Raw genomic sequence first — 115343 nt, 5'->3', positions numbered from 1 at the left:
TGGCTTAAAGATCCTGAAAATATGAAACCAGGTAATAAAATGACTGGTAAATATGGTAACTTAACGGATGATCAAATTAATGCATTAAATGCATATTTACAAACGTTAAAGATTGAAAAGTAAAGAGGGATCATTTGCGAAGGGGAGGTTGAAAACGTGAGTTCTGTAGCAAAAAAACAGGGGATGGGTGCTGTCATATGGGATTATTTAACGACAGTAGACCATAAAAAGATTGCCATTCTCTATTTAATTGCAGGTGGATTGTTTTTTGTAATAGGTGGAATAGAAGCACTATTTATTCGCCTGCAGTTAGCGATTCCTAACAATGCTTTTCTGATTGGGGATGCTTATAATCAAGTATTAACGATGCACGGTACAACAATGATTTTCCTCGCAGCTATGCCACTCGTGTTTGCATTTATGAACGCCGCTGTACCACTTCAAATTGGAGCACGTGATGTGGCGTTCCCGTTTTTGAATTCGCTCGGATTTTGGTTATTTTTCTTTGGTGGATTATTTTTAAATTTAAGTTGGTTTTTAGGAGGAGCGCCTGATGCAGGGTGGACATCCTATGCATCTTTAGCTTTAGCCTCTAAAGGACATGGTGTTGATTTTTATGTACTCGGCTTGCAAATATCAGGTATTGGTACATTAATTGGAGGTATTAACTTCCTTGTTACAATTATTAATATGCGCGCGCCAGGGATGACTTACATGCGCATGCCGATGTTTACATGGACAACATTTGTAACATCTTCACTTATTTTATTTGCATTTCCACCATTAACTGTAGGATTAGGACTTTTAATGTTAGATCGTTTATTTGGCACAAGTTTCTTTAATCCTGCACTAGGTGGGAACACGATTATATGGGAGCATTTATTCTGGATCTTCGGTCATCCGGAAGTATACATTCTTATACTCCCAGCTTTCGGAATATTCTCAGAAATCTTCGCCACATTTTCGAAAAAACGATTATTCGGTTATTCCTCGATGGTGTTCGCGACAGTATTAATAGGATTTTTAGGATTTATGGTATGGGCGCATCATATGTTCACTGTTGGTCTTGGGCCTGTTGCAAATGCTATCTTCTCAGTTGCAACAATGGCGATTGCAGTTCCGACGGGTATTAAAATATTTAACTGGCTCTTTACCATGTGGGGTGGAAGTATTAGGTTTACAACACCAATGATGTGGGCGGTAGCTTTTATTCCATCCTTCGTTATGGGTGGAGTTACAGGCGTTATGCTTGCTTCTGCACCAGCTGATTATCAGTTTCATGATAATTATTTCGTAGTAGCACACTTTCATTATGTAATTGTTGGCGGTGTTGTATTTGGTTTACTTGCAGGTGCGCATTATTATTGGCCACTTATGTTTAATAAAGTATTAAATGAAACGTTAGGAAAGATAACATTTTGGTTATTCTTTATCGGTTTCCATTTAACGTTCTTTATTCAGCATTTCCTGGGTCTAATCGGTATGCCGCGTCGTTACTACACATATCTAGAGGGGCAAGGATTGGAAATGGGGAATATGATTAGTTCTATTGGAGCAGTGTTTATGGCTCTTGGAACGATTGTTCTTTTATTCAATGTAATAAAAACGACGGTATCAAAAGAGAAGGCTGGTCGTGATCCGTGGGATGCGCGTACGTTAGAGTGGACAATGCCAGCACCTACACCGGAATATAATTTCAAACAGTTACCATTTGTTCGCGGATTAGATCCGTTTTGGATTGAAAAACGTGAGGGTAATAAAGAGATGACAGCAGCGGAACCAGTCGGTGATATTCATATGCCAAATTCTTCGTTTTCACCGTTTATTATTTCTCTAGGTCTATTTATAGCAGCTTTCGGTGCGATGTATATGCAGGGTGGCAAAGATAAATTTTGGTTATTAGTAGCAATTATCGGTTTAATCATTACATTTGGTACAATGTTCCTTCGTTCAGTAATTGATGATCATGGATATCATATTCATAAGGAAGATTTAGATGATAAGGGGGGCAAGGCGTAATGCATGTAGATGAGAAATTAACGAATGAAACATTTCCAGCAGAGCCTGAAAAAGCAACCCTTGAGGGAAAAAATAAGTTTGTTGGTTTTTGGTTATTTCTTGGAGGCGAAACAGTGTTGTTCGCTTCCTTATTTGGCACATATTTAGCATTAAAGAACTCTACAAATGGTGGACCAACATCTCAAGAGATGTTTCAAATGCCGCTCGTTTTCATTATGACGATGCTTTTGTTAACGAGTAGTTTAACGAGTGTATACGCAATGTATCATATGAAAAATTTCAACTTTAAGAAAATGCAACTTTGGTTACTTGTAACAGTGTTGCTTGGCTTAGGATTTTTGGGGTTTGAAATATATGAGTTTTATCATTATACGCATGAATTTAAGCATACTATGAGAAGTAGTGCATTTGGTTCTGCATTTTATGCTCTTGTTGGTACACACGGGCTCCACGTGTTGTTTGGGTTATGTTGGATTTTAACATTAATCTTTAGAAACGCGAAGAGAGGCTTAAATTTATACAACGCACCAAAGTTTTATGTTGCATCAATTTATTGGCACTTTATTGACGTAGTTTGGGTGTTTATTTTCACTGTAGTATATTTGATGGGAATGGTGGGATAAACAATGGCGGTTAAGCAAACGAATAATCCTAAGGTGGATCTTGTTTATCGGAAGAGAAAAAGTGCAGAGGAAATGAAGCACCAAGTTATTACATTTTCACTAATGATTTTTTTAACATTAGTTGCATTTGCAGCGGTGGCATATCCGAAAACATTTAGTCCGATTTTTTCGGTTCCATTTATATTATTGTTAGCAGTCGTTCAAGTTATATTTCAGCTGTATTATTTCATGCATATGAGTCATAAAGGGCATGAAGCGGCGAGTTTCTTCTTGTACTCTGGATTGTTAATTGGTTTATTAACAATATTAGCCTTTATGACAATTGTGTGGATTTAAACAGTGATAGTAGGGGGCTCTGATTTATCATAGCCCTCTTTTTATATGAAATATAAGAATTTTGAAAAGGTAGGTGTGGAAATGGAAAACTTATGGGTATTTGGTTTTCAAGCTTTATGGAGTCCGATTTTTTTATTATTTATGACCTCGATTCTTATTAGTTATTTTTTAATTATTGGACCATATAGAACGCGATTTGAAAATGCGACGAAGGTAAGTAAGAAGCAAATTTTTTATTTTACGACCGGGATTGTTCTTTTGTATTTTGTAAAGGGAGGACCTATTGATTTAATTGGTCATATTATATTTAGTGCACATATGTTTGAGATGGCGATAATGTATATTGCAGTTCCTCCGCTATTAATGCTCGGTATACCCGTATGGTTATATCAACATATTACTTCTTTTAAGTTCGTTCAAATTGTGCTAAAGGTTTTTGCAAAGCCGCTTATTGCGTTGTTGGTATTTAACGGTCTGTTTTCCTTTTATCATTTGCCAGTTGTTTTTGATACAGTAAAACAAAGTCAAATAGCGCATCCTATTTGCCTTGCTATATTGTTTTTTGCAGCAATGATGATGTGGTGGCCCATGTTAAATCCGCTACCAGAATATCAAACTTTAAGTGATATTAAGAAGCTTGGTTATATGTTTGCTAATGGTATTTTATTAACGCCAGCTTGTGCGTTAATAATTTTTGCGACTGCACCATTATTTGCAACATATACAGATCCGGCCGCTTGGATGAAGGCAATGGAGCTCTGTGTACCGGCGGGGACTTTATCAGATTTAAATATAACTGGACCAGAATTTTTACATTGGATGCCGGTAGTACAAGACCAGCAAACAGGTGGTATCATTATGAAAATTGTCCAGGAAATAGTGTACGGTACGATTATCGGTTATGTGTTCTTTAGGTGGGCACGTAGAGAGCGTGAAAAGGATAAGGAGCAGTTGCAACAATTGCCGCCGTATTTACAGACTAAGTAAAAAAAGTGTATGGGAGTCCATACACTTTTTTCTTCTTTGGTTTTAGTCAATTGTAAAAGATTGAATTTTCAGACTTTTTACGTTAAGTTAGTGTAGGCATGTACTAAAGTGGATATAAAACTTACTACTAGCTTTAATACGTAATAATTCCATATGTAGTGCAAGTTTTTTAGAGAATTACAAATTTATCCCGCATTAACGGGCAGTAAGACTCCCACCTCAAAATTTGGCGACTGCGAGGGAGTTAGGCGGGAAATCAACTGCCCGTAAAAGCCTGATTGGTGTAGGCTAATAATCAGTGGGGGATGGACAAAACCCCCACTGATTAAAGTTTCACTTTATATTGTTATCTTTAATAAACATGAACTATTTTAAGGGGGAATTTAAATGGGTAGTAGTGGAAGCATGGTAAAGCCGATTAGTGGTTTTTTAACAGCGTTAATTCAATATCCAGTACCGGTAGTAGAGTCGCGTGCAGACATTGATAAACAAATTAAACAGATCATAAAAACAATTCATTCAACGAAATCAGGTTATCCTGGATTAGAATTGATAGTATTTCCCGAATATAGTACACAGGGGCTCAATACAAAAAAATGGACTACAGAAGAGTTTTTATGTACAGTTCCTGGACCAGAAACAGACTTATTTGCTGAGGCATGTAAAGAATCTGAAGTATATGGTGTTTTTTCTATAATGGAAAGAAATCCTGATGGTGGAGAACCGTATAATACAGCAATTATTATTGATCCACAGGGTGAAATGATTTTGAAGTATCGTAAGTTAAATCCTTGGGTGCCAGTCGAGCCTTGGAAAGCTGGAGATTTAGGCTTACCTGTTTGTGATGGACCTGGAGGAAGTAAATTAGCTGTTTGTATTTGTCATGATGGCATGTTCCCTGAAGTAGCCCGTGAAGCGGCCTATAAAGGTGCGAATGTCTTGATTCGTATTTCCGGATATAGCACACAAGTTAGTGAACAATGGATGTTAACTAATCGTTCAAATGCATGGCAAAATTTAATGTATACATTGTCAGTGAACTTAGCGGGTTATGATGGTGTATTTTATTACTTTGGTGAAGGACAAGTATGTAATTTTGATGGGACTACTTTAGTGCAGGGACACCGAAACCCTTGGGAGATTGTTACTGCCGAAGTATATCCAGAGCTAGCAGATCAGGCTAGATTAGGATGGGGTCTCGAAAATAATATATATAATTTAGGTTCAAGGGGATATGTAGCGACTCCTGGTGGGGTGAAAGAAAACCCGTATACGTTTGTAAAAGATTTAGCTGAAGGTAAATATAAGGTTCCTTGGGAAGATGAGATTAAAGTAAAAGATGGATCCATTTATGGGTATCCAGTCAAAAAGACGATTCATTCTTAGGTAAGACAAATAGAACAAGCGCATCGATATGATGCGCTTGTTCTATTTACTCAATAATTTGAAATTCTTTCAACTCTTTTTCAATATTTTGTAGGAGTTGTTCGCTTTTTTGAAGTACATTCGTTGGGAAAATCTCATCATCTCCATATTCAACGCCATGAGGATAATAATGTTTTCCTAATAAGGGTGGCAATAGTTTTACTTGAGCGTGTCTGCCACCGATGTCACCTTCAACAGCAAATCCTTGTACACGTAAATAATAAATATCCTTTAATATTTCAAATTTATAATCATATGTAACGCGTTCGTAATCCCATTGTCCAGCAAGTACAAAATGATTGTTTTCCATAATCTCAGTTAAAAGAGTTAAATCAACGACTGCATCATTAAAGTTTGTATTTGTAAATTGCATAGAATACCTCCTTCTTTTAATGTTAGTACATTATTTTTATAATAGTATGAATAATAAGAAAGTGCAATTCATATTGCGAGAAAAGGGATAATCCAGACTTTTTTCGTGAAAATATGATATAGTGAAAAGAGTACGGTACACACAAAAAAGGAAAGAAAAGGATTTGTGTATATCTCGATTTTATGCTTTGTTCAGGAGGTATATCGTTTGAAGAAATTATTGCGTATCGTAATGATTACATTTTTAATTTTAGCTGTTGATTTATACGGGAAGTTACTCGTATCACAATATATATTAACCCCATCTCACTCTAAGCAAGAAAATAAAATTGTGAAAAAGAAGAAGAAAGTAAATGAAGAATCCACAGACACTGTTTTAAATATGATTGGTGGGGACTCTGAGAATTTATTAGCGAAGTGGGGCGAACCGTCTCGAATAGAGCCGTCTGCTTATGGATATGAATGGTGGGTGTATAATCAAGATTTAGCTCAGTATGTTCAATTTGGAGTTGCTGAACGTAAAGTTGTAACGGCGTATGTTGCTGGTGAGCAAGTTAAGGTTGCTCCCTATTATATAAATGAAAAGTATGAAGAGGTATATAAAAAGAATCCACTTTCACATGAGATTTCATTAAAAAGAGGAAAGAATAGTTATCAATTTGAGTTATCTGATACGGAAGTAATGGAACAACCGCTAGTACCTGTAGAAGATGGATGGGCACAATTATATTTTGATCACTTTACACATGAGCTTGTTGGTCTTCGGTATATGGATGATGAAACGTTATTACGACAAAAACCATATCAACTTGTTTATTCGGGTGAATTAATAGCGGAACAGCCGCTGACACCAGAAAAAATGAAGCAAGTAGAAAATGGGAATATGCAACAAATTCTCGATTTAACAAATATTATTCGAAGTCGTCATCAATTACCGTTGTTAACATGGGACCAACAAACTGCAGATGTTGCATTTGGCCATAGTAAAGATATGAAGGATAATAATTATTTTTCGCACGATTCACCTACTTTTGGTACGTTAGGAGATCGTTTGCAACGTGGGCAAGTGGCTTTTCAACTTGCTGGTGAGAATATAGCGGCGCAACATAGTGATGGAATTGCGGCGGTACAAGGTTGGCTAAATAGTGAGGGTCACAGAAAGAATTTATTAAATGAACAATTTACTGGATTAGGTGTTGGGGTATATGATAAATTTTATACTCAAAACTTTATTCGAAAATAAAAAGGTGCATGAATCGTCTAAAAATAGGCGAACCATGTGCCTTTTTTTTCTTACAATATAGTAGATATACATGAAGAGGTGAGGATTATGCCAACAACAAAAGGGCCGTTACATCCATCGGTTCAACAGTTTAAAGAGTTTGTAAACCATCACCCTAAAATGGTTCATGAGGTTAGAAGTGGTCAAAAAACTTGGCAGCAATTTTATGAAGAATGGTACTTACTTGGTGAAGAAGATCAAATATGGACAGCGTATAGAACTGATGGAGCACCTGCTTTTTCTTCGGTAAAAGAAAATAAAGAAGTAAAAGAAAATCGAACAGAAGAGGAAAAAACTGCTGATGTGATGGGGCAAATGCTTTCTTTCTTTAAAAAGCTAGACGTAGAACAAATGCAACATCATTTAGCAAATGTAACGAGTGCGATTGGTAGCGTGCAACAAGTTATCCAACAATTTCAAGGGAACCGTGCGCAGCAAGAACAAAGTACTTCTGAAAATAATCCTTTTTTCTTTCAAAAGGATTAGGGGGAAAGAGGATGAGAGCAGAGCTTATGGAGTTTATAAAAGCTGATGAGGATTTAGCTCGCTATATTCGGGAACAGCCATACTGGTACCGGAAATTGACGCGTAACCCAGAAGAAAAAGAAGCTTTTGAGTTAGCTGCCATGCAGCATTTCAAAAAAACGATACCAGATAAAGTGGAAAAATTTCAAAATCAATTGGCGGTTGCTTCAATTATGATTGATATGTTCCAGTATATGAAGCAGCAAAATACGACGTAATTGGAAGGGAAAACTATGTCCGTTGTGCAAAACTTTTGTTACAATAGAATCGGATTATTTAAAAAAGGAGTTGCAGCATGACGGAAATTTGTTTAGTACGACATGGACAAACTGATTGGAACTTTCAAGAGATTATTCAAGGGCGCGAAGATATTCCACTCAACGAAGTTGGGAAGAAGCAAGCGAGTCAAAGTGCAGCTGCCTTGCAAGCGGAATCGTGGGATATAATTATAAGTAGCCCGTTAATTAGAGCGCAAGAAACAGCTAAGGAAATTGCTGGGGCTATTGGATTACCATCTATTTTATTAGATGAGCGATTTATGGAACGTAATTTTGGGGAAGCTTCTGGGAAACCAGTTGCGGCCGTTAGAGAGTTAATTACAGAAGGTAATGTAGAAGGAATGGAGCAGGATGAAGAAATTGTAGAGCGCTGTTTTACGGCTTTACAAGAGGTTGCAGCAGCACATGGAGATAAACGTATTATCATTGTTGCGCATTCACATGCAATAAAAGCTATTTTACACGCAATTGCACCAGATGAAATTACATTTAAAACGCCGTTAAAAAACGCATGTATTAGCTACGTGAAAGAGAATAGCGGAAAATGGGATGTTCTTAAATATAATATTGCGGAGCATATTAGTGTATAAGAGTGCAAGGGGATTGTATGAAAAGTAGTTAGAATCATATCTTACTTTTAGGTGAGACACTTCAATTAGTAGTTCTGTTCCAAATGTGTTATGATGAATATTCGGAGGTGTCTCTCATGATTGTAGCGACGCTGGAAAGCGTATTGATTTTAGATAAGGCAGAGCAGCTTGCAAAAGCGATCATCTGTTCAGATATAGCAGAAGATTATCGTAAGTATTATAAGGATTTACAAGAAGATATAGAAGTCCAGACGCTAATTCAGCAATTTACAGCGATGAAAGAGCGATACGAAGAAGTGCAGCGTTTTGGTAAATATCATCCTGATTATACTTTCGTTTCGACGAAAATGAGGGAATTAAAGCGTTCTGTAGATATGCATGATAAGGTTGCAGCTTTTAAAAGAGCAGAAACTGCTTTACAAAAGTTATTAGATGAAGTTAGTGTAGCGATTGGTTCTGAGGTATCTCCTTCCGTTAAAGTTCCAACAGGAAATCCGTTTTTTGATGCGGGTGGCTGTGGCGGTGGTTGTGGTACCGGAGGCGGTTGTGGTTGTAAAAAAACGGGGTAATTTACCCTGTTTTTTAGAATATAGAAGAAAACGTATACAGAGTTTGTCCTTTAATGTCATAAATTTTTGATTGGTTTTCATAAAATATAAGAATATAAGTTTTTAAAAGGAGAAGATGGAGAAGATTATGTTCGGGCAACGACAAAGTATGATTGTTTATTTACATTCATTGAAACATGCCAAGATTTTAAGGAAATATGGTAACATTCATTACATATCAAAACGTTTGAAATATGCCGTTGTATATTGTGATATGGAACAAATTGAGCATATGATGCAAAAATTGAATAAACTTCCTTTTGTAAAAAAAGTAGAACAGTCGTATCGCCCGTTTTTAAAAACGGAATTCGAAAATTCGCGTCCTGATCGGGCAAAAGAATACGATTATAGCTAAGTAAAAAAATCCCCTGCTAAATTTAGCAGGGGATTTTTTTACTTGAAATAACGTGTTATTTCATTGGAGGAATGAAATTGTTCATTCGTAAAATACCAATTAGATGATTAAAAAATAGTTCTTTTTCAGGGAAAGTTGTTGATGGTTTTACAGTAAAGGGAGTAACTTTTTTCCCTATTTGTTCCGCCATTTCTTCGAATAAAACGACACGTTTACTTTTTTTATTTTCAAGTATAGGAATGCCTTCACGACATATGTATAATGGTTGGAAATCACCAGTAGTTGTCGGTTTTAGTATTACAACAAGTGAACACACTTTTTTTTCGTTTTTTACAGTTTCGAATTGTAACATATGTGTTACACGTTCTTGGTTTGTTTTGGCAATTTCAAGTAATTCATATAAGTCAGAGTAGCCTTCTCCGAGTTCTATAAAGCGTTGAATCATATTTTTTCCTCCTCTTTCTTTTACTGTACCACCTCACTTTTTAAATGAAAAGTAGACAAATAAAAAAACCCTGCAAAGCAGGGCCCTTCTAATACTAGTATGTACTAGTAAGAAGGCAAAGGGAGAGGAGAAACCGGAGGAAGAACTTATGGGGAAACGTAAGTCTTCTCCGCGGTTGGCAACAACATCGAAGATGATGTTGTTATATTTATTTATGTCCAATCTAAATGAAGATATACATAATGAAATTAAAATTTATGTTAGGCTTTTTATTTTTCTTTTTTTTATTTTATGATAGGATAAAAAAGGTAAAGTGGAACTGATGTACATAAAGGGTTTTTGTTCGCAAATAGTGAGATGAATATGCAAGAAATAGCGAACGGTTATTTTAACTAAAGTTCTCTATAGGTTAAGTAACGAATTAGTGAAGAATTGTATGGTTTGGTAGCGGTTACCGACTTGAGATGTATTTACAGTAATCGCTCGATAGATTGAAATAAAGGTAGTGACAACAGATGAGAGTAGTTTCAGGAAAATGTAAAGGGCACCCACTTAAAGCGGTACCTGGTAATACAACACGTCCAACGACAGATAAAGTGAAAGAATCTATTTTTAATATGATAGGTCCTTATTATGATGGTGGTATCGCTCTTGATTTATTTGGTGGTAGTGGTGGTCTTGGAATTGAGGCCATAAGTAGAGGGATTGATAAAGCGATTTTTGTTGACCGAGATAGTAAAGCGATAAAAGTCATTCATCAAAATTTAGAAAGCTGTAGAATACAAGAACAAGCTGAAGTGTATCGAAATGATGCGGAACGTGCGGTAAAGGCGCTTATAAAGCGTGAAATATCATTCGATCTTATACTAATAGACCCTCCATATAAAGGTCAAAAAATTTTGTCTTTAATTAGTGTGATGGATCAACATGGATTGTTAAATAAAGATGGCATCATTATGGCAGAGCATGGAGATGACGTGGTTTTACCTGATTCTATAGGAGAACTTGTAAAAGTACGGGCAGAAAACTACGGGATTACAGCAATTTCGATTTATAAGTATGAAGGTGAGGGGACAGAATGACAAGTATAGCTATTTCTTCAGGGAGTTTTGATCCAATTACCCTTGGACATTTGGATATTATTAAAAGGGGAGCAAAAGTATTTGATGAAGTATATGTAGTTGTTTTAAACAATTCATCAAAAAAACCATTCTTTTCGGTAGAAGAACGCCTAGAGTTAATTCGAGAGGCGACAAAGGATATTCCGAATGTAAAAATTGATTCACATAGTGGATTGTTGGTGGAATATGCAAAAATGCGTAATGCAAATGCAATATTACGTGGTTTGCGAGCGGTGTCTGATTTTGAATATGAGATGCAAATTACTTCAATGAATCGAAAATTAGACGAAAATATCGAAACCTTCTTTATTATGACAAACAATCAATATTCATTTTTAAGTTCAAGTATTGTGAAAGAAGTTGCGAGATATGGGGGAAGTGTAGTAGACCTTGTTCCTCCGATTGTAGAGCGTGCTTTAAAAGAAAAGTTTCAAACCCCGTTAAAGTGAACGGGGTTTTTCTTTATGAATGCGTAAAAACAATAAGATAACATATAAATATAAACAAAATAAGGTGAAGATTGGTCCGTAGTGTATAAATGATGTCCAAATATCAGTTAGTGTGTAAGAATGATTCAATAAAAATACGGGAAGATCTTCTTGCGTAGGCGAGAAAGAATGAACTTTTTCATAAAATGGTCCCCAAAATATAAAAGTGAAAATAGGAGCGAGAATACTTTGGATAATTCGAGCTAAAAAATATGGTTTAAAGCGGATATCTGTCTCCGCTAATATGCTTGCTACTTGTGCCTGAATAGAAAGGCCGCTAAATGCTAAAATGAAGCTTGTTACCATCGCTTGTTGAAGAAGTGTTGATTCATTAATTTGACTAATCATTTGGCTTCCAAGCGTCATTTCAAAAATACCGGATAATATCGGAATACTAAATTGGGATGTAAGTTGGAAGAATGATAAAATATGTTGCATAATAAAAGAAAGCGCTTCTGTAATTTGGAAAACAGTAATCATTTTATTTAAAACAGAGAATAAAATAATAAACCCACCAATCATGAGCAATGTTTGAATAGAAGAAACGATAGCGTCACCGAGTAGTTTTCCAATCGGTCTTTTTTCTTGCATACGTGTTTGGTGGAGGATGGAAAAAGGGTTTTGAAAGGCACGCTTTTGATTCGTATGTTTGTCTTTTATGTAAGTATCGTTATTACCATAAAAGCGCATAAGTAATCCGACGAAAAGGTTACTTATATAATGTGCTGCTGCTAATACGAGCCCTAATTTCGGATTATTGAAAAAACCAATAGAAACCGCTCCGAAAATAAAAAGTGGATTAGAAGAATTTGTGAAAGATACGAGTCGTTCCGCTTCAATTTGTGTTAGTTGATTGCTCTTGCGTAGTCTAGCGCTTAATTTGGCGCCAGCGGGGAATCCTGAAGCCATTCCCATTGCCCAAACAAACCCACCTACCCCTGGAACACGAAACAGTGGACGCATTAGTGGTTCTAATATAACACCGATAAATTTTACGATACCAATACTGATTAGAAGTTCCGCAATAATGAAAAACGGTAGTAGTGAAGGGAATACAACTTCCCACCATATATTTAACCCGCGAATTGAAGCTTGCAAAGCAGCTTGGGGGTGAAGTACAAGAGAAAAGGTTAAAAATAACATTGATATGGTAAGAAAAGCAGTTTTCCATTTTTCGTACATGTAAGAAAATCCCCCTTTGTCCCAAAAACGTTCATTTCAGTATACGTGGATATGTGGTGAATTTAGACCATAAGTATGAAAAAGGAATGAAAAAAATTAAAGGGTGAGAAAAATGAAGGAACCAAAAATCGGTTTAGCGCTTGGATCCGGAGGTGCAAAAGGTTTTGCTCACATAGGGGTAATAAAAGTGTTAAGGGAAGCTGGTATCCCTATTCATATGGTAGCAGGTAGTAGTATAGGAGCGTTAATTGGTACATTTTATGCAGCGAGTTGTAACGTTGAAAGACTGTATAAATTGGCAGCTGTTTTTAAAAGGAAATATTATTTGGATTTTACAGTTCCTAAAATGGGATTTATTGCTGGAAAACGTATCAAAGATATGATTAAAATGTTTACATATAATAAAAATTTAGAAGAGTTAGATATCCCGACTGCTGTTGTGGCTACTGACATTTTGAAGGGGGAAAAAGTTGTTTTTACAAGCGGTCCGATTGCGGAGGCGGTTCGAGCTAGTATATCTGTGCCAGGGGTGTTTGTTCCAGAGAAAATAGATGGCCGCTTATTAGTGGATGGAGGGGTAATTGACCGTATTCCCGTATCGGTTGTAAAAGATTTAGGGGCTGATATTGTTATTGCTGTTGATGTATCTCCAATCAAGGTGAATGGAGAGGTTACATCGATTTATGATGTGATTATGCAAAGTATTGAAATTATGCAACATGAACTTGTGATGAATCGGCAAATAGCATCAGATTTAATGATGCGGCCAGCCGTAGAACAATTTAGTTCGCGTGCTTTTACACACATTGAAGACATCATTCGGGTCGGAGAAGTGGAAGCAGAAAAACACATTTCAAGCATTTATTTACTAATTGAGCAGTGGAAGGAGAAACATAATGTTTAAGCGTTTTCGGTTTATATATGCAATTTTAATAGGGGTTATATTGGCGATGCTACTTGTTTATGTGCGTTTGCCGTATTATGTGACAAAACCAGGTATGGCGGCGAAATTAGCGCCATACGTTCAAGTAGATGGTGGAACGAAAGAGTCGGGTGATTTCATGCTTGTCACTGTCTCAATGGGGCCTGCCAATGTGGTGAACTTAATTGCTGCGCAATTTAATAAATATACACACGTTTCGAAGGCGGAAGAAATATTGCAAAAAGGCGAGAGTGATGAAGAATATCAATTTCGCCAAAATTATGCAATGAAAGATTCGCAAAATGCAGCGATCTATAACGCATATAAACGTGCAAATCGCTCTGTTTCTTTTGAAAATAAAGGTGTACTAGTGGCTGGTGTAGCAAAGGGTATGCCGTCAGAAGGAAAGCTTAAGCTTGGAGATGTTATTATAGCTGTCGATGGAAAAACATTCGACAAGACGGAACAATTTATTGAGTATATGACAGGGAAAAAAGAAGGGGATGCAGTAAATATTGAATACAAGCGGGGCGGAAAACAGTTTAAAGAAAATTTAAATGTAAAGACGATCCCTAATGGGAATGGGCGCGTCGGTATAGGGGTCTCTATCGTTACGGAAAGAGAGTTAGTAGTAGATCCGAAAGTGAAAATTGATTCCCATGAAATAGGGGGGCCATCAGCGGGGTTAATGTTTACACTAGAAATTTATAATCAGCTCGTTGAAGAAGATTTAACAAACGGACATGAAATAGCTGGAACAGGTACAATCAATGATAAAGGAGAAATTGGTCCAATTGGTGGTATTCAGCAAAAAGTAGTAGCTGCTAGTGATGCGGGAGCTGAAGTGTTTTTTGCGCCAAATGAAAAAGGTGTAGAGAAATCGAATTATAAAGATGCTCTTGAAGCTGCGAAAGATATTAAAACAAAGATGAAAATTGTACCGGTGGACACACTGGATGATGCATTAACGTATTTGGGAAAAATGGGCAAAACAAAGTAAACCTCTCTGAAGAAGAGAGGTTTTTCTTATAGGAATTTTTTCGTTATTTCATCATAACGAATTGGATGATGCGTTGCGTCTTGTTTTAGCAGTTGTGTCCGCAAAGGTTCTTGCATTATGGAGAAATATACAGCATTTGATTTTCGTTCTATGTCTAAAGTTGGATGTTCGAATGTTTTTGTATGAGTAAGGATTGGAAGTTCTATTTTTTTCTTATTTCTAGAAAGATAAGTTTGTCCCTTTTGTGACATTCCGAGAAGACGGATATACGGCGCATGTTGCTCTATATTTGCTTTGTGTATTTCTTCCTTCGTTGTATTTGTTAAAATATGTGTACAAGCTCTTTGCAATCTAGTCCATGTATAACGTTTTGTTTTTAATGCTTCCATGAATGAATAGAAAGATGAACTGTTTTGTATTTTTGATAAAATACGATGCTCTAAACCTTCTTCCATTTCATATATATGTTGTAAGTCCTCTGAAGACATCGTCATAAGTTTGTATTTAAAAAATGAAAAGTATTTTTCCCAGTTATGTAACGTCCCGTAGTTTTGCTTGTAGTTTTCTAAAAGAGAAGCAGTCATTTTTGGGATAAAAGGCTCAATAGTTGTAGAGGAATTGTTTTCATTAAATAGCTGTTTGCGAATACTTGTTGCACTTGCAATATGTTGATCGTGAAATGTTTCATCATGATAATGAGAGGCGAATCTTTTTATAGTTTGTGCTTGCATGGAACTATTTTGTAAGAGAATTGCTTTAATGTACTGTAAGCCTAAAATGTTATTTGGTTGTGACATATCTACGTTTTTTTCGGGTGGTAAGATGTGTAAAAAGGCTTCAGATGTAGCTTTTGCATAACTATTACCTGCATTCATAAATTGCTTCACAAGACGATTAAAAGTCTCTTCTTCATTTTTTTGTATAGCGATGGTAGTGTAGAAATTTTCAGTTTGTCCATCTTCACTGCCGAAACAAATGTCAGAAACACCAAGGGCGTTTAAAATCGAAATTGCGCCATTTGCGAAAGTTTCGGCCTTTTGTGTTGCGAATGCATAAGGAAGCTCCACAACAAGGTCTACGCCGTTTGTTAAGGCCATTTTAGTACGATACCATTTGGAGATGAGTGCGGGCTCACCACGCTGCAAAAAAGGACCACTCATAACGGCGATAATAATATCAGACTGTGTTAACTTTTTTGTTTGTTGCACATGATAAGCATGACCGTTATGAAAAGGGTTATATTCAACAACAATACCACTGGATTTTATGGTAATCTCTCCTTTCGATGTAGCATCTTTTTGGAAAACGTGATAATCTATATATTATTTCCTATGATGACTTCATTATAGTGTAAAGAAAAAACATTGACAAATATAAAATGGCTAGCTATAATTTTGTTTGTTGCCTTGAGGTGATATGATATGAAATGGTCCATCCATCAATTGAATAAATTGAGAAATAAAGGATTGACATTAAATGAAATGGTAGATGTAAGTGAGCTAAAAGAGGTCGAGAAAGATATTCGTGAAATTAATCCTGTTCATGTGACAGGAAGAGTTGATTTTGGCTCCGGTAAGTTTACGTTTCATCTACATATAACTGGAAGCATGGTTTTACCATGTTCTCGCTCTTTAGTAGATGTGACATTACCATTTGACATTAAAACAACTGAGGTGTTCCAAACTTCAGAAGAAGAATTTGAAACAGAAGCTGAAATTCATTGTTTAGAAGGAGAAGTACTTGACTTACTGCCCGTAATCAAGGAAAATATACTTTTGGAGATTCCAATGCAAATTTTCAGTGATGATGTTTCTGGTGGAGCACCGATGCAAGGTCAAGACTGGCAAGTGATTTCGGAAGAAAACAAAGAAAAGACTGTTGATCCAAGATTAGCAGGACTTGCAAAGTTTTTTGACAAATAATCGGAAGACTGGTTTAGGCCTTCATATGAAAATAACTATTTCTTTTAAGGAGGTGGGAAGAATGGCTGTACCTTTTAGAAGAACTTCTAAAACAGTAAAAAGAAAGCGTCGTACGCATTTCAAATTATCAGTACCTGGTATGGTAGAGTGCCCAAGCTGTGGTGAAGCGAAATTAGCTCACCGTGTATGTAAAGCATGCGGTACTTACAAAGGTAAAGAAGTAATCAGCAAGTAATTGCGAAAAATAAACGTAGAAGATATCTTCTACGTTTATTTTTTTTGTCTTATTCTTTATTTGTTGTATTCTATCTTTTCTAGTAACTGCATATGCTTAATAAAAAATGCATAGGGAGGACTAGAGAGATGGCGACAACAAGACAAGATGCTTGGACTGATGATGAAGATTTGCTTCTGGCAGAAGTAGTACTCCGGCATATTCGTGAAGGTGGAACGCAACTTTCCGCTTTTAAAGAAGTGGGGAGGCATTTGTCTCGTACACCTGCAGCCTGTGGATTTAGGTGGAATTCTTACGTTAGAAAGCAATATAAAGAACGTATTGAAGAAGCGAAGCAACTTCGAAAGGTAGAAAATTATGAAGTGAAAGAGACAAAGGTATTAGAGCCAAAATCTATTACGTTGAATGATGTTATTGAATTCTTGCGAAATTATAAAGATGAAAGCTCTTTAATGGTGTTGCAACAACAAATTGAATCGTTACAAACAGAGAAAGAACGTCTTATGGAGCGATTATCAGTATATGAGGAAGAATATAGAACATTACTTGATTATATCGATCAAAAAAGAAGTGTAATGGTAGCAGAAAGAAATGGCGCTCGCTCGAATGGAGAATTAGAAAAATTAAAGAAATAAAAACAGCTGCGTAACAGCTGTTTTTTTTATTTCTTATGCAGATTCTTCGTTTGTAATCGTATTCAAATTTGTTTCTGGTTGCCAAATATAAAAATCACCATCAGTTACTGATACTGGCTGGAAACTTAATTTATCCCAAAAACCAGCTGACTGGATACGTGCTATCGTTTTAACTGGGAATTGTAGTTGTTGCGCATAATTAACAAGCATTTGTCCGAATCCTTGTTTTTGAAAAGTCGGCAACACTTCAAGTTTATAAAGTTCTAGGTAAGTACCCGTAATTTCAAATGGTTCTCCACCGTTCCTTTTCATATATAGACTCATACGTGCGATTAGCGATCCTCCATAATAAATACCGTAAAATGGAGACTCACTATCATTTTCAATAATGTTTGCTTGTAATTCTTCCAACATGGATAGTTCTTGAGCTCCGCACCCTTTAAATTTTTTAAATTCATCTAATGTTTTATAATTGATGAGCAAGCGTTCAACTTTTGGGAATCCCATTACATCACATCCTTTTCTTATCTTGTTGAATGCAGAAAAGTTAAAATAGTTATAATAATATTATAACTCATTTTTTAATTTTTATGAAGAAGATAGAATATTTCTTTCATTATTTTTTTGGGGATTTGCTAAACTAAGAATAGAACTATGTATATAGGTAGTATATACATAGTGAAAGAAGAGGTTGCATTTGTTAAAAGATAATTGAATCCTCAACTATGTAATTGTAATTTAATAAAGATGTAAAGGGGGAAGGGCAAGGGAACTTATATCACTTGTTAATATGAGTTCTTTGTGTGAAGATGAAAATTGGAATTGTTGGACCGGGAGCTATTGGTCTCCTATATACATTTTATTTACAAAAAAGCAATCAAGATGTTACGTTGTTTACAAGGAACGCTAAGCAAGCAGAGGAATTAAACTTAACGGGTGTAACTTGTATTAGGAATGGAGAACGTGAAACAGTATTTCCATCTATTTTACCGATAGAAAGTATGCTGGATAAACAGTTAGATTATACATTTATTGCTGTAAAGCAATATCATATAACTGACATATTACCTTTTGTTCAGGGAGAATCGTCATTAATCTTTTTGCAAAATGGAATGTCACATCTTCACGTTATGCAAAAAATAGGAAATGAACGTATAGCAGTCGGGATTGTGGAGCATGGTGCAAAAAAAGAGGAAGGGCATACAGTTCATCATACTGGAATAGGTGTTACAAAGTTTGGTGTAGTGCGTGGTCAATCTAGTTGTTTTAAAAAGGTGTTTAATTGTTTTCCTTTTGATTATTTTCCGATTCAGATAGAAGATGATTGGAAGGGGATTATGCGCAATAAATTAGTAGTAAATGTATGCATTAATCCATTGACGGCATTATTGCGGGTTGAGAACGGAGAGTTAATTTCAAATCCGTTTTTTTATCAAATGATGGAGCAAGTGTTTCAGGAAGTTGCATTTCTTGTTAAAGAAGAAGATAAGGAAATGGTATGGCAAATGGTATGCCAAGTATGTGAAAAAACAGCTCATAATACTTCATCTATGTTAGCGGACGTAAGAGCGAATAGACAAACGGAAGTTAATGCGATTATTGGATATGTACTAGAAGAAGCTAAGGAACAACAACGATCTGTTCCGACACTTCGATTTTTGTATGGTGCAATAAAAGGAATAGAATAATAAGTGTTTTTCTTTGCTTTTACGTGAAACATTGACTACAATGTGGGTTGGTGAGAGAACAGGATACGAAAGGAAGAATTATATGGAGATAAAAGAAATCTCTGTTCCACTACAAGGTGTTGTAGCGGACTATATGAACGGTAAAAAAGAGATACAGTCATGTTTTGATTATCTGTTAACAGAGGATGCGTTTAAACAGCGTTTACATGATTTGCGTGAGAGAGAGTTTTTCCGTCAAGATTTAGTAACGCATTTATTAGAATATAATACACAATTGCAAGCGGGAGAATTTACAATTCAAAATATAAAAGCGCTTGAAGATGAAAATACATATGTTGTTATAGCTGGACAACAAGCTGGGTTATTAACTGGTCCGCTTTATACAGTGCATAAAATCATTTCAATTTTACAGCTTGCAAAAGAAAAAGAAGAGAGCTTAGGGATTCGAGTTGTTCCTGTCTTTTGGATTGCTGGTGAAGACCATGACATGGATGAAATTAATCATACGTTTGTAACGAAAAATAAAAAAATAAAAAAGACCATTTTTCATGATTGTTATCCGAAAAAGGCGAGTGCTTCTGAGTCTGAGCTTGCTATTGAAGACTGTAGAAAATGGGTCGAAGAGATCTTTAAAACATATCCGGAAACGAATTTTACAAAGGATGTATTACAGTTTGTTGATGATGCTTTAGGTAAATCGCATACATATGTAGATTTCTTTGCGCGCCTTATTACGAAAATGTTCGCAAATTCTGGTTTAATTCTTGTAGATTCACATCATCCTGCATTAAGAAAATTAGAAGTTCCGTTTTTACAACAAATTATAAGTAAATATAAAGAAATTCAAGTAGCACTTCATAATCAACAGGAAGTAATTAAGGAATTAGGATTTAAACCGATTATTGAAACGAAGACAAATGCAGTGCATATATTTATGGAAATTGATAATGAGCGAGTATTGCTTGAAGAGAATCAAGGGAAGTTTATTGGAAAAGATGGAGTGCATTCATTTTCGTATGAAGAATTGATGGAAGAGATGGAAAGAAGTCCAGAACGTTTTAGTAATAATGTTGTAACGCGCCCTCTTATGCAAGAATATATGTTTCCTACATTAGCGTTTATTGGCGGTCCAGGGGAGTTAGCTTATTGGAGTGAATTGCAACAAGTGTTTCATACGGCCGGTTTCCAAATGCCACCTGTCGTTCCGCGTCTGACGATTACTTATATGGAGCGAGATATAGCGACAGATTTATATGATTTAGATTTGCAAGAAATTGATCCGTTTCTAAATAATATAGATAATCTGCGTGACAATTGGCTTTCTAATCAAATAGAGGAACCGATAGACGAGCGATTTATAGAAGCGAAAAAAGAAATAATGGATATTCATACATCATTACAACAATTCGTGAAAAAAATAGATCCAGGGTTAAATGAGTTTGCTGGGAAAAATGAACTGAAAATTAATGAGCAAATTGAACTGTTAGAAAGAATGTTGAAAAGAAATGTTGAGAAGAAACATGAGATTCAACTGAATAAATTCCGCCGTTTACAATTTGCGCTTCGTCCATTAGGAGCACCGCAAGAACGTGTGTGGAATGTCTGTTATTATTTAAATCAGTTCGGTCTTGATTTTATTGACCGGGTAATGGAACAATCTTTTTCGTGGGACGGAAAACATCATGTAATAAAACTATAGAATCTTGCTCTTTTGAGCAGGATTTTATTTTTATTCTGTTGAATTAACTGTGAAGTGAAATATTTCTGAATTATCCATCTTATGTTAATGTAATGAATCGCTATGTATCAGGTATATATATATGACAAAATAGCACAAAATGTAAACGGATTATTATCTTTTTCGACAGGTTTTTGTTTAAATTCCCGCAAAAAATGATAAAATTTAGTATATAATAAAATAAAATAGCGATTTGTATAGCATGCTACATTGTTGGAAGTTAAATGAGTCGTTCTTTAGTAGCATTTCATCCTCTAGTAGTAAATTCTGTTTGTAGAGTGAGAAATGTATTTAACATAATTAATTGGAAAAAGAGTAGGTGCAGCAATGTTCAAACACGTAACAGTACTTTTGAAAGAAACAGTAGATGGCTTAGATATAAAGCCGAGTGGTACATATGTAGATTGTACACTGGGTGGAGGAGGACATAGTTCTTATTTATTATCTCAGCTAACAGATGGTGGGAAATTAATAGCATTTGATCAAGATGAAATAGCGATTCAAAATGCGAAGGAAAAATTTTCTTCTTATGGTGAACAATTTGTAACAGTGAAGAGCAACTTCCGTTATTTATCTGAAAAACTACATGAATTAGGTATTACAGAAGTAGACGGGATTTTATTCGATTTAGGTGTTTCATCCCCACAATTAGATACACCAGAGCGTGGCTTTAGTTATCATCATGATGCACCGTTAGATATGCGGATGGATCAAGATGCCCCATTAACAGCATATGATGTTGTGAACAGCTGGTCATATGAACAACTCGTAAGAATTTTCTTCCAATACGGAGAAGAAAAATTTTCAAAGCAAATAACAAGGAAAATTGAAGCTTATCGCGAGAATAAGGCTATTGAAACGACAGGAGAATTAGTGGAATTAATTAAAGAAGGTATTCCAGCTCCGGCACGTAGAACAGGTGGACATCCTGCGAAGCGAGTATTCCAAGCGATTCGTATTGCTGTAAATGATGAATTAAAAGTATTTGAAGAAGCGTTGGAATCTGCAATTGATATGGTCAAGCCTGGTGGAAGAGTTAGTGTTATAACATTCCATTCTTTAGAAGATCGTATTTGTAAAACGACGTTTAAGCGAAATAGCACAACGCCGCAATTACCACAGGGACTACCGATTATTCCGGATGAATTTAAGCCGAAATTAAAGCTTATTACAAGGAAACCGATTTTACCTTCTGACATTGAATTAGAAGAAAATAATCGAGCGCGTTCTGCGAAGTTGAGAATCGCTGAAAAAAGATAAAAAGGAGAGAGAGGTATGACTAATTTAGCTGTAAAGTATAAACAACAGGCGCAAGAAGAGGTACAAATTCAAGCGCCGCCACAGCAGATGGTTAAGCCAAAAGTTAAAACGAAAATTACAAGAATTGAAAAGCTATTGTACGTAACGTTTATTGGATTTTTATTATATGCCTGTGTAGCTTTTATTGGGAATAAAGCGGGTCTATATCAAGTTAATGTAGAAGCAGCAACGATAGAAGAACAAATTGTGAAAAAACAAAAGGAAAATCAAGAATTGCAGGCTGAAGTAGAGAAGTTAAGTCGTTATGAACGTATCGCTGAAGTTGCAAAAAAACACGGGCTAGAAATTAATGCGAATAATGTGAAAGGCCTAAAATAAGGCAAATAGGTGTGAAGAAAAGATGAAGAGAAATATGACCAAATTTCATACCAATAAGGGAGCAGGTTATTTTATGATATTTTTCCTCCTGCTCTTTTTGCTGTTATTAGCCCGATTTTTTTACATACAAGTAACAGGAACAGTGGACAATCATGATTTGAAAAAACTTGCTGAGCAGAAACATAGTAAAAAGGGAGTTCTCGAAGCGAATCGAGGAACAATTTATGATCAAAATGGTCATGTCCTAGCGCAAGATGCAAATTCTTATAGACTTGTAGCCGAGTTAAAAGGAGCTAACGCCGTTAAGGATAAAGAGGATACTGCAAAGAAAATCGCAGGAGTACTCGGAAAAGATGAAGATAAAATTTTAGCTACTTTAAATAAAGAAGGCAAAAGTCAAGTGGAATTTGGAACATTGGGTAAGGACTTGACGAAAGAAAAGAAAGAACAAATAGAAGCATTGAAATTGCCGGGAATATCTTTTATTACCGAAAATGCGAGAGTTTATCCAAACGGTGATTTCGCATCTTACGTCATAGGTCATGCGAAACCTGATGAAAATGGAATCTCAGTCGGTCAATTTGGCTTAGAGAAGAGTTTGGATAAATATTTAGGTGCTTCTAATGGAGAGGTAGCATATACAGGTGACCGTAAAGGAGTATCTCTTGACGGTGGAAAAGTGAATGTAAAGGCACCTAAAAATGGAGATAACGTGTATTTAACACTTGATCAACGTATTCAAAGTTATTTAGAAGACGCAATGAAAGAAGCGAGCAAACATTATGAACCAGAAAATTTAATTGGAATTGTTGCGGATCCGAAGACAGGGAAAATATTAGCGATGTCTAGTAAACCAAGTTATGACCCTAATGATCGTCAAATTAACTATTTCTTCAATGACGCAATTGCAAATGCATTTGAACCGGGATCAACAATGAAGATTTTTACATTAGCAGCGGCGATAAATGAAGGTGTATACAATGGACAAGACTTTTATCAGTCTGGTACATATCAAGTTGGTAATCGCAAAATAAAAGATCATAACGGCGGCGCTGGATGGGGCTCTATAACATTTGATGAAGGGGTAGAGCGCTCTTCAAACGTAGCATTTGCAATTTTAGGTGATCAAAAACTTGGTCCAGAACGTTTCCGAAAATATATTCATAATTTTGGATTAGATGAAAAAACAAACATTGATTTACCTGGTGAAGGATCAAATACAATTTTATTTGATCAACAAATACAACAAGTAACAACAGCATTTGGACAAGGTTCTACAGTTACACCAATTCAACTTGTACAAGCTGCAACAGCGATTGCAAATGATGGGAAAATGATGAAACCTTATACAATTGATAAAATTGTGGATCCAATAACAGGTAAAGTACAGCTAGAGCATAAACCAGAAGAAGTAGGGAAACCTGTTTCCAAAGAGACAGCAGCGCAAGTAAGGCAATTACTAGAACGTGTTGTTACATCACCGAAAGGAACAGGGACTGCATATAAAATTGATGGGTACTCAGTCGGGGGTAAAACAGGTACAGCACAAATTCCTGACGGGAAAGGTGGCTATATGACAGGAAGAGAGAATTATATATTCTCATTCTTAGGTATGGCACCGATGGACGATCCACAACTTGTTGTGTATGTGGCCGTTAAACAACCAAAATTAAAAGATGATGAAAACGGGGCTAAACCTTTAGCTGATATCTTTAAATATGTAACGAAAAATAGTTTAGAGTATTTAAAGATTAAGCCAAATGAAGTAAAAGACCCGAAAAAATATGTGAAAGAACAACAAACTGTCGTTCCAGATGTAACCGAAAAAACGATGGAAGAAGCGAAAAAAACAATTGATAAAGCAAAACTGCGTCCAATCGTATTAGGTGAAGGGAAAGTACAGCAGCAAGTGCCAAAAGCAACTGAACAAACATTAAAGGGTGATCGCGTCTTCTTAGTAGGAGATAAGCCTACAATGCCAAATATACAGGGATGGGCACTGCGTGATGTTATGAATTTAGCAAAAACATTAAAGCTTAACTTAAAACCTTCTGGTACAGGATATGTAACGGAACAAAGTGTAGCGGAAGGGACATTGTTGCAACCTGGTACAGAATTAGGTGTAACACTCGTACCACCACTTGAACCGCAGCAAGAAGCGGAAAAGCCATAATGGTAATAGGGAAGAAGTTCTAATTAAATAAGTACAAGCATATATTGGAACAAGCTAGGCGTAAGGGAGGCTTGTTCCAATATGCGTGTATCAAATGTAACAGTTAGGAAACGACTTATTTTTATACTTATATCGGGTATACTCATTTTCACCATCATCGATATTCGTCTTGGATATGTGCAATTTTTTCTTGGAAATATGTTAACGGATCGTGCGAAGGATTCATGGAGTCGTAATATTACTTTTGAACCAGAGCGAGGGAAGATTTTAGATCGAAATGGTGTGGAGCTTGCTACGAATAAAAGTGCACCGACCGTCTTTGTTGTGCCGAGGCAAATTGAAAAACCAGCAGAGACTGCAGAGAAGTTAGCTGCAGTATTAGGTGTGGAAAAAGATGATATTTATAAGCGGATTACAAAAAAAGAGTCGATTGTAAGGCTTGATAAAGGCGGAAGGAAAATATCGCATGACAAAGCGAAAGAAGTACGCGGATTAAGTTTAAAGGGTGTGTACATCGCAGAGGATTCTATCAGGTACTATCCATTCGGTAATTTTTTATCACACGTATTAGGATTTGCGGGCAGTGATAATCAAGGGCTTATGGGACTAGAGAAATATTATGATAAAGAGCTAAATGGTGATAAAGGTCATGTGCGATTTTTTGCAGATGCAAAAGGACAGAGAATGCCTAACGTTGGAGATGATTTCAAAAAACCAGAAGCCGGCTTGAATTTAGGATTAACAATTGATTCACGCATTACGAGGATTATGGAAAGAGAAATGAATATTGCGGAATCAACGTATAATCCTGATGGTATGATAGCAATTGCAATGAATCCGAAAAATGGTGAAATTTTAGGTATGTCAAGTCGGCCAAGTTTTGATCCAGCAGATTTCCAAAGTGTTTCTCCCGACGTATATAACAGAAACTTACCTGTATGGAGTACGTATGAGCCGGGGTCAACATTTAAGATTATTACATTAGCTGCAGCCTTGAATGAAAATTTGGTAGACTTAGAGAAAGATACGTTTTATGATGATGGAGCAGCTGAAGTTGGTGGAGCTAGATTGCGCTGTTGGAAAGCTGGAGGCCATGGTAGCCAAACGTTTTTAGAGGTAGTTCAAAACTCTTGTAACCCAGGATTTATTGAACTCGGTGATCGTCTTGGTAAAGATCGATTGTTTAAATACATTCGCAATTTCGGGTTTGGCCAGAAGACCGGAATTGACTTACAAGGTGAAGGTAGCGGGATTTTATTTAATTTAGATAAAGTTGGTCCAGTCGAGCAAGCGACGACTTCATTTGGGCAAGGTGTTTCTGTTACACCGATTCAACAAGTAGCAGCTGTAGCGGCCGCTGTAAATGGTGGAACTTTGTATCAGCCATATATAGCAAAGGAATTTATTGATCCGGAGAATAATCAAGTTGTTAGCAAAAAGACACCTGTTGCGAAAAGGGAAGTTATTTCCAAGGAAACTTCAGAGAAAGTTCGTTACGCATTAGAGAATGTTGTAGCGAAAGGTTCTGGTAAAGGGGCTTATATTGATGGATATCGTGTAGGTGGAAAAACTGGAACTGCTCAAAAGGTGAAAGATGGAAAATATTTAGATAATAACTATATTGTATCATTTATCGGTTTTGCTCCAGCTGACGATCCGCAAATTGTTGTTTATGTAGCAGTGGATAACCCGAAAGGAGTCACTCAATTTGGTGGAGTTGTAGCAGCACCTATTGTTGGGAATATTCTTCGTGACGCACTTCCTGTAATGGGAGTGGAACCGAGAAAAGAGCAAGTTGAGAAAGAATATAAATGGGGCGATACACCAACTGTGGAAGTTCCGAATTTAATTGGTATGAAAAAGAAAGATTTACAAACGCAACTTGTAGACTTGAAGCTTGATATAAGTGGTGATGGTGGGAAAGTAATTAAACAATCACCAGAAGCAGGAGCTAAAGTAAAAGAGGGTTCAAAAGTTAGAATTTACTTCGGGAATTAAAGGTAACTGATTGTGTTTTATGGTACAATTGGTGGAAGTGAGTTTTTTTATAGAAAAATTGCTTTATTTGAGACGATAAGTGTCTCATTAATAAATAAATCTATTGATTAGACTATAGTAGCACTTACCTCCTATTTTTATATAACTAGGAGGTAACGTGTTACTTGCTAAAATAAGAGATAAATAAACAATGTAGAGAGGGTTTAGTGAAATGAAGTTGCATACACTTTTATCATGTTTGCATGATTTTCCAGTTGTTCCAAAAGAAAATCCAGAAATAACATCTATTGAAGCGGATTCACGTAAAGTGAAAGAGGGAAGCTTATTTATATGCATGAAAGGATATACGGTTGATAGCCATGAATTTGCTAAGCAAGCAGCCGCACAAGGAGCGGCTGCTATTGTTGCGGAAAGACCAATTGATGTTGACGTTCCAGTTGTACTTGTGAAAAATACTTTTCGTTCGCTAGCGGTTTTAGCTGATTATTTTTATGGCCAACCAACACACAAGTTACATTTAATCGGTATTACAGGTACAAATGGAAAGACAACAACATCGCATATTATGGATGAAATTATGCGCGCACATGGTCATAAAACAGGGCTAATTGGAACGATTAATATGAAAATCGGTGATGAAACATTTGAGGTGAAAAATACAACACCAGATGCACTAACACTTCAACAGACGTTTTCAAGAATGGTTGAACAAGGTGTAGATAGCACAGTAATGGAAGTTTCGTCTCATGCTTTAGATCTTGGCCGTGTACACGGGTGCGATTACGATGTTGCAGTATTTACGAATTTAACACAAGATCATTTAGACTATCATAAAACGATGGAAGAATATAAACATGCGAAAGGATTGCTTTTTGCACAGCTTGGCAATAGTTATCATCATAATCGTGAAAAATACGCTATATTAAACAGTGATGATCCAGTAGCAGAAGAGTATATGAGAAGTACAGCAGCTACTGTTGTAACATATGGTATAGATGTTGCAAGCGACATTATGGCACGAGATATCGTAATGACGAGTGGTGGTACAACATTTACACTTGTAACACCGTATGAAACTGTAAATGTTACGATGAAATTAATTGGTAAGTTTAATGTATACAACGTGTTGGCTGCTACAGCAGCAGGTCTTGTTTCAGGAGTGAGCTTACAAACAATTATTGATGTAATTAAAGAGCTTGCTGGTGTTCCTGGACGTTTTGAAGTTGTTGATGGTGGACAAAATTACACAGTTATTGTTGACTATGCACATACACCTGATAGCTTAGAGAACGTACTAAAAACAGCAAAACAGTTTGCAAAAGGTGATGTATATTGTATCGTTGGTTGCGGTGGTGATAGAGATAGAACGAAAAGACCAATAATGGCAAGTGTTGCAACCAAATATGCAACTCACGCAATTTATACATCAGATAATCCAAGAAGTGAAGATCCGAAGGCTATTTTAGATGATATGGTAAATGATGCAAATGGGAATAATTATGAAGTAATTGTTGATAGAAAAGAAGCGATACGTTCCGCTATCTCGAAAGTGAAAGCAGAAGATATTATTATTATTGCTGGTAAAGGGCATGAAACATATCAAATTATTGGTAAAGAAGTTCATCATTTTGACGATCGTGAAGTCGCTAAAGAAGCAATCACGGAGCGTTTAAACAACGAAGTGTAACAGCATGAGAGGAGGACTACATGTGCTTGAACAAGGTTTATTAGTAACGGCTGGGGTAGCATTCTTAATTTCTGTTGCCCTTTCGCCATTATTTATTCCATTTTTAAGAAAGTTAAAGTTCGGACAGAGTATTCGTGACGAAGGACCGAAGTCACATCAAAAGAAATCAGGGACACCAACGATGGGTGGTATTGTCATATATGTATCTATGATGGTGACTACGCTTATTATGGCGATTAAATTTAACAATTTAGGTGCAGAAGTATCATTGTTATTATTAGTTACATTTGGGTACGGATTAATCGGATTTTTAGATGACTACATAAAAGTAGTAAAGAAAAGAAATCTTGGTTTAACATCAAAACAAAAATTGATTGGTCAGCTTGTAATTGCTATTGCGTTCTTTTTAATTGGAAAAGGGCAAGCATTTCACACTTATATCATGATTCCGGGAACTGATGTTAAATTTGAATTAGGCTGGGCATATTTTGTTCTTGTATTATTTATGCTTATTGGTGGATCAAATGCGGTTAATTTAACAGATGGTTTAGATGGTTTATTATCAGGAACAGCTGCTATTGCATTCGGAGCATTTAGTATTATTGCTGTAGCTCAAGAACAATTTGGGGTAGCGATTTTCTGTATGGCAGTTGTAGGAGCTGTACTTGGCTTTTTAGTATTCAATGCGAATCCAGCGAAAGTATTTATGGGGGATACAGGTTCTCTAGCTTTAGGTGGTGCTATCGCAGCTGTAGCGATTTTGTTAAAACAAGAATTGTTACTCGTTATTATTGGCGGTGTATTCGTAGCGGAAACTTTATCTGTTATTATCCAAGTTATTTCGTTCAAAACAACAGGAAAGCGTGTCTTTAAAATGAGTCCATTACATCATCATTATGAATTATGTGGTTGGTCAGAGTGGCGCGTTGTTGTAACGTTTTGGTCTGTAGGATTTTTATTAGCTGTGCTAGGAATTTATATCGGGGTGTGGATGTAATTGAAAACTGTAACTGAATATCAAAATAAAAATGTTCTTGTATTAGGTATTGCTAAAAGTGGCTATGCAGCAGCTACTTTATTAAAAAAATTAGGGGCAAACGTCATTGTAAATGATGGGAAACCATTAATGGGTAATGTGCTTGCTGCTGAGTTACAAGCGGAAGGAATGGATGTTATATGTGGTGGGCATCCGTTAGAATTGCTGGAGAGAAACATTTCACTTGTCGTAAAAAATCCAGGAATTCCATATTCTAATCCACTCTTAGTAGCGGCGAAGGAAAAGCAAATTCCAATTGTAACTGAGGTTGAATTAGCATATCGCATTTCAGCAGCACCGTTTGTTGGGATTACGGGATCTAACGGCAAAACAACAACGACAATGTTAACGTTTGAAATGTTAAAAGAAGGACAAAAGCACCCAGTTATTGCGGGGAATATAGGTACTGTAGCTTGTGAAGTTGCACAATTGGCGAAAGAAAATGAAGTTGTCGTTACGGAACTTTCATCGTTTCAATTGATGGGAGTGGAATCGTTCCAACCAAAAATTGCAGCCTTTTTAAATTTATTTGAAGCGCATTTAGATTATCACGGGACGAAGAAAGAGTATGGTTTGGCGAAAGCGAATATTTTCAAAAACCAAACTGAAACAGATTATAGTGTAATTAACGCAGATGATGCAGATGTAATGGCATTATCGGCATATAGTAAAGGACAGAAAGTATTATTTTCGACGACGAAAGAAATTGAAGATGGTGCGTGTATAAAAGATAACGCTCTTTATTTTAAAGGCGAAAAAGTAGTTAAAGTAAGCGATATTGTTTTACCTGGTAAGCACAATTTAGAAAATATTTTAGCAGCAATGAGTATTGCTAAATTACTAGGTGTTTCTAATGAAGCAATTACTGCTGTGTTAAAAAGTTTTACAGGTGTAAAACATCGCTTAGAATATGTAACAACGATTAATAATCGTAAATTTTATAATGATTCAAAAGCGACGAATATGCTAGCGACAGAAAAAGCATTATCTGCATTTACACAACCGATTGTATTATTGGCTGGTGGACTTGATCGTGGTAATGAATTTGATGATTTAATTCCATACTTTAAACATGTCAAAGCGATTGTAACATTTGGACAAACTGCACCAAAATTAGTAAGAGCGGCAGAAAAAGCAGGATTAGATGTAATTGAAAGTGTCGATACTTTAGATGATGCAGTAGTGAAGGCTTATGCTCATTCTACCGATGGTGATGTTATTCTTCTTTCACCAGCATGTGCAAGCTGGGATCAATTTAAAACATTTGAAGAAAGAGGAGACATTTTTATACAAGCTGTGCATAAACTTATATAAAGTAAATCAAAACATCAGTAGGCTAACACCTACTGATGTTTTGTTACATAGGGCAAAGGTTCTGCCCAAAGAGGTGGTGTTCATGGGTAATGAAGAAAACGCCTGATTTTATTCTCATCATCGTTACACTTGCGTTGTTAACAATCGGAATGATTATGGTTTATAGTGCGAGTGCGGTTTGGGCCTCTTATAAAATGGGGGATTCATTCTTTTTTGCAAAAAGACAATTGTTATTTGCAAGTCTTGGGGTAGTAGCTATGTTTTCTCTCATGAAAATTGATTACTGGGTGTGGCGTACGTATTCAAAAGTAATTTTACTAGTTTGTTTCGTTCTTCTTATTCTCGTTCTTATTCCTGGAGTAGGTCTCGTTCGTGGGGGAGCGCGAAGTTGGATTGGAATCGGAGCATTTTCTATCCAACCGTCAGAGTTTATGAAATTCGCGATGATTATTTTCTTAGCAAAATTTTTAGCGGAACGACAAAAATTAATTACATCGTTTAAACGAGGTTTGCTACCGGCTCTTAGTTTTGTATTTCTTGCTTTTGGGATGATTATGTTACAACCAGATCTTGGTACGGGAACGGTAATGGTTGGGACATGTATTATTATGATATTCATTTCGGGAGCAAGGGTTTTTCACTTTGCAATGTTTGGTTTGCTTGGTGCAGCGGGATTTGTAGGGTTAATTGCATCAGCACCATATCGAATGAAACGCATCACATCATATTTAGATCCGTGGTCGGATCCGCTCGGAAGTGGATTTCAAATTATCCAATCATTACTCGCAATTGGACCTGGTGGTTTATTTGGGCTTGGACTTGGACAAAGTAGACAAAAATTTCTTTATTTACCTGAACCACAAACAGACTTTATATTTGCAATCTTATCCGAGGAATTAGGTTTTATTGGTGGTTCATTTGTGTTATTATTATTTAGTCTATTATTATGGCGCGGGATTCGTATAGCATTAGGAGCGCCAGATTTATATGGTACGTTTTTAGCAGTAGGTATTGTGGCGATGATTGCGATTCAAGTAATGATTAATGTTGGTGTTGTAACAGGACTGATGCCTGTTACGGGTATTACTTTGCCGTTTTTAAGTTATGGTGGATCAAGTTTGACCTTAATGTTAATGGCAGTAGGTGTATTATTGAATATAAGTCGCCATTCTCGCTATTAAACCCTGTTTAAAAGACAGGGTTTTTCGTGTGTGTGTGAAAATACAATATGTATATAGAAATAAATACGATTGAATAAGAACAGGGAAGTGGAGGAATCAGTAGTGCGAGTATTAGTAAGTGGTGGGGGTACTGGAGGACATATTTATCCAGCTCTTGCTTTAATTAGAGAAATAAAAAAACTAAATCCGGAAGCAAGATTTTTATACATTGGTACAGAGAGTGGATTAGAGAGTACCATCGTACCGAAAGCGGGTATTCCGTTCCAATCTATTGTTATAAGTGGATTTAAACGAAAAATATCTCTTGATAATGTGAAAACAGTGATGCGTTTCCTAAAAGGTGTTCAAGATAGTAAACGATATATTCGTCGTTTTAACCCTGATATTGTGATTGGTACGGGTGGATACGTATGTGGGCCAGTTGTATATGCTGCGGCTAAATTAGGTATTCCGACTATTGTACATGAACAAAATAGTGTACCTGGTGTAACGAATAAATTTTTAAGTCGTTATGTCGATAAAGTTGCAGTTTGCTTTGAAGCAGCTGCAGAACATTTCCCGCAGTCAAAAGTGGTTATGACAGGTAATCCACGTGCATCAGAAGTGATGGACCAAAATGGAATGAAAGGAAAACGTTCGGTAGGACTATCCCTTTCTAAAAAATCCGTGCTTATTTTTGGTGGGAGTCGCGGGGCTAGACCGATTAACGATGCTTTTGTAGAAGCGATTGAACAATTTGGGAATAAAAGTTACGAAGTATTATATGTAACAGGCGAAGTACATTATGATAAAGTTATGGAAGCCGTGAAACAAAAAGGGAATCCGAATAATGTTATTATTAAACCTTTTATTCATAATATGCCAGAGGTACTGACTGGTGTAGATCTTGTTGTTTCAAGAGCAGGGGCTACAACGCTTGCAGAATTAACAGCGTTAGGAAAACCAAGTGTATTAATTCCAAGTCCGTATGTAACAAATAACCATCAAGAAAAAAATGCACGATCAGTTGTTGATAAAGGAGCAGCTAAAATGCTACTTGAAAAAGATTTAACATCTGAAACGCTTATTCGTGACATTGATGAGATTTTATTGGATACACAAACATTACAAAATATGAAACTGGCTACTAAGCAACTTGGTATTCCAGATGCAGCAAATAAGCTATATGAAGTAATGAACAAGCTTATTAAAAAATAACATTAGGTGAACGCCCTGCATATTACTGTCATAAGGAGACTTAATATGGGGGAGATTGTCTATGGAACAATTAGTAAAAGAGCTTTTAGAAGCAAATGTTGGCCATGTGTTAGTTGATGAACCGTTAGCGCGTTACACGACTATGAAAATAGGTGGACCAGCTGATATTTTAATTGTGCCAAAGCATGTTGCTGGTATTGAGAAGACGCTAGAGTTAGTAAAGAAGTACAAGACAGGGTGGACTGCAATTGGTCGTGGTTCAAATCTTCTCGTATCTGATCAAGGTATAGAAGGTGTGGTTATTCGTTTAGGAGAAGGATTAGACCACTTAGAAGTCGAAAAACATAGAGTAAGAGTTGGTGCTGGATATCCCCTTATTAAATTGTCAACTTTACTTAGTCGCCAGGGATTAGCTGGCTTGGAATTTGCAAGTGGTATTCCAGGAAGTGTTGGCGGTGCAGTGTATATGAATGCAGGCGCTCATCAGTCCGACATATCGAGTGTATTAACGAAAGCTCGTATTTTGTTTGAAGATGGAACAATTAATTGGTTGACGAATACCGAAATGGGGTTTTCTTATCGCACATCTGTATTGCAAATGAAACGCCCTGGTATTGTTTTAGAAGCTGAATTCCAATTGGAGGTAGGCGAATGCGAGGAAATTGTAAGAAGCATGCAAAAGAATAAAGAGTATCGCCGTGAAACGCAGCCTTGGAATCACCCTTGTGCAGGAAGTATATTTCGAAATCCAGTCCCATATTTTGCAGGAGATTTAATAGAAAAAGCAGGGCTTCGTGGCTATAAAATAGGTGGAGCTCAAATTTCTGAAATGCATGGGAATTTTATTGTTAATACTGGTGTGGCTTCAGCGCAAGATGTATTAGACTTGATCGCATTGATAAAGCGTACAATTAAGGATAAATTTGGTGTCGATATGCATACAGAAGTAGAAATAATTGGAAGATAACGGTTGTTCGTTCCGCTCATTATCATTTATGTTATAATAAGAAGATAAGAACGGCATGAGGAACATGCCGTTCTTTATGTTACATAGGGGGATCGTACATGAAAAATAGTAAAGTGATTAAACTACAAGATCGTGTACCAAAATTAAAGAATCAAAAGAAAAAGAATAAGAAACCTGTTAATCATAGGTTAATTTTATACATATCGATTTTATTTTTATTAGTACTCTTTTTAATTTATTTTCGGTCTCCGCTTAGTAATATAAAAAAGATAAGTTTGTTTGGAAATCATTATATGACAGATGAACAAGTTATGAAGGAATCAGGTGTGACATATGATACGAGTTATTTCCGAGTAACAGCACATAAAGCAGAAGAAAACTTAACGAAACGAAAAGAAATTAAAGCGGTAAATGTAAAAAAACGTTTCCCAAACAAAATTGATGTTCATATCGAAGAATATTTAACAATTGGCTATATAAACAAAGATGGAAAATTACAACCGTTATTAGAAAATGGGAAAACACTCGATGTACTTCCGAACGGAAAACTTCCAGTTGCAGCGCCAATTTTTGAACCGTTTAAAGAGGAAAAAATGAAGGAATTAATTGCAGAACTAGAAAAATTAACGCCGACTATTTTAAGGTCTATTTCTGAAATTCGTTATACACCAACGAACGCAAATGAAGATCATCTTACTTTATATATGAATGAAGGATATGAAGTGAGCACCACTATTCAAAATTTCGCAAAGCGAATGGAAGCTTATCCACTTATCTTAAAAACAATTGAACCTGGTAAGAAGGTTTTAATTGACTTAGAAGTGGGTGCATATACGAAGGAACTAGGCACTGAAGAAAAGAAAGAATAGAATGATAGTTTTTACTGCGTTATTACGTATAGAATGAAACAAACGTTCTTTTATATGGATGCTAATTTGCAAGAATGCTTAATTTGATGAAAAAAATGTAAATTTTCTTAGATTCATACTAGGATTGGTACAAGTTTCACTTTTCTACAAGTACATCTTAGTGTAGACTTATACTTGGCGGTAATCTTTACACTTGAAATATAATTATTTCAAGATAGAGCAGTTATTCACAGGTTACTGAGATATTCTTAAATGAATGTTAAATAAAAATAAGAAAAATATAGGGTTAAAAAAGGGAAACGTATAAAGACGTTGAATATTTTTCTTATAAATAGTAAAGTTGCGATTGTTGTTCCATATATTGAGTTGTATGGTATAAATAAAGAAGGAGGTGCCAAAGAATGAACAGCAATGAAATATATGTTAGTCTTGACATCGGTACATCCAATGTTAAAGTCATCATTGGTGAAATGGTTAATGACGGCTTAAACATTATTGGTGTTGGAAACGTAAAATCAAATGGTTTGAAGAAGGGATCGATAGTTGATATAGATGAAACTGTTCGATCAATTAAAAAAGCAATTGAACAGGCTGAGCGCATGGTGGGTATCCACATTGAGCAAGTTGTAGTAGGTGTCAATGCAAACCAGGTACAGTTGCTCCCGTGTCACGGAGTAGTCGCTGTTTCAAATGAAGATCGTGAAATCGGGAATGAAGATGTCTTACGCGTTCTAGATGCAGCACAAGTTGTGTCAATTGCTCCTGAACGTGAATTTATTGATGTGGTACCTCGACAGTTCATTGTAGACGGTCTTGACGAGATTAACGATCCACGCGGGATGATCGGTGTAAGATTAGAAATGGAAGGTACACTTATTACAGGCTCGAGAACTTTACTACATAACCTACTTCGTTGTGTAGAAAAAGCAGGTCTTGAAATTGTTGATATTTGTCTGCAACCTTTAGCGGCAGCGACAGTTGCGTTATCTTCGGATGAAAGAAATAGAGGAGTAGCCCTTGTTGATATGGGTGGAGGATCTACAACCTTATCTATTTTTAAAGATGGAGAGTTGCAAGCAACGAGCGTATTGCCATTAGGTGGAGATCATATAACGAAGGATATAGCGATTGGGCTGAAAACTTCAACAGAAAATGCAGATCAAATTAAGCTGAAATATGGACATGCTTTTTATGATACAGCATCTGAAGAAGAGATGTTTACGGTTCCTATTATGGGAAGTGATCAAACAGAACAATATTCTCAGTTGGAATTATCGGATATAATAGAGGCTCGTGTAGAGGAAATTTTAATGTTTGTTCAAGATGAAGTGCGTAAGTTAGGAGTAAAGCAAGCAGCTTCTGGATATGTACTAACTGGTGGGATAGCTTCTATGCCAGGTGTTCTTGATCTTGCATACGATATTTTACATGAAAATGTTCGTATAGCAACTCCTGATTATATTGGTGTTCGTGAGCCCCAATATACAAGTGGAGTTGGATTAATTAAACATTCTTATCAAAAAGCTAAATTACGTGGGAAAAATGTGCAGGAAAAGCAAGAACATTTTGAACCAGTACCAGCACCAATGCCGGTACAACAGCAACCTGCGAAACAAAAAACTCGTAATCAAAACAATACTAATCAAAATGATGACCGCATGATGTCAAAAGTAAAACGTGTATTCCGTTATTTATGGGATTAAAATTAGACACGAAAAATGAGGTTCTAGGGGGATTTCGACATGTTAGAGTTTGATACTACTCAAGATCAATTAGCGAATATAAAAGTTATCGGTGTCGGCGGTGGCGGAAACAATGCTGTAAACCGTATGATTGAACACGGTGTACAAGGTGTAGACTTTATCGCTGTGAATACTGATGCACAAGCATTAAATCTATCAAAAGCTGAAACGAAAATGCAAATTGGTGGAAAATTAACGCGTGGACTTGGTGCAGGCGCAAACCCTGAAGTAGGGAAAAAGGCTGCAGAAGAAAGTAAAGAACAGATTCAGGAAGCGCTTCGTGGTGCGGATATGGTCTTCGTAACTGCTGGTATGGGCGGCGGAACTGGAACTGGTGCAGCTCCAGTTGTTGCTCAAGTTGCAAAAGAACTAGGTGCGTTAACAGTTGGTGTTGTAACACGTCCATTTACATTTGAAGGACGTAAACGTGCAACTCAAGCTGCATCTGGTATTGCATCATTTAAAGAAAATGTAGATACACTTATTGTAATTCCAAATGATCGCTTATTAGAGATTGTTGATAAAAATACGCCAATGTTAGAAGCGTTCCGTGAAGCAGATAACGTATTACGTCAAGGTGTTCAAGGTATTTCAGATTTAATTGCTACACCAGGTCTAATCAACTTAGACTTTGCAGACGTAAAAACAATTATGTCTAATAGAGGTTCTGCTTTAATGGGTATCGGTTCTGGTAATGGTGAAAATCGTGCGGCTGAAGCTGCGAAAAAAGCGATTTCTAGTCCATTACTAGAAACATCTATTGATGGGGCTCAAGGTGTTATTATGAACATTACGGGCGGCGCAAACTTAAGTTTATATGAAGTACAAGAAGCAGCAGACATTGTAGCTTCAGCTTCGGATCCAGAAGTAAATATGATTTTCGGTTCTGTTATTAATGAAGGATTAAAAGATGATATCGTTGTCACTGTAATTGCAACTGGTTTTGATGATAGTGCTTCGATGCAGCCACCAAAACCAATTATCCGTCCGACTGCGAATCACACGCAACAGCAACAACAACCAGTAGCTCAACCTTCAAAACAACGTGAAGTTAAGCGTGAAATGAAACGTGAAGAGCCGGTTGTGCATGATCGTCATACAGATTCAGATGACATCGATATTCCAGCATTCTTACGTAACCGTCGTAGACGATAAAAGAAAAGGAGCTTTCATGCTCCTTTTTTTGTTGTCTAAATGGAAAAGATCTGCTAAGCAGATCTTTTTTTATTATTTTGCATATGGAGAGTCCAGTCCTATTTTTAAGCTATAAGCTGTGATAAATAAAGTGAAACTTTAATTAGTCGGGGGTGTTCATCCAAAAATGATTGTTAGCCCGACTCCCACTTAACTTCTGTACTTTTTTATAGCTGAATTTTGAGGCAGGGGTCTTACTACCCACAAATAGCAAGATAAACTTTGTATATATATAATTCAATTATTATGTATACAAGTAAGAAATTCATATTATTCTATGAAAAATACACTTTTATTTTTTACCGACAGATTATGTCTAGAAATCACAAAATAACAAAAAAACCCCTCCACCAATTGACACACTTTCCTATTGGATATGCATTATACTAGTCTCAACTTAAAAAAAGAGGTGAATTGTTTGGTTGTTTACGCCGACATTGTTTGGTTGTTAAACGCCTGCATTGATTTTCTTTTACTTTTATTAACAGCCACCGTGTTAAAAAAGAGAATCAAAAGATGGAGGCTTGTGTTAGGGGCATTTATAGGTTCAACTATTGTTATTTTCGCCTTTACGCCTTTTGCTTCTATGATGACACATCCAATTATGAAACTGTTGTACTCGTTACTTATTGTGTATACAGCATTTGGGTTTTCAACATTTAGAAATTATGCACAAACTGTTTTTACTTTCTATTTTGTAACCTTTATGGTTGGTGGAGGATTAATTGGAACACATTACTTTTTGCAAACGAACGAAATGGTAAATGGATTAGTTCAATCTAAATCAGTTTCTTACGGTGATCCAATTAGTTGGTTGTTTGTTATTTTTGGTTTTCCAGTAATTTATTATTTTTCTAAAAAGCGTATAGAAAGCGTAGAGGTCACAAAGATACACTATGATCAAATCGTGAAAGTGAAAATTCAATTAGCTGGGGAGGAACTAGAACTAGCAGGTCTAATTGATAGTGGGAACCAACTTTATGACCCGTTAACGAAAACACCCGTTATGATTATGCATATTTCATCATTAGAATATTGTTTGCCAGCTTGGTTAACAGAACAAATTTATTCCAAAACAGAAATTCCTCAAATACCAGAAAATGATTCTGGATGGGCGACGAAACTACGTTTAATTCCTTTCCGAGCAGTAGGAGTAGAGAATCAATTTTTATGGGCAATTAAGCCAGATTGTGTGCAAGTTTATCATGAAGGTAGTTCGGTTGTTGTAAACAAAGTACTGATTGGATTAAATACACAACAATTATCTACCAATGGAGAGTATCAATGCATTGTACATCCGAAAATGTTGATTTCGCAAAAGATGGTAATTGCTTAATTATGAGAGGCGGGATAATATGGTGAAATTTAAATTTTATTTGGTATACCTTTGGTATAAAGTATTGTTGAAATTAGGAATTAAGACCGATGAAATTTATTATATTGGCGGAAGTGAAGCGTTGCCACCGCCGTTAACGAAAGAAGAAGAGGCAGTTCTTTTGAATAAATTACCAAATGGAGATCAAGCTGCGAGGTCGATGCTTATTGAACGTAACCTACGGCTTGTTGTATATATAGCAAGAAAATTTGAAAATACAGGGATCAATATTGAGGATTTGATTAGTATAGGAACAATTGGTCTTATTAAGGCAGTGAATACATTTAATCCAGAAAAGAAAATTAAATTAGCAACATATGCATCTCGTTGTATAGAAAATGAAATTTTAATGCATTTGCGTCGAAATAATAAAAATCGTTCGGAAGTTTCTTTTGATGAACCGCTTAACATTGATTGGGACGGAAATGAACTGTTATTATCAGATGTTTTAGGTACAGATGATGACATTATTACAAAAGATTTAGAAGCTACTGTAGATCGTCATCTTTTAATGAAAGCATTGCATCAATTAAACGATCGTGAAAAACAAATTATGGAGCTTCGGTTTGGACTCGCTGGTGGCGAAGAGAAGACACAAAAAGATGTGGCTGATATGCTTGGAATTTCACAGTCTTATATTTCTCGTTTGGAAAAAAGAATTATAAAAAGATTACGAAAAGAATTTAATAAAATGGTGTGAAGAATAAGACCAGTCGGTATCTAGACTGGTCTTATTCTCTTTTTGTGCATTAGGAAATATGATGTTTGTGAAAAACGATGGAAAAACCGTATGCATAAAATCCCCTTCAAAGGAAATACTTTACACTGTACAGCAACTCCCGATAGGAGGGAACACTTTGACGAGAAACAAAGTAGAAATTTGCGGTGTTGATACAGCTAAACTTCCAGTACTAAAAAATGAAGAGATGCGTAAATTATTTCGTGAAATGCAAAGTGGAGAGATAAGCGCCAGAGAGAAATTAGTGAATGGAAACTTACGTCTTGTACTGAGCGTCATCCAAAGATTTAATAACAGAGGAGAATATGTTGATGATTTATTTCAAGTTGGTTGCATTGGACTTATGAAATCCATTGATAACTTTGATTTAGGCCAAAATGTAAAATTTTCAACGTATGCTGTGCCGATGATTATTGGGGAAATACGCAGATATTTGCGTGATAACAATCCAATTCGCGTATCTCGCTCATTACGAGATATTGCGTATAAAGCGTTGCAAGTAAGAGAAAAATTGATTGCTGAAAATTCAAAAGAACCAACAGCAATGGATATTGCCAAAGTTCTTGAAGTGACACATGAAGAAATTGTTTTTGCGTTAGATGCTATTCAAGACCCAGTTTCATTATTTGAACCGATTTATAATGATGGAGGAGATCCTATCTTTGTTATGGATCAATTAAAGGATGAAAAACAAAAGGACGAGCAGTGGGTTGAAGAACTAGCGTTGAAAGAAGGGATGAAGCGTTTAAATGATCGTGAGAAAATGATTATTCGAAAACGGTTCTTCCAAGGAAAGACACAGATGGAAGTTGCCGAAGAAATTGGGATTTCTCAAGCACAAGTATCACGTTTGGAGAAGTCTGCTATTAAGCAAATGAATAAGACGATTCAAGGATAAGGTCCTCACCAGTTATGGTGAGGCCTTTTTTATATATAATATTTTGCGCTCATAGTAGAGTGGGTAGGTTCATATAATGAAAATAAAATGGATGTTCTATTAGTAGCGGTTATATACTGTTTATTCGCTTCGAAATTCGGCTGAAGTAAGAAGTTAGATGGAAGCAGAGCTATCCGTGAAAGGCCGAATAGCATGGACTAATAATCAGTAGGAATGGGAAAAATCCCACTGATTAAGGTTTCACTTTATTTGAGAGCGTACTTACGATTCATGATATAAGGGAGCGGATGAATATGATACGAATTTCGGAGTTTCAAATGAAGGATGTTGTAAATATTTCAGATGGAAAAAGGCTTGGAAATATTGGAGATATTGATTTTGATATAGACACAGGGAAGATTAGGGCAGTTATTATTTCCAAGCAGACACGTATGCTAGGACTCTTTGGAAAGGAAGTAGAATTTGTGATTCCTTGGGAGCAAATTATGAAAATTGGGGAAGATGTCATACTTGTCAGAGTAGATAATATTAATTCTGTAACAGAATCAATACAAACACCGACAATTTCATAAAGAATATTACAAATTCCTCTTTTTTTTCAGTTGTCATTATGAAAAAATAAAAGTATGGTAAAATAGACAGGAAGTACCATGCTTTTTTCTGTTATTTTAATTAAAAGGAGCCGCTTTTATGAGAGAACCATTTAAATATGTGGACGGTATACTGTATTTACAAGCGTGGAAAGAACTTGGAAACATTACTGTTGGATTTACGACAAAAGATGGTGGCGTAAGTACAGGCTCCTTTCATGCGATGAATTTAGGATTACATGTGAATGATATCGTGGAGAATGTTCATGAAAACAGACGCATTTTAGCGAATAAGTTACAAAAACCATTAGAAAAATGGATTTGCTCTGAACAAGTTCATGACCATCATGTTGAGAAAGTAGGACTGCAAGAAAAAGGGAAAGGCGTTTATTCATATGAAGACGGTATTCCAAAAACGGATGGCATTTATACGACTAACAAAGATGTTCTCTTAACATCTTGTTACGCTGATTGTGTTCCGCTCTATTTTTATGCACCATCACATGATATGATAGGACTTGCGCATGCTGGGTGGAAAGGGACTGTAACAGAGATTGCGAAAGAAATGATTCAAAAGTGGAATGCAGAAGGTGTTTCAAGTGATGAAATTCATGTCGCAATTGGTCCTGCAATCGGATCATGTTGTTATGTTGTTGATGATCGTGTATTAACAGCAGCACAGCAAGTAGTAAACGGATCTGTTCCCTATAAAGTAATTTCTGATGGTCAGTATGCAATTAATTTAAAAGAAGTTAATCGTATATTATGTGTACAAGCAGGCATAAAAGAAGAACATATTGTAATGTCATCTCTTTGTACAAGCTGTGAAGAACAATTATTTTTCTCTCATCGTCGTGATCAAGGTAAGACGGGGAGAATGTTGAGTTTCATAGGTTTTAAGGAGGAGTGAAGCAAGTGACAGTGCAAGGGAATTTAGCAGATGTAAACGAAGTAATTAAAGAATCTTGTGCACGAGCTGGACGTTCGACGAAAGATATTAAGCTCGTTGCAGTTACAAAAACTGTAGGAATTGAAAAAACAAGCGAAGTAATTGAAGCAGGAATTATTGATTTAGGTGAAAATAGAAATGAAGGTTTCTTACAAAAATACGAGCATTTCGGTTCAAAAGTGAATTGGCATTTTATTGGCTCATTGCAAACGAGAAAAGTAAAAGAAATCATTAATGAGATTGATTATTTACATTCATTAGATCGTCTCTCGCTTGCAAAAGAAATTCAAAAACGTGCTGATAAGAAAGTTAAATGCTTTATTCAAGTGAAAACATCATCTGAAGAATCAAAGCAAGGATTGGCGATAGAAGAAACAATTTCTTTTATTCAAAGTTTGCAAGAATTGGATAAGATTGAAGTGGTAGGATTAATGACAATGGCTCCGTTTACAGGAGAAGAGGAAGAGATTCGTCGCTGCTTTAAGGAATTGCGCATGCTACAAACAGAGGTGCAGGAGCTAGAATTATTACATGCACCATGTGAAGAATTATCAATGGGAATGTCAAATGATTACACGATTGCAATTGAGGAAGGCGCTACATATATTCGTTTGGGAACGGTTTTAGTAGGAAAAGCGTAAGAGGAAGGAGAAAGTTATTATGAGTTGGTCAAAAGTAAAATACTTCTTTTTTGACACACCGGAAGAAAAAGAAGCAGCTCAATATAGTTATGAAAAGGAGCAAACAGACATGAAAAAGCAACAAGATCCCCCAGAACAACAAGATGTTCCGTTTGCGAAAGTGCAACCGAAGCAAAATGTAGTGAGTATTGAAACAGCGAAGCAAGCTTCAAAAGTTGTTTTACTAGAACCACGCACATATTCGGAAGCGCAAGGCATTTCGGATCACTTAAAAGGTAGACGAGCTGTTGTAATTAATTTGCAAAGAATGTCTACAGATCAAGCTGTACGTATCGTTGACTTTTTAAGTGGTACTGTATACGCTATAGGCGGGGATATTCAAAAAATAGGCCCGAAAACATTTATGTGTACACCTGAAAATGTTGATATCGTTGGTGCGATTTCAGAGTTATTCGGTGAAGAAGAAGAGACAAATATAAAGAGGTGGTAATACGCCATGGGAACAGTTTTAACAGTTTTACTTTATGCTATCGAGATTTACTCGTGGGCACTTATTATTTACATTCTCCTATCATGGTTTCCTGGTGCAAAGGAATCAACTTTTGGAGAGTTTCTTGCACGTATTTGTGAACCGTATTTAGAGCCGTTTAGAAGGTTTATTCCACCATTTGGTATGATTGATATTTCTCCACTTGTTGCTATTATTGCCTTGAAACTTGCTAGAGGTGGTTTAGTGAGTTTATTCAACTATTTTTTATAGTGTGAGGTTAAATACATGAGCATCTACGAGCATTTTAGACCCGATGAAGAGGTCTTTGTGGATAAAGTATTAGAGTGGAAACAGGCTGCTGAGTACCATCAAGTCAAGTTAACAGATTTTCTTGATCCAAGACAGCAACAAATTGTTTCTATGGTAATAGGGCAAGGAGATGTAGCTGTACGGTTTGATGGTGCGATGCCTGAAGCCGAACGGAAAAGAGCACTAATTTATCCAGATTATCTAGAATTAAATGAAGAGGAATTTCAAGTAGAAGTATTAGAAATTGACTATCCTTCCAAGTTTTTCACGCTAGAACATAGGCAAATATTAGGTGCATTCATGTCACTTGGTTTAACAAGGGAAAAATGTGGTGATATTTTGCTTCAAGAAAATCGTGCCCAAATTGCAGTTGCGAAAGAAGTTGTATCCTATATTGAAATGAACTTACAATCAATAGGGAAAATGAAAGTCACACTCTCTCCTATACAAGTAGAGAAAATTTTGCGTGTAGGTGAAAAGTGGGGAGAAAAATCTGGAACAGTTTCGTCACTTCGTCTAGATGTTTTATTAGCTGAAATGCTGCATATATCTAGGCAGAAAGTACAGCCTCTTATAAAAGGTGGCCTAGTAAAAGTCAATTGGAAAACAGTAGAGCAAACTTCGTATGAATGTTTTCCGGGGGATGTTTTCTCGGTTAGAGGGTATGGACGAAGTAAATTATTTTCTGTAGAAGGTAAAACGAAGCGCGACAAATGGAGAGTTTTGTATGGTATACTAAAATGATTGGTTTTTTAGAAGGAAATTCTCTTATTTTGTCGAAGAAAAGATATAATTGAAAGAGGAAATTTAGATAACTACTTGGAGGTGGCGTTGTGCCGTTAACACCATTAGATATTCATAACAAAGAATTTGGTCGCGGATTTCGTGGCTACGATGAAGATCAAGTAAATGAGTTTCTTGATCAAATCATCAAAGATTATGAATTAGTCATTCGTGAGAAAAAAGCTTTAGAAGAAAAGGTTGCACAATTAGAAGGAAAGTTAGATCATTTTTCTAATATTGAAGATACGCTGAACAAATCTATCATTGTCGCACAAGAAGCTGCTGAAGAAGTGAAGCGTAATGCACAAAAAGAAGCAAAATTAATTGTACGTGAAGCAGAAAAAAATGCAGATCGTATCATTAATGAAGCGTTAGTGAAATCAAGAAAAGTTGCTTTTGATATTGAAGAGTTGAAGAAACAAGCGAAAGTATTCCGAACTCGTTTCCGTATGTTATTAGAAACACAACTTGAAATGTTAAACAACGATGATTGGGATAAACTAATTGAATTAGAAGACGAAGTGGACGAGCTGTTGAAAAAAGAAGAAACAGTGTAAGCTTGACGTTTTTCTCATTATTACATATAATTTTAAACAACATATTTATTAAGAAAAACGAAGATAGGGATAAGTACCTTTTTCATACCTTATATAGCGAACTGAGGATGGTGTAAGCTCAGGATAAGGAGATAATGGGAATATCACCCTGGAGTTCCGCGCTGAACAAATGGAGTAAGCGTAGGCGTATATTCGCGTTAAGAATATAAAGAGGATTTTATACATACGTATAGGATCTACTAGGGTGGTACCGCGGGAGACTTTCTCGTCCCTTTTTGGGGATGAGAGGTCTCTTTTTTATTCCCTTTTTTAAGGTCTGTCGTTTATATATTTAAGGAGGAATTGAGCATGGAGTACAAAAATACATTACTAATGCCAAAAACAGAGTTCCCAATGCGTGGGAATTTACCGAAACGCGAGCCTGCAATGCAAGAAAAATGGGCTGAAATGAATATTTATGAAAAAGTGCAAGAACATACGAAAGGTCGTCCTTTATTTGTACTACATGATGGACCTCCATATGCGAATGGTGACATTCATATGGGACATGCATTAAATAAAGTATTAAAGGACTTTATTGTTCGCTATAAATCAATGACTGGATACTGTGCACCATATGTACCAGGTTGGGATACACACGGTTTACCGATTGAACAAGCTTTAACGAATAAAGGTGTAAAACGTAAAGAAATGACAGTTGCTGAGTTCCGTAAGTTATGCGCAGAGTATGCATATGAGCAAGTAGAACGTCAACGTGAACAATTTAAGCGTTTAGGTGTACGTGCAGATTGGGATAATCCATATATTACTTTAGAGCCAGCTTATGAAGCACAACAAATTAAAGTGTTTGGTGACATGGCGAAAGAAGGTTATATCTATAAAGGACAGAAACCAGTTTACTGGTCTCCAACGAGTGAATCAGCTTTAGCAGAAGCTGAAATTGAATACCAAGATAAAAAATCAGCATCTATTTACGTAGCATTCCCTGTAAAAGACGGAAAGAACGTATTAGAAGGTGATGAGAAGTTCATTATTTGGACAACAACACCTTGGACGTTACCTGCTAACCTAGGTATTTCTGTTCATCCAGAACTTGAATATGCTATTGTGAAAGTAAATGATGAGAAATATATTATTGCTTCTGAACTATTTGAGACAGTTGCAAAAACGTTAGAATGGGAAAATACTGAAGTTGTGAAAACAGTAAAAGGTAGCGAACTTGAGTATACAGTTGCAAAACACCCATTCTACGATCGTGACTCATTAGTTATGCTAGGGGAGCACGTTACAACAGATGCTGGTACAGGTTGTGTTCATACAGCACCTGGACACGGGGAAGACGATTTCCTTGTTGGTAAGAAATATGGTTTAGAAGTTCTTTGCCCAGTTGATGATAAAGGTGTATTAACAAGTGAAGCACCTGGATTTGAAGGCTTATTCTATGATAAAGCTAATAAACCAATTACGGAAAAATTAGAAGAGGTGGGCGCGTTACTAAAATTAACATTTATTACGCATTCATATCCACATGATTGGAGAACGAAAAAACCAATCATTTTCCGTGCAACAGCACAGTGGTTTGCATCTATTGAAGCATTCCGTAAAGAATTATTACAAGCTGTTGAAGAAACGAAATGGGTGCCAGCATGGGGTGAGACTCGTCTTCATAATATGGTTCGTGACCGTGGTGATTGGTGTATTTCTCGTCAACGTGCATGGGGTGTACCAATTCCTGTATTCTATGCAGAGAATGGTGATCCAATTATTACAGATGAAACAATTAGCAATGTAGCAGATTTATTCCGTGAACACGGTTCTAACGTATGGTTCGAGCGTGAAGCGAAAGATCTATTACCAGAAGGATTTACACATCCAGGTAGCCCAAATGGTGAATTCCGTAAAGAAACAGACATTATGGATGTATGGTTTGATTCAGGTTCTTCGCACCAAGCGGTATTAGAAGAGCGTGATGATTTACAACGTCCAGCAGATTTATATTTAGAAGGATCTGACCAATATCGTGGTTGGTTTAACTCTTCATTATCAACAGCAGTTGCTGTAACAGGTAAAGCACCGTATAAAGGTGTTCTAAGCCACGGTTTCGTACTAGATGGTGACGGACGTAAAATGAGTAAGTCGATTGGAAACATCGTCGTACCGAAGAAAATTATGGATCAATTAGGCGGCGATATTTTACGCTTATGGGTTTCTTCTGTTGACTATCAATCTGATGTACGTATTTCAGATGATATTTTAAAACAAGTAGCAGAAGTATATCGTAAAATCCGTAATACATTCCGTTTCTTATTAGGAAACTTAGATGACTTTAATCCAAGTGAAAATACAGTGGTGGCAGCTGAGCTTCGTGAAGTGGACCGTTACATGTTAGTAAAATTAAATGACTTAATTACAAAAGTGAAAGAAGCATATGAAGCATATGACTTTGCAGCAGTATATCACGCAATCCATAACTTCTGTACAATTGATTTAAGTTCATTCTATTTAGACTTTGCGAAAGACATTTTATACATTGAAGGTGCAAATCACCAAGATCGCCGCGCAATTCAAACAGTATTATATGATGTTCTTGTTGCATTAACAAAACTTGTAACACCAATCTTATCTCATACAGCTGATGAAGTATGGCCTTATGTTCCTGGTGCAGAAGAAGAAAGCGTACAGTTAACTAATATGCCAGAAGTTGTAGAAGTAGCTGGTGCTGAAGCGTTAAAAACAAAATGGGATGCATTTATGACGTTACGTGATGACGTATTAAAAGCTTTAGAAGTCGCTCGTAATGAAAAAGTAATTGGTAAGTCATTAAATGCAAGTATTACACTATACCCGACTGCAGAAATGAAAGCTATGTTAGAGTCTATTAGTGAAGACTTAAAGCAACTATTTATCGTTTCTGAGTATAAACTTGGTGGTATGATGGAAGAAGCACCAAAAGAAGCGCCTAAGTATGAGCATACAGCGGTTGTTGTAGCTCAGGCAACGGGTGACACATGTGAACGTTGTTGGGTTGTTTCAGAAACAATTGGTAAAGATGCGGAACATGAAACATTATGTGAGCGTTGTGCAACGGTTGTTAAAGAAAACTATGTAAAATAATAAAAAAACTGACTGCTCATAATAGCAGTCAGTTTTTTGTTGATGATATATCGAAATAACTTTCACTCTCTTTCCTATGAAGGAAAAATGTGTGTGAGGTAAGCGTGGAAATTTCGGACACACTAATTGTACATTGCAGCTGGGAGGAATGTACACGTGAATGAAATTTATATGGAAATAAAAGAAGAATTGCAATTGATGAGAAAAGAGTTGCAAGATAGACTGGCTAAAGAAGTAATGCACACATACTATATGGAATTTGGGCAAGAACTTGGATATGAAATAAAGGAAGAGACAAAGAAAAAATTGCTATTACATGATATAAAAGAGGATTTAAAAGATGTAGAACGTGCATTGTTTAAAATGGAAATAGATATGTACGGTATTTGTGAAGAAACTGGAAGAGCGATTCCTACAAAACAAATGAAAACAATGCCGACTGCTCGTACTATTCATGAATTTTTCTATGAAAAGGTAAATGTATGAATACGCACAACGATATTATGTTACCTTTTTTTAATTTATTTTATTCTTCCGTAAAGGTTCATTGTGAAAAGATAGCAGCTATGCTAAAATTTTGAGGTACACTGTCTTTGTGGGGGAAATGAAAATGATATATTATGTAATAGCGTTATTTGTCATTGCCATCGATCAAATATCGAAGTGGCTAATTGTAAAGAACATGGAATTGGGTACGAGCATTCCGATTATCGATAATGTATTATACATAACATCACATCGAAATAGAGGAGCTGCCTGGGGTATTTTAGAAAATAAAATGTGGTTTTTCTACATTATTACAGTCATTTTCGTAGTATTTATCGTATTTTATATGAAAAAATATGCGAAAACGGACAAGCTTCTAGGTATTTCATTAGGTCTAATTTTAGGCGGAGCAATTGGCAATTTTATTGATCGTGTATTTAGACAAGAAGTAGTGGATTTCATTCACGTGTATATTTTCTCGTACAACTATCCAGTATTCAATATAGCTGACTCAGCATTATGTATTGGAGTTGTATTAATTATTATTCAAACAGTATTAGAAGGAAAGAAAACGAAGGAGTAATTGAATGAGTGAAGTAGTACAAGTAACAGTTGCAGAAGAACAAAAAAGCGAGCGAATTGATAAATTCGTTGCAGAAATAAACAGTGAATGGTCACGTTCACAAGTGCAGCAATGGATTAAAGATGCTGTTGTGACAGTAAATGGGAAATCGGTTAAAGTGAATTACAAAGTAAAAGAAAATGATGAAATTACAGTAACAATTCCCGAGCCAGAAGAGTTAGATATTCAACCGGAAGATATGAATTTAGAAGTTTATTATGAAGATGCCGATGTACTAGTTGTAAATAAGCCGCGTGGCATGGTAGTACATCCAGCACCAGGGCATACGAAGGGTACGCTTGTAAACGGACTTATGCATCATTGTACAGACCTATCAGGTATTAACGGTGTAATGCGTCCTGGTATAGTACACCGTATTGATAAGGATACATCTGGATTATTAATGGTTGCTAAAAATGATATGGCGCACGAATCACTTGTCAATCAACTTGTAGCAAAAACAGTAACAAGACGCTATAAAGCGATTGTACATGGTGTAATTCCACATGATAAAGGAACAATTGATGCTCCAATTGGTCGTGATAAAAAAGAACGTCAAAGTATGACTGTTGATGAAAATGGTAAGAATGCAGTTACACATTTCCAAGTGTTAGAGCGATTTAAGGATTTCACACTTGTAGAATGTCGCTTAGAAACGGGACGTACACACCAAATTCGTGTTCATATGAAATATATTGGTTATCCACTTGCAGGGGATCCAAAGTATGGTCCGAAGAAAACATTAGATATGAATGGACAAGCACTTCATGCAGGGATTTTAGGTTTCGATCACCCTCGTACTGGTGAATATATTGAGTTTGAGGCACCGATTCCAGAAGTGTTTGAAGAGGCGCTAAATATTTTACGGAAATAGTATTGACAAATCATAAGAAAACTGAGATACTGACAACAGTTAAATAATGATCCTTTAACACAGCCCCGTGAGGTTGAGAAGGTAACGGTTTGAAATACTTAGGGTATGCTGTACCCTTTTTTCAAAAGTCCTCTCGCACACGCTGAGAGGACTTTTTTTATACCATTACTCTCACGCAAGAAAAAAAGCTTGGAGGTGTAGAGCATGCAAGAGAAAGCTGTCGTTTTAGATGACCAAATGATTCGCCGCGCTTTAACACGAATTAGTCATGAAATCGTGGAACGAAATAAAGGTGTCGATAATTGTGTTCTTGTCGGAATAAAAACACGTGGAATTTTTATTGCACAACGTTTGGCAGAACGAATTGGTCAAATTGAAGGAAAAGAGATGGAAGTAGGAGAGTTAGATATTACGTTATATCGTGATGATTTAACACTACAATCGAAACATAAAGAACCACTTGTAAAAGGTTCTGATATTCCTGTAGATATTACGAAGAAAAAAGTTATCCTTGTGGATGATGTGTTATATACAGGAAGAACAGTTCGAGCAGCAATGGATGCTCTTATGGATTTAGGTAGACCATCACAAATCCAATTGGCTGTTCTTGTTGATAGAGGTCATCGTGAATTACCAATTCGCGCTGATTATGTAGGAAAGAACATTCCAACATCTAGTGAAGAGCGTATCGAAGTTGATTTGCAAGAGACAGATCAACAAGATCGAGTAAGCATATACGATAAGTAAAGCCCTTTTAAATGTAGTCCTGTGAGGCTGCCAAAGGGTCTTGGCTTTCATATGTCAAATTTGGCATACGAAAGTGTAGGACTCTTTGTGCACAGGCACAAAGAGTTTTTTTATTGCAAAAATTAAAACTGAAGGAGGATGCAACAATGGAGCAAAAGCCAGTGTTAGACATTCATGAAGTACCGAAACCGGGAAAATGGTTATTATTAAGTATACAACATTTGTTCGCGATGTTTGGATCAACAGTGCTTGTTCCGTTTTTAACAGGACTGAATCCATCAGTAGCTTTAATATCAAGTGGATTAGGAACGCTAGCGTTTCTTCTAATAACGAAAGGTCAAGTACCAGCATATTTAGGATCATCATTCGCCTTTATTGCACCAATTATTACAGCAAAAACAGCAGGTGGACCTGGAGCAGCAATGCTTGGTGGAATGCTTGCGGGACTTGTGTACATCTTAATCTCACTCGGAATTAAGAAATCTGGGTCAGAGTGGATAATGAAATTACTTCCGCCAATCGTAGTTGGACCAGTCGTAATGGTAATCGGTTTAGCTTTAGCACATACAGCGGTGAACATGGCGATGAACGGTGCGGATGGTAAGTATAGCATTACACACTTTTCAGTAGCATTAGTAACATTAGCAATTACAATCATTTGCTCCATATTCGGAAGAGGGTTTTTCAGTATCATACCAGTTTTACTTGGAATCATCGGCGGGTATATATTCGCTTACTTCCAAGGGCTAGTAGATTTAAAGCCAGTAGCTGAGGCAAAATGGTTTGTCATACCAGACTTCACAGTACCGTTTGTAACATATACTCCCGAGTTTTCATGGAAAATTGTACTCTTAATGGTACCAGTTGCACTTGTAACAATTTCAGAACATATCGGACATCAAATTGTACTTGGAAATGTTATTAAAAGAGATTTAATTGAAAAACCAGGTTTACATCGTTCAATCTTCGGTGATGGGGTAGCAACATTGATCGCATCACTAATAGGTGGACCACCGAATACAACGTACGGTGAAAACATCGGTGTGCTAGCAATTACGAGAGCATACAGTGTATACTTATTCATCGGTTCAGCAGTGTTCGCAATCATGTTTGGATTTATCGGGAAGATTTCAGCACTGATTCATTCGATCCCAACACCGGTTATGGGTGGTGTATCAATCTTACTATTCGGTGTAATCGCATCAAGCGGTTTACGCATGATGGTAGACGATAAAACAGACTTAAGCGACAAACGAAACTTAATGATTGCATCAGTTATACTAGTAATCGGTATTGGCGGGGCGGTACTACACGTAGGTGAATCGTTCCAAGTAGAAGGAATGGCACTAGCGGCAATTGTAGGTGTACTATTAAATCTACTACTACCAGAAACAAAACAAGTAAACAAAACAAAACAATCTAAGCAGATTGCTTCATAAAAATAACCTTTTAATTCAGTCCTGTGAGACAGAAAAGGGTGGCTACTTTAACGCACCCTAGTCTCAAAAGATTAGGGTATTTTTATACAGTTATTGTTATATAAATTCATGAGTGTTATCATAAAAAACAGAAAGATGAGGGATGACGATGAGCCATTTGTTAACGATGAGTGAATTATCGGAACAAGAAATTTCAGAAATCCTAAAAGACGCAGAAGATTTTGCGAATGGAAAAGAGAGAAAAACGACAGAGCAAACATTTGTTGCGAACTTGTTCTTTGAGAATAGTACGAGGACGAGATTTAGCTTCGAAGTTGCTGAGAAGAGATTAGGACTTGAAGTATTAGACTTTTCCGCAGATTCATCTAGCGTACAAAAAGGAGAAACTTTATACGATACGATAAGAACACTAGAATCAATCGGAACAAAAGCGGTAGTCATCCGCCATGAGCAAGATCGTTACTTCGATGAATTAAAAAATCAGGTGAATATCCCAATCTTGAACGCTGGAGATGGATGTGGAAATCATCCAACGCAATGTCTGCTGGATCTTCTAACAATTAAACAAGAGTTTGGAAGATTTGAAGGTTTGAAGATTGCAATAGTTGGGGATGTTCGTCATAGCCGAGTAGCACGTTCCAATGCAGAAGCATTAACAAAACTGGGCGCGACAATTTACTTTGCAAGCCCAGAAGATTGGAAAGATGAAGAGAACACATTTGGAACGTACAAGAGTTTAGATGAACTTGTTCCAGAAGTGGATGTGATGATGTTACTTCGTGTACAACATGAGCGTCATGACCATTATGAAACAGACATTATGAAAGAGTACCACGAGCAACATGGGTTAACAGTTGAAAGAGAAAAACGTATGAAAGAAGGAAGCATTATTATGCATCCAGCCCCTGTAAACCGTGATGTTGAAATTGCGAGTGAACTTGTCGAGTGTGAACGCTCACGCATATTTAAGCAAATGGAAAACGGGGTCTACGTAAGAATGGCTGTACTAAAACGCGCATTACCAAATGTATTAGGAGGAATGAAACATGAATTATTTGTTTAAAAACGGTCGTTATATAAATGAAGAAGGAAAAATTGTAGCAACAGATCTTCTCGTACAAAACGGTAAAATTGCGAAGGTAGCAGAAAATATTACGGCAGATAATGCTGAAGTAATCGATGTAAATGGAAAGTTAATCGCACCTGGATTAGTAGATGTACACGTTCATCTTCGTGAACCGGGTGGTGAACATAAAGAAACAATTGAAACGGGAACACTTGCAGCAGCAAAAGGTGGATTTACTACAATTTGCGCAATGCCAAACACACGCCCAGTACCAGATTGTAAAGAACATATGGAAGACCTGCAAAAGCGTATTAAAGAAAAAGCACATGTAAATGTATTACCATATGGAGCAATTACAGTACGTCAAGCAGGTTCTGAAATGACTGATTTTGAAACGTTAAAAGAACTTGGGGCATTCGCTTTCACTGATGATGGAGTAGGCGTACAAGATGCAAGCATGATGCTAGCTGCTATGAAACGTGCAGCGAAATTAAATATGGCGGTTGTTGCACACTGTGAAGAAAATACGCTTATTAATAAAGGTTGTGTACATGAAGGGAAGTTTTCTGAGAAGCACGGATTAAACGGTATCCCATCGGTATGCGAATCTGTACATATTGCCCGGGACATCTTACTTGCGGAAGCAGCAGATTGTCACTATCACGTATGTCACGTAAGTACAAAAGGATCTGTACGCGTAATTCGTGATGCAAAACGCGCTGGAATTAAAGTAACAGCGGAAGTAACACCGCATCACTTAGTACTATGTGAAGACGATATCCCATCAGCTGATCCTAACTTTAAAATGAATCCACCGCTTCGAGGAAAAGAAGATCATGAAGCATTAATTGAAGGATTATTAGATGGAACAATCGACATGATTGCAACAGATCATGCACCACATACAGCAGAAGAAAAAGCACAAGGTATTGAAAGAGCGCCATTCGGAATTACTGGTTTTGAAACAGCATTTCCACTCTTATATACAAACCTTGTGAAAAAAGGAATTATAACATTAGAACAGTTAATTCAATTCTTAACAGAAAAACCAGCTGATACATTCGGTTTAGAAGCAGGTCGCCTGAAAGAAGGTAGAACAGCTGATATTACAATTATCGATTTAGAACAAGAAGAAGAAATTGATCCAACAACATTCTTATCAAAAGGAAAAAACACACCATTCGCAGGTTGGAAATGCCAAGGTTGGCCGGTTATGACAATCGTTGGTGGTAAGATCGCATGGCAAAAGGAGAGTGCATTAGTATGAAAAGACAACTTATCTTAGAAGATGGAACAGTATTAATTGGAAAAGGTTTCGGAGGAGAAATCGAAAAGTCAGGTGAGGTTGTATTTACAACTGGGATGACTGGATATCAAGAAACTTTATCTGATCCATCATACTGCGGTCAAATCGTAACATTTACGTATCCATTAATCGGAAACTACGGCATTAACCGTGATGATTTTGAATCAATTCACCCATCTGTAAATGGTTTAATCGTAAACGAAATTTGTGATCATCCATCAAACTTCCGTAATGAAATTTCGTTAAATGATTACTTGAAAGAAAGAAATATCCCAGGATTAGCAGGAATTGATACGAGAAAATTAACAAGAAAAATTCGTCAATATGGAACTTTACGCGGACGTCTTTGTAACATGGATGTGGGTGTAGAGGACATCGTTAGCCAATTGAAAGCAACTGTCTTTACAGATCATGTGAAACGCGTATCAACAAAAGATCCATACCCAAGTCCAGGCCGTGGTCATCGCGTTGTACTTGTAGACTTCGGAATGAAACATGGTATTTTACGAGAATTAAATAAGCGTGACTGTGATGTAATTGTTGTACCTTATAATACAACAGCAGAAGAAATTTTACGCCTTAGCCCAGATGGAATTATGTTAAGTAATGGACCTGGGGATCCAAAAGATGTACCGGAAGCGATTGAAATGCTGCAAGGAATCATTGGTAAAGTTCCTTTATTCGGGATTTGCCTAGGACATCAATTGTTCGCACTAGCATCTGGTGCGAATACAAGTAAGTTAAAATTCGGTCACCGTGGTTTAAATCATCCAGTAAAAAATCTTGCAACTGGAAAAGTAGCAATCACTTCTCAAAACCATGGTTATGCAGTAGAAGAAGAATCAGTTAAAAATACAGAGCTTGAAATTACACATGTTGCTTTAAATGATGGAACAGTAGAAGGTCTTCGTCATACGAAGTTCCCAGCATTTACAGTGCAATACCATCCAGAAGCTTCTGCAGGACCAGAAGATGCAAATGATTTATTCGAAGATTTCTTAGCAATGATTGAAAACTTCAAGAAAGAAGGGGAAGAGTTATGCCAAAACGCCTAGACATTAACACAATTTTAGTAATCGGATCAGGACCAATTGTAATTGGGCAAGCAGCAGAGTTTGATTACTCTGGTACACAAGCTTGTCAATCTCTTAGAGAAGAAGGTTACAAAGTAATCCTTGTTAACTCTAACCCAGCAACAATTATGACAGATACTGCAACAGCAGATAAAGTATATATAGAACCATTAACACTAGAATTCGTAAGCCGTATCATTCGTAAAGAACGTCCAGATGCAATCCTACCAACATTAGGTGGTCAAACAGGCCTGAATATGGCTGTTGAACTTGCGAAATCAGGCATACTTGAAGAGTGCGGAGTTGAAATTTTAGGAACAAAATTATCAGCAATCGAGCAAGCGGAAGATCGTGATTTATTCCGTACATTAATGCAGGAATTAAATGAACCAATTCCATCTAGCACGATTATTCATACGCTGGAAGAAGCACATGAATTTGTAAAAGAAATTGGTTATCCAGTTATTGTTCGCCCAGCATTTACAATGGGGGGCACAGGTGGCGGAATCTGTAGTAATGAAGAAGAACTAATTGAAATCGTATCAGGTGGATTAAAACATAGTCCAGTAACACAATGTCTATTAGAAAAGAGTATTGCTGGTTGTAAGGAAATTGAATATGAAGTAATGCGTGATTCGAATGATAACGCGATTGTAGTATGTAACATGGAAAATATCGATCCAGTTGGGGTTCACACAGGTGATTCTATCGTTGTAGCACCGAGCCAAACATTAAGTGACCGTGAGTATCAAATGTTACGAAACACTTCATTAAGAATTATTCGTGCATTAGGAATTGAAGGTGGATGTAACGTTCAGCTTGCACTTGATCCACATAGCTTCCAATACTATGTAATCGAAGTAAACCCGCGTGTGAGTCGTTCGTCTGCACTAGCATCTAAAGCAACTGGATATCCAATTGCGAAGTTAGCGGCGAAAATTGCAGTCGGTTTAACATTAGATGAAATTGTAAACCCAGTAACACAAAAAACATACGCTTGCTTCGAGCCAGCATTAGACTATGTTGTTTCAAAAATTCCACGTTGGCCATTTGATAAGTTTGAATCAGCAAACAGAACACTTGGTACACAAATGAAGGCAACTGGTGAAGTTATGTCAATCGGACGTAACTTAGAACAATCATTATTAAAAGCGATCCGTTCTTTAGAGCTTGGCGTTTATCACCTAGAGTTAGACCACTTAAAAGAGCTTGATAAAGAAACGATGAAAAAGCGTATTATAAAAGCTGATGATGAACGACTGTTTGTTGTAGCAGAAGCGATGCGTCAAGGTGTAACGAAAGAAGAAATCAACGAATGGTGTGAAATGGACTTCTTCTTCTTACAAAAAGTTGAAAATATCGTAAACATGGAACGCGAAGTAAAAGCGAATGTAGGAAATATGGAAGTGTTACAATCTGCGAAAGAAATGGGCTTCAGTGACCATTACATCGCCAATGCTTGGAACAAAACAGAGCGTGAAATTTACGATATGCGTAAAGAAAGCAATATGACGCCTGTTTATAAGATGGTAGATACTTGTGCGGCAGAGTTTGAATCTGCAACACCATACTACTACAGCACATATGGTGACGAGAATGAATCGATTGTAACAGATCGTAAGAGTGTAGTTGTACTAGGCTCTGGTCCAATCCGTATTGGTCAAGGTGTTGAGTTTGATTATGCAACAGTTCACTCTGTATGGGCAATAAAAGAAGCTGGATATGAGGCAATCATTGTTAATAATAACCCAGAAACAGTTTCAACAGACTTCAGTATTTCTGACAAATTATACTTTGAACCATTAACAATCGAAGATGTAATGCACATTATCGATTTAGAAAAGCCAGAAGGTGTTATCGTCCAATTCGGTGGACAAACGGCAATTAACTTAGCAGCTAAATTAGAAGCACACGGTGTGAAAATCTTAGGAACATCACTTGAAGATTTAGACCGTGCAGAAGATCGTGATAAGTTTGAAGCAGCTTTAACAAAGCTTGGTATCCCGCAACCAGTTGGTAAAACAGCAACGACTGTAGAGCAAGCAGTAGCAATCGCTGACAAAATTGGTTACCCAGTATTAGTAAGACCATCTTACGTACTAGGTGGACGTGCGATGGAAATCGTATATCGTCAAGAAGAATTACTGCACTACATGAAAAATGCGGTTAAAGTTCACGCAGATCACCCAGTATTAATCGACCGTTATATGGTTGGTAAAGAAATTGAAGTAGATGCAATTTCAGACGGTGAGAATGTATTCATTCCAGGTATTATGGAACATATTGAACGCGCTGGAGTTCACTCTGGGGATTCAATTGGAGTATATCCACCACAGAGTTTATCTGAAAAACTAAAAGAGCAAATTATTGAACATACAATTTCACTTGGAAAAGGTTTAAACATTGTTGGATTACTAAACATTCAGTTTGTAGTATTCAAAGATGAAGTGTATGTAATTGAAGTAAATCCACGTGCGAGCCGTACAGTACCATTCTTAAGTAAAATTACAGGCGTACCGATGGCAAATATCGCTACGAAAGTTATTTTGGGTCAAAACCTTGTAGAACAAGGATATGGAACTGGCTATCACCCAGAAGAGAAGGAAGTGTATGTAAAAGCACCGGTATTCTCATTTGCGAAACTACGCTCAGTTGATACAACATTAGGACCTGAAATGAAATCAACAGGGGAAGTAATGGGTAAAGATTTAACGCTTGAAAAAGCATTATATAAAGGACTTGTTGCTTCAGGAATTAACATTCCAACGCACGGATCAGTAATCATCACTGTAGCGGATAAAGATAAAGAAGAGGCAATGGAAATTGCAAAACGTTTCCACGAAATCGGCTACAACTTATTAGCAACAGCTGGAACAGCACAATCGTTAGCAGAGCAAAATATCCCAGTGCAAGTTGTAAACAAAATTGATTCTGAAGAATACAACTTACTTGATATTATCCGTCAAGGAAAAGCACAGTTTGTAATCAATACATTAACAAAAGGAAAACAACCAGCGCGTGATGGTTTCCGCATTCGCCGTGAATCAGTAGAAAATGGTGTGGCTTGCTTAACATCACTTGATACAACGAGAGCAATCTTACGAGTATTAGAATCTATGACATTCTCAGCTCATTCAATGAAAGAAATTACGCAAACGAAGCGTCACGAGGTGGTACATGCATGATGCAAAAGCAAAATATGATCGTCGTTAACCAAAAAGAAATCGCAAAAAACATTTACGAATTAGTGCTTCAAGGAACGTTAGTACAGCAAATGAACGAACCAGGGCAGTTTGTACACATTAAGGTAGCAGAGGGCATTGCGCCCCTTCTGCGCCGCCCAATTAGTATTTGTAATGTCGATCAAGACAAGAACGAATTTACAATGCTATATCGTGCGGAAGGACAAGGAACAAAAACATTAGCGAAAAGAAAACAAGGTGAACTTGTAGATGTGTTAGGACCACTTGGTCATGGATTTCCTGTAGAAGAAGCGGAATCTGGACAAACGGCTCTATTAGTTGGCGGGGGAATTGGTGTACCACCACTATATGAATTGTCACAGCGTCTTGTAGCAAAAGGAGTACGCGTTATTCACATCTTAGGTTTCCAAACGAAAGGTGTTGTCTTCTATGAAGAGAAATTCGCAGAACTTGGTGATACGTATGTTGCAACAGTTGATGGTACACATGGTACAAAAGGGTTTGTAACAGATGTAATTGATAGCTATGGAATTGACTTTGACATTCTATACTCATGTGGACCTTTAGCGATGCTTCGTGCATTAGAAGGACGCTATAAAGAGAGAAAAGCCTACATTTCATTAGAAGAACGCATGGGCTGTGGCATTGGAGCATGTTTCGCATGTGTATGCCATTTGCAAGCAGATCCGAGTGGACATTCTTACAAGAAGGTGTGTAGCGACGGACCAGTATTTCCAATCGGGGAGGTTGTACTATGAACAGATTGCAAGTTGAATTACCAGGGTTATCATTAAAAAATCCAATCATCCCAGCATCTGGTTGCTTCGGATTTGGTCGTGAGTATGCACAGTTCTATGATTTAAGTGTACTTGGATCAATTATGATTAAAGCGACGACAGAACAACCTCGTTATGGAAACCCAACGCCTCGTGTTGCTGAAACACCAGGCGGAATGCTAAATGCAATCGGGCTTCAAAATCCTGGATTGGAAAAGGTAATGAATTCTGAATTACCTTTTCTCGAGCAATTTGATCTTCCGATAATTGCAAACGTTGCTGGTTCACAAGCTGAGGATTACGTAGCGGTTGCGAAGGCAATTTCAAAAGCACCGAATGTTCATGCGCTAGAATTAAATATTTCTTGTCCAAACGTAAAAACGGGTGGTATCGCTTTTGGTACAAATCCTGAAATTGCTGCTGATTTAACGAAGCGAGTAAAAGAGGTTTCTGAAGTACCGGTATATGTGAAATTGTCACCGAACGTGGCAAACATTGTGGAGATTGCAAAAGCAATTGAAAATGCAGGTGCGGACGGTTTAACGATGATTAATACATTGCTTGGTATGCGTCTAGATTTAAAAACTGCAAAACCAATTTTAGCAAACCGTACGGGCGGACTATCAGGGCCTGCGATTAAGCCAGTAGCAATTCGCATGGTACATGAAGTAAGTCAAGCGGTTAACATTCCGATTATCGGAATGGGTGGTATTGAAACAGCGGAAGATGTAATTGAATTCTTCTATGCTGGTGCAAGCGCAGTTGCAGTAGGAACAGCGAACTTTATCGATCCGTTCGTATGTCCAACAATTATTGAAGAGTTACCTGCATTACTAGATGAATTAGGATTTGATCACATTTCGGAATGTCAAGGAAGGAGCTGGAAGCAAACATGTCACAGTCGTTAATCGTTGCACTAGATTTTCCAGGGAAACAAGATGTAGAACAATTCTTACACCACTTTGAAGGGGAAGAGTTATTTGTCAAAGTCGGTATGGAGTTGTTTTACAAAGAAGGTCCTGCAATTATTACGTACTTAAAAGAAAAAGGACATAAAATCTTCTTAGATTTAAAACTTCATGATATTCCGAATACAGTAAAAAGCGCTATGCGCAGCCTAGCTAGTCTAGATGTTGATATGGTAAATGTTCATGCTGCTGGGGGAAGCAGCATGATGAAAGCTGCGATCGAGGGATTAGAGGAAGGTAAGCAAGAAGGAAAAGAGAGACCGATTTGTATTGCAGTTACACAACTAACAAGCACTTCGGAAGCTATGATGAAAAAAGAGATCGGCATTGAGAAAACGTTAGAAGAAGCGGTTGCTCATTATGCAAAATTAACGAAAGAAAGTGGACTTGATGGAGTTGTTTGCTCAACACTTGAAGTACCAAAATTACGTGAAGTATGCGGAAATGAATTTGTAACAGTAACACCGGGGATTCGTCTTGCAAGCGATGATGTAAATGACCAAGTGCGCGTTGCAACACCGAAACGTGCGAGGGAACTTGGCTCAAGCTATATCGTAGTTGGACGTAGTATTACAAAAGCAGAAAATCCGCTTGAAGCGTATAAAACAGTAAAACAACAGTGGGAAGGTGTAACAGTATGAAAAAAGAAATCGCATCGCATTTATTAGAAATTGGAGCAGTATTTTTACAACCGAATGATCCATTTACTTGGTCTTCTGGTATGAAATCACCAATTTATTGTGATAATCGTTTAACTTTATCTTATCCAAAAGTACGCCAAGCGATTGCAGCTGGATTAGAAGAGTTAATTAAAGAGCACTTCCCAACTGTAGAAGTTATTGCAGGAACAGCAACTGCTGGTATTGCGCACGCTGCATGGGTAAGCGATCGTATGGATTTACCAATGTGCTACGTACGTAGTAAAGCAAAAGGTCACGGTAAAGGGAAACAAATCGAAGGAAAAGCTGAAAAAGGTCAAAAAGTAGTAGTAGTAGAAGACTTAATTTCAACTGGCGGTAGTGCAATTACATGTGTAGAAGCACTTCGCGAAGCTGGCTGTGAAGTATTAGGAATCGTATCAATCTTCACATACGAGCTTGAGTCAGGAAAAGAGAAACTAGAAGCAGCAAACGTAGCATCATATTCTTTAAGTGATTACAGTGCATTAACTGAAGTTGCAGCAGAAAAAGGTATGATCGGACAAGCTGAAACGAAAAAGTTACAAGAATGGCGTAAAAATCCAGCTGACGAAGCTTGGGTTACAGCGTAATATGAAAAAAGACGACTGCGGGGGAACGCGGTCGTCTTTTTATATCATTGTTAAAAATTCACGTAAAGAACGTATTGTGGGCACATCGTATTTTAGCAGTGATTCGTTCCGGTTTAACCAAATCCCATGCATTCCAGCTATTGTACTACTAATTGCATCTGTTTCTAATCGATCGCCAATATAATAGCAATCTTTCATTTCAAGATTCGATTGTAATCCGGCTCTGTAGAAAATTTCTGGATCTGGTTTCGATATACCAATTTCACTAGAAGTAAATATGTATTTGAAATATTGTAGAATGTTTAGAGCAGTTAATTTTTCGATTTGTTGTTCATAGTCGCCATTACTAATGATGCCCAATGAATATCCTCTTTGCTGTAAGGATTGTAATGTATAGAGTACATCTTCAAACAGGGTCCAGTTGTTCTTATATAGTTCTATATATTGATTGAATCTGTGCTGAGATTCCCCGGGGGATAAGTTTACTCCATATGTTTTAAATAAATGATACATTCGCATCCCTTGTTGTTCTTGAAAAGATAATTCTTTGGATAAAAATTTGTTGAAATATTGTTCGGATAATTCATGCCATAGTTTCGTGGCCTCTAATTCGTTTCCTGAAAAAATATCATTATACTTTTGGAAGAAATGTGAGATACCATTTTTCTCAGCAGTGTCGTAATCAAGTAAAGTTCCATCAACATCAAAGAAAATCATATTATAATCTCCTTGCTAATAACTATTTAGCGTTTTCCGCAACTTCATATCCTCTTACAAACAATAGAGTCATATAAGAAACAATAAATGAGAAGATGCTGTACATACCAACCCAAAAGAAAAATTTTGGAGTAAAGGCGATAACACCTATTATTAAAAAACTAGCAAACGTTACAATCGGCATTACGTAATACGTTTTCGTTCTACGCGTTCCAATAACAGAAACGATAAAGATAAGTAATGGACAAATTAATAAGACGAAAATCAATTCATTCATAGTTATGTCCCCTTTTCTGGTAGAAGTAATATGTTCCGTGTAAACGTTTTGAAATAATTACTCTCTTAATATAATTTCGCTACGTGATAAATAAACCCTTTTGAAGGTTAGTATGTTTCAATATTTAACCTAAAAAAGCGTAAGCAAGTATTATCTTGCTTACGTTATAGTATAAACATAGCAACGATCGTGGTGACAATTAAGCCAATCACAACTGGTAAAAAGTTTCGGCGTGCAAGTTCAAATGGATCCACTTTACAAATGGCAGCGGCAGGAATAAGGGCCCAAGGAATTAAAGTTCCACCCCCGGTCCATATGGCAGCGATTTGCCCGAGAGCTGTTAATGTAGCGGTTCCATGCCCAAGTGCTGTTCCAAAAAGATTGGCAATCGAACCAGCAAGTGATATACCTGAAAAGCCAGATCCATCTAAGCCTGTTATGACACCAACGATAGTTAATGTTCCCGCAGATACATATTGGTTTAAAGGAACGGTTTGAGATAAGGCGATTCCTAAGTCGTTAATGATTCCATGTGAACCTTTCGGTAAATAGTCTCCGATAATTTTTACAAAGCCACTATCTCCTAAATAAAAGAGTGCAGCGATTGGAATAACTGGGCCGAAAATTTTAAATCCAAATTGGAGCCCTTCTATAAAATAATCGGTCGTTTTATTCAGGCCATTTCCTTTGTAGGCGATGAGAGAAATGATGATAATCATAATAACAGTCGTCCCGCCGATAAGTGCTGTTGCATCGCTTCCTTGTAGTTTAAATTGAATCATGCAAAGAATATCTATGGCATATACGATAGGAATGCAAATAGCGAGCCATTTTTTTGTCCGAGGAGATAATGAAGTGAGCGTTTTAGAAGACTCAGTTGATGGGATAGATTCTTGCAACGATAAGCCTGTATGAAATTCTTTTCGTAAGAAGAAAAATGCGACAGAAGTTGTAACAACACCCATAACGATAACAAGCGGAACACTTGCAGAAACAACGCTGGAAACAGGGAGACCGGCAGCGTCCGCTGTTAATTTTGGTGCGCCTTGAATAACGAAGTCACCAGATAAAGCAATCCCATGTCCGAATAAGTTCATAGCAATTGCAACTCCGATTGGCGGAAGGCCGACGCGTACAGCGACGGGTAATAAAATAGCCCCCATTAACGCGACAGCTGGGGAAGGCCAAAAGAAGAAAGAAATTGTCATCATTAAAAGGCCGATAATCCAGTAGGCATGTGTAGGTGTACGAATCATCTTTGTAAATGGTGAAATCATCGTATCATTTATCCCGGTATGAACGAGTAGGTTACTCATCGATACGATAATGGAGATGATTAATATAGTTGGTAATAGTTCAGTTATGGCGTAAATGAAACTTTGAAAGATACTACTAATGGCAAGAGGGATAGAACTTGTTGCGGTTAATGCTAATAAAAAGATAAAAACGATACAAATGATCGTCGTATCTTTTCTAAAAATAAAGAAGGTAATAATAGTGAGTAAACAAAGAACATAGAGAGCGTGCAAAAGCGTTAATTCAACTCCCATAACATTCACATCCTTAGGCGTTCGTGTAGTTCATTGTATGAAAGCAGTGAAAGTATGTGAGTATAGGAAAAAGAAAAAAGTAAAATTTCATGTACTGTAATGGTAAGATTTAAAAATGGATGTTACAATACAATTAATCCTAAAAATGGAATTTAAGGAGGGGCTATGCACAAAAAAATTGGTTTTTGGGGATTTATTATATCTTGTAGTCTATTAATCATTTTAAATCTATTTACAAAGAATGAATGGATAAGTATTATACCTGTTCTCGGGTTTGTCTTTTTACTTTTATATCGCTGGGATGACATGAAACAATATAGTAAGAAAAGTATTGGAATTATGATAGGTATCATTGTTGTTTGTTCATTTGTCGTAGGGTTTATTTTAATAGAGGGGCAAAAGCAAATGGAGAAAATGTCTATTTTTCAAGAATGGATGTCGTCTGCGAAAGGTCTTTATCTTGTAATTGTAGTCGTCATTTTTCTAGGAGTCATGATAAGAATAGGGAGTTACATACTAAAGAGCGAATAGAACGAGGGTAGTACGAATGAGAGAAAAAATAGGGTATTATGGTGTGCTCGGTTGTTTAATATTATCAGTTATTTCAGGACAATTTCTTAAAAGTGAATGGATAGGCGTTATATTATGTATAGGAGTATTGATTTTTGCTCCCATGTATCGCTGGGATGAATGGAAAGCGTATAGCCGAAAAAAGAAAATTGTTTTCAGCATCGAGTTTGTCATTATAATTAGCACGATTCCGTTTTTGTTATTGAAAGGAAATGAAATAATAGATGGAATTGTAATGTTTCAAGGGTGGTTATTTATTGCGAAATTGCTATATTTAATATGCATTTTAATATCGGTAGCCGTAGTCGCTAAAAAAGTAAACGAAAAATTATTCGTTAATGAATAAAAGAAAATGCCACCGAATAAGGTGGCATTTTCTTACTTTACTGAATGTGCTTTTTGCATCTTTTTAATTAAACGAATTTGTCCGCGATGATTGATTTCATCTTCAAATACGTGAAACCATTTAAAGTAGTTATTTGCTGGTTTGTCATGCCAAAAGTCTGTCGTTTTAAATAGCCATTCATCAGGTAACGACTGAAAAGTTTCAATCGTTTTGGAGCGTACTTCTTGTAACGTATTTATGTAAAATTCTATTGAGTTTCCTTTTATTTTCTCACGTCCAAGATTTCCTAACTCAACAGCAGGTAACCAGCGTTCTAATTCAGCATCTGTTGGTTCACGATCTTCAAAGGTATGAATTTGGTAGTAAAATTCAATAGCAGCCATATGGTACAAAAGCATACCAATTGAGTTTGCTTCATCATCATACAAATAATCAAGTTCTTCAATTGTTAAGCCTTCGGCAGCCTGCATTGTTGTATAGCGAGCGTAATTCATCATGGAAACAAGTTTTGAAAATTCAAGCTGTAAACCATCTATCTTATCGATTACAAAGTTCAATTAAAATTCCCCCTCTTTAAACAATTACTCCAGAGAAGGAATTCTATGTGTAAAGAAAAAACTCCTGTTTAAAAGTTCATGATTTTTAACAGGGAATGACAATTAGTTCCCGATTTGCCTTTGTAATAACCTCATAGCCATCTTTTGTGATGACAATATCATCTTCAATTCTACAACCGCCCCAGTTTGGTATATAAATACCTGGTTCAACTGTAACAACCATACCTTCTTCTAAAGTAGCCTTACTTTCTTGGGATAAGCGGAGAGGTTCATGAATTTCTAACCCAAGCCCATGACCAGTAGAGTGACCGAAATATTGACCGTATCCATGTTCTGTAATGTAATCTCTCGTTATATCATCGATACTTTTCGCAGTTTCTCCAGGTTTAATGGCTTCAGTTCCACGCTTCAATGCTTCTAATACAACATTATATATTTTTTTGAATTCTTCTGATGGTTCGCCGATTGCTACAGTACGTGTTAAATCGGAACAATATCCGTTATAAAGTGCACCGAAATCTAATGTAACGATATCGCCGTGCTCGATTATTTTATTCGATGCAACGCCATGAGGAAGGGAAGAACGAACGCCAGAAGCTACAATAATTTGAAACGATGAGGATGTAGCCCCTTTTTTTCGCATGAAAAATTCTAATTCATCTCGGACATCAGTCTCACTTATTCCTGGTTTTAGAAACTGAAGGATGTGGTGAAATGCTTCATCTGCAATAGTAGCCGCAATTTTCATTGTTTCTATTTCAGGCATGTCTTTAATAATACGAATATCTTCGATGATTTCGCACACCTGAACCATTTCCGCATGTATGTATTTTTGTAAGTTTTTATATTGTTGTAATGTCATGTTATTTTCTTCAATTCCAAGTTTTTGAATGTTTAATTTCGATACTTGATTTGCGATTTCTTTTTCTAGATTTCCTTTATGCATAATAATTTCAGCTTCTTTTATTTGTGATTTCGCTTGATCTACATAGCGAAAATCCGTTATAAAAACAGCGTTATCCGCAGAGATTAAGACGACGCCAGCACTACCTGTAAAGCCTGTTGCATATTGGCGATTTTCTTTTTTTGTAATAAGTAATCCGTCAATTTCATAGTTTTTTAGTTGATTTTGGATTTTATTAATTCTTAAAGTCATGTTAATTCCCCCTTTTCACAGTATTGAATAAAGCAAATAGCGTGCCAAAAAATATCTTTAGAGAAAAGATAGTGGGAATTACGTATGTTTTAGAGAAGATAAGAAATTTAGCCCATTATTTGTGGGCGGTGGGCTGCTCGTGAAATACAGATTACTTCAATTAGCAGTGGGAGAATGAAAAAAACATCAACTCAAGATTCAATTTCTTTACACACTGTAAAAAAATTTATACAAATACGAAATAGAACTGTCAAATTTTTTGACAACGATGAAATATATCGAAGCTGCAGATGAAAAATATAAGATGACAAAAGAAAGATGTTATGAATTAGTGAATGGGTATATGAACTAAGCTGAATACATAGAAAAATGCGTTGCTTGCTAGCAACGCATTTTTAAGTATTTACGCTTTTAATTTCATTACTGTATCAGCATCTGGTGTTACATATAATGTTTGTTGATTGTCATATGTAACAAATCCAAGTTTTGCACCGCTCGGTTTTTTGACATGGCGTACCTTTGTGAAATCTACCGGAACAGAGCTAGAATCTTTTGCTTTACTGTAATAAGCAGCGATTTTAGCGGCCTCGTGTAAAGTCTCTTCCGTAGGTTCAAGAGAACGAATGACAACGTGGGACCCAGGTATGTCTTTCGTATGTAACCAAATTTCATCACGACGTGAGAATTTCGTTGTTAAATAATCATTTTGCTTATTGTTTTTACCGACGAAAATTTCTGTACCATCACTAGCTAAATATTTGTCCAACACTGGTTTTGTCGGTTTTTTCTTTGCGTTTTTCGTCTTACGATTGCGCACATAACCTTCTTCTGCCAATTCCTCACGAATTTCTTCAATATCTTTTGAAGAAGCAGCCTCCATTTGTTGAAGTAAGCTATCGAAATAAAGAATTTCTTCGTTTGTTTTTACAATTTGTTCTTCTACAATAGCAACTGAATTTTTCGCTTTTTGGTACTTTTGGAAATAGCGTTGTGCATTTTCAGATGGTGTTTTTAAAGGATTTAATGTGATTTTTACAGTCCCACCATTTTCGTCGTAATAGTTAACGACTTCAATCTCTTTATCACCTTTTTTCAAAGCGTACATATTGGCTGTAAGTAGCTCTCCAAATAGTTGATATTTATCTGCTTTTCCGGCATCTTGTAATGTTTTTTCTAGTTTAATTAGCTTCTTTTCGTTTTTTGTTTTTTCATTTTGCATAAAGCGTTCTAAATCGTGAGCTTGTTGTTTTACACGATCGCGCTCTGCTTTCCCAAAGAAGAAACGATCTAATAATTCACTAACAGATGAAAATGTTTTTTCGTTTCCTTGTAAGTGAGAAAGAGGGAATAGGTAAAAGAACTCTTTTCCATTTGCTGTTATCATTGCTGGCACGTACTGATGTGTTAGCAATGGTTTTTGCAAGCTGAAGAAAGCTTCAGATAATGCTTTTTCATTTGCCATACCTGCTTTTTTTACAACTTCTTTTGCAAATAATGGGGAAATTCCCATGAATGCTCCGACAAGTTGTTTGTCCATGTTGCCAGATAAAAAGTCTAGCGGTTTAATAAAATCATCTTCTGTTTCGATAAGAAGCGGATTAACTTTATGTTGTGCCGGTGGGGCAACATATTCAGCTCCAGCATATACAGTACGATGTCGGTTTACCGCTAAAGAAACGTGTTTTAAGCTATCTAAAATAACATTTGTTTTCGTATCTACTAAGATAATATTACTGTGTCGTCCCATTATTTCGATTACTAATGTTTTTACTGATTCGTCACCGATTTCATTGCGACTGCGGACTGTAATTTGAATAATACGTTCTAAGTCAATTTGTTCAATTTTTTCAATAAATCCACCTTCTAAATGTTTGCGAAGAAGCATACAAAACATCGGCGGTAGCGCTGGTGAATCGTAGTTTTGATTTGTTAAGTGCATACGCGCATATGTAGGGTGAGATGAAAGAATCAGCTTTTGGTTTTTTCCGTTTGCTCGAATATGTAATAAAACTTCATATTTTGAGGGTTGATATATTTTTGAAATTCTTCCTGTTTGAAGAGAATTTGCAATTTCATGTGTAATTGCTCTTGTAAATAATCCATCGAATGCCATGAATGAACACTCCTTTCTAACTAAAAGTTAATTATAGCATTTTTTTGGACGAGGCTGAATAAGCTTTCATTAGAGTATGTCTGGAATCAGGAGGTCGATGGCAGGATGAACTGGTATGAAATGCGAGCACATGAAGTGGAGGAAAGAACGAATACGAATGTGGAGGTAGGTCTTACAGAACAAGAAGCAGAGGGCCGATTAAAGAAATTTGGTACAAATGAATTGCAAGAAGCAAAGCGGCCTTCTGCGCTTATGGTGTTTTTAGCGCAATTTAAAGACTTTATGGTACTTGTTTTATTTGGTGCTACAATTATTTCAGCTTTTTTAGGAGAGTATATTGATTCGATTGCAATTGTTGCAATTGTTATTATCAATGGTGTCCTCGGTTTCTTTCAAGAGAGGAAAGCTGAAAAATCGTTGGAAGCTTTAAAAGAATTGGCAGCCCCTCAAGTTACTGTACTAAGAAATGGGAAGTGGATAAAAGCGCCGTCAAAAGCGCTTGTACTAGGTGATATTATTAAGTTTTCTAGTGGTGACCGTATTGGCGCGGATGTTCGCCTTGTGGAATCTTCAAGTTTATATATTGAAGAATCGGCTCTTACAGGAGAGTCATTGCCTGTACAAAAGAAGGTAGAGGCGTTACAAGGCCAAGATGTTTCAATTGGTGATCAAAAAAACATGGCATTTATGGGAACGATGATAACGAGAGGTGCTGGAACAGGGGTAGTCGTAGCGACTGGAATGAATACAGCTATGGGGCAAATTGCAAATATGTTGCAAAATGCTGAGCAAATGGAAACGCCATTACAAAGAAGATTAGAACAGCTTGGGAAAATTTTAATTATTGTTGCTCTTATTTTGACGGCTCTTGTTGTATTAGCTGGTGTATATCAAGGGAATGAAGTGTATCACATGTTTTTGGCTGGGGTTTCGCTTGCTGTTGCGGCTATTCCAGAAGGATTGCCAGCTATCGTTACGGTTGCGCTATCACTTGGCGTACAGCGTATGATTAAAAAGAGGGCAATTGTGCGAAAGTTGCCAGCGGTAGAAACGTTAGGCTGTGCTTCTGTTATTTGCTCAGATAAAACAGGAACAATGACACAAAATAAAATGATGGTAACACATATGTGGTCAGGCGGAGAATTGTGGAAAGTAACAGGTCAAGGCTATGAGCCGGCAGGTTCGTTTATGAAAGGTGAAGAAGTAATTGACCCTACTAAGACGAAATCACTGTATCAACTACTTACATTTGGCTGTTTATGTAATAATGCGAATGTTATTCAAAAGAAAAAGACGTATGTGTTAGATGGAGATCCAACAGAGGGAGCTCTCGTTGCTGCTGCAATGAAGGCGGGAATATCACGTGAAGTTCTTAAAGGAAAGTTTGAAGTCATTCGTGAATTTCCTTTTGATTCAACTAGAAAAATGATGAGCGTTATTGTTCGTGATCGTGAAGGTAAAAAATTTGTTATTACAAAAGGAGCACCAGATGTTCTTTTGCAAATGAGTCAAACAATTTTATGGGGAAATAAGCAGCAGCCTTTAAGTGAAATGTATCGAAAAGAAGTGCAGGCAGCGATTCATAGTTTAGGAAGTCAAGCTTTACGAACGATTGCGGTGGCATTTAAACCGTTAAAAGCTACAGATTCAATTGAACATGAAAGAGAAGTCGAGCAGGATTTTATGCTTGTTGGAATACAAGGAATGATAGATCCGCCAAGACTAGAAGTGGCGCAAGCGGTGAAAGAGTGTAAGGAAGCTGGTATTAGAACGGTAATGATTACGGGAGATCATAAAGTGACAGCAATGGCAATTGCGGAACAGTTAGGGGTTTTACCGGCGGGTGGACGCGTTGTTGAAGGTGTAGAACTTGCGAATATGGATGTAGAGGCATTAGAAGATATTGTAGAAGATACGTATGTATTCGCTCGTGTATCTCCTGAGCATAAATTGAAAATCGTTAAGGCACTGCAAAATAAGGGGCATATAGTAGCTATGACAGGTGATGGAGTGAACGATGCTCCAGCTATTAAAACAGCTGATATAGGGATTGCAATGGGAATTACAGGGACAGATGTTGCAAAAGAAGCTTCTTCACTTGTGTTGTTAGATGATAACTTTGCTACGATTAAGTCGGCGATTAAAGAAGGTAGAAACATATATGAAAATATTCGGAAGTTTATTCGGTATTTGTTAGCATCTAATGTTGGTGAAATTTTAGTTATGTTATTTGCGATGTTACTTGCACTGCCATTGCCGATGGTTCCAATTCAAATTTTATGGGTGAACTTAGTTACTGACGGTTTACCAGCGATGGCATTAGGTTTGGATAAGGCTGAAGGAGATGTGATGAAGAGAACACCACGCCATCCGAAAGAAGGGGTGTTCGCTAGAGGGCTTGCGTGGAAAATTATAAGTCGTGGTTTTCTAATCGGAGCAGTTACATTAGTAGCGTTTATTATTGCATTTAACCAGCATCCGAATGAATTGAAGTATGCACAAACGGTAGCCTTCGCAACATTAGTACTGGCTCAGCTTATTCATGTATTTGATTGTCGTAGTGAACATTCTATATTTCACCGCAACCCGTTTGGAAATATATATTTAGTAGGGGCGGTTATTATTTCTTTACTGTTAATGCTTGTAGTTATATATTATCCACCATTACAGCCGATTTTTAGCACAATGCCGATACAAGCACGAGATTGGTTGTTAATTGGGGGATTATCATCTATTCCGACCTTCTTATTAGTAGGATCTTTATTAACAAGAAAAAAGGAGAAAAAGAAAAAGCCACTGTTATATAAGAAGGGATTAAACTTGAAATAGTCAATGATATGAAAATATGATATAATTTACAGAAGGTAGTAGAGCCTTGTCTCTATTACCTTTTTCATTGAGTTATTTCATGGCTTGGATGTGATAAAGATGATTTGTAGTATGACAGGATTTGGAAGGTCGAAAGTAGAAAACGATACTTTTCAAATAACAGTAGAAATGAAGTCGGTGAACCATCGTTTTTTAGAAATGAGTATTCGGCTTCCGAAGCAAATGATGGTGTTTGAAGACAAGATTCGTAAAATAATTGCAAAACAAGTTCGCCGTGGACGTATTGAAGTGTCTATTAGTATAACAGGTGAAGGGCTTGTTGAAAGAAAATTAACTGTGAATTGGGAACTTCTCAAGCAGTACCAATCCATTATGGAAGATATAAAAGGGAAATTTCAATTACAAGATTCTATTACACTCGGGCAGCTAATGGGAATGCCAGAAGTAACGGCAGTTGAAGAAATAGAAAATGTAAATGAACAATTTGAAACTGGTTTATATGAGGCTGTTCGCCAAGCTGCTCATATGTTGAAAACGATGAGAGATGGCGAAGGAGAACGATTACATAAAGATATAGCATATCGTTTGCAAGAGATTCATAATTGTGTAAATGCAATTATTCCACATGCACCAATTGTTACACAAAAATATCGTGAACGATTAGAAAATCGTTTAAAAGAATTACATAACCAAGATTTAGATGAACAACGATTGTTGACAGAAATAGCAATCTTTGCAGAGCGTTCAGATATTCACGAAGAATTAGTTCGCTTACAAAGTCATTTAGATCAATTTCGTGAAGCACTGCAAATTACAGAGCCTGTTGGAAGGAAAATGGACTTCATCGTGCAAGAGATGCATAGGGAAGTTAATACGATAGGTTCTAAGGCAAATGACTTAACAATTTCAAAATATGTTGTAGAAATGAAAAATAACCTTGAAAAAATTCGTGAACAAGTACAAAATATTGAGTAGCTTTCAAAAAATATATAAAGTTATACGTGGTGGAGAAATCGGATAGACTTACTAGGAGGCGCAAACTATGGCCATGCGGTTTTTAAATATTGGATACGGAAATATTGTATCTGCTCATCGAATTATTGCTATTGTAAGTCCGGAGTCAGCTCCTATTAAACGAACAGTACAGGAAGCACGTGAACATAATGCTTTGCTTGATGCTACGTATGGGAGAAAAACAAGGGCGGTTATTGTTATGGATGATGGGCATGTAGTATTAAGTCCAATTCAGCCAGAGACGATTGCACATCGTTTGAATAATAAAGAAGATTTAAGTGAGGAAGGGTAGGTTTTACATATTTATGAGAAGTAGAAGAGGATTGCTCATCGTTCTTTCGGGACCTTCTGGTGTCGGGAAAGGAACGGTTCGAAAAGAGCTGTTTAGCCATGAAGACACACGTTTTCAGTACTCTATTTCAGTTACGACACGTAAACCGCGTGAAGGTGAAGTAGATGGTGTGGATTATTTCTTTAAAGAGAGAGAAGAATTTGAAGAAATGATTCGTAATGAAAAGTTACTTGAATGGGCTGAGTTCGTTGGTAATTATTACGGAACACCGATTGATTATGTTGAAAAAACGTTACAAGAAGGAAAAGATGTGTTTTTAGAAATTGAAGTGCAAGGAGCAATTCAAGTTAAGAAAGCCTTCCCTGAAGGTGTATTTATTTTCTTAGCACCTCCAAGTTTATCTGAACTAAAGAACCGAATTGTCGGCCGTGGTACAGAAACTGAAGATGTTATTGAAAATCGTTTAACTGTAGCAAAAGAAGAAATCGAAATGATGGACGCTTATGACTATGTTGTAGAAAACGATCAAGTTGAATTAGCTTGCGACCGAATTAAAGCAATTGTGGTTGGTGAACATTGCCGCCGCGAAAGAGTGGCAAAATACTATAAAGAAATGACGGAGGGTCTATAATTATGTTAAATCCATCAATTGACTCATTATTAACAAAAATCGATTCTAAATATACACTTGTAACAGTAGCTGCAAAGCGTGCACGTGAAATGCAAATTGCTGACAATTGTGTTATTGAGCAACCTGTTTCTCATAAATGTGTAGGTAAATCATTAGAAGAAATCGATGCAGAAGTATTAAAATATGTACCAAGCGATGACAAAATAATTGATTAAGACATTCTTTTCGACAAATTAAAACATAGACTTTATAATTTTCTATGTAACGGTAACAACCTATTTACAAGTAGGTTGTTATTTTTTTACGAAAGGGATGAAAAGGAATCGAAAAAGACGGAACGAAATACTGGTACTGACGAGCTGAAAATTCTATTTCAGTAGAATAAGTTTGAAAAAGAAAGAGGACGAGTCATATGCTAAAAGGGAAAAAGATACTTCTATGTGTAACAGGAGGCATTGCAGTTTTTAAAGCCGCTGCGTTAACAAGTAAATTGACACAAGCTGGCGCTCTTGTAAAAGTAATGATGAGTGAGTCGGCAGTGAAGTTTGTTACGCCTCTTACATTTCAAGCACTTTCTCGCCATGATGTATATACGGATACGTTTGATGAGAGAGACTCGGCTGTTATCGCTCATATTGATTTAGCGGATTGGGCAGATGTTGTACTTGTTGCACCGGCTACAGCTAATTGCATTGGAAAGTTAGCTGGCGGTATTGCTGATGATATGATTACAACTACTTTGTTAGCTACTACAGCTCCAGTGTGGATTGCACCGGCTATGAATGTGCATATGTATGAAAATAAAATTGTTCAAAAAAACATGATGACGTTAAAAACATTAGGATATACATTTATTGAGCCTGGGGAAGGTTTTTTAGCATGTGGTTATGTAGCAAAAGGAAGACTGGAAGAACCTGAAGCGATTATTGGACGGTTAGAAGAGGCTTTCTCAGAACAAAAACCATTGCAAGGAAAGCGAATATTAATAACAGCTGGACCGACACGTGAAAAGATTGATCCGGTTCGCTTTATGACGAATTTTTCTTCTGGAAAGATGGGGTATGCGATCGCAGAAGTTGCAGCAGGCTTAGGTGCTGATGTCATACTTGTGTCAGGACCGACAGCGTTAGAGTCACCATTACATGTAACAACAATACAAGTAGAATCTGCACAAGATATGTTAGAGGCGGTCCTTCAACATTATCAGAATGTGGATGTTGTCATCAAAACAGCAGCAGTTGCAGATTACCGCCCAAAATATGTTCATGATGATAAAATGAAAAAGAAAAATGGCGATGCTGTAATTGAATTAGAAAGAACAGTGGATATTTTAAAAACGTTAGGTGAGAAGAAGGACCGACAGTTACTTATCGGTTTTGCAGCTGAAACGACAAACATAGAGGAATACGCAACGAGAAAATTACGTGAGAAAAATGCAAATATGATTGTTGCGAATGACGTGAAAGCTCAAGGAGCTGGGTTTGGTACAGATACAAATATTGTGACAATGTATAGAAAAGATGGAGAAATTATTGAGCTGCCACTTTTAACGAAGAAAGAAGTGGCTCGTGAAATATTAAAGCAAATAGAAATGATGTTAGAAGATGATCGTGTATGAAATTTGCAAGTGTAGTTGTTGATGTACCTGCACGTCAAACAGATCGACCGTTTGATTATATTATCCCTAAAAAATGGGAAGATATCGTGCAAACAGGAATGCGTGTAGTAGTCCCATTCGGTCCGAGGAAATTGCAAGGTTTTATTATTGGCATAAAGGATTCGGTTGACCTAGAAAGCAAAAAGTTAAAATCGTTGTATGAAATATTAGATGTCACTCCGGTTTTAAATGATGAATTATTAAAGCTTGGGTATTGGCTTACAAGTGAAACGTTATGTTATATGATTTCAGCTTTTCAGGTAATGCTTCCGACGGCGATAAAAGCAACATATAAAAAGCGTCTGCAACTTCGTAACCAAGAAGAAGTAGCGCCAGAAATTCTTTCTTTATTTCAAGGGAAGGAAACGATAGATTGGGAAGCTATCGAAGCGCAGCCGCACCTATATCGCACTATTCAACAAGAAATTAAAAATGGTACGACTGAAGTGGTTTATCAAGTAAAGGATAAAGTGCAGAAGAAGAAACAAAGAGTAGTTCAACCGGAGTTGCCGGCAGATAAATTGGAATTAGCAGCATTCGAACTGAAAAGTAAAAAACAACAAGACGTACTCTATTATTTTGTAGAAAACTACAAAAGTGTACCGTTAAAAAATTTAACAGAAGAATTACAAATAACAGATGCTCCAATAAAATCACTTATTAAAAAGGGTCTAATCTCAGAAAAGTATGTAGAAGTATACCGGAATCCGTATGACGATGATGATTTTGAACAAACGAAACCATTTCCGCTTACTGAGGAACAAAAACAAGTAATTACACCGATTTTGTCATCAATTACAAATGAAACTTACAATCCATTTTTACTATATGGTGTTACAGGAAGTGGTAAGACTGAAGTGTATTTACAATCTATAGCAGCGGTGCTCGAGAAAGGAAAAGAAGCAATTGTGCTTGTTCCTGAAATTGCGCTAACGCCCCAGATGGTAGATCGCTTTAAAGGTAGGTTCGGTTCGCAAGTTGCAGTTCTTCACAGTGCACTTTCTGTTGGAGAAAAGTATGATGAATGGCGCAAAATTTTAAGAAAAGAAGTGAAAGTGGTAGTTGGTGCGCGTTCAGCTATTTTTGCTCCCTTTGAAAATTTAGGAATCATTATTATTGATGAGGAACATGAATCGAGTTATAAGCAAGAAGATAACCCGAAGTATCATGCGAGAGATGTAGCAGTGTGGAGAGGGAAATACCATAAGTGTCCAATCGTTCTCGGAAGTGCAACGCCGACACTTGAATCGTTTGCTAGAGCGAAAAAAGGTGTCTATGGGTTGCTTACAATGGAAAAACGTATGAACAAACAAGCTTTGCCGACTGTAGAAATTGTTGATATGCGTGAAGAGCTACGTGATGGAAATCGCTCAATGTTTTCAAAGGTACTGCATGAAAAAATAGCAGATCGATTAGAAAAGAATGAACAAATGGTTCTCTTTTTAAATAGAAGGGGTCATTCTACGTTTGTGATGTGCCGTGATTGTGGGTATGTCGTACAATGTCCGCATTGTGATATTTCGTTGACATATCACAAAATGAACCATCGTTTAAAATGTCATTATTGTAGTCATGAGGAAAATATGCCAACGGAGTGTCCTGCTTGTAATAGTACGTATATTCGTTTCTTTGGTACAGGGACGCAAAAGGTTGAAGAAGAAATCACAAAACTATTTCCACAGGCGCGGGTCATTCGAATGGATGTGGATACAACAAGCCGTAAAGGAATGCATGAAAAATTATTAAAGGCGTTTGGTGAAGAGAAAGCAGATATATTACTTGGAACACAAATGATTGCAAAAGGGCTTGATTTTCCGAAGGTGACGCTTGTTGGGGTTTTAACGGCGGATACGATGCTTCATCTACCTGATTTTCGGGCGAGTGAAAAGACATATCAGCTATTGACACAAGTGAGTGGACGTGCAGGAAGACATGAATTGCCAGGGGAAGTTGTAATTCAAACGTATACGCCGGAACATTACAGTGTAGAATTAGCAAAGAATCAACAATATGATGTATTTTATGAGCAAGAAATGCAAATGAGGCAAATGAGACAATATCCGCCATATTACTACGTTGTACTTGTAACTGTATCTCATCCGGAATTATTAAAGGCAGTCCAAGTGACGGAAAAAATTGTCGGTCATTTACGAACGCATTGTTCAAGGCAAACAATGGTGTTAGGGCCGGTTGCTTCAGCAATTCCAAGGATAAAAGATAGATATCGTTACCAATGCATGATAAAATACAAACGGGAACCAAACTTAAAGAACGTGCTCAAAATGGTAAATGAACATTATCAAGCAGAAATGCAAAAAGAGCTACAAATCTCAATTGATTTTAATCCAACAATGTTAATGTAGCGGAGGGAAATATGGCAGTTTTAGAAATTGTAAAGCATCCAAATGAAGTGTTAGAAACACCATGCGAAAGAGTAATTAACTTTGATAAAAAGTTAGTGAAATTGTTAAAAGATATGCATGAAACAATGTTAATTGCAGACGGCGTTGGTCTAGCTGCGCCACAAGTAGGTGTAAGCTTACAAGTTGCTGTTGTTGATATCGGTGATGATACGGGTAAAATTGAATTAATTAATCCTGTTATTTTAGAAAAACGTGGTGAACAAGTAGGTCCCGAAGGTTGCTTAAGCTTTCCGGGACTTTATGGTGAAGTGGAGCGTGCAGATTACATTAAAGTACGTGCGCAAAATCGTCGCGGTAAAATATTTTTATTAGAAGCGGATGACTTCTTAGCGCGTGCAATTCAGCATGAAATCGATCATTTACACGGTGTTTTATTTACATCTAAAGTGAAAAGATATTATGAAGCAGGCGAATTAGAATAGGTTTAAAAGGAGCGGTTTTTGAATGATGAAAGTAGTATTTATGGGGACACCGGACTTTTCTGTGCCGGTGCTTCGTCGTCTTATCGAGGACGGATATGACGTAGTTGGTGTTGTAACGCAACCTGATCGTCCAGTCGGTAGAAAAAAGGTTTTAACACCTACTCCTGTTAAAGTAGAAGCGGAGAAACATGGTATTCCAGTATTGCAGCCGTTAAAAATTCGTGAAAAGGACGAATATGAAAAAGTATTAGCACTAGAGCCCGACTTAATTGTAACAGCGGCATTTGGACAAATCGTACCGAATGAAATTTTAGAAGCGCCAAAGTATGGATGTATTAATGTCCACGCGTCATTACTTCCAGAACTTCGCGGTGGTGCACCAATTCATTATGCGATCATGGAAGGTAAAGAGAAAACAGGTATTACAATTATGTATATGGTAGAAAAATTAGATGCTGGCGATATATTAACGCAAGTAGAAGTAGAAATTGAAGAGCGTGAAACAACAGGTTCATTATTTGATAAGTTAAGCGAAGCAGGAGCACACCTTTTATCTAAAACGGTTCCTTTACTAATTCAGGGTAAACTAGAACCAATTAAACAAAGTGAAGCTGAAGTGACGTTTGCATATAATATTAAACGTGAGCAAGAGATAATTGATTGGACAAAAACAGGTGAAGAAGTATACAATCACATTCGCGGATTGAATCCATGGCCAGTTGCTTATACGACTTTGGTAGGACAAGTTATTAAAGTATGGTGGGGAGAGAAGATCTCTATTACAGAGAAAGCTGAACCAGGTACAATAGTAGCTCTTGAAGAAGATGGATTTGTTGTTGCAACAGGGAATGAGACAGGTGTTAAAATCACTGAATTACAACCGTCTGGTAAAAAGCGTATGAGTTGTTCACAATTTTTACGTGGAACAAAACCTGAAATTGGTACGAAGTTAGGAGAAAATGCATGAGACAAAATGTTCGTGAGTTAGCTCTGGATGGCTTAATTCAAGTAGAAAAAAGTGGTGCATATAGCAACTTACTTTTAAATAATCTGATTGAAAAAAATACAATTGACAGAAAAGATATTGGTTTATTAACTGAAATGGTATATGGAACAATTCAACGTCGTGACACACTAGATTATTATCTTCAACCATTTTTAAGAAAAAAGGTTGAAGCGTGGGTAAGAGTGTTGCTTCGCCTATCTTTATATCAAATGCTATATTTAGACCGAGTTCCAGAAAGAGCGGCTATTCATGAAGCAGTTGAGATTGCAAAGCGTCGTGGACATAAAGGGATTTCAGGTATGGTGAACGGAGTATTGCGTTCAATTCAGCGAGAAGGTGTACCTTCGTTAGAAGAAATCGAAAATCCAGTAGAACGTCTTGCAATTGCAACGAGTCATCCAATGTGGCTTGTACAAGAATGGGCATCCGAATATGGTTTAGAGACAGCAGAGAAAATGTGTGAAGTAAATATGTTGCCACCTGTACCAACAGCACGTGTAAATGTTGATAAAGTAACGGTAGAAGAAGCGGTTGCGTTATTAGCTGATGAGGGTATAGAAGCAAAACGTGGCGAATTGTCAGAGGATGCAATTCAAATTGAAAGAGGAAATGTCGCACATACAGAAGCGTTCAAAAAAGGTTTCCTTTCTATTCAAGATGAAAGCTCAATGCTTGTAGCACGTGCTTTAGAACCGAATAAAGGAGATACAGTTCTAGATAGTTGTGCTGCTCCTGGCGGAAAAACAACTCATATTGCAGAGCGTTTGGACGGAACTGGTAAGGTAATGTCGCTTGATTTACACGCACATAAAGTACGTTTAATTGAACAACAGGCGAAGAGACTTGGTTTAGAAAATGTAGAAACGATGGCTTTAGATGCTAGAAAAGTTCAAGAGCATTTTGCAAATGAATCTTTTGACAAAATATTAGTAGATGCACCATGTTCTGGATTTGGTGTTATTAGACGTAAACCTGATATTAAGTTAGGTAAAGATAAGGGCGATAGTGAAAGATTATCAACGATTCAACTAGCGATACTAGAAAAAATAGCACCATTGTTAAAACAAGGTGGTCGCCTTGTTTATAGTACGTGCACAATTGAAAAAATAGAAAATGAACAAGTAATAAAGCAATTTTTACAAGAGCATCCTGAATTTGAATGGGATACTACGATAAAAGATCGCATGCCAGAAAAGTTAAATCCGTATATTGATGAAGGTCAAGTACGAATTTTACCGCATTATTTTGCAACAGATGGCTTTTATATTGCTTGTTTAAGAAAGAAGGTGTAGCATCATGGAAACGACTGTAAAAAAACAAAAGAAAAATCTAGAAACAAAGAAACCATCAATTTATTCTTTACAACTTCATGAAATGCAAGATTGGTTAAAGGAACAAGGAGAACCTAAGTTCCGTGCAGGACAAATTTTTGATTGGCTATATAAAAAACGTGTAAAAAATTATGAGGATATGTCAAACCTTGCTAAAGGATTGCGCGATAAATTGTCGAATTCCTTTGATATTACTACTTTAAACACTTTAGTAAAACAAACGTCTTCGGATGGAACGATTAAATTCCTATTCCAGTTATACGATGGGTACTCTATTGAAACTGTACTAATGCGACATGAATATGGAAATTCCATTTGTGTAACAACACAGGTAGGTTGCCGCATTGGCTGTACGTTCTGTGCTTCTACACTTGGTGGGTTAAAACGAAACTTAGAGGCTGGAGAAATTGTAGCGCAAGTAGTAGAAGTTCAGCGTGCGCTTGATGAAACAGAAGAACGTGTAAGTTCTCTTGTTGTTATGGGAATTGGAGAACCATTTGATAATTATGATAACTTAATGTCATTCTTACGCATTGTAAATCATGAAAAAGGAATTCATATTGGTGCAAGACATATGACAGTTTCAACAAGTGGAATTGTTCCAAAAATTTATAAGTTCGCTGAAGAAGATATGCAAATTAATTTTGCGATTTCATTGCATTCTGCAAATACAGAGTTACGTTCAAAATTAATGCCGATTAACCGTGCTTATAAGCTACCAGATTTAATGGAAGCTGTTAAATACTATGTAAATAGAACAGGGCGTCGTATTACGTTTGAATATGGCTTATTTGGAGGGGAAAATGACCAAGTTGAGCAAGCTGAAGAACTTGCTGCGCTCTTAAAAGGTGTAAAATGTCATGTAAACTTAATTCCGGTAAACTACGTGCCAGAACGTGATTATGTACGTACGCCACGAGAGCAAATTTTCTTATTTGAAAAGACGCTAAAAGATCGTGGAGTGAATGTAACAATTCGCCGTGAACAAGGTCATGATATTGATGCAGCCTGCGGTCAGTTGCGTGCAAAGGAGCGCAAAGAAGAGACGAGGTGACGAGATGAAAGCCGTGTTTCTATCGGATAAAGGGAAAGTTCGTCAACATAATGAAGATAGTGCAGGAGTTTTTCACAATTTAGATGGAAATATTTTAGCGGTAGTAGCAGATGGAATGGGAGGTCATCGAGCTGGCGATGTAGCTAGCTCGATGGCTATTCAATTATTCCATGATTATTGGAAGCAAACGCATAATATGAATGAGCCTAAAAAGGTAGAAAAGTGGTTACATACTAACGTTGGAATTATTAATGAGCGCATATATGCTTACTCTAAGCAGCATGTAGAATGTAATGGTATGGGAACAACGGTTATCGTGGCGATTTGTACACCTAATTTTGTAACAATAGGTCATATAGGAGATAGTCGTTGTTATATGGTATCAGAGGGAGAAATATCGCTTGTAACGGAAGATCACTCACTTGTAAATGAACTTGTTAGGCACGGTGAAATTTCAAAAGAAGATGCAGAATATCACCCGAAAAAGAATGTTCTGTTAAGAGCGTTAGGAACAGAAGAAAAAGTCGGACTAGATGTTAAAACATTGGTGCTCGAAGAAGACGATCAATTGCTTCTTTGCTCTGATGGATTGTCTAACAAAGTTTCTATTGATGATATGCAACAAATTTTACAATTGAATGAACAGCTCGAGGTGAAGGGAGAGCATCTCATTCAATTAGCAAATGATCGTGGTGGAGAAGATAATATCACCCTCGCTATTATTGATTATGCGGATTCGACAAACGAAAGTAGGTGAAGTGCAACGTGCTGATTGGAAAACGCTTAAATGACCGTTATAAGCTGCTGAAAATGATTGGCGGTGGAGGAATGGCCAATGTATATTTAGCTCATGATGATATACTTGGCCGAGATGTAGCGGTAAAAATATTAAGACTCGACTATTCAAATAATGAAGAGTTTATTAAACGTTTCCATCGAGAAGCGCAATCTGTTACAACGTTGTCGCATCCAAATATTGTGAATATGTATGATGTTGGGGAAGAGGATGGTATATATTATCTTGTAATGGAATATGTACCTGGACGAACATTGAAGCAATACATAATTGATCGAGGGATGTTACCGATAGGAGAAGCTCTTGATATAATGGAGCAGTTAACATCCGCCATGGCACACGCCCATCATTTTGAGATTGTGCATCGCGATATTAAACCGCACAACATTTTGATCCGAGATGATGGAGTGATAAAAGTCACAGACTTTGGAATTGCGACAGCTACAAGTGCAGCAACGATTACACATACAAATTCGGTGCTCGGTTCGGTGCATTATTTATCACCAGAACAAGCGCGCGGCGGTATAGCGAATAAACAATCAGATATTTATTCACTTGGGATTGTTATGTTTGAATTGTTAACAGGAAGACAACCGTTTTCTGGTGAATCTGCTGTTGCAATTGCGTTAAAACATTTACAAAATGAAATGCCATCTCCAAAAAGATGGAATGAAAATATTCCACAAAGTGTTGAAAATATTATATTAAAGGCAACTGCGAAAGATCCGTTCCATCGATATCAATCTGCTAACGCGATGAAACGAGATATTGAAACAGCACTATACCCAGAACGAATCAATGAACAACCATTTTACATACCAGAAGATATGGAAGCAACGAAAGCGATTCCAATTATTCAACAAGAACAACTATTTCAAAATGTAAGTGATGAAACGATTGTATTAAAAGGAAGTAAAGTGGATGAACAAGTAAGAAAAGAAGAGACCGAATCAGGTAAGAAGAAAAAACGAAGTAACAAATGGCTGAAGGTTTTAATTACAACATTTTTACTTTTAGCGATAGGGATAACATTAGCGCTTACTGTTATTCCAGGCTTCTTTATTCCGAAAGATGTGAAGGTTCCTGACGTGGCTGGTATGAAATATACAACAGCTGTAAATACATTAGTTGAAAAGGGGTTTGAAGTTACTGAACCTAATATTGTATATACAGATGACGTTGAAGCCGGAAAAGTGATAAAAACAGATCCTATAGCTGGAAGAGTAGTGAAAGAAAACTCTAAAATCACTATCTATCAATCAGGTGGAAAAAAGAAAAGTAAGATGAGTGATTTCACAGGAAAAGATTTCGAGAGTATAAGGGCTGAGTTAGAAGAAAAATATAAACAAGTTACAGTAAATTATATTGAAAATGATAAGCCAAAAGGTGAAATTGTAGAACAAATACCAACTCCTGACCAAATGGTTATAGAGGCAGAACAGGAACTGAAAATTTGGGTAAGTAAAGGGCCTTATCAGATTAGGCCAGGTGATTTTTCAGGATGGACTGAAAATAGCGTGAAAGGTTATTTAAATGAAAGAAAGCTTGTTTCTGATATAAAAAGAGAATATTCAGATGCAATTGATAAAGGCCTTGTTATTTCACAATTTCCAAAGCCTGGGACACCTTTAAAAGAAGGAGATAAAGTAACGATTGTTATCTCTGATGGCCCGAAGCCTAAAGTGACGAAAACGGTAAAAGTGGATAATATTTCTATCCCATATGAGCCTTCTGCAACAGGTGAGAAAAAACCGCAAACAATAGAAATTTATAAAGAAGATATGCAGCAAAAAATGGATAGACCAGTTGAAACTAGAACGATTTCAGAGTCAGCGACAATTTCTTTAGAATTTGTAATCCAAGAAGGTGCAAAGGGACACTATAAAATTGTTCGAGATGGAGTAACAATTATCGACAAAGAAGTACCATATCCAGCTCAATAATAGTGAATTTCATCGTCCTTATATAGAAGATGGGATGTATTACTCTTGCCTGTTATGCTGTCTACATCGTGGACTGTATAACAGGCAAAAATATATGATTCAAAAAGCTGTAAAAGTGATACTGTTGTAAATAATATTTCAAATTTGATGGTAGATTAAATATATGAGCCTGGGTATATATTTGGTGGGCTTTGAAATAATTGTTTAAAGAACACTAGTCTATTCATATTTAATTGCAGTTTCATTTTATACAAAATAAAGGAGAATTATATGCCAGAAGGAAAAATTGTAAAAGCTCTAAGTGGGTTTTATTATGTGCAGAATGAGGAAGGGATTACACAATGTCGCGGGCGTGGTGTATTTAGAAAGAATAAAATTACGCCACTTGTAGGAGACCAAGTCGTTTTTCAAGCAGATAATCCGAGTGAAGGATATGTGTTAGAAGTATTTGATCGAAAAAATGAACTTGTTAGACCTCCTATTGCTAATGTTGATCAAGCGATTCTCGTTTTCTCTGCGGTAGAACCAGATTTTAATCCAGGACTGTTAGATCGATTTTTAGTGTTGATTGAATATCATAACATTAAGCCGATTATTTGTATTAGTAAGATGGATTTAGTAGATGAAAAAATGAGAGGAACTGTTGAATCTTATGCGAATGATTATCGTGAAATGGGTTATGATGTGTTGTTTACTTCTATAAATACTGCGGAAAGTATTGATATTCTGAAACCATTCTTAGAAGGTTGTATTTCCGTCGTTGCAGGCCAATCTGGTGTTGGGAAATCTTCAATGCTAAACGTATTACGCCCAGATTTAGAATTGAAAACTAATGATATTTCCTCACATTTAGGGCGTGGAAAGCACACGACAAGACACGTGGAATTAATTACAGTTGGAAGCGGACTTGTTGCGGATACACCTGGTTTTAGTTCGCTTGATTTCATAGATATAGAGGTAGAAGACCTTACATATTGTTTTCCAGAGTTGAAAGAAGCGAGCCAATACTGTAAATTTAGAGGGTGTACACACCTTGTTGAGCCGAAATGTGCAGTGAAAGCTGCGGTTGAAGAAGGAAAGATTACCGAATATCGTTATAAGAATTACAAACAATTCGTAGAAGAAATTAGAGAGAGAAAGCCGAGGTATTAGTCATGATCAAAATTGCACCATCGATTTTATCAGCAGATTTTTCAAGATTAGGGGAAGAGATTAAAGATGTAGAAAAAGGCGGAGCTGACTACATTCACGTCGATGTAATGGATGGACATTTCGTACCAAATATTACGATTGGACCATTAATTGTAGAAGCAATTCGACCGATTACATCATTACCATTAGATGTACATTTAATGATTGAAAATCCTGATAACTATATCCCAACTTTTGCAAAAGCGGGAGCTGATATTATTACTGTTCATGTAGAAGCTTGTCCACATCTACATCGTACAATTCAGTTAATTAAATCTCATGACATTAAAGCGGGAGTTGTATTAAATCCACATACTCCAGTTTCAACGATTGAGCATGTATTAGAAGATATAGACATGGTATTACTTATGACAGTAAATCCTGGATTTGGCGGACAGAAGTTTATCCATTCTGTATTACCGAAAATCAAACAAGTTGCAGAAATGGTTAAAGAGCGAAATCTACAAGTGGAAATTGAAGTTGATGGTGGTGTCAACGCTGAAACGGCAAGACTTTGTATTGAAGCAGGAGCGAATGTTCTTGTAGCGGGATCAGCAGTATACAATCAAAAAGACCGCGGTGAAGCAATTCGTGTAATTCGCGGATAAAGAATGAACGAACCTTTATCATAGTGAAGCTTCTAGTTCAGTAAGACTTCACTATTTATACATGTTAGAGTGGCAAATAAGGAGAAAGGCAATCTACCGAATGGCAGATTGCCTTTTTACAATAGAAGGGGAAGGAAAAATGATTATTCATATTTTAGCGGGAGGACCTGCAGAATACTGCGCAGATTTTTCTCGGTATGAAAATGAAGAAGTAGTTTGGGCGGCCGTTGATAGAGGAGTGTACCGTTTGTTGAAAAGAGGAATCACTCCGGCTGTTGCGTTTGGGGATTATGATTCAGTTACTGATGAGGAATTAGCATGGATGAGACAGCAAACAAATGAATTACATATTGTCCCGCGAGAAAAAGATCAAACAGATTTAGAAATTGCAATTAGCTGGGCTTTAGAACAGAAACCAAAATTAATTCGTATTTTTGGTGCTACTGGTGGAAGGCTTGATCACGGTTTAGCGAATATACAGATGCTTTTAAAGGGATTAGAAGCACAGGTAGAAATGTGTATTGTGGATAATAAAAATGAGATAATGGTGAAAAAGATAGGTGTGTATATAATTGAAGGAAATGAACATTTTCCATATGTATCATTTGTACCAGTTACTGAAAGGGTAGAAGGCATTACACTTCAAGGCTTTAAGTACCCTCTTACTAATAAAACAATAGAGTGGGGATCGACACTTTGTATTAGTAATGAACTCATTGAGGAAAAAGGTACTTTTTCATTTACCTCTGGCATATTAATGATGATAAGAAGCACTGATTGAAGAAACAATTTTGCTCCTTGCATCATATAGTGAACAAGTGGAGTAATGGGGATTAGGAGGGAAACCATGAGATTTTATACAATTAAGTTACCTAAATTTCTTGGTGGAATTGTTCGTGCGATGTTAAATACCTTCAAAAAAGACTAAAAAAAGCACCTATTACCGGTGCTTTTTCCATTGGTATAATAAAAAAAGAGCCTAGCGGCTCTTTTTTTTATTATTAAACACGTTCGATTTTGCCAGATTTTAATGCTCTAGCAGAAACGTAAACACGTTGAACTTTTCCGTCGATGCGTACGCGAACTTTTTGAAGGTTAGCGCCCCATTTACGTTTTGTAGCGTTCATTGCGTGAGAACGAGAGTTACCAGAACGAGCTTTTCTTCCAGTGATAGCACAAACACGAGCCATTTATATTTCCCTCCCTTAACTACCGTAACATACGTAATTTTTCAATGTTAGTCTTTTATGCGATGCTAAAAACACTACTATAATTTAACACAACTAAAAAGAGAATGCAACACCGTAGGAAAAAGAAATCAAGAAAAAATACTTGACACTATATGTCAATGAAGAAAAGGTGAAATCAAGAAAAATTGCTTGACATATTATAGTGGTACATGTTGTATAATAACAATGGACTATTTTGCTCATCATAAAAAAATGTAATTAAAAACATAAAATATGAGAGTGAAAAAGAAAGAACGATGGAATTTTCTTTAAAAAGATTATATGATAGTAACTAAAGTAGTCTAGCTCACTTTCACCATTTATGAAGGGGGAAACGAGATGTCAATTGAAATTAAAACAAAGTACGGTCAAATTGATATTAGTACAGAAGTAATTGCAACAATTGCTGGAGGTGCCGCAGTAGATTGCTACGGTATCGTAGGTATGGCATCAAAAAATCAATTAAAAGATGGATTAACAGACATTTTACGAAAAGAAAACTTCACTAGAGGCGTTATTGTTCGTAAAGATGAAGATGAAGTACATATTGATATGTATATTATTGTGAGCTATGGTACGAAAATTTCAGAAGTAGCACATAACGTGCAGACTAAAGTGAAATATACATTAGATCAAACTGTAGGACTAGCAGTAGATTCTGTAAACATCTACGTACAAGGAGTTAAAGTAATAAACTTGTAATGTGCATTAAGGAGGAAAATCTGTGTCAATTCAAAAAATTGATGGAAAACGTTTATCACAAATGATCATTCAAGGAGCCAATAATTTAACAAATAATGTTCAGCTTGTTGATGCATTAAACGTATTTCCAGTTCCAGATGGCGATACCGGTACAAACATGAACTTATCAATGACTTCAGGAGCACGTGAAGTGAAAGCAAATCCTTCACAACATGCTGGTAAAGTCGGCGTAAGTTTAGCCAAAGGATTATTAATGGGAGCTCGTGGTAACTCTGGGGTTATTTTATCTCAGTTATTCCGTGGTTTCTCTAAATCCATTGAACAAAAAGAAGAATTAACGACAGTTGATTTCGCTGCAGCTTTAGAAGCTGGAGTAGAGGCAGCTTACAAAGCGGTTATGAAACCGATTGAAGGAACGATTTTAACGGTTGCAAGAGAAACGGGTAAATATGCAGTGACAGTTGCGAAAAAACAGCGCGACTTTGTTTTGTTTATGGAAGACGTTGTAAAAGAAGCAAACGCATCGTTAAATCGTACGCCAGATTTATTACCTGTATTAAAACAAGTTGGCGTTGTAGATAGCGGTGGTAAAGGTCTTGTTGTTGTATATGAAGGATTTTTAGCTGACTTAAAAGGAGAAACGATTTCTTCTAATGTGCCTGCCCAACCATCTATGAATGACATGGTACGCGCAGAACATCACCGTAGTGTACAAAGCCAATTGAGTACAGAAGATATTAAGTATGGATATTGTACGGAATTCATGGTGAAATTAGAGCCTGAAAAAATGAAGGAACATAATTTCTCTGAACAAAAATTCCGTGAAGATATTAGTGTGTACGGAGATTCACTACTTGTTGTATCGGATGATGAGGTTGTAAAGGTTCATATTCATGCGGAACATCCTGGAGATCCAATGAACTATGGACAACGTTACGGTAGTCTAATTAAGATCAAAGTAGAAAATATGCGTGAACAGCATACTGCTTTATTAGATGAACCTACCATGGTACCTGAACAAACGAATCAGCCAAAAGAGAAACAACCGTATGGTATTGTAACTGTAGCTATGGGATCTGGTATTAAAACTTTATTTGAGAGCATTGGCGCAACGAAAGTTATCGAAGGTGGCCAAACGATGAATCCGAGTACGGAGGATATTGTGAAGGCGATTGAAGAAGCAAATGCGGAAAAAATCATCATTCTACCAAATAACGGAAATATCGTAATGGCAGCAGAACAAGCAGCGTCAGTTGTAGAACAAGAAGTTATTGTTGTTCGTTCAAAAACAGTTCCTCAAGGTATGGCTGCAATGTTAGCATTTAATCCAGTTGGAACGCTAGAAGAGAATGAAGAAAACATGAAAGAAGCTTTATCTCATGTGAAAACAGGTCAAATTACGTATGCTGTTCGTGATACGGAAATTGACGGTGTGGAAATTCAGAAAGATGATTTCATGTGTATTGCAGATGGGAAAATCGTATCAACAAACGCTGAAAAAGTAGGAGCTGCGAAGCAATTACTAGAAGCACTAATTGATGAGGATTCTGAAATTGTAACGATTCTACAAGGTGAAGATGCAACTGATGAAGAAGTGGCTGAATTAGTTGCGTTTGTTGAAGAGAACTTTGAAGATGCAGAAGTAGAAGTACATGCAGGGAACCAACCGGTGTATTCTTTCATCTTCTCTGTCGAATAAGAAAAGATTTGTTTTGAAAATAGATGGATTACTTACTTGCTAATGGATAAGAAGTAGTGATATGGAACTTATTACTAGTTTTTATTCAAAAGGCTAGCATATTGATGATAGAAAAGAGCCTTGCTGCTAATAGTGAGGCTCTTTTCTTACGTGTTGTATATCTTTGTTTTATCCCGCATTAACTGCCCGTAAACGCCCGATTGGTGAAGGCTAATAATCAGTGGGGGATGAACAAAACCCCCACTGATTATAGTTTCACTTTATATAGAGGGATTAGAGTAGTTTCTCTTAGAATGCCTATGATAGAATATATAAGGTGAAAGAGAGCGAGTACAGATGTCAATGATGTTAATGGATAATCAATAGAATGAATCGAAGAAAATAATGTGACGGAGCGTGAGAATCTTGAATGAAGTTGTACAAGTTCCTGTTACGGATGTAAAGGGAATCGGAGGAGAAACATCTGAGTTATTACATGAGATGGGAATTTATACAGTTTCTCATCTGTTAGAACATTTTCCGTACCGTTATGAAGACTATGCGATGAAAGATCTTGCTGACGTAAAGCATGATGAGCGTGTGACAGTTGAGGGGAAAGTCCATAGTGCTCCTCTACTTCAATATTATGGAAAGAAAAAGTCGCGTCTTACAGTTCGTGTTCTCGTCGGTCGTTATTTAATTACGGCGGTATGTTTTAATAGACCTTACTATAAGCAAAAGTTAACGTTAGATGAAACAGTAACGATTACTGGTAAATGGGATCAGCATCGCCAAACGATCGCTGTATCAGAACTTCATTTTGGACCGGTTGTGCGTCAACAAGAAGTAGAACCAGTATATTCCGTGAAAGGGAAACTGACAGTAAAACAGATGCGCCGTTTTATTGCCCAGGCTTTAAAGGCGTATGGAGATTCTATAATTGAAGTGTTACCTGACGGTTTGTTAAGTAGGTATAAATTATTACCACGTTATGAAGCGCTTCGAACGTTACATTTTCCGATGGGACAGGAAGACTTAAAGCAAGCGCGTCGCCGTTTTGTATATGAGGAATTTTTCTTGTTTCAGTTGAAAATGCAAACATTACGGAAAATGGAAAGGGAAAACTCGAAAGGGACGAAAAAAGAAATTTCATTAGTAGAATTGCAAGAGTTTACTGATGCACTTCCGTTTCCATTAACTGGCGCACAGCGCCGGGTTGTAGATGAAATAATGAAAGATATGGTATCTCCGTACCGAATGAATCGATTATTGCAAGGGGATGTAGGTTCTGGGAAAACAGTTGTTGCTGCGATTGCTCTTTATGCGGCGAAATTGGCTCATTATCAAGGTGCTTTAATGGTTCCTACAGAAATTTTAGCCGAACAACATTATCAGTCGCTCGCGGAGACGTTTTCACATTTCGGTATGAAGGTTGAATTGCTAACAAGTTCTGTTAAAGGTGCGAGACGTCGAGAAATTTTGTCGAGATTAGAACAGGGAGAAGTAGACATCCTTGTTGGGACGCACGCTTTAATTCAAGACGAAGTTATATTTCATAGGTTAGGTCTCGTTATTACCGATGAACAGCATCGATTTGGTGTGGCGCAGCGCCGGGTTTTACGTGAGAAAGGTGAAAGTCCAGATGTGTTGTTTATGACGGCGACCCCAATCCCGCGTACGTTAGCTATCACTGCATTTGGAGAGATGGACGTTTCTATTATCGATGAAATGCCAGCTGGTAGAAAGGTAATCGAAACGTACTGGGCAAAACATGATATGTTAGATCGTGTTCTCGGTTTTGTGGAGAAAGAGATAAAAAAAGGAAGACAGGCATATGTTATTTGCCCTCTTATTGAAGAGTCTGAGAAGCTTGATGTACAAAATGCTATCGACTTACATAGTATGCTGACTCATCATTATCAAGGGAAATGCCAAGTTGGATTAATGCATGGGAGACTATCATCTCAAGAAAAAGAAGAAATAATGGGACAGTTTAGTGAAAATAAAGTGCAAATTCTTGTGTCGACAACAGTTGTTGAAGTAGGTGTGAATGTACCAAATGCGACTGTTATGGTTATTTATGACGCGGAACGTTTCGGTTTATCACAGCTCCATCAGCTGAGGGGGCGTGTTGGGCGTGGTAGTGAACAATCATATTGTTTATTAATTGCGGACCCGAAATCAGAAACGGGAAAAGAAAGAATGCGCATTATGACTGAAACAAATGATGGATTTGTATTGTCAGAAAAAGATTTAGAGTTACGAGGTCCTGGGGATTTCTTTGGAAGTAAGCAAAGTGGTCTACCAGAATTTAAGGTTGCTGATATGGTGCATGATTATCGGGCGTTAGAAACAGCAAGACAAGATGCGGCGATACTAGTTGATTCAGAAGCGTTTTGGCATAATGATCAATATGCTTCGCTGCGTACTTATCTTGATGGGACAGGTGTGTTCCAGGGAGAGAAGCTCGATTAAAAGTAGTCTGCAAAAGTTTTTGTTGCATTCTACTTTTAATGATTATATACTACTTTTAGTACCTAGTCATAAAAATGGATGGTGCGGTATGAAAAAAAGAAGAAGTAAAAAAGAAAGACAAGAATTATTACAACAAACAATAGAAACGAATCCTTTTATAACGGATGAAGATTTAGCGGAAAAATTTCAAGTGAGCATACAAACTGTTCGTCTTGATCGTATGGAATTATCTATTCCTGAATTAAGAGAACGAATTAAGCATGTGGCTACAAAACAACATGAAGAAGATGTGAAATCTTTACCGTTAGAAGAGGTTGTCGGAGAAATTATCGATATAGAATTAGATAGACATGCGATTTCTATCTTTGAAGTAAAGGTAGAACATGTATTTAAAAGAAATCAAATTGCTCGTGGGCATCATTTGTTTGCGCAAGCAAACTCACTAGCTGTTGCGGTTATTGATGAAGAATTAGCTTTAACTGCAAAGTCCACCATTCGATATATTCGTCCTGTAAAATTAGGAGAGCGTGTTGTTGCAAAAGCACGTGTTGAAGATGTAGAGAATGATAAAGGACGGACGGTTGTCAAAGTGCGTAGCTTTGTTGGAGAAGAACTTGTTTTTACAGGCACTTTTGAAATGTATCGATCTAGTAATTATAGTGAGGAAGGTAACAACTTATGAAAATCGCAATAGATGCAATGGGCGGCGATCATGCACCAAAGGCTGTAGTATTAGGAGCAATGAAAGCTATTAAGGAATACTCAGATTTACATATTACGTTAGTAGGGAAGGAAGAGGGAATTCGTCAATATTTAACGAGTGAAGAGCGAATTACTATACTTCATACGGACGAAAAAATTGAATCGACAGACGAACCAGTAAGAGCGGTTCGTCGAAAAAAACAAGCTTCAATGGTACTAGCGGCGCAGCAAGTAAAAGACGGTGTAGCGGATGCTTGTATATCAGCAGGTAGTACAGGAGCTTTGATGGCAGCTGGATTGTTTGTTGTTGGTCGTATGGAAGGAATTGAACGACCAGCTTTATCACCTACAATGCCAACTGTTGATGGAGAAGGTTTTGTTATGTTAGATGTTGGAGCCAACGTTGATGCAAAACCAATTCATTTATATCAATATGCAGTAATGGGCTCTGTTTACGCAGAGAAGGTAAGAGGAATTAAAAATCCACGCGTTGGACTTTTAAACGTTGGAACAGAGGATGGTAAAGGAAACGAGCTTTCAAAACAGGTCTTTGCTATGCTCAAGGATGCACCAATTAATTTCGTTGGAAACGTTGAATCAAGAGATTTATTGCAAGGTGTAGCAGACGTTGTTGTATGTGATGGTTTTACAGGGAATGTAGCGCTAAAATCATTAGAAGGAACAGCGCTTGCGTTATTTTCTATGTTAAAAGAGCAATTAATGAGTTCGTTTACGAGCAAATTAGCAGCAGCGGTATTAAAACCAAAACTTATGGTATTGAAAGATAAAATGGATTATTCGGAGTATGGAGGAGCGGCATTGTTTGGATTGAAAGCTCCTGTCATTAAGGCTCACGGTTCTTCTAATGACCAATCGATATTTAGTGCGATTCGTCAAACGAGAGAAATGGTAGCGAAAGAAGTAATTCCTACAATTTCAAGTGTAATGGAGAAGGAGCCGCTTCAATAAGAGGAGGATTTGAAATGGGAAAACTAGCATTTCTTTTTCCGGGCCAAGGTTCACAGGCGGTTGGAATGGGTAGACAGTTAGCGGAGAATAATAAAGAGGTTGCGAAAGTGTTTGCAAAAGCGGATGAGGTTTTGCATGATTCTCTTTCAGAAGTGATTTTTGAAGGACCACAGGAAAAGTTAACATTAACGACAAATGCGCAGCCGGCACTATTAACAACGAGCTTTGCAATTTTAACAGCTTTGAAGGAGTATGATATTACACCTGATTTTGTCGCAGGACATAGTTTAGGTGAATATAGCGCTCTTGTAGCTGCTGGTGCATTAACATTCGAAGACGCTGTGTATGCTGTAAGGAAACGCGGGGAATATATGGAAGAAGCTGTTCCAGGCGGGGAAGGTGCAATGGCAGCTATTTTAGGTGCGGATCCGGATATGCTGAAACGAGTTACAGAAGAAGTAACAAGTGAAGGATACGCAGTACAAATTGCTAATATGAATAGTACGAAGCAAATTGTTATTTCTGGAACAAAGCAAGGAGTAGAACTTGCTTCTCAAAGAGCGAAAGAAAATGGCGCTAAAAGAGCAATTCCGCTCAAAGTAAGTGGACCGTTTCATTCCTCGCTTATGAAACCAGCTGCTGAGAAATTCCAAAGTGTTTTAAATGAAATTACAATTCAAGACACGAATATTCCTGTTATTGCAAATGTTACGGCAGATGTTATTACACGTGGTACAGATATTCAAGAAAAGCTAATTGAACAGCTCTATTCGCCTGTATTATGGTACCCATCTATTGAGTATATGGTGAAACAAGGGGTAGATACCTTTATTGAAATCGGACCTGGAAAAGTACTTGCTGGTCTTATGAAGTCGATTGATTCTTCAGTGAAAGCATATGCGATATATGATGAAGAGACATTAAAAGATACCATTTCGAATTTGAGAGGAGAAAGCGGATGTTAAAAGGGAAAGTAGCATTAGTAACTGGTGCTTCACGTGGGATTGGTCGTGCGATTGCCATTGATTTAGCGAAACAAGGGGCAAATGTTGTAGTAAATTATGCTGGTAATGAGCAAAAGGCGAATGAAGTAGTTGATGAAATAAAGAAATTAGGTTCAGGTGCCATTGCAGTAAGAGCAGATGTTGCAAATGCTGATGATGTTACTGCAATGGTGAAACAAACTGTAGATACGTTTGGACAAGTTGATATTCTTGTAAATAACGCTGGTGTAACAAAAGATAATTTATTAATGCGTATGAAAGAAGAAGAATGGGATACAGTTATTAATACAAACTTAAAAGGTGTTTTCTTATGTACGAAAGCAGTATCGCGCTATATGATGCGTCAACGTCATGGACGTATTATTAATATTGCTTCTGTTGTTGGTGTAACAGGAAACCCAGGACAAGCAAATTATGTTGCTGCTAAAGCTGGTGTAATTGGATTAACAAAAACATCAGCAAAAGAATTAGCGAGCCGAAATATTACTGTAAATGCAATTGCTCCAGGGTTTATTGCGACTGATATGACGGATGTATTAGATGAAAATATAAAAGCAGAAATGTTAAAGTTAATTCCTGCAGCTCAGTTTGGAGAAGCACAAGATATCGCAAATACTGTAACGTTTTTTGCTTCTGATCAAAGTAAATATGTTACAGGTCAAACATTAAATGTTGATGGCGGTATGGTAATGTAATAAAAGAATCGATTTCACCTAGTTTTTTTGGACAATATTTTATATAATATTTGAGGGGAGGTGAATAAAATGGCAGATGTTTTAGAGCGTGTAACAAAAATTGTCGTTGATCGTTTAGGAGTAGAAGAAACTGAAGTAGTACCAGCTGCAAGTTTCAAAGAAGATTTAGGCGCAGACTCCCTAGATGTAGTAGAACTTGTAATGCAATTAGAAGATGAATTCGAAATGGAAATTTCTGATGAAGATGCTGAAAAGATTGCTACTGTTGGCGATGCTGTGACTTACATAGAGAGTCATCTATAATGCTTAAGTGAAGTCCCGTTTTTTAACGGGGCTTCTCGGCTTATATCTGGAGGGACCTATGCCGTACCGAAAACATAGAGAAAAAAAATACGAAGCAAAATATCGTGAAGCTTTTAAAGTATTTCAAGAAAAGATAGGTATTACGTTTACAGATGAAAAATTATTGATTCAAGCATTTACGCATTCATCGTATGTGAATGAGCATCGAAAAAAACCGCATGAGGACAATGAGCGTCTTGAATTTCTTGGCGATGCTGTATTGGAACTCACTGTATCACAGTATCTGTTTCAAAAATATCCGACAATGAGCGAAGGAGAGTTAACAAAACTACGTGCAGCTATTGTATGTGAGCCATCTCTTGTTCGTTTTGCAAACGAAATGTCATTTGGTAGCCTTGTTTTATTAGGAAAAGGTGAGGAAATGACGGGTGGACGTGAACGACCAGCTTTATTAGCGGATGTCTTTGAAGCGTTTATTGGTGCCCTTTATCTTGATCAAGGGCTAGAAACAGTTTGGGGATACTTAAAAGAAGTTGTATATCCAAAAATTAATGAAGGTGCTTTTTCTCATGTGATGGATTATAAGAGTCAATTGCAAGAATTGATTCAGCGTGATGGTAGTGGCAATATTGAGTATCAAATTTTGCAAGAAAAAGGACCAGCCCACAACCGAGAATTTGTGTCCCGTGTAACTTTAAATAATGAGGCATTAGGTCTTGGAAGTGGTAAGTCAAAAAAAGAGGCAGAGCAACAAGCTGCTGCAGAAGCATTGAAAAAATTAAAAGAACAATCATGAGGAATCCCCCTTTGAATGAGGGGGATTCCTTATGCATAGAATGAAACTTTCCTTTTATTTATAAATAAAAGGAGTGGGAAATCCGTATAGTAGCTTGTTTTCGTACAGACAACGTTTACAACAACGGAGAATAGGAGGAAGGCCTTTCGTGTTTTTAAAAAGATTAGAAATAGCAGGATTTAAATCTTTTGCTGAGCGTGTATCTGTCGATTTTGTTCCAGGTGTAACTTCTGTAGTAGGACCTAACGGGAGCGGGAAAAGTAATATTACTGATGCAATTCGCTGGGTACTTGGTGAACAATCTGCAAAGTCATTACGCGGTGCAAAGATGGAGGATATTATTTTTGCCGGCAGTGATACGAGAAGAGCGGTTAATGTTGCTGAAGTTACATTAACTTTAAATAATGAAGACCAACGCTTACCGATTGAGTATAACGAGGTGTGTGTAACGCGTCGTGTATCTCGTTCGGGTGATAGTGATTTTTATATTAATAAACAATCTTGTAGATTGAAAGATATTATTGATTTATTTATGGACTCTGGTATGGGAAGAGAAGCTTTTTCAATTATTAGCCAGGGGAAAGTCGAAGAGATTTTGAGTAGTAAATCAGAAGAACGTCGTGGGGTATTTGAAGAAGCTGCGGGTGTGCTGAAATACAAACTTCGTAAAAAGAAAGCTGAAGGGAAATTGGCGGAAACACAAGAAAACTTAAATCGTGTACAAGATATTATTCACGAATTAAGTAGTCAAGTAGAACCACTAGAAAGACAAGCTTCTATTGCGAAAGATTATCTTGAGAAAAAAGAAGAATTAGAGAAGGTAGAAGCTGCGCTTATTGTACATGAAATTGAAGAATTACATGCAAAGTGGGAAGCGCTTCGAAATCAATTTGGGCATAATAAAGATGAAGAAGCTAAAATGTCGGCGAACTTACAAAAAAGTGAAGAAGAGCTTGAGGAATTACGCGGGCAATTACAAGCCGTTGATGAATCTGTAAATTCCTTACAAGAAGTTCTCCTTCTGTCTAGTAAAGAACTAGAAAAACTAGAAGGGCAACGCGAGCTGTTAAAGGAAAGAAAGCAAAATGCAACGACACATTGTGCGCAGCTTGAAAAGCTAATTGTTGAGTTAACAGAGAAAGCTACAAGTTATGATGGCGAAATTGAAACAAGTACAGAAGCTTTAATGCAATTTGTGAATCAAGTAAATGAATTGGAGAAGAAATTGCATGATAACGAGCAATTACTTGCGACTTTTGCTGAGAATTTAGAGGAACAAATTGAGAATCTAAAAGGTGACTATATTGAACTTTTAAATCAACAAGCAAGTCTTCGTAATGAATTATCTATGATTGAAGAACAATCAAAACAGCAAAACTCTAAAAACGAACGACTTGATGAAGAAAATGAAAAGTATGTACAGATGCGTGTGGAAATTACAGCGAAAAAGGCGAAACTTCTAGAAAGTTATGAGCAAGCGAGAGAGAAAATAGCTGGCATTATTTCTAACATACAGAAGACAGAAACGGCACTTGGGAAATGTAAGTCACAGTATAGTGAAAATGAAACGAAACTGTATCAAGCGTATCAATTTGTGCAACAGGCGCGCTCTCGGAAAGAAATGTTAGAAGAGATGCAAGAGGACTACTCTGGCTTCTATCAAGGGGTACGTGAAGTATTAAAGGCTAGAGAAAATAGACTACAAGGTATTGAGGGCGCTGTTGCAGAACTTCTGACTGTGCCGAAAGAATATGAAATCGCAATGGAAATCGCCCTTGGGGCAGCGATGCAACATATCGTAGTACAAACAGAAGAACATGCTCGTAATGCAATTGCATTTTTAAAGCAAAATAAACATGGCCGTGCAACGTTTTTACCTCAAGCTGTTATTAAAAGCCGATCGCTATCATTTGATCAATTACGCATTGTGAATCAACATCCATCGTTTGTCGGTGTAGCGGCAGAACTTGTGCAGTACAATAATAAATATGAGAATGTAGTTTCCAGTTTATTAGGTACTGTTGTTGTTGCGAAAGATTTACGCGGAGCAAATGAGTTAGCGAAACAACTGCAATACCGCTATCGTATTGTAACACTCGAAGGTGACGTAGTGAATCCGGGTGGTTCTATGACGGGTGGAGCTGTAAAACAAGCGAAATCCTCTTTATTGGGACGTCAACGTGAACTTGAAGAGTGGACTAAAAAACTAACTGACATGGAAGAAAAAACAACGAAGCTAGAAAATTTTGTTAAAGCAGTAAAGCAAGAGATTCAAGAAAAAGAAGTACAAATACGAGAGCTACGCCAAGGTGTAGAGACCGAACGTGTAGATGAACAGAAGCTAAGAGAAGAAATTAATCGTTTAGAATTAGATGAACATCGTATTAATGATCGTTTATCGATTTACGATTTAGAGATTGAAGGATTTTTACAAGATCAAGTAAAAATGCAAGGGCGTAAAGAAGAGTTAGAAAAGATTTTAGCTACTCTTCAAACGGAGATTGGGGAATTAGATAGCAAAATCGTCGTTTTAACGAAACAAAAAAGTGAACAACATTCTTCAAAAGAAAAAGTTCAGAAGGAAATGACGGAGCTAAAAGTGCAAGTTGCTGAACAACAACAACGTTTGTCTAATCAAAAAGAAAAAGTCGAACGATTGACGAAGGAAAAAGAAGAGACTGATGCGACGCTTGTAAAAACGAAAGAAGATTTAGCGTTCTTAAAGCAAGAGATGACATCTAATTCAAGTGGCGAAGAACAAATTACGAATATGATTGAGAAGAAAGCGTATGATCGTAATCAAACTTCGGAGTTAATTCGTTCTCGTCGTGAACAACGCGTATCATTGCAAGAAAGAGTCGAGCATTTAGAGCGCGGTACGAAAGAAACAATAGGCAAACATAAATATATTCTTGAGATGCTGAAAGATCAAGAAGTGAAAATTAACCGACTTGATGTAGAGCTGGAAAATAGATTGCAACATTTACGTGAAACATATACTATTTCATTTGAAGCAGCAAAACTTAAGTATACAATGATGATGCCTGCAGAAGATGCGCGTAAAAAGGTGAAACTAATTAAACTATCCATCGAAGAGTTAGGCGCAGTAAATTTAGGGGCAATTGATGAGTATGAACGTGTAGCAGAGCGCCATACATTCTTATTAGAGCAAAGAGATGATCTGGAAGAAGCGAAATCGACATTGCATCAACTTATTACGGAAATGGATGAAGAGATGAAAAAACGCTTTTCTACTACGTTCGAAGGGATTCGAACAGAGTTTCAATCTGTATTCTCTGAACTATTCGGGGGCGGTAGAGCGGATTTAGTAATGACAAATCCGGAAGATTTACTAAATACTGGTATTGATATTGTAGCGCAACCACCAGGAAAGAAACTACAAAACTTAGGTTTACTTTCAGGGGGAGAGCGTGCTTTAACGGCAATTGCGCTCTTATTTGGTATTTTAAAAGTACGCCCAGTTCCATTCTGTGTGCTAGATGAAGTAGAAGCAGCTCTTGATGAGGCAAACGTTGCTCGTTTTGCGCAGTATTTAAAGAAATTTAGTGATGAAACACAGTTTATTGTAATTACACACCGAAAAGGTACAATGGAAGAGTCTGATGTATTGTACGGTGTCACAATGCAAGAATCAGGGGTGTCGAAGCTTGTTTCTGTTCGTTTAGATGATGGCGAAGAACTTGTTGCAAGTAGATAGGAAGGATGGGAAGTATGAGTTTTTTTAAAAAATTAAAAGAAAAAATTTCAAAACAAACGGATACGGTAACAGAGAAGTTTAAACAAGGATTAGAAAAAACGAGAAATTCATTTGCTGATAAAGTAAATGATTTAGTGTACCGTTACCGTAAAATAGACGAAGATTTCTTTGAGGAATTAGAAGAAATTTTAATTAGTGCGGATGTCGGAGTTTCGACAGTGATGGAATTAATTGATCAGTTGAAAGAAGAAGTGCAACGTCGTAACATTCAAGATCCGAAAGAAGTACAGGCTGTTATTTCTGAAAAGTTAGTGGGAATTTACAAAGGTGACAGCGACTTTAGTAATGAAGTTAATATACAAGAGGATCAATTAACAGTAGTTTTATTTGTTGGTGTTAATGGTGTGGGGAAAACGACGACGATTGGTAAGCTTGCACATAAATTTAAATCAGAAGGTAAGTCTGTCCTATTGGCGGCAGGAGATACATTTCGTGCTGGAGCGATTGAACAATTAGAAGTATGGGGCGATCGTGTTGGTGTAGAAGTAATTAAACAAGAATCAGGATCTGATCCAGCGGCGGTTATGTATGATGCTGTACAAGCGGCAAAGGCCCGTAAAGTGGATGTATTACTATGTGATACAGCAGGACGCTTACAAAATAAAGTAAACTTAATGAAAGAGTTAGAGAAAGTGAAGCGCGTAATTGAGCGCGAAGTACCAGGGGCTCCTCATGAAATATTACTAGTTATTGATGCAACAACAGGACAAAATGGTTTAAGCCAAGCGAAAACATTCCGTGAAGCAACGAATGTTACTGGTATTGTTTTAACGAAGTTAGATGGAACTGCTAAAGGTGGTATCGTCTTAGCGATTCGTAACGAAATGGATGTTCCGGTGAAATTTGTTGGGCTAGGAGAGCAAATGGATGATCTGCAGCAGTTTGATCCAGAACAATATGTTTATGGTTTGTTTGCGAACTTAGTAGAAACAGAAGAAGTGTAAGTGAAAGAAGCGGTATTTCCGCTTCTTTTTCTATAAAAATATGTGATGTTAAGAAAAAAACTTGACACTCTTTTGTACTCCATGTAAACTAAATCATGTAAAGGGAAATCACTTAACAAAGGATGATCCAACATGCTCGAGAAAACAACGAGAATGAACTATTTATTTGATTTTTATCAATCGTTGTTAACGCAAAAACAAAGAAGTTATATGTCGCTTTATTATCTAGATGATTTATCTCTTGGTGAAATTGCGGAAGAATTTGATGTAAGTCGCCAAGCCGTGTATGATAACATTAAACGGACTGAAGCGATGCTTGAAGAATATGAAGATAAATTAGTATTACTTCAAAAGTTTCAAGAGCGACAGCGACTTGTTGCAAAGCTAAAACAGCTAATCAGCGAAGAAGAGCATGTGAATGAAGAAATGAAACAAGTTGTTGAAGCTATCGAAAAATTAGATTAGGAGGGCGGCAATATGGCATTTGAAGGATTAGCCGACCGACTTCAACAGACAATGCAAAAAATCCGCGGCAAAGGAAAAGTTTCTGAAGCCGATGTGAAAGAAATGATGAGAGAAGTTCGTCTAGCTCTTTTAGAAGCGGATGTTAACTTTAAAGTAGTAAAAGATTTTATAAAGCGTGTGTCTGAGCGTGCTGTCGGACAAGATGTAATGAAAAGTTTGACACCTGGACAACAAGTAATTAAAATCGTACAGGAAGAACTTACAGAACTTATGGGCGGAGAGCAAAGCAAAATTGCTGTTGCTAATAAGCCACCTACTGTTATAATGATGGTTGGTCTGCAAGGTGCGGGTAAAACAACGACGACAGGTAAGCTTGCGAATTTGCTTCGTAAAAAGCATAATCGTAAACCGATGCTTGTTGCAGCGGATATTTACCGTCCAGCAGCGATTAAACAGCTTGAAACATTAGGGAAGCAATTGGACATGCCTGTTTTCTCCTTGGGAGATCAAGTAAGTCCGGTTGAAATTGCGAAACAAGCGATTGCGAAAGCAAAAGAAGATCATCACGATTATGTTTTAATCGATACAGCGGGTCGCCTGCATATTGATGAAGAACTAATGGATGAATTAGCGAAAGTCAAAGAAGTTGCGAAACCGGATGAAATTTTCCTTGTTGTCGATGCGATGACAGGACAAGACGCGGTAAATGTAGCACAAAGTTTCCATGAACAGCTAGGATTAACAGGTGTTGTATTAACGAAATTAGATGGTGATACGCGCGGTGGTGCGGCATTATCTATTAAGGCTGTAACAAATACACCAATTAAATTTGCTGGTATGGGTGAAAAACTAGATGCAATTGAAGCGTTCCATCCAGAACGTATGGCATCCCGTATTTTAGGGATGGGCGACGTCTTAACATTAATTGAAAAAGCGCAAGCTACAGTTGATGAAGAGAAAGCAAAAGAACTTGAGCAAAAAATGCGTACGCTTTCGTTTACGCTTGACGATTTCCTAGAACAACTTGGACAAGTGCGTCAACTTGGACCGCTTGACGAATTGTTAGGAATGCTTCCTGGTGCAAATAAAATTAAAGGGCTGAAAAATGCACAAGTTGATGAAAAACAAATTGGGCATATTGAGGCAATTATTCGTTCTATGACTAAAGTAGAACGAGAACAACCGGAAATAATCAATGCTAGTCGTAAAAAGCGCATTGCCAAAGGTAGCGGTACAACAGTACAAGAAATCAATCGTCTAATCAAGCAATTTGATGATATGAAAAAAATGATGAAGACGATGACGGGAATGCAAAAAGGTAAGAAAAAAGGACTAGGTGGATTGAAGTTTCCATTCATGTAAGGAAAAAAGATGGCTCTGTTAAGAAAAAACACTTTACAAAGCAATAGTCTTTTTGCTAATATAATTATCTGTGTGAAATAAATTCGGAGGTGCTTTATAAATGGCAGTTAAAATTCGTTTAAAACGTATGGGAGCTAAAAAAACTCCTTTCTATCGTGTAGTTGTTGCAGATTCTCGTTCTCCTCGTGACGGACGTTTCATTGAGGAAATCGGTACTTACAATCCGGTTGCTCAACCAGCGGAAGTTAAGATCAACGAAGAAGCAGCATTAAAATGGTTAGGAAATGGTGCTAAACCATCTGATACAGTTCGTAACCTTTTCTCTAACCAAGGTATCATGGAGAAATTCCACTTATCTAAACAAGGTAAGTAATTGAGGCAATGACAATGAAAATGTTAGTCGAGACAATTGTTAAACCTCTTGTGGATCATCCTGGAGATGTAAAAGTTACACAGGAACTTTGCAACGGAGAAATAAAGTATCGATTAACTGTACATCCTGAGGATGTTGGAAAAGTCATTGGAAAGCAAGGGAAAGTTGCGAAAGCGATTCGAATGCTCTTGTATTCAGTGGGACATCATAATGATGAGAACGTCACACTGGAAATTCAATAAACGTAAAAGGGCGAGGAGTTATTTCCTCTCCCTTTTTTAACATTTAAAGAGAAATTGCATGTTCCATATATAAAATGGAAATGCTTAATTTATATAGAAACCAGGGGTGACATACTATTTATGACAAAATGGTTTAACGTAGGGAAAATTGTAAATACTCATGGCGTAAAAGGAGAAATTCGTGTTATTTCTCGTACTGATTTTCCAGAAGAGCGATATAAAGTAGGGAACACGTTATACATATGGGATGAGAAAGGTACAGACTATCTTACAGTGAAGGTAACTTCTCATCGTCAACATAAGACATTTGATTTATTAACACTTGAAGGATACAACAATGTAGATGAAGTAGAGAAGTTTAAAGGTTCTTTAATAAAAGTACCAGAAGAGCAGTTAGGCGAACTAGCTGAAGGCGAATACTACTACCATGAAATTATTGGTTGCAACGTTGTAACGGAAGAGGGAGAAGAATTAGGGACAATTAAAGAAATCCTATCTCCTGGTGCGAATGATGTTTGGGTGATTAAACGTCCAAAGGGTCAAGAACTTTTAATTCCTTATATTGATGATGTTGTACTTCAAGTTAACATTGAAAATAAACTAGTAACCATTCATGTAATGGAAGGGTTACTATAATGAAAATTGATATTTTAACATTGTTTCCAGATATGTTTACGGGTGTGTTTGGATCTTCAATTTTAAAGAAAGCACAAGAAAAAGAAGCGGTAGAGCTTCGTGTTGTCAATTTCCGTGAGTATACAACTAGTAAGCATAATAGTGTAGATGATTATCCGTATGGTGGGGGCGCTGGTATGGTATTAACCCCGCAGCCTATCTTTGACGCAGTAGAAGAGTTAACGAAGGAAACAGACCGTAAGCCGAGAATCGTCTTAATGTGTCCACAAGGAGAGCGTTTCACGCAGAAGAAGGCAGAAGAGCTTGCTGGAGAAGAGCATGTTATTTTTGTATGTGGCCATTATGAAGGATACGATGAACGAATTCGTGAGTATCTTGTAACAGATGAGATTTCTATTGGAGATTACGTATTAACGGGTGGAGAATTGGCTTCTATGGTAGTCACTGACAGTGTTGTACGACTTTTGCCAGGAGTGCTTGGGAATCAAACATCACAAGTGGAAGACTCTTTTAGCACAGGTTTGTTAGAGCACCCACATTATACACGTCCTGCTGATTTTCGTGGTATGAAGGTACCGGATGTACTAATGTCAGGAAATCATAAAAACATTGATGAATGGCGCCATAAAGAGTCACTACGTCGTACGTACACACGTAGACCGGATTTACTAGAAGAACGAGAATTATCTAAGCAAGAAGAGAAATGGCTGGAACAAGTTAAAGAAGACCGATAAGGGCTTGATATATTTTCTATTGCAACAGTCCTAGCAATATGCTATTATAACATTTGTGCTACTGAAATCAGTAGCCATATTAACGATGTTCCGCTGTAATTTAATAAGACTTTATAAGAGCATCTGTTTAAAGGAGAGAATTTAATATGCAACAATTAATCACAGAAATCACAAAAGGCCAACTAAAAACTGACCTTCCTTCATTCCGTCCTGGAGACACTTTACGTGTACACGTAAAAGTAGTTGAGGGAACTCGTGAAAGAATTCAGCTTTTCGAAGGTGTTGTAATTAAACGTCGTGGTGGCGGAATCAGTGAAACATTCACAGTTCGTAAGATTTCTTACGGTGTAGGTGTTGAGCGTACATTCCCAGTTCACACGCCAAGAATCGCGAACATCGAAGTACTTCGCCGTGGTAAAGTACGTCGTGCTAAGTTATACTACTTACGTAACCTTCGCGGTAAAAAAGCACGTATTAAAGAAATTCGATAAGACATGTATGGGAGCTTGTAAATACACAAGCTCCCTTTTTCCAATCTATATGAAATTTTGGTATAATACGAGCAGCTTACATAACTGTGGAGGGGAAAGCATGAAGAAAGAGAAGAGCTCACTTTGGGAATGGATCAAAGCGATTTTGATTGCTGTTGTATTAGCGGGCGTAATTAGACAGTTTTTCTTTGCCCCAATTCTCGTAGATGGTGTATCGATGTCGCCGACTTTACATGATCGTGATCGAATGATTGTTAATAAAATTGGCTATCACATAGGTGATCCGAAACGCTTTGATATTATTGTATTCCGAGCGACGGAAGAAAAAGATTATATTAAGCGTATTATTGGCCTGCCAGGCGACGAAATCGAATACCGTAATGATAAACTATATGTTAACGGGAAACCTTATGAGGAGCCGTATTTAGATAAGCAGAAAAAACAACTTGCTGACGGACCGCTTACATATGATTTTACTCTTGAAGAAATGACAGGAAAGAAAACTGTTCCAGAAGGTCAATTATTTGTTTTAGGCGATAATCGTCGTTTTAGTAAAGATAGCCGTTCGATTGGTACAATTTCAATGGACCAAGTGATTGGTAAAGCAAATATGCTATATTGGCCGTTAAAAGATGCACGTATTGTGAAATAAAAGAAAAAGAAGGTGGCAACATGGTAATCCAATGGTTCCCGGGACATATGGCAAAGGCTAGACGCCAAGTAACAGAAAAATTAAAGTTAATTGATGTTGTAATTGAGCTTGTAGATGCTCGATTACCTTTATCTTCTCGTAATCCAATGATTGATGAAATTATTACGCATAAACCAAGGCTTGTTGTTTTAAATAAAGCGGATATGGCGGATGATCGTCTTACAAAGCAGTGGATTGCATATTTTGATGAAAGAGGTCAAAAGGCAATTTCAATTAATGCGCAAGCTGGACAAGGTATGAAAGAAATTGCAGCAGCTTGTAAAGTTCTTGTCAAAGAAAAATTCGATAAAATGGTTGCTAAAGGCATTAGACCAAGAGCAATTCGTGCTTTAATTGTAGGTATTCCAAACGTTGGTAAATCTACACTGATTAATAAATTAGCGAAGAAGAATATAGCAAAAACAGGAGATCGTCCTGGTGTGACAACGGCCCAGCAGTGGATTAAAGTTGGGAAAGAAATGGAATTATTAGATACACCAGGTATTTTGTGGCCTAAATTTGAAGATCAATTAGTGGGTCTTCGTTTAGCGACGACGGGTGCAATTAAAGATTCTATATTAAATCTACAGGATGTAGCTATTTATGCGTTACGTTTTATGGAAAAACATTATCCAGAACGTTTAAAAGAGCGATATAATTTAAATGACATTCCAGAAGAAATTGTGGAGTTATTTGATGCAATTGGAAAAAACAGAGGTTGCTTAATGGGCGGCGGAATGATTGATTATGATAAAACATCTGAGCTTATACTTCGTGAGCTTCGTGGTGGAAGATTTGGAAAAATGACGTTTGAAACACCAGAAGAGTTTGCAGAGCAGGTAGAAGATGTGGAAAAAGTAGAAGAAGTATAAGACGTGCGTTTGTACGTCTTTTCTTTTTGGTTACGTTTAAAAGGAGTGTAAATGGATGCAAAAAATGACTATTCAAGAAGCGGAATGTTTTCTGCAAGAAATTATGAGTGAAGAAGACGAGCGTTTTCAAATGTTAGTGAAAGATGAGCGAAAAGGTGTTCAAAAACTAATTTTGAAGTGGTATAAACAAAAAGAGTTAGCGCAAAAAGAAAGAGAAAAATTTCTAGAAATGTCAAAGTACGAAAATGAGTTACGTGAAAAAGGCCTCACATACATTGCTGGTATTGATGAAGTGGGCCGTGGGCCGTTAGCAGGACCGGTTGTGACGGCGGCTGTCGTCCTTCCGGAAGATTTTTATATTCCAGGATTAAATGACTCGAAAAAATTAAGTGAAGCGAAACGTGAGCGTTTTTATGATGAAATTAAAGAGCATGCAATTGCGATTGGAGTTGGAATTATATCACCACAAGTTATTGATGAAATAAATATTTATCAAGCGACGAAGCAAGCGATGTTAGATGCAGTTGCTAATTTATCATGTACACCAGAATATTTATTAATCGATGCGATGAAGCTTCCTACATCAATTCCGCAAACATCAATCATTAAAGGTGATACGAAAAGTGTCTCTATTTCAGCTGCATCTATTATTGCGAAAGTGACGAGAGATCGCATGATGAAAGAGTTAGGAGGAAAGTATCCTGCATATGGATTTGAACAACATATGGGATATGGGACGAAACAGCATTTAGAAGCGATTGAAGTACATGGAGTATTAGAGGAACATCGAAAATCATTCGCGCCAATTAAAGATATGATTCAAAAATAAGCTGTATATTCACAGCTTATTTTTTATTTTGGTATATAAACATTATTATTTTCGAAAAAGAATAAAGCGATTTCAGTTTTCTGACACTTTATTGTAGACAGCGTGCCAATCATCTTATACAATGGCAATGTAATGTTTTTTAAACATTAAAAAACTTTTTGAGTAAAACAGGAAAACAGGGGAGGATGGGACTATGAATATCCATGAGTACCAAGGTAAGGCAGTCCTTAGAAGCTATGGGGTTAGCGTTCCAAACGGGAAGGTTGCATTTACAGTAGAAGAAGCTGTAGAAGCAGCGAAAGAATTAGGAACGGAAGTATGTGTAGTTAAAGCGCAAATTCACGCTGGTGGACGCGGCAAAGCTGGCGGTGTAAAAGTTGCGAAAAATTTAGAAGAAGTTCGTACATATGCAGAAAGCATTTTAGGAACTACACTTGTGACGCATCAAACAGGTCCTGAAGGTAAGGAAGTAAAACGCTTACTTATCGAAGAAGGTTGCGATATTAAAAAAGAATATTATGTAGGTCTTGTATTAGATCGTGCAACTTCTCAAGTTGTTTTAATGGCATCTGAAGAAGGTGGAACAGAAATTGAAGAAGTAGCAGAAAAAACGCCTGAAAAAATCTTTAAAGAATATATTGATCCAGCAGTAGGTTTACAAGGTTTCCAAGCGCGTAGAATCGCGTTTAACATCAATATTCCAAAAGAACTTGTAGGACAAGCTGTGAAGTTTATGATGGGCTTATACAGTGCGTTTATCGAAAAAGATTGCTCTATCGCTGAGATTAATCCACTTGTTACAACAGGTGACGGTAAAGTTATGGCGTTAGATGCAAAATTAAACTTTGATTCAAATGCGTTATATCGCAATAAAGACATTTTAGAACTTCGTGATCTTGAAGAAGAAGATTCAAAAGAAATTGAAGCTTCTAAATATGACTTAAACTACATTCCTTTAGATGGAAATATCGGTTGTATGGTTAATGGTGCAGGTTTAGCAATGGCTACAATGGATATCATTAAACATTACCATGGTGACCCGGCTAACTTCTTAGATGTTGGTGGCGGCGCAACAGCTGAAAAAGTTACAGAAGCATTCAAAATTATCCTTTCTGACAAAAATGTAAAAGGTATCTTCGTTAACATTTTTGGTGGCATTATGAAGTGTGATGTTATCGCAGAAGGTGTTATTGAAGCGACGAAGCAGGTAGGTCTTGAGTTGCCTTTAGTTGTACGTCTTGAAGGTACAAACGTAGAGTTAGGAAAGAAAATTTTAAATGAGTCTGGTTTAAATATTGTTGCAGCAGAATCTATGGCAGACGGTGCACAAAAAATTGTTTCACTAGTGGGCTAATAGAAAGCGGGGGAGAAAAATGAGCGTATTAGTTAATAAAGATACAAAAGTTATTGTTCAAGGTATTACAGGTTCTCAAGGGTTATTCCATACAAAGCAAATGATTGAATACGGTACGAAAATTGTAGGTGGTGTAACACCAGGTAAAGGTGGCACTGATATTGAAGGTGTACCAGTATTTGATACAGTAGAAGATGCTGTGAAAGCAACAGGCGCAAACGCTTCAGTTGTATACGTTCCACCCGCTTTTGCGGCTGATGCAATTATGGAAGCAGTTGATGCAAAGATTGATTTAGTAGTATGTATTACTGAAGGAATCCCTGTATTAGATATGGTAAAAGTAAAGAGATATATGGCGGGTAAACATACACGTTTACTTGGACCAAACTGCCCTGGTGTCATTACACCTGACGAATGTAAAATTGGTATTATGCCAGGATATATTCACAAAAAAGGTCATGTTGGTATCGTGTCTCGCTCTGGTACATTAACGTATGAAGCTGTACATCAGTTAACACAAGAAGGTATTGGCCAATCTACTGCTGTAGGTATCGGCGGGGACCCTGTTAACGGTACAGACTTTATTGATGCGTTAAAAGCATTTAATGAAGATGAAGAAACACATGCTGTAATTATGATTGGTGAAATCGGCGGTACGGCAGAAGAAGAAGCAGCTGAATGGGTAAAAGCTAATATGACAAAACCAGTTGTAGGTTTCATTGGTGGTCAAACTGCGCCTGAAGGCAAACGTATGGGTCATGCTGGGGCGATCATTTCTGGCGGCAAAGGAACTGCTGCTGAAAAGATTAAAACAATGGAAGCTTGTGGTATTAAAGTAGCGGAAACACCAGCTGTTATGGGTGAAACATTAATCTCTGTTTTAAAAGAAAAGGGATTATTTGAGACTTGTAAAAACTATTAATCTTTTTGAAAGACACCTTCTTATTAGAGGGTGTCTTTTTACACTTTTTCTGTTTACATAATAAAAATTATGGGTAAGGAGAATTGAGATGAAAAGAGAACGTTTATTGCACCTTCATTACATGTTGGCGGATCAGTGGAAGGCGATGGAGAGACTACTATATGTTGATCCAGAACTGAAGGGAATATACACTTTTAGTCCAAAACAATTTGAAAATTATGCTGGAATATCCCCGAAAAAATCTTCAGAACTAGTAAATTTCCTTCAAACTTCAAATCTAAAGCAATATGTATCCTATTTAGAAAAAAATCGAATATTTTATATAACTATATGGGATGAGGATTATCCGCAACTATTGCAGGAAATACAAGATCCCCCTTTTGTTTTATACGGAAAGGGAGAGAGAGATTTTCTTAACAAGGTAAATAAATTAGCGATTGTTGGAACGAGAGAACCGTCTTTATATGGAGAGGAGAGTATGAAGTTTATTTTACACCCTTTACTTGAAAAAGAATGGCTTATTGTTAGTGGGTTTGCAAGAGGGATAGATACAATCGCTCATGAAGTTACAGTAGGGCAGCATTGCCCGACTATTGCAATATTAGGACACGGATTATCTTATATGTACCCAAAGGAAAATAGAGGTTTATATGACACGTGGAAAGATTATATATTGTTATTGACAGAGTATCCGCCGCATTATGCGCCGAAAAAATGGTATTTCCCAAAAAGAAATCGAATTATTAGCGGTATAAGTAAAGGTGTTTTAGTTGTAGAAGCAAAAACGAGAAGTGGATCCCTTATTACTGCAGACCTTGCGTTAGAACAAAATAGAGAGGTGTTTGCGCTTCCTGGACCTATATTTATTGAGAGTGCAGCGGGAACGAATCATTTAATTCAACAAGGCGCAAAGCTAGTAAGAAATGCGGAGGATATCCTTGAAGAAATTTTAAATTAACCATATATTTTTATGTTTTTATTAAACAATTATTGACAAATGGTAGATTGTCGCTGTATGGTATATTCATTCTTGATTGACAAAAACAAGAGAAATCAATAAGATTGATGAAGACTTGAATCCACCTCTTAAGGAGGCACTAGCATGTCAGATTACCTCGTAATCGTGGAGTCGCCTTCTAAGGCGAAGACCATTGAAAAATATTTAGGGAAAAAATACAAAGTCGTCGCGTCCATGGGACATGTCCGCGATTTACCTAAAAGCCAAATGGGGATAGAAGTAAAGAATAACTTCACCCCGAAGTATATTACCATTCGTGGTAAGGGTCCCGTTTTAAAAGATTTAAAATCAGCGGCAAAAAAAGCAAAGAAAGTCTATCTCGCGGCCGATCCGGATCGTGAAGGAGAAGCAATTGCTTGGCATTTAGCAAATACGTTAAATGTGGACGTTGCATCAGATTGCCGAGTTGTATTTAATGAGATTACAAAAGATGCAATAAAAGAATCATTTAAATATCCTCGTGCAATTAATATGGATTTAGTAGATGCACAACAGGCAAGGCGTATACTCGATCGTCTTGTTGGCTACAATATTAGTCCTTTATTATGGAAGAAAGTAAAAAAAGGATTAAGTGCAGGACGCGTACAATCTGTAGCAGTTCGTTTAATCATCGAACGTGAAAGAGAAATTCAAAGTTTTGAACCTGAAGAATTCTGGACAATTAAAACAGAATTTGTGAAAGGGAAAGACACATTTGAAGCAAGCTTTTACGGTGTAGATGGTGAAAAAGTTCAATTAACGAACGAAGCACAAGTAAACGAAATAATCGAAAAGATGAAAGACAATGCGTTTTCGGTTGAAAATGTAACGCGAAAAGAGCGAAAGCGTAACCCTGCATTACCGTTTACAACATCTTCCTTGCAACAAGAGGCAGCGCGTAAGTTAAATATGCGAGCAAAGAAAACAATGATGCTTGCACAGCAGCTGTACGAAGGGATAGATCTTGGAAAACAAGGGACTGTAGGTCTTATTACGTATATGAGAACTGATTCAACACGTATCTCAGAAACAGCTCAAACAGAGGCTCGTGATTACATTACTGAGGCGTTTGGTGCGGAATACATAGGAACAGAGAAGAAGAAAGAAACGAAAAAGTCGAAAGCACAAGATGCGCATGAGGCGATTCGTCCTACTTCGGTAATGAGAAAGCCAGAGGAACTAAAAAGTTTCTTAAGTCGTGATCAACTCCGTTTGTATAAATTGATTTGGGAGCGATTTGTTGCAAGTCAAATGGCATCTGCTATAATGGATACTGTTACAGCGAGACTCATTAATAACAATGTTCAGTTCCGTGCAAGTGGATCAGTTGTAAAGTTCCCAGGATTTATGAAAGTGTACGTAGAGTCGAAAGATGATGGTGCGGAAGAAAAGGATAAGATGTTGCCACCGTTAGAAGTAGGTGAAACTGTATTTTCAAAAGATATAGAACCGAAGCAACATTATACACAGCCTCCGCCGCGTTATACAGAGGCTCGTCTAGTAAGGACACTTGAAGAGCTTGGAATTGGGAGACCGTCTACTTATGTACCGACACTTGAAACAATCCAAAAACGAGGATACGTTGCTTTAGATAATAAACGCTTCGTTCCGACTGAGCTTGGTGGAATAGTAATCGAACTTATTTTAGAGTTTTTCCCAGAAATTATTAACATTGAATTTACTGCCAACATGGAGCAAAGCCTTGATGAAGTAGAAGAAGGAAATGCAAATTGGGTGAAAATTGTTGATGATTTCTACGTAGAATTTGAACCGCGCTTAGAAAAAGCGGAAAAAGAAATGCGTGAAGTGGAAATTAAAGATGAACCAGCTGGGGAAGACTGTGAATTATGTAGTCACCCGATGGTCTTTAAAATGGGTAAATATGGGAAGTTTATGGCTTGTTCAAATTTCCCGGAATGTCGTAATACAAAACCGATTGTAAAAGAAATCGGTGTTACTTGTCCGAAGTGTGATAAAGGGCAAATTATTGAACGCCGTAGTAATAAAAAGAAACGTCTTTTCTACGGATGCGGTACGTATCCAGAATGTGACTTTGTATCTTGGGATAAGCCGATTGGTCGTAAATGTCCGAAGTGTGAAGGTATGCTCGTAGAGAAAAAGTTGAAAAAAGGCGTGCAAGTACAATGTATTTCGTGTGATTATGAAGAAGAACAACAAATGTGAGCGTAACTGCTCACATTTTTTTCGGGAAGAAAAGGAAAGGTGATATATATGACAACACAAGTAGTAAACGTCATTGGCGCAGGTCTTGCAGGAAGCGAAGCAGCTTACCAAATTGCAAAGCGTGGTGTCCAAGTAAAATTATATGAAATGAGACCAGTAAGGCAAACACCAGCTCATCATACAGATAAATTTGCTGAATTAGTATGTAGTAACTCACTTCGCGCAAACACATTAACAAATGCTGTTGGTGTTATTAAAGAAGAAATGCGCCTAATGGATTCTGTCATTATTCGTGCAGCTGATGAGTGCTCTGTACCAGCAGGAGGTGCTTTAGCTGTAGACCGTCATGAATTCGCGGCGAAAGTGACTGAATATGTGAAAAATCATCCGAACGTAACTGTAATGAATGAGGAAATCACTGAAATTCCAGAGGGGCCAACTGTTATTGCGACAGGTCCACTTACGTCTCCAGATCTTTCTGCACAATTAAAAAAACTAACAGGTGAAGATTATTTTTATTTCTATGATGCTGCAGCGCCAATCGTTGAGAAAGACAGCATTGACATGAATAAAGTATATTTAAAATCTCGTTATGATAAAGGTGAAGCGGCATATTTAAACTGTCCAATGACAGAAGAAGAGTTTGATCGCTTTTATGAGGCTTTAATTGCTGCTGAGACAGTGCCTTTAAAAGAATTTGAAAAAGAAATTTTCTTTGAAGGTTGTATGCCAGTAGAAGTTATGGCAAGTAGAGGGAGACAGACGTTAGTATTTGGACCGATGAAGCCTGTTGGGTTAGAAGATCCGAAAACAGGGAAAACACCGTATGCGGTTGTTCAGTTACGTCAAGATGATGCAGCAGGAACATTATACAATATTGTAGGCTTCCAAACACATTTAAAGTGGGGGCCACAAAAAGAAGTGTTACAGCTAATTCCGGGACTAGAAAACGCAGAGATTGTACGTTATGGTGTAATGCATCGTAATACGTTTATTAATTCGCCTAATTTGCTTCGTCCAACATATCAATATAAACAACGTGATGATTTATTCTTCGCTGGTCAAATGACTGGAGTAGAGGGTTATGTTGAATCAGCAGCATCAGGGTTATTAGCGGGTATTAACGCTGCTCGACTTGTACAAGGTGAAGAGCCAGTTGTATTACCACCTGTAACTGCAATGGGAAGTATGGCAAATTATATTACTGCGACAAATGCAAAAAACTTCCAGCCGATGAATGCAAACTTCGGATTATTTACACCGTTAGAGAAGAAAATTAAAAAGAAACAAGAGCGAAATGAAGCATATGCTACACGCGCTTTGGAAACAATTCAAAATTTTGTAAATATTTAATTAAATTTCTTGCAAAGGCTACTAAGTTGTGAT

General features: G+C 37.0%; 115 protein-coding genes and 1 other annotated feature (1 of these 116 running past the window's edge). Of the genes, 103 read left to right on the top strand and 12 right to left on the bottom strand.

All coding sequences use genetic code 11. The features are described 5' to 3' along the window. The 6 genes from coxB to BWGOE10_RS19740 form a co-directional block, all read left to right on the top strand. On the top strand, positions 1–123 hold the end of the coding sequence (gene coxB / locus BWGOE10_RS19765) for a cytochrome c oxidase subunit II (RefSeq protein WP_070144658.1). Its footprint begins 927 nt before the window's first position; the window shows 123 of its 1050 coding nt (coding positions 928–1050); its start codon lies off the left edge, out of view; its stop codon occupies positions 121–123. Positions 124–183: 60 nt separating this feature from the next. After that, positions 184–2019, top strand: coding sequence for a cytochrome c oxidase subunit I (ctaD, locus tag BWGOE10_RS19760; RefSeq protein ID WP_171903132.1), 1836 nt, complete (start codon positions 184–186; stop codon positions 2017–2019). Then, positions 2019–2642, top strand: a complete 624-nt coding sequence (gene ctaE, locus BWGOE10_RS19755) for a cytochrome c oxidase subunit III (protein ID WP_000557861.1) — start codon at positions 2019–2021, stop codon at positions 2640–2642. Before ctaD ends, ctaE begins: the two co-directional genes overlap by 1 nt. 3 nt (positions 2643–2645) lie before the next feature. Continuing rightward, a complete protein-coding gene (ctaF, locus tag BWGOE10_RS19750; protein WP_002121961.1) occupies positions 2646–2978 on the top strand; it encodes a cytochrome c oxidase subunit IVB in 333 nt (110 codons plus the stop codon). An 81-nt stretch (positions 2979–3059) separates the two neighbouring features. Beyond that, positions 3060–3965, top strand: coding sequence for a cytochrome c oxidase assembly factor CtaG (gene ctaG, locus BWGOE10_RS19745; RefSeq protein ID WP_070144794.1), 906 nt, complete (start codon positions 3060–3062; stop codon positions 3963–3965). 387 nt (positions 3966–4352) lie between these two features. After that, positions 4353–5351 (top strand): formamidase, encoded by a 999-nt coding sequence (locus BWGOE10_RS19740; RefSeq protein ID WP_000535796.1) that lies wholly within the window; start codon positions 4353–4355, stop codon positions 5349–5351. 46 nt (positions 5352–5397) lie between these two features. Here the strand turns inward: BWGOE10_RS19740 and BWGOE10_RS19735 are convergent, their stop codons facing one another. After that, positions 5398–5763, bottom strand: a complete 366-nt coding sequence (locus tag BWGOE10_RS19735) for a YugN family protein (protein ID WP_002066906.1) — start codon at positions 5761–5763, stop codon at positions 5398–5400. Positions 5764–5970: 207 nt separating this feature from the next. Here BWGOE10_RS19735 and BWGOE10_RS19730 point away from each other — a divergent pair, with 207 nt between their 5' ends. From BWGOE10_RS19730 to BWGOE10_RS19705, 6 genes are all read left to right on the top strand, one after another. Then, positions 5971–7005, top strand: coding sequence for a CAP domain-containing protein (locus BWGOE10_RS19730; RefSeq protein WP_070144656.1), 1035 nt, complete (start codon positions 5971–5973; stop codon positions 7003–7005). A gap of 87 nt (positions 7006–7092) precedes the next feature. Continuing rightward, a complete protein-coding gene (locus tag BWGOE10_RS19725) occupies positions 7093–7530 on the top strand; it encodes a YlbD family protein (protein ID WP_070144655.1) in 438 nt (145 codons plus the stop codon). An 11-nt stretch (positions 7531–7541) separates the two neighbouring features. Beyond that, positions 7542–7787, top strand: a complete 246-nt coding sequence (locus BWGOE10_RS19720; RefSeq protein WP_002014770.1) for a YlbE-like family protein — start codon at positions 7542–7544, stop codon at positions 7785–7787. Between the two features lie 77 nt (positions 7788–7864). Further along, a complete protein-coding gene (locus BWGOE10_RS19715; protein WP_070144654.1) occupies positions 7865–8437 on the top strand; it encodes a histidine phosphatase family protein in 573 nt (190 codons plus the stop codon). A gap of 116 nt (positions 8438–8553) precedes the next feature. After that, complete coding sequence (locus BWGOE10_RS19710) at positions 8554–9006, top strand: YlbF family regulator (protein WP_070144653.1); 453 nt, start codon at positions 8554–8556, stop codon at positions 9004–9006. Between the two features lie 127 nt (positions 9007–9133). Continuing rightward, positions 9134–9400 carry a YlbG family protein gene (locus tag BWGOE10_RS19705; protein WP_002088292.1) on the top strand — a complete coding sequence of 89 codons (267 nt, stop codon included), beginning with the start codon at positions 9134–9136 and terminating at the stop codon, positions 9398–9400. Positions 9401–9455: 55 nt separating this feature from the next. Here BWGOE10_RS19705 and BWGOE10_RS19700 read toward each other — a convergent pair whose 3' ends face one another. Further along, positions 9456–9845, bottom strand: a complete 390-nt coding sequence (locus BWGOE10_RS19700) for a methylthioribose kinase (RefSeq protein ID WP_070144652.1) — start codon at positions 9843–9845, stop codon at positions 9456–9458. A gap of 515 nt (positions 9846–10360) precedes the next feature. Between BWGOE10_RS19700 and rsmD the strand changes: the two genes are divergently transcribed. Both rsmD and coaD read left to right on the top strand, forming a co-directional pair. Continuing rightward, a complete protein-coding gene (gene rsmD, locus BWGOE10_RS19695; RefSeq protein WP_070144651.1) occupies positions 10361–10927 on the top strand; it encodes a 16S rRNA (guanine(966)-N(2))-methyltransferase RsmD in 567 nt (188 codons plus the stop codon). Continuing rightward, complete coding sequence (gene coaD, locus BWGOE10_RS19690) at positions 10924–11415, top strand: pantetheine-phosphate adenylyltransferase (RefSeq protein WP_070144650.1); 492 nt, start codon at positions 10924–10926, stop codon at positions 11413–11415. Before rsmD ends, coaD begins: the two co-directional genes overlap by 4 nt. Here coaD and ylbJ read toward each other — a convergent pair. Further along, positions 11407–12636: a sporulation integral membrane protein YlbJ gene (gene ylbJ, locus BWGOE10_RS19685; RefSeq protein ID WP_070144649.1), complete on the bottom strand. Its 1230-nt coding sequence runs from the start codon at positions 12634–12636 to the stop codon at positions 11407–11409. The genes coaD and ylbJ overlap by 9 nt on opposite strands. 112 nt (positions 12637–12748) lie before the next feature. Here ylbJ and BWGOE10_RS19680 point away from each other — a divergent pair, with 112 nt between their 5' ends. Further along, positions 12749–13540, top strand: a complete 792-nt coding sequence (locus tag BWGOE10_RS19680) for a patatin-like phospholipase family protein (protein ID WP_070144648.1) — start codon at positions 12749–12751, stop codon at positions 13538–13540. Further along, on the top strand, positions 13533–14558 hold the full coding sequence (locus tag BWGOE10_RS19675) for a SepM family pheromone-processing serine protease (RefSeq protein ID WP_070144647.1): 1026 nt from the start codon (positions 13533–13535) through the stop codon (positions 14556–14558). Before BWGOE10_RS19680 ends, BWGOE10_RS19675 begins: the two co-directional genes overlap by 8 nt. Before the next feature lie 26 nt (positions 14559–14584). Here the strand turns inward: BWGOE10_RS19675 and BWGOE10_RS19670 are convergent, their stop codons facing one another. Next, positions 14585–15826 (bottom strand): nucleotidyltransferase, encoded by a 1242-nt coding sequence (locus BWGOE10_RS19670; RefSeq protein WP_171903131.1) that lies wholly within the window; start codon positions 15824–15826, stop codon positions 14585–14587. Positions 15827–15979: 153 nt separating this feature from the next. Here BWGOE10_RS19670 and BWGOE10_RS19665 point away from each other — a divergent pair, with 153 nt between their 5' ends. The 3 genes from BWGOE10_RS19665 (at position 15980) to BWGOE10_RS19655 (ending at position 17350) form a co-directional block, all read left to right on the top strand. After that, on the top strand, positions 15980–16480 hold the full coding sequence (locus tag BWGOE10_RS19665; protein WP_000872151.1) for a YceD family protein: 501 nt from the start codon (positions 15980–15982) through the stop codon (positions 16478–16480). Positions 16481–16541: 61 nt separating this feature from the next. Further along, positions 16542–16715 carry a 50S ribosomal protein L32 gene (rpmF, locus tag BWGOE10_RS19660; RefSeq protein WP_001984764.1) on the top strand — a complete coding sequence of 58 codons (174 nt, stop codon included), beginning with the start codon at positions 16542–16544 and terminating at the stop codon, positions 16713–16715. Between the two features lie 128 nt (positions 16716–16843). Then, positions 16844–17350 (top strand): RsfA family transcriptional regulator, encoded by a 507-nt coding sequence (locus BWGOE10_RS19655; protein ID WP_070144645.1) that lies wholly within the window; start codon positions 16844–16846, stop codon positions 17348–17350. A 33-nt stretch (positions 17351–17383) separates the two neighbouring features. On the opposite strand, the gene BWGOE10_RS19650 is transcribed toward BWGOE10_RS19655, so the two are convergent. After that, positions 17384–17857 carry an N-acetyltransferase gene (locus BWGOE10_RS19650; protein ID WP_070144644.1) on the bottom strand — a complete coding sequence of 158 codons (474 nt, stop codon included), beginning with the start codon at positions 17855–17857 and terminating at the stop codon, positions 17384–17386. 296 nt (positions 17858–18153) lie between these two features. Here BWGOE10_RS19650 and panE point away from each other — a divergent pair, with 296 nt between their 5' ends. From panE to pyrE, 39 genes are all read left to right on the top strand, one after another. Further along, a complete protein-coding gene (gene panE, locus BWGOE10_RS19645) occupies positions 18154–19038 on the top strand; it encodes a 2-dehydropantoate 2-reductase (RefSeq protein WP_070144643.1) in 885 nt (294 codons plus the stop codon). 82 nt (positions 19039–19120) lie between these two features. After that, positions 19121–20737 carry a bacillithiol biosynthesis cysteine-adding enzyme BshC gene (bshC, locus tag BWGOE10_RS19640; RefSeq protein ID WP_070144642.1) on the top strand — a complete coding sequence of 539 codons (1617 nt, stop codon included), beginning with the start codon at positions 19121–19123 and terminating at the stop codon, positions 20735–20737. 366 nt (positions 20738–21103) lie between these two features. Continuing rightward, the gene (gene rsmH, locus BWGOE10_RS19635; protein WP_002014746.1) at positions 21104–22036 is read left to right on the top strand and encodes a 16S rRNA (cytosine(1402)-N(4))-methyltransferase RsmH; all 933 of its coding nucleotides are present in this window, start codon (positions 21104–21106) and stop codon (positions 22034–22036) included. Positions 22037–22051: 15 nt separating this feature from the next. Then, a complete protein-coding gene (gene ftsL, locus BWGOE10_RS19630) occupies positions 22052–22414 on the top strand; it encodes a cell division protein FtsL (RefSeq protein WP_002014745.1) in 363 nt (120 codons plus the stop codon). A 73-nt stretch (positions 22415–22487) separates the two neighbouring features. After that, positions 22488–24587, top strand: a complete 2100-nt coding sequence (locus BWGOE10_RS19625) for a penicillin-binding protein (RefSeq protein ID WP_070144641.1) — start codon at positions 22488–22490, stop codon at positions 24585–24587. 81 nt (positions 24588–24668) lie between these two features. Then, positions 24669–26585, top strand: a complete 1917-nt coding sequence (locus BWGOE10_RS19620; protein WP_070144640.1) for a stage V sporulation protein D — start codon at positions 24669–24671, stop codon at positions 26583–26585. A 211-nt stretch (positions 26586–26796) separates the two neighbouring features. Further along, the gene (locus BWGOE10_RS19615) at positions 26797–28272 is read left to right on the top strand and encodes a UDP-N-acetylmuramoyl-L-alanyl-D-glutamate--2,6-diaminopimelate ligase (RefSeq protein WP_070144639.1); all 1476 of its coding nucleotides are present in this window, start codon (positions 26797–26799) and stop codon (positions 28270–28272) included. Positions 28273–28294: 22 nt separating this feature from the next. After that, on the top strand, positions 28295–29269 hold the full coding sequence (mraY, locus tag BWGOE10_RS19610) for a phospho-N-acetylmuramoyl-pentapeptide-transferase (RefSeq protein ID WP_002014738.1): 975 nt from the start codon (positions 28295–28297) through the stop codon (positions 29267–29269). After that, entirely contained in the window at positions 29270–30622 is a 1353-nt protein-coding gene (gene murD, locus BWGOE10_RS19605; RefSeq protein ID WP_070144638.1) for a UDP-N-acetylmuramoyl-L-alanine--D-glutamate ligase, read from the top strand. Positions 30623–30711: 89 nt separating this feature from the next. Further along, positions 30712–31803, top strand: coding sequence for a stage V sporulation protein E (gene spoVE, locus BWGOE10_RS19600; protein ID WP_002111438.1), 1092 nt, complete (start codon positions 30712–30714; stop codon positions 31801–31803). A gap of 102 nt (positions 31804–31905) precedes the next feature. Next, the gene (gene murG / locus BWGOE10_RS19595; protein ID WP_070144637.1) at positions 31906–33000 is read left to right on the top strand and encodes an undecaprenyldiphospho-muramoylpentapeptide beta-N-acetylglucosaminyltransferase; all 1095 of its coding nucleotides are present in this window, start codon (positions 31906–31908) and stop codon (positions 32998–33000) included. A 61-nt stretch (positions 33001–33061) separates the two neighbouring features. Further along, positions 33062–33967, top strand: coding sequence for a UDP-N-acetylmuramate dehydrogenase (gene murB, locus BWGOE10_RS19590; protein ID WP_070144636.1), 906 nt, complete (start codon positions 33062–33064; stop codon positions 33965–33967). Positions 33968–34065: 98 nt separating this feature from the next. Then, complete coding sequence (gene divIB / locus BWGOE10_RS19585; protein ID WP_070144635.1) at positions 34066–34836, top strand: cell division protein DivIB; 771 nt, start codon at positions 34066–34068, stop codon at positions 34834–34836. A gap of 401 nt (positions 34837–35237) precedes the next feature. Then, positions 35238–36539: a cell division protein FtsA gene (ftsA, locus tag BWGOE10_RS19580; RefSeq protein WP_070144634.1), complete on the top strand. Its 1302-nt coding sequence runs from the start codon at positions 35238–35240 to the stop codon at positions 36537–36539. Positions 36540–36578: 39 nt separating this feature from the next. After that, positions 36579–37733 (top strand): cell division protein FtsZ, encoded by a 1155-nt coding sequence (gene ftsZ / locus BWGOE10_RS19575; protein ID WP_070144633.1) that lies wholly within the window; start codon positions 36579–36581, stop codon positions 37731–37733. Positions 37734–38190: 457 nt separating this feature from the next. Next, positions 38191–39108 (top strand): sigma-E processing peptidase SpoIIGA, encoded by a 918-nt coding sequence (gene spoIIGA / locus BWGOE10_RS19570; RefSeq protein WP_070144632.1) that lies wholly within the window; start codon positions 38191–38193, stop codon positions 39106–39108. A 19-nt stretch (positions 39109–39127) separates the two neighbouring features. Then, entirely contained in the window at positions 39128–39847 is a 720-nt protein-coding gene (gene sigE / locus BWGOE10_RS19565; RefSeq protein ID WP_002128857.1) for an RNA polymerase sporulation sigma factor SigE, read from the top strand. 157 nt (positions 39848–40004) lie between these two features. Then, positions 40005–40784, top strand: a complete 780-nt coding sequence (sigG, locus tag BWGOE10_RS19560) for an RNA polymerase sporulation sigma factor SigG (RefSeq protein WP_002014725.1) — start codon at positions 40005–40007, stop codon at positions 40782–40784. Between the two features lie 293 nt (positions 40785–41077). After that, positions 41078–41356 (top strand): YlmC/YmxH family sporulation protein, encoded by a 279-nt coding sequence (locus BWGOE10_RS19555; RefSeq protein WP_070144631.1) that lies wholly within the window; start codon positions 41078–41080, stop codon positions 41354–41356. Positions 41357–41474: 118 nt separating this feature from the next. Continuing rightward, positions 41475–42284 carry a peptidoglycan editing factor PgeF gene (gene pgeF, locus BWGOE10_RS19550; RefSeq protein WP_002111428.1) on the top strand — a complete coding sequence of 270 codons (810 nt, stop codon included), beginning with the start codon at positions 41475–41477 and terminating at the stop codon, positions 42282–42284. Positions 42285–42289: 5 nt separating this feature from the next. Further along, a complete protein-coding gene (locus BWGOE10_RS19545; RefSeq protein ID WP_070144630.1) occupies positions 42290–42964 on the top strand; it encodes a YggS family pyridoxal phosphate-dependent enzyme in 675 nt (224 codons plus the stop codon). 19 nt (positions 42965–42983) lie between these two features. Then, a complete protein-coding gene (locus BWGOE10_RS19540) occupies positions 42984–43454 on the top strand; it encodes a cell division protein SepF (RefSeq protein ID WP_070144629.1) in 471 nt (156 codons plus the stop codon). Positions 43455–43460: 6 nt separating this feature from the next. Beyond that, complete coding sequence (locus BWGOE10_RS19535) at positions 43461–43724, top strand: YggT family protein (protein WP_070144628.1); 264 nt, start codon at positions 43461–43463, stop codon at positions 43722–43724. A gap of 15 nt (positions 43725–43739) precedes the next feature. Next, positions 43740–44507, top strand: coding sequence for an RNA-binding protein (locus tag BWGOE10_RS19530; RefSeq protein ID WP_070144627.1), 768 nt, complete (start codon positions 43740–43742; stop codon positions 44505–44507). 89 nt (positions 44508–44596) lie between these two features. Next, on the top strand, positions 44597–45103 hold the full coding sequence (gene divIVA / locus BWGOE10_RS19525) for a septum site-determining protein DivIVA (protein ID WP_001131609.1): 507 nt from the start codon (positions 44597–44599) through the stop codon (positions 45101–45103). A 51-nt stretch (positions 45104–45154) separates the two neighbouring features. Next, positions 45155–45379 (top strand) — a binding site (T-box leader). Positions 45380–45451: 72 nt separating this feature from the next. After that, positions 45452–48217 (top strand): isoleucine--tRNA ligase, encoded by a 2766-nt coding sequence (gene ileS2 / locus BWGOE10_RS19520; protein WP_070144626.1) that lies wholly within the window; start codon positions 45452–45454, stop codon positions 48215–48217. A gap of 156 nt (positions 48218–48373) precedes the next feature. Then, the gene (locus BWGOE10_RS19515) at positions 48374–48703 is read left to right on the top strand and encodes a hypothetical protein (RefSeq protein ID WP_002111422.1); all 330 of its coding nucleotides are present in this window, start codon (positions 48374–48376) and stop codon (positions 48701–48703) included. Between the two features lie 124 nt (positions 48704–48827). Continuing rightward, positions 48828–49286 (top strand): lipoprotein signal peptidase LspA, encoded by a 459-nt coding sequence (gene lspA, locus BWGOE10_RS19510; protein ID WP_002111421.1) that lies wholly within the window; start codon positions 48828–48830, stop codon positions 49284–49286. Between the two features lie 4 nt (positions 49287–49290). Beyond that, positions 49291–50199 (top strand): RluA family pseudouridine synthase, encoded by a 909-nt coding sequence (locus BWGOE10_RS19505; RefSeq protein ID WP_002146047.1) that lies wholly within the window; start codon positions 49291–49293, stop codon positions 50197–50199. 204 nt (positions 50200–50403) lie between these two features. Beyond that, the gene (pyrR, locus tag BWGOE10_RS19500) at positions 50404–50946 is read left to right on the top strand and encodes a bifunctional pyrimidine operon transcriptional regulator/uracil phosphoribosyltransferase (RefSeq protein WP_001156489.1); all 543 of its coding nucleotides are present in this window, start codon (positions 50404–50406) and stop codon (positions 50944–50946) included. A 146-nt stretch (positions 50947–51092) separates the two neighbouring features. After that, the gene (gene uraA, locus BWGOE10_RS19495; protein WP_070144625.1) at positions 51093–52385 is read left to right on the top strand and encodes a uracil permease; all 1293 of its coding nucleotides are present in this window, start codon (positions 51093–51095) and stop codon (positions 52383–52385) included. Between the two features lie 148 nt (positions 52386–52533). Then, a complete protein-coding gene (gene pyrB / locus BWGOE10_RS19490; protein ID WP_070144624.1) occupies positions 52534–53448 on the top strand; it encodes an aspartate carbamoyltransferase in 915 nt (304 codons plus the stop codon). After that, complete coding sequence (pyrC, locus tag BWGOE10_RS19485; protein ID WP_070144623.1) at positions 53432–54718, top strand: dihydroorotase; 1287 nt, start codon at positions 53432–53434, stop codon at positions 54716–54718. The genes pyrB and pyrC overlap by 17 nt, the downstream gene beginning before the upstream one ends. Further along, a complete protein-coding gene (locus BWGOE10_RS19480; protein WP_070144622.1) occupies positions 54715–55812 on the top strand; it encodes a carbamoyl phosphate synthase small subunit in 1098 nt (365 codons plus the stop codon). Before pyrC ends, BWGOE10_RS19480 begins: the two co-directional genes overlap by 4 nt. After that, on the top strand, positions 55797–59015 hold the full coding sequence (carB, locus tag BWGOE10_RS19475; RefSeq protein ID WP_070144621.1) for a carbamoyl-phosphate synthase large subunit: 3219 nt from the start codon (positions 55797–55799) through the stop codon (positions 59013–59015). The genes BWGOE10_RS19480 and carB overlap by 16 nt, the downstream gene beginning before the upstream one ends. After that, on the top strand, positions 59012–59791 hold the full coding sequence (gene pyrK / locus BWGOE10_RS19470) for a dihydroorotate oxidase B electron transfer subunit (RefSeq protein ID WP_070144620.1): 780 nt from the start codon (positions 59012–59014) through the stop codon (positions 59789–59791). The genes carB and pyrK overlap by 4 nt, the downstream gene beginning before the upstream one ends. Then, positions 59788–60717: a dihydroorotate oxidase B catalytic subunit gene (gene pyrD / locus BWGOE10_RS19465; protein WP_002088238.1), complete on the top strand. Its 930-nt coding sequence runs from the start codon at positions 59788–59790 to the stop codon at positions 60715–60717. The genes pyrK and pyrD overlap by 4 nt, the downstream gene beginning before the upstream one ends. Beyond that, the gene (gene pyrF / locus BWGOE10_RS19460) at positions 60702–61418 is read left to right on the top strand and encodes an orotidine-5'-phosphate decarboxylase (protein WP_000083488.1); all 717 of its coding nucleotides are present in this window, start codon (positions 60702–60704) and stop codon (positions 61416–61418) included. The genes pyrD and pyrF overlap by 16 nt, the downstream gene beginning before the upstream one ends. After that, positions 61415–62047, top strand: coding sequence for an orotate phosphoribosyltransferase (gene pyrE / locus BWGOE10_RS19455; RefSeq protein ID WP_070144619.1), 633 nt, complete (start codon positions 61415–61417; stop codon positions 62045–62047). Before pyrF ends, pyrE begins: the two co-directional genes overlap by 4 nt. Positions 62048–62086: 39 nt before the next feature. On the opposite strand, the gene BWGOE10_RS19450 is transcribed toward pyrE, so the two are convergent. From BWGOE10_RS19450 to BWGOE10_RS19440, 3 genes are all read right to left on the bottom strand, one after another. Next, the gene (locus BWGOE10_RS19450; protein ID WP_070144618.1) at positions 62087–62764 is read right to left on the bottom strand and encodes an HAD family hydrolase; all 678 of its coding nucleotides are present in this window, start codon (positions 62762–62764) and stop codon (positions 62087–62089) included. 22 nt (positions 62765–62786) lie between these two features. Beyond that, on the bottom strand, positions 62787–63041 hold the full coding sequence (locus BWGOE10_RS19445; protein WP_001003944.1) for a YbeF family protein: 255 nt from the start codon (positions 63039–63041) through the stop codon (positions 62787–62789). Between the two features lie 164 nt (positions 63042–63205). After that, a complete protein-coding gene (locus BWGOE10_RS19440) occupies positions 63206–64591 on the bottom strand; it encodes a hypothetical protein (RefSeq protein ID WP_070144617.1) in 1386 nt (461 codons plus the stop codon). A gap of 165 nt (positions 64592–64756) precedes the next feature. Between BWGOE10_RS19440 and BWGOE10_RS19435 the strand changes: the two genes are divergently transcribed. Then, positions 64757–65122, top strand: coding sequence for a YoqO family protein (locus BWGOE10_RS19435; RefSeq protein ID WP_002146060.1), 366 nt, complete (start codon positions 64757–64759; stop codon positions 65120–65122). A 16-nt stretch (positions 65123–65138) separates the two neighbouring features. Next, on the top strand, positions 65139–65507 hold the full coding sequence (locus BWGOE10_RS19430) for a YoqO family protein (protein WP_070144616.1): 369 nt from the start codon (positions 65139–65141) through the stop codon (positions 65505–65507). Positions 65508–65539: 32 nt separating this feature from the next. Here the strand turns inward: BWGOE10_RS19430 and BWGOE10_RS19425 are convergent, their stop codons facing one another. The 3 genes from BWGOE10_RS19425 to BWGOE10_RS19415 all read right to left on the bottom strand — a co-directional run bounded on the left by BWGOE10_RS19425 (position 65540) and on the right by BWGOE10_RS19415 (position 69333). Next, on the bottom strand, positions 65540–66064 hold the full coding sequence (locus BWGOE10_RS19425) for a DinB family protein (RefSeq protein WP_070144615.1): 525 nt from the start codon (positions 66062–66064) through the stop codon (positions 65540–65542). An 85-nt stretch (positions 66065–66149) separates the two neighbouring features. Next, complete coding sequence (locus BWGOE10_RS19420) at positions 66150–67220, bottom strand: M24 family metallopeptidase (protein ID WP_070144614.1); 1071 nt, start codon at positions 67218–67220, stop codon at positions 66150–66152. Positions 67221–67623: 403 nt separating this feature from the next. Next, a complete protein-coding gene (locus BWGOE10_RS19415; RefSeq protein ID WP_070144613.1) occupies positions 67624–69333 on the bottom strand; it encodes an NFACT family protein in 1710 nt (569 codons plus the stop codon). 105 nt (positions 69334–69438) lie between these two features. Here BWGOE10_RS19415 and BWGOE10_RS19410 point away from each other — a divergent pair, with 105 nt between their 5' ends. The 17 genes from BWGOE10_RS19410 (at position 69439) to spoVM (ending at position 87458) form a co-directional block, all read left to right on the top strand. After that, complete coding sequence (locus BWGOE10_RS19410) at positions 69439–72162, top strand: calcium-translocating P-type ATPase, SERCA-type (protein WP_070144612.1); 2724 nt, start codon at positions 69439–69441, stop codon at positions 72160–72162. A 99-nt stretch (positions 72163–72261) separates the two neighbouring features. After that, a complete protein-coding gene (locus tag BWGOE10_RS19405) occupies positions 72262–73137 on the top strand; it encodes a YicC/YloC family endoribonuclease (protein ID WP_070144611.1) in 876 nt (291 codons plus the stop codon). Between the two features lie 67 nt (positions 73138–73204). Beyond that, on the top strand, positions 73205–73468 hold the full coding sequence (gene remA, locus BWGOE10_RS19400; protein ID WP_001251456.1) for an extracellular matrix/biofilm regulator RemA: 264 nt from the start codon (positions 73205–73207) through the stop codon (positions 73466–73468). Between the two features lie 13 nt (positions 73469–73481). After that, positions 73482–74099: a guanylate kinase gene (gmk, locus tag BWGOE10_RS19395; RefSeq protein ID WP_001257739.1), complete on the top strand. Its 618-nt coding sequence runs from the start codon at positions 73482–73484 to the stop codon at positions 74097–74099. A gap of 2 nt (positions 74100–74101) precedes the next feature. After that, positions 74102–74314: a DNA-directed RNA polymerase subunit omega gene (gene rpoZ, locus BWGOE10_RS19390; RefSeq protein ID WP_070144610.1), complete on the top strand. Its 213-nt coding sequence runs from the start codon at positions 74102–74104 to the stop codon at positions 74312–74314. A 197-nt stretch (positions 74315–74511) separates the two neighbouring features. After that, positions 74512–75717, top strand: a complete 1206-nt coding sequence (gene coaBC, locus BWGOE10_RS19385) for a bifunctional phosphopantothenoylcysteine decarboxylase/phosphopantothenate--cysteine ligase CoaBC (protein ID WP_070144609.1) — start codon at positions 74512–74514, stop codon at positions 75715–75717. Further along, on the top strand, positions 75714–78119 hold the full coding sequence (priA, locus tag BWGOE10_RS19380; RefSeq protein ID WP_070144608.1) for a primosomal protein N': 2406 nt from the start codon (positions 75714–75716) through the stop codon (positions 78117–78119). The genes coaBC and priA overlap by 4 nt, the downstream gene beginning before the upstream one ends. An 11-nt stretch (positions 78120–78130) precedes the next feature. Further along, positions 78131–78601 carry a peptide deformylase gene (def, locus tag BWGOE10_RS19375; protein ID WP_002014496.1) on the top strand — a complete coding sequence of 157 codons (471 nt, stop codon included), beginning with the start codon at positions 78131–78133 and terminating at the stop codon, positions 78599–78601. A gap of 22 nt (positions 78602–78623) precedes the next feature. After that, positions 78624–79568, top strand: coding sequence for a methionyl-tRNA formyltransferase (gene fmt, locus BWGOE10_RS19370; protein ID WP_070144607.1), 945 nt, complete (start codon positions 78624–78626; stop codon positions 79566–79568). Continuing rightward, on the top strand, positions 79565–80899 hold the full coding sequence (rsmB, locus tag BWGOE10_RS19365; RefSeq protein WP_002128834.1) for a 16S rRNA (cytosine(967)-C(5))-methyltransferase RsmB: 1335 nt from the start codon (positions 79565–79567) through the stop codon (positions 80897–80899). The genes fmt and rsmB overlap by 4 nt, the downstream gene beginning before the upstream one ends. 4 nt (positions 80900–80903) lie before the next feature. Then, positions 80904–81992: a 23S rRNA (adenine(2503)-C(2))-methyltransferase RlmN gene (rlmN, locus tag BWGOE10_RS19360; RefSeq protein WP_070144606.1), complete on the top strand. Its 1089-nt coding sequence runs from the start codon at positions 80904–80906 to the stop codon at positions 81990–81992. 4 nt (positions 81993–81996) lie between these two features. Further along, positions 81997–82749 carry a Stp1/IreP family PP2C-type Ser/Thr phosphatase gene (locus BWGOE10_RS19355; protein WP_070144605.1) on the top strand — a complete coding sequence of 251 codons (753 nt, stop codon included), beginning with the start codon at positions 81997–81999 and terminating at the stop codon, positions 82747–82749. An 8-nt stretch (positions 82750–82757) separates the two neighbouring features. Continuing rightward, positions 82758–84731, top strand: coding sequence for a Stk1 family PASTA domain-containing Ser/Thr kinase (pknB, locus tag BWGOE10_RS19350; protein ID WP_070144604.1), 1974 nt, complete (start codon positions 82758–82760; stop codon positions 84729–84731). Positions 84732–85001: 270 nt separating this feature from the next. After that, positions 85002–85883, top strand: coding sequence for a ribosome small subunit-dependent GTPase A (rsgA, locus tag BWGOE10_RS19345; protein WP_070144603.1), 882 nt, complete (start codon positions 85002–85004; stop codon positions 85881–85883). Positions 85884–85885: 2 nt separating this feature from the next. Continuing rightward, the gene (gene rpe, locus BWGOE10_RS19340; protein ID WP_002111395.1) at positions 85886–86530 is read left to right on the top strand and encodes a ribulose-phosphate 3-epimerase; all 645 of its coding nucleotides are present in this window, start codon (positions 85886–85888) and stop codon (positions 86528–86530) included. A 100-nt stretch (positions 86531–86630) separates the two neighbouring features. Next, positions 86631–87311 carry a thiamine diphosphokinase gene (locus BWGOE10_RS19335; protein ID WP_070144602.1) on the top strand — a complete coding sequence of 227 codons (681 nt, stop codon included), beginning with the start codon at positions 86631–86633 and terminating at the stop codon, positions 87309–87311. A 66-nt stretch (positions 87312–87377) separates the two neighbouring features. Continuing rightward, positions 87378–87458, top strand: a complete 81-nt coding sequence (gene spoVM, locus BWGOE10_RS19330) for a stage V sporulation protein SpoVM (RefSeq protein ID WP_001213599.1) — start codon at positions 87378–87380, stop codon at positions 87456–87458. A 73-nt stretch (positions 87459–87531) separates the two neighbouring features. On the opposite strand, the gene rpmB is transcribed toward spoVM, so the two are convergent. Continuing rightward, positions 87532–87720, bottom strand: a complete 189-nt coding sequence (gene rpmB / locus BWGOE10_RS19325; protein WP_000124776.1) for a 50S ribosomal protein L28 — start codon at positions 87718–87720, stop codon at positions 87532–87534. A 378-nt stretch (positions 87721–88098) separates the two neighbouring features. Between rpmB and BWGOE10_RS19320 the strand changes: the two genes are divergently transcribed. From BWGOE10_RS19320 to trmFO, 26 genes are all read left to right on the top strand, one after another. Next, complete coding sequence (locus BWGOE10_RS19320; protein ID WP_070144601.1) at positions 88099–88461, top strand: Asp23/Gls24 family envelope stress response protein; 363 nt, start codon at positions 88099–88101, stop codon at positions 88459–88461. Between the two features lie 22 nt (positions 88462–88483). Next, positions 88484–90160: a DAK2 domain-containing protein gene (locus BWGOE10_RS19315; RefSeq protein WP_070144600.1), complete on the top strand. Its 1677-nt coding sequence runs from the start codon at positions 88484–88486 to the stop codon at positions 90158–90160. 405 nt (positions 90161–90565) lie between these two features. Beyond that, positions 90566–92614: an ATP-dependent DNA helicase RecG gene (recG, locus tag BWGOE10_RS19310; RefSeq protein WP_070144599.1), complete on the top strand. Its 2049-nt coding sequence runs from the start codon at positions 90566–90568 to the stop codon at positions 92612–92614. A gap of 88 nt (positions 92615–92702) precedes the next feature. Further along, positions 92703–93296 carry a transcription factor FapR gene (gene fapR / locus BWGOE10_RS19305; protein ID WP_000747352.1) on the top strand — a complete coding sequence of 198 codons (594 nt, stop codon included), beginning with the start codon at positions 92703–92705 and terminating at the stop codon, positions 93294–93296. After that, positions 93293–94285, top strand: coding sequence for a phosphate acyltransferase PlsX (gene plsX / locus BWGOE10_RS19300; protein WP_002128828.1), 993 nt, complete (start codon positions 93293–93295; stop codon positions 94283–94285). Before fapR ends, plsX begins: the two co-directional genes overlap by 4 nt. 14 nt (positions 94286–94299) lie before the next feature. Continuing rightward, positions 94300–95250, top strand: coding sequence for an ACP S-malonyltransferase (fabD, locus tag BWGOE10_RS19295; protein ID WP_070144598.1), 951 nt, complete (start codon positions 94300–94302; stop codon positions 95248–95250). After that, positions 95244–95984 carry a 3-oxoacyl-[acyl-carrier-protein] reductase gene (gene fabG / locus BWGOE10_RS19290; protein WP_070144597.1) on the top strand — a complete coding sequence of 247 codons (741 nt, stop codon included), beginning with the start codon at positions 95244–95246 and terminating at the stop codon, positions 95982–95984. The genes fabD and fabG overlap by 7 nt, the downstream gene beginning before the upstream one ends. Positions 95985–96053: 69 nt before the next feature. Next, positions 96054–96287: an acyl carrier protein gene (gene acpP, locus BWGOE10_RS19285; RefSeq protein ID WP_002014515.1), complete on the top strand. Its 234-nt coding sequence runs from the start codon at positions 96054–96056 to the stop codon at positions 96285–96287. A gap of 58 nt (positions 96288–96345) precedes the next feature. Beyond that, on the top strand, positions 96346–97083 hold the full coding sequence (gene rncS, locus BWGOE10_RS19280) for a ribonuclease III (protein WP_070144596.1): 738 nt from the start codon (positions 96346–96348) through the stop codon (positions 97081–97083). A 148-nt stretch (positions 97084–97231) separates the two neighbouring features. After that, on the top strand, positions 97232–100801 hold the full coding sequence (gene smc, locus BWGOE10_RS19275) for a chromosome segregation protein SMC (RefSeq protein WP_070144595.1): 3570 nt from the start codon (positions 97232–97234) through the stop codon (positions 100799–100801). A gap of 14 nt (positions 100802–100815) precedes the next feature. Next, a complete protein-coding gene (gene ftsY, locus BWGOE10_RS19270) occupies positions 100816–101805 on the top strand; it encodes a signal recognition particle-docking protein FtsY (protein WP_070144594.1) in 990 nt (329 codons plus the stop codon). Positions 101806–101937: 132 nt separating this feature from the next. Continuing rightward, positions 101938–102270, top strand: a complete 333-nt coding sequence (locus BWGOE10_RS19265) for a putative DNA-binding protein (protein ID WP_000891061.1) — start codon at positions 101938–101940, stop codon at positions 102268–102270. Positions 102271–102282: 12 nt separating this feature from the next. Further along, complete coding sequence (ffh, locus tag BWGOE10_RS19260) at positions 102283–103632, top strand: signal recognition particle protein (RefSeq protein ID WP_002111383.1); 1350 nt, start codon at positions 102283–102285, stop codon at positions 103630–103632. Between the two features lie 100 nt (positions 103633–103732). After that, positions 103733–104005, top strand: a complete 273-nt coding sequence (gene rpsP, locus BWGOE10_RS19255) for a 30S ribosomal protein S16 (RefSeq protein WP_000268750.1) — start codon at positions 103733–103735, stop codon at positions 104003–104005. 14 nt (positions 104006–104019) lie between these two features. After that, positions 104020–104247, top strand: a complete 228-nt coding sequence (locus BWGOE10_RS19250; protein WP_002088196.1) for a KH domain-containing protein — start codon at positions 104020–104022, stop codon at positions 104245–104247. Positions 104248–104367: 120 nt separating this feature from the next. Next, positions 104368–104883 carry a ribosome maturation factor RimM gene (gene rimM, locus BWGOE10_RS19245; RefSeq protein ID WP_070144593.1) on the top strand — a complete coding sequence of 172 codons (516 nt, stop codon included), beginning with the start codon at positions 104368–104370 and terminating at the stop codon, positions 104881–104883. Then, positions 104883–105617, top strand: coding sequence for a tRNA (guanosine(37)-N1)-methyltransferase TrmD (gene trmD / locus BWGOE10_RS19240; RefSeq protein WP_070144592.1), 735 nt, complete (start codon positions 104883–104885; stop codon positions 105615–105617). Before rimM ends, trmD begins: the two co-directional genes overlap by 1 nt. A 146-nt stretch (positions 105618–105763) precedes the next feature. Next, positions 105764–106108, top strand: coding sequence for a 50S ribosomal protein L19 (gene rplS / locus BWGOE10_RS19235; protein WP_002014524.1), 345 nt, complete (start codon positions 105764–105766; stop codon positions 106106–106108). A gap of 100 nt (positions 106109–106208) precedes the next feature. Continuing rightward, positions 106209–106760, top strand: coding sequence for a signal peptidase I (gene lepB, locus BWGOE10_RS19230; protein WP_002066791.1), 552 nt, complete (start codon positions 106209–106211; stop codon positions 106758–106760). Positions 106761–106780: 20 nt separating this feature from the next. Beyond that, a complete protein-coding gene (ylqF, locus tag BWGOE10_RS19225) occupies positions 106781–107671 on the top strand; it encodes a ribosome biogenesis GTPase YlqF (protein WP_070144591.1) in 891 nt (296 codons plus the stop codon). Between the two features lie 55 nt (positions 107672–107726). Beyond that, positions 107727–108500, top strand: a complete 774-nt coding sequence (locus tag BWGOE10_RS19220) for a ribonuclease HII (protein WP_070144590.1) — start codon at positions 107727–107729, stop codon at positions 108498–108500. A gap of 193 nt (positions 108501–108693) precedes the next feature. Next, positions 108694–109854, top strand: coding sequence for an ADP-forming succinate--CoA ligase subunit beta (gene sucC / locus BWGOE10_RS19215; protein WP_002014529.1), 1161 nt, complete (start codon positions 108694–108696; stop codon positions 109852–109854). A gap of 19 nt (positions 109855–109873) precedes the next feature. Then, on the top strand, positions 109874–110776 hold the full coding sequence (gene sucD / locus BWGOE10_RS19210) for a succinate--CoA ligase subunit alpha (RefSeq protein WP_070144589.1): 903 nt from the start codon (positions 109874–109876) through the stop codon (positions 110774–110776). An 88-nt stretch (positions 110777–110864) separates the two neighbouring features. Beyond that, positions 110865–111734, top strand: a complete 870-nt coding sequence (gene dprA / locus BWGOE10_RS19205; RefSeq protein ID WP_070144588.1) for a DNA-processing protein DprA — start codon at positions 110865–110867, stop codon at positions 111732–111734. 144 nt (positions 111735–111878) lie between these two features. Continuing rightward, the gene (topA, locus tag BWGOE10_RS19200; RefSeq protein ID WP_070144587.1) at positions 111879–113957 is read left to right on the top strand and encodes a type I DNA topoisomerase; all 2079 of its coding nucleotides are present in this window, start codon (positions 111879–111881) and stop codon (positions 113955–113957) included. Between the two features lie 48 nt (positions 113958–114005). Further along, complete coding sequence (trmFO, locus tag BWGOE10_RS19195) at positions 114006–115310, top strand: FADH(2)-oxidizing methylenetetrahydrofolate--tRNA-(uracil(54)-C(5))-methyltransferase TrmFO (protein WP_002066796.1); 1305 nt, start codon at positions 114006–114008, stop codon at positions 115308–115310. Positions 115311–115343 lie beyond the last annotated feature (33 nt).

This window comes from Bacillus mycoides (genome assembly GCF_001757995.1).
GTDB lineage: Bacteria > Bacillota > Bacilli > Bacillales > Bacillaceae_G > Bacillus_A > Bacillus_A mycoides_B.
The sequence above is the reverse complement of the archived record's forward strand: the minus strand, read 5'-3'. Positions and strand labels throughout refer to the sequence as shown.

Excerpts from the sequence above, each read along its gene's own strand:
- lspA (WP_002111421.1), top strand. The coding sequence starts at position 48,828 with ATGATATATTATGTAATAGCGTTATTTGTCATTGCCATCGATCAAATA.
- ftsA (WP_070144634.1), top strand. The coding sequence starts at position 35,238 with ATGAACAGCAATGAAATATATGTTAGTCTTGACATCGGTACATCCAAT.
- lepB (WP_002066791.1), top strand. The coding sequence starts at position 106,209 with ATGAAGAAAGAGAAGAGCTCACTTTGGGAATGGATCAAAGCGATTTTG.
- pyrD (WP_002088238.1), top strand. The coding sequence starts at position 59,788 with ATGAACAGATTGCAAGTTGAATTACCAGGGTTATCATTAAAAAATCCA.
- BWGOE10_RS19650 (WP_070144644.1), bottom strand. The coding sequence starts at position 17,857 with ATGGGATTCCCAAAAGTTGAACGCTTGCTCATCAATTATAAAACATTA.
- murB (WP_070144636.1), top strand. The coding sequence starts at position 33,062 with ATGGAACAATTAGTAAAAGAGCTTTTAGAAGCAAATGTTGGCCATGTG.
- uraA (WP_070144625.1), top strand. The coding sequence starts at position 51,093 with ATGGAGCAAAAGCCAGTGTTAGACATTCATGAAGTACCGAAACCGGGA.
- BWGOE10_RS19665 (WP_000872151.1), top strand. The coding sequence starts at position 15,980 with ATGAAATGGTCCATCCATCAATTGAATAAATTGAGAAATAAAGGATTG.
- BWGOE10_RS19440 (WP_070144617.1), bottom strand. The coding sequence starts at position 64,591 with ATGGGAGTTGAATTAACGCTTTTGCACGCTCTCTATGTTCTTTGTTTA.
- pyrR (WP_001156489.1), top strand. The coding sequence starts at position 50,404 with ATGCAAGAGAAAGCTGTCGTTTTAGATGACCAAATGATTCGCCGCGCT.
- ylbJ (WP_070144649.1), bottom strand. The coding sequence starts at position 12,636 with ATGTACGAAAAATGGAAAACTGCTTTTCTTACCATATCAATGTTATTT.
- coaD (WP_070144650.1), top strand. The coding sequence starts at position 10,924 with ATGACAAGTATAGCTATTTCTTCAGGGAGTTTTGATCCAATTACCCTT.
- rpmF (WP_001984764.1), top strand. The coding sequence starts at position 16,542 with ATGGCTGTACCTTTTAGAAGAACTTCTAAAACAGTAAAAAGAAAGCGT.
- ftsZ (WP_070144633.1), top strand. The coding sequence starts at position 36,579 with ATGTTAGAGTTTGATACTACTCAAGATCAATTAGCGAATATAAAAGTT.
- divIB (WP_070144635.1), top strand. The coding sequence starts at position 34,066 with ATGAAAAATAGTAAAGTGATTAAACTACAAGATCGTGTACCAAAATTA.
- ftsY (WP_070144594.1), top strand. The coding sequence starts at position 100,816 with ATGAGTTTTTTTAAAAAATTAAAAGAAAAAATTTCAAAACAAACGGAT.
- spoVM (WP_001213599.1), top strand. The coding sequence starts at position 87,378 with ATGAGATTTTATACAATTAAGTTACCTAAATTTCTTGGTGGAATTGTT.
- BWGOE10_RS19535 (WP_070144628.1), top strand. The coding sequence starts at position 43,461 with ATGGGAACAGTTTTAACAGTTTTACTTTATGCTATCGAGATTTACTCG.
- pyrF (WP_000083488.1), top strand. The coding sequence starts at position 60,702 with ATGTCACAGTCGTTAATCGTTGCACTAGATTTTCCAGGGAAACAAGAT.
- BWGOE10_RS19405 (WP_070144611.1), top strand. The coding sequence starts at position 72,262 with ATGATTTGTAGTATGACAGGATTTGGAAGGTCGAAAGTAGAAAACGAT.
- BWGOE10_RS19265 (WP_000891061.1), top strand. The coding sequence starts at position 101,938 with ATGCTCGAGAAAACAACGAGAATGAACTATTTATTTGATTTTTATCAA.
- pyrE (WP_070144619.1), top strand. The coding sequence starts at position 61,415 with ATGAAAAAAGAAATCGCATCGCATTTATTAGAAATTGGAGCAGTATTT.
- BWGOE10_RS19420 (WP_070144614.1), bottom strand. The coding sequence starts at position 67,220 with ATGACTTTAAGAATTAATAAAATCCAAAATCAACTAAAAAACTATGAA.
- BWGOE10_RS19480 (WP_070144622.1), top strand. The coding sequence starts at position 54,715 with ATGAAAAGACAACTTATCTTAGAAGATGGAACAGTATTAATTGGAAAA.
- spoVE (WP_002111438.1), top strand. The coding sequence starts at position 30,712 with ATGAAGAAAACGCCTGATTTTATTCTCATCATCGTTACACTTGCGTTG.
- BWGOE10_RS19430 (WP_070144616.1), top strand. The coding sequence starts at position 65,139 with ATGAGAGAAAAAATAGGGTATTATGGTGTGCTCGGTTGTTTAATATTA.
- BWGOE10_RS19615 (WP_070144639.1), top strand. The coding sequence starts at position 26,797 with ATGAAGTTGCATACACTTTTATCATGTTTGCATGATTTTCCAGTTGTT.
- BWGOE10_RS19715 (WP_070144654.1), top strand. The coding sequence starts at position 7,865 with ATGACGGAAATTTGTTTAGTACGACATGGACAAACTGATTGGAACTTT.
- ctaE (WP_000557861.1), top strand. The coding sequence starts at position 2,019 with ATGCATGTAGATGAGAAATTAACGAATGAAACATTTCCAGCAGAGCCT.
- BWGOE10_RS19505 (WP_002146047.1), top strand. The coding sequence starts at position 49,291 with ATGAGTGAAGTAGTACAAGTAACAGTTGCAGAAGAACAAAAAAGCGAG.
- BWGOE10_RS19625 (WP_070144641.1), top strand. The coding sequence starts at position 22,488 with ATGATATTTTTCCTCCTGCTCTTTTTGCTGTTATTAGCCCGATTTTTT.
- BWGOE10_RS19220 (WP_070144590.1), top strand. The coding sequence starts at position 107,727 with ATGCAAAAAATGACTATTCAAGAAGCGGAATGTTTTCTGCAAGAAATT.
- rsmB (WP_002128834.1), top strand. The coding sequence starts at position 79,565 with ATGAGACAAAATGTTCGTGAGTTAGCTCTGGATGGCTTAATTCAAGTA.
- rsgA (WP_070144603.1), top strand. The coding sequence starts at position 85,002 with ATGCCAGAAGGAAAAATTGTAAAAGCTCTAAGTGGGTTTTATTATGTG.
- BWGOE10_RS19705 (WP_002088292.1), top strand. The coding sequence starts at position 9,134 with ATGTTCGGGCAACGACAAAGTATGATTGTTTATTTACATTCATTGAAA.
- ylqF (WP_070144591.1), top strand. The coding sequence starts at position 106,781 with ATGGTAATCCAATGGTTCCCGGGACATATGGCAAAGGCTAGACGCCAA.
- rsmD (WP_070144651.1), top strand. The coding sequence starts at position 10,361 with ATGAGAGTAGTTTCAGGAAAATGTAAAGGGCACCCACTTAAAGCGGTA.
- rsmH (WP_002014746.1), top strand. The coding sequence starts at position 21,104 with ATGTTCAAACACGTAACAGTACTTTTGAAAGAAACAGTAGATGGCTTA.
- coaBC (WP_070144609.1), top strand. The coding sequence starts at position 74,512 with ATGCTAAAAGGGAAAAAGATACTTCTATGTGTAACAGGAGGCATTGCA.
- ftsL (WP_002014745.1), top strand. The coding sequence starts at position 22,052 with ATGACTAATTTAGCTGTAAAGTATAAACAACAGGCGCAAGAAGAGGTA.
- BWGOE10_RS19720 (WP_002014770.1), top strand. The coding sequence starts at position 7,542 with ATGAGAGCAGAGCTTATGGAGTTTATAAAAGCTGATGAGGATTTAGCT.
- ffh (WP_002111383.1), top strand. The coding sequence starts at position 102,283 with ATGGCATTTGAAGGATTAGCCGACCGACTTCAACAGACAATGCAAAAA.
- BWGOE10_RS19435 (WP_002146060.1), top strand. The coding sequence starts at position 64,757 with ATGCACAAAAAAATTGGTTTTTGGGGATTTATTATATCTTGTAGTCTA.
- BWGOE10_RS19700 (WP_070144652.1), bottom strand. The coding sequence starts at position 9,845 with ATGATTCAACGCTTTATAGAACTCGGAGAAGGCTACTCTGACTTATAT.
- pyrB (WP_070144624.1), top strand. The coding sequence starts at position 52,534 with ATGAGCCATTTGTTAACGATGAGTGAATTATCGGAACAAGAAATTTCA.
- BWGOE10_RS19450 (WP_070144618.1), bottom strand. The coding sequence starts at position 62,764 with ATGATTTTCTTTGATGTTGATGGAACTTTACTTGATTACGACACTGCT.
- pgeF (WP_002111428.1), top strand. The coding sequence starts at position 41,475 with ATGAGAGAACCATTTAAATATGTGGACGGTATACTGTATTTACAAGCG.
- BWGOE10_RS19655 (WP_070144645.1), top strand. The coding sequence starts at position 16,844 with ATGGCGACAACAAGACAAGATGCTTGGACTGATGATGAAGATTTGCTT.
- BWGOE10_RS19320 (WP_070144601.1), top strand. The coding sequence starts at position 88,099 with ATGTCAATTGAAATTAAAACAAAGTACGGTCAAATTGATATTAGTACA.
- rimM (WP_070144593.1), top strand. The coding sequence starts at position 104,368 with ATGACAAAATGGTTTAACGTAGGGAAAATTGTAAATACTCATGGCGTA.
- BWGOE10_RS19675 (WP_070144647.1), top strand. The coding sequence starts at position 13,533 with ATGTTTAAGCGTTTTCGGTTTATATATGCAATTTTAATAGGGGTTATA.
- BWGOE10_RS19445 (WP_001003944.1), bottom strand. The coding sequence starts at position 63,041 with ATGAATGAATTGATTTTCGTCTTATTAATTTGTCCATTACTTATCTTT.
- BWGOE10_RS19725 (WP_070144655.1), top strand. The coding sequence starts at position 7,093 with ATGCCAACAACAAAAGGGCCGTTACATCCATCGGTTCAACAGTTTAAA.
- BWGOE10_RS19355 (WP_070144605.1), top strand. The coding sequence starts at position 81,997 with ATGAAAGCCGTGTTTCTATCGGATAAAGGGAAAGTTCGTCAACATAAT.
- BWGOE10_RS19415 (WP_070144613.1), bottom strand. The coding sequence starts at position 69,333 with ATGGCATTCGATGGATTATTTACAAGAGCAATTACACATGAAATTGCA.
- topA (WP_070144587.1), top strand. The coding sequence starts at position 111,879 with ATGTCAGATTACCTCGTAATCGTGGAGTCGCCTTCTAAGGCGAAGACC.
- ctaD (WP_171903132.1), top strand. The coding sequence starts at position 184 with ATGGGTGCTGTCATATGGGATTATTTAACGACAGTAGACCATAAAAAG.
- BWGOE10_RS19740 (WP_000535796.1), top strand. The coding sequence starts at position 4,353 with ATGGGTAGTAGTGGAAGCATGGTAAAGCCGATTAGTGGTTTTTTAACA.
- rpsP (WP_000268750.1), top strand. The coding sequence starts at position 103,733 with ATGGCAGTTAAAATTCGTTTAAAACGTATGGGAGCTAAAAAAACTCCT.
- sigE (WP_002128857.1), top strand. The coding sequence starts at position 39,128 with ATGGTGAAATTTAAATTTTATTTGGTATACCTTTGGTATAAAGTATTG.
- acpP (WP_002014515.1), top strand. The coding sequence starts at position 96,054 with ATGGCAGATGTTTTAGAGCGTGTAACAAAAATTGTCGTTGATCGTTTA.
- fmt (WP_070144607.1), top strand. The coding sequence starts at position 78,624 with ATGATGAAAGTAGTATTTATGGGGACACCGGACTTTTCTGTGCCGGTG.
- bshC (WP_070144642.1), top strand. The coding sequence starts at position 19,121 with ATGGAGATAAAAGAAATCTCTGTTCCACTACAAGGTGTTGTAGCGGAC.
- fabG (WP_070144597.1), top strand. The coding sequence starts at position 95,244 with ATGTTAAAAGGGAAAGTAGCATTAGTAACTGGTGCTTCACGTGGGATT.
- rplS (WP_002014524.1), top strand. The coding sequence starts at position 105,764 with ATGCAACAATTAATCACAGAAATCACAAAAGGCCAACTAAAAACTGAC.
- BWGOE10_RS19335 (WP_070144602.1), top strand. The coding sequence starts at position 86,631 with ATGGCAGATTGCCTTTTTACAATAGAAGGGGAAGGAAAAATGATTATT.
- fabD (WP_070144598.1), top strand. The coding sequence starts at position 94,300 with ATGGGAAAACTAGCATTTCTTTTTCCGGGCCAAGGTTCACAGGCGGTT.
- plsX (WP_002128828.1), top strand. The coding sequence starts at position 93,293 with ATGAAAATCGCAATAGATGCAATGGGCGGCGATCATGCACCAAAGGCT.
- BWGOE10_RS19735 (WP_002066906.1), bottom strand. The coding sequence starts at position 5,763 with ATGCAATTTACAAATACAAACTTTAATGATGCAGTCGTTGATTTAACT.
- BWGOE10_RS19250 (WP_002088196.1), top strand. The coding sequence starts at position 104,020 with ATGAAAATGTTAGTCGAGACAATTGTTAAACCTCTTGTGGATCATCCT.
- fapR (WP_000747352.1), top strand. The coding sequence starts at position 92,703 with ATGAAAAAAAGAAGAAGTAAAAAAGAAAGACAAGAATTATTACAACAA.
- rncS (WP_070144596.1), top strand. The coding sequence starts at position 96,346 with ATGCCGTACCGAAAACATAGAGAAAAAAAATACGAAGCAAAATATCGT.
- ctaG (WP_070144794.1), top strand. The coding sequence starts at position 3,060 with ATGGAAAACTTATGGGTATTTGGTTTTCAAGCTTTATGGAGTCCGATT.
- sucC (WP_002014529.1), top strand. The coding sequence starts at position 108,694 with ATGAATATCCATGAGTACCAAGGTAAGGCAGTCCTTAGAAGCTATGGG.
- pyrC (WP_070144623.1), top strand. The coding sequence starts at position 53,432 with ATGAATTATTTGTTTAAAAACGGTCGTTATATAAATGAAGAAGGAAAA.
- BWGOE10_RS19710 (WP_070144653.1), top strand. The coding sequence starts at position 8,554 with ATGATTGTAGCGACGCTGGAAAGCGTATTGATTTTAGATAAGGCAGAG.
- rpmB (WP_000124776.1), bottom strand. The coding sequence starts at position 87,720 with ATGGCTCGTGTTTGTGCTATCACTGGAAGAAAAGCTCGTTCTGGTAAC.
- BWGOE10_RS19410 (WP_070144612.1), top strand. The coding sequence starts at position 69,439 with ATGAACTGGTATGAAATGCGAGCACATGAAGTGGAGGAAAGAACGAAT.
- rlmN (WP_070144606.1), top strand. The coding sequence starts at position 80,904 with ATGGAAACGACTGTAAAAAAACAAAAGAAAAATCTAGAAACAAAGAAA.
- BWGOE10_RS19540 (WP_070144629.1), top strand. The coding sequence starts at position 42,984 with ATGAGTTGGTCAAAAGTAAAATACTTCTTTTTTGACACACCGGAAGAA.
- sucD (WP_070144589.1), top strand. The coding sequence starts at position 109,874 with ATGAGCGTATTAGTTAATAAAGATACAAAAGTTATTGTTCAAGGTATT.
- ileS2 (WP_070144626.1), top strand. The coding sequence starts at position 45,452 with ATGGAGTACAAAAATACATTACTAATGCCAAAAACAGAGTTCCCAATG.
- remA (WP_001251456.1), top strand. The coding sequence starts at position 73,205 with ATGGCCATGCGGTTTTTAAATATTGGATACGGAAATATTGTATCTGCT.
- priA (WP_070144608.1), top strand. The coding sequence starts at position 75,714 with ATGAAATTTGCAAGTGTAGTTGTTGATGTACCTGCACGTCAAACAGAT.
- trmFO (WP_002066796.1), top strand. The coding sequence starts at position 114,006 with ATGACAACACAAGTAGTAAACGTCATTGGCGCAGGTCTTGCAGGAAGC.
- dprA (WP_070144588.1), top strand. The coding sequence starts at position 110,865 with ATGAAAAGAGAACGTTTATTGCACCTTCATTACATGTTGGCGGATCAG.
- trmD (WP_070144592.1), top strand. The coding sequence starts at position 104,883 with ATGAAAATTGATATTTTAACATTGTTTCCAGATATGTTTACGGGTGTG.
- BWGOE10_RS19680 (WP_070144648.1), top strand. The coding sequence starts at position 12,749 with ATGAAGGAACCAAAAATCGGTTTAGCGCTTGGATCCGGAGGTGCAAAA.
- carB (WP_070144621.1), top strand. The coding sequence starts at position 55,797 with ATGCCAAAACGCCTAGACATTAACACAATTTTAGTAATCGGATCAGGA.
- pyrK (WP_070144620.1), top strand. The coding sequence starts at position 59,012 with ATGATGCAAAAGCAAAATATGATCGTCGTTAACCAAAAAGAAATCGCA.
- ctaF (WP_002121961.1), top strand. The coding sequence starts at position 2,646 with ATGGCGGTTAAGCAAACGAATAATCCTAAGGTGGATCTTGTTTATCGG.
- BWGOE10_RS19530 (WP_070144627.1), top strand. The coding sequence starts at position 43,740 with ATGAGCATCTACGAGCATTTTAGACCCGATGAAGAGGTCTTTGTGGAT.
- rpe (WP_002111395.1), top strand. The coding sequence starts at position 85,886 with ATGATCAAAATTGCACCATCGATTTTATCAGCAGATTTTTCAAGATTA.
- def (WP_002014496.1), top strand. The coding sequence starts at position 78,131 with ATGGCAGTTTTAGAAATTGTAAAGCATCCAAATGAAGTGTTAGAAACA.
- gmk (WP_001257739.1), top strand. The coding sequence starts at position 73,482 with ATGAGAAGTAGAAGAGGATTGCTCATCGTTCTTTCGGGACCTTCTGGT.
- BWGOE10_RS19620 (WP_070144640.1), top strand. The coding sequence starts at position 24,669 with ATGCGTGTATCAAATGTAACAGTTAGGAAACGACTTATTTTTATACTT.
- rpoZ (WP_070144610.1), top strand. The coding sequence starts at position 74,102 with ATGTTAAATCCATCAATTGACTCATTATTAACAAAAATCGATTCTAAA.
- BWGOE10_RS19555 (WP_070144631.1), top strand. The coding sequence starts at position 41,078 with ATGATACGAATTTCGGAGTTTCAAATGAAGGATGTTGTAAATATTTCA.